General features: G+C 58.4%; 79 protein-coding genes and 1 riboswitch (1 of these 80 cut by a window edge). Of the genes, 36 read left to right on the forward strand and 43 right to left on the reverse strand.

Annotated features, from left to right (window positions below):
* Positions 1-48, forward strand: partial view of a DUF2867 domain-containing protein gene (locus AC1DCP_RS12660; protein ID WP_065688667.1) — the 3' portion only. The gene continues 441 nt to the left of window position 1, outside the view; the window shows 48 of its 489 coding nt (coding positions 442-489); its start codon lies off the left edge, out of view; the stop codon is at positions 46-48.
* On the opposite strand, the gene AC1DCP_RS12665 is transcribed toward AC1DCP_RS12660, so the two are convergent.
* Both AC1DCP_RS12665 and AC1DCP_RS12670 read right to left on the reverse strand, forming a co-directional pair.
* A complete protein-coding gene (locus tag AC1DCP_RS12665) occupies positions 32-1,126 on the reverse strand; it encodes a TraB/GumN family protein (protein WP_019566057.1) in 1,095 nt (364 codons plus the stop codon). The genes AC1DCP_RS12660 and AC1DCP_RS12665 overlap by 17 nt on opposite strands.
* Before the next feature lie 80 nt (positions 1,127-1,206).
* Positions 1,207-2,154 (reverse strand): tyrosine recombinase XerC, encoded by a 948-nt coding sequence (locus AC1DCP_RS12670; protein ID WP_035252387.1) that lies wholly within the window; start codon positions 2,152-2,154, stop codon positions 1,207-1,209.
* A 144-nt stretch (positions 2,155-2,298) separates the two neighbouring features.
* On the opposite strand from AC1DCP_RS12670, the gene AC1DCP_RS12675 reads away from it, so the two are divergent.
* From AC1DCP_RS12675 to fdhD, 8 genes are all read left to right on the forward strand, one after another.
* Positions 2,299-4,515 (forward strand): primosomal protein N', encoded by a 2,217-nt coding sequence (locus tag AC1DCP_RS12675; protein ID WP_065688747.1) that lies wholly within the window; start codon positions 2,299-2,301, stop codon positions 4,513-4,515.
* A gap of 77 nt (positions 4,516-4,592) precedes the next feature.
* The gene (locus AC1DCP_RS12680) at positions 4,593-4,979 is read left to right on the forward strand and encodes an AGROH133_08824 family phage infection protein (protein WP_019566060.1); all 387 of its coding nucleotides are present in this window, start codon (positions 4,593-4,595) and stop codon (positions 4,977-4,979) included.
* A gap of 261 nt (positions 4,980-5,240) precedes the next feature.
* Complete coding sequence (locus AC1DCP_RS12685; RefSeq protein WP_025594541.1) at positions 5,241-5,807, forward strand: F0F1 ATP synthase subunit delta; 567 nt, start codon at positions 5,241-5,243, stop codon at positions 5,805-5,807.
* Positions 5,807-7,336, forward strand: coding sequence for a F0F1 ATP synthase subunit alpha (gene atpA / locus AC1DCP_RS12690; RefSeq protein WP_003516747.1), 1,530 nt, complete (start codon positions 5,807-5,809; stop codon positions 7,334-7,336). The genes AC1DCP_RS12685 and atpA overlap by 1 nt, the downstream gene beginning before the upstream one ends.
* A gap of 30 nt (positions 7,337-7,366) precedes the next feature.
* A complete protein-coding gene (locus AC1DCP_RS12695) occupies positions 7,367-8,245 on the forward strand; it encodes a F0F1 ATP synthase subunit gamma (RefSeq protein WP_003516748.1) in 879 nt (292 codons plus the stop codon).
* A 23-nt stretch (positions 8,246-8,268) separates the two neighbouring features.
* Positions 8,269-9,723 carry a F0F1 ATP synthase subunit beta gene (gene atpD, locus AC1DCP_RS12700; RefSeq protein WP_003516750.1) on the forward strand — a complete coding sequence of 485 codons (1,455 nt, stop codon included), beginning with the start codon at positions 8,269-8,271 and terminating at the stop codon, positions 9,721-9,723.
* 129 nt (positions 9,724-9,852) lie between these two features.
* A complete protein-coding gene (locus AC1DCP_RS12705) occupies positions 9,853-10,263 on the forward strand; it encodes a F0F1 ATP synthase subunit epsilon (protein ID WP_003516751.1) in 411 nt (136 codons plus the stop codon).
* A 276-nt stretch (positions 10,264-10,539) separates the two neighbouring features.
* Positions 10,540-11,355: a formate dehydrogenase accessory sulfurtransferase FdhD gene (fdhD, locus tag AC1DCP_RS12710; protein WP_081308598.1), complete on the forward strand. Its 816-nt coding sequence runs from the start codon at positions 10,540-10,542 to the stop codon at positions 11,353-11,355.
* A 43-nt stretch (positions 11,356-11,398) separates the two neighbouring features.
* Here fdhD and AC1DCP_RS12715 read toward each other — a convergent pair whose 3' ends face one another.
* From AC1DCP_RS12715 to AC1DCP_RS12735, 5 genes are all read right to left on the reverse strand, one after another.
* Complete coding sequence (locus tag AC1DCP_RS12715) at positions 11,399-13,171, reverse strand: methyl-accepting chemotaxis protein (RefSeq protein ID WP_065688666.1); 1,773 nt, start codon at positions 13,169-13,171, stop codon at positions 11,399-11,401.
* Positions 13,172-13,543: 372 nt separating this feature from the next.
* The gene (locus AC1DCP_RS12720; protein ID WP_003504949.1) at positions 13,544-14,020 is read right to left on the reverse strand and encodes a chemotaxis protein CheW; all 477 of its coding nucleotides are present in this window, start codon (positions 14,018-14,020) and stop codon (positions 13,544-13,546) included.
* A gap of 167 nt (positions 14,021-14,187) precedes the next feature.
* A complete protein-coding gene (locus AC1DCP_RS12725) occupies positions 14,188-18,348 on the reverse strand; it encodes a translocation/assembly module TamB domain-containing protein (protein WP_065688665.1) in 4,161 nt (1,386 codons plus the stop codon).
* 45 nt (positions 18,349-18,393) lie between these two features.
* Positions 18,394-20,319 carry an autotransporter assembly complex protein TamA gene (locus AC1DCP_RS12730; RefSeq protein ID WP_019566066.1) on the reverse strand — a complete coding sequence of 642 codons (1,926 nt, stop codon included), beginning with the start codon at positions 20,317-20,319 and terminating at the stop codon, positions 18,394-18,396.
* A gap of 175 nt (positions 20,320-20,494) precedes the next feature.
* On the reverse strand, positions 20,495-20,746 hold the full coding sequence (locus AC1DCP_RS12735; RefSeq protein WP_003492347.1) for a YMGG-like glycine zipper-containing protein: 252 nt from the start codon (positions 20,744-20,746) through the stop codon (positions 20,495-20,497).
* Between the two features lie 371 nt (positions 20,747-21,117).
* Between AC1DCP_RS12735 and hemA the strand changes: the two genes are divergently transcribed.
* On the forward strand, positions 21,118-22,335 hold the full coding sequence (hemA, locus tag AC1DCP_RS12740) for a 5-aminolevulinate synthase (RefSeq protein WP_019566067.1): 1,218 nt from the start codon (positions 21,118-21,120) through the stop codon (positions 22,333-22,335).
* A gap of 35 nt (positions 22,336-22,370) precedes the next feature.
* Here hemA and dxr read toward each other — a convergent pair whose 3' ends face one another.
* A complete protein-coding gene (gene dxr / locus AC1DCP_RS12745) occupies positions 22,371-23,564 on the reverse strand; it encodes a 1-deoxy-D-xylulose-5-phosphate reductoisomerase (protein WP_112153241.1) in 1,194 nt (397 codons plus the stop codon).
* A 163-nt stretch (positions 23,565-23,727) separates the two neighbouring features.
* Between dxr and AC1DCP_RS12750 the strand changes: the two genes are divergently transcribed.
* The gene (locus tag AC1DCP_RS12750; protein WP_065662999.1) at positions 23,728-24,429 is read left to right on the forward strand and encodes a phosphatase PAP2 family protein; all 702 of its coding nucleotides are present in this window, start codon (positions 23,728-23,730) and stop codon (positions 24,427-24,429) included.
* A 27-nt stretch (positions 24,430-24,456) separates the two neighbouring features.
* A complete protein-coding gene (locus tag AC1DCP_RS12755; RefSeq protein ID WP_038492321.1) occupies positions 24,457-25,713 on the forward strand; it encodes an FAD-dependent oxidoreductase in 1,257 nt (418 codons plus the stop codon).
* Between the two features lie 6 nt (positions 25,714-25,719).
* Here AC1DCP_RS12755 and AC1DCP_RS12760 read toward each other — a convergent pair whose 3' ends face one another.
* Genes AC1DCP_RS12760 through AC1DCP_RS12775 form a run of 4 tightly spaced genes read right to left on the reverse strand, consistent with a single transcriptional unit; the run spans position 25,720 to position 29,617 of the window.
* A complete protein-coding gene (locus AC1DCP_RS12760) occupies positions 25,720-26,646 on the reverse strand; it encodes an ROK family protein (RefSeq protein ID WP_019566071.1) in 927 nt (308 codons plus the stop codon).
* A gap of 3 nt (positions 26,647-26,649) precedes the next feature.
* Positions 26,650-27,816 carry an N-acetylglucosamine-6-phosphate deacetylase gene (nagA, locus tag AC1DCP_RS12765; protein ID WP_065688662.1) on the reverse strand — a complete coding sequence of 389 codons (1,167 nt, stop codon included), beginning with the start codon at positions 27,814-27,816 and terminating at the stop codon, positions 26,650-26,652.
* Entirely contained in the window at positions 27,813-28,835 is a 1,023-nt protein-coding gene (locus tag AC1DCP_RS12770; protein WP_025594530.1) for an SIS domain-containing protein, read from the reverse strand. Before AC1DCP_RS12770 ends, nagA begins: the two co-directional genes overlap by 4 nt.
* Before the next feature lie 26 nt (positions 28,836-28,861).
* Positions 28,862-29,617, reverse strand: coding sequence for a GntR family transcriptional regulator (locus AC1DCP_RS12775; RefSeq protein ID WP_065688661.1), 756 nt, complete (start codon positions 29,615-29,617; stop codon positions 28,862-28,864).
* 439 nt (positions 29,618-30,056) lie between these two features.
* Here AC1DCP_RS12775 and AC1DCP_RS12780 point away from each other — a divergent pair, with 439 nt between their 5' ends.
* From AC1DCP_RS12780 to AC1DCP_RS12800, 5 genes are all read left to right on the forward strand, one after another.
* On the forward strand, positions 30,057-31,238 hold the full coding sequence (locus tag AC1DCP_RS12780) for a Gfo/Idh/MocA family protein (protein ID WP_476774301.1): 1,182 nt from the start codon (positions 30,057-30,059) through the stop codon (positions 31,236-31,238).
* A gap of 12 nt (positions 31,239-31,250) precedes the next feature.
* Positions 31,251-32,135, forward strand: a complete 885-nt coding sequence (locus AC1DCP_RS12785; RefSeq protein ID WP_003516771.1) for a carbohydrate ABC transporter permease — start codon at positions 31,251-31,253, stop codon at positions 32,133-32,135.
* Complete coding sequence (locus tag AC1DCP_RS12790) at positions 32,132-32,989, forward strand: carbohydrate ABC transporter permease (RefSeq protein WP_003516772.1); 858 nt, start codon at positions 32,132-32,134, stop codon at positions 32,987-32,989. The genes AC1DCP_RS12785 and AC1DCP_RS12790 overlap by 4 nt, the downstream gene beginning before the upstream one ends.
* 40 nt (positions 32,990-33,029) lie before the next feature.
* On the forward strand, positions 33,030-34,262 hold the full coding sequence (locus AC1DCP_RS12795) for an extracellular solute-binding protein (RefSeq protein WP_003516773.1): 1,233 nt from the start codon (positions 33,030-33,032) through the stop codon (positions 34,260-34,262).
* Between the two features lie 185 nt (positions 34,263-34,447).
* Positions 34,448-35,560, forward strand: a complete 1,113-nt coding sequence (locus AC1DCP_RS12800) for an ABC transporter ATP-binding protein (protein WP_003516776.1) — start codon at positions 34,448-34,450, stop codon at positions 35,558-35,560.
* A gap of 146 nt (positions 35,561-35,706) precedes the next feature.
* Here AC1DCP_RS12800 and AC1DCP_RS12805 read toward each other — a convergent pair whose 3' ends face one another.
* Positions 35,707-36,192, reverse strand: coding sequence for a hypothetical protein (locus AC1DCP_RS12805; RefSeq protein WP_013636865.1), 486 nt, complete (start codon positions 36,190-36,192; stop codon positions 35,707-35,709).
* Between the two features lie 243 nt (positions 36,193-36,435).
* Between AC1DCP_RS12805 and AC1DCP_RS12810 the strand changes: the two genes are divergently transcribed.
* The 6 genes from AC1DCP_RS12810 to AC1DCP_RS12835 all read left to right on the forward strand — a co-directional run bounded on the left by AC1DCP_RS12810 (position 36,436) and on the right by AC1DCP_RS12835 (position 43,694).
* Positions 36,436-37,299 carry a MurR/RpiR family transcriptional regulator gene (locus tag AC1DCP_RS12810; RefSeq protein ID WP_003516783.1) on the forward strand — a complete coding sequence of 288 codons (864 nt, stop codon included), beginning with the start codon at positions 36,436-36,438 and terminating at the stop codon, positions 37,297-37,299.
* A 115-nt stretch (positions 37,300-37,414) separates the two neighbouring features.
* Positions 37,415-38,197 (forward strand): SDR family oxidoreductase, encoded by a 783-nt coding sequence (locus AC1DCP_RS12815; protein WP_112153239.1) that lies wholly within the window; start codon positions 37,415-37,417, stop codon positions 38,195-38,197.
* A 42-nt stretch (positions 38,198-38,239) separates the two neighbouring features.
* On the forward strand, positions 38,240-40,159 hold the full coding sequence (locus AC1DCP_RS12820; RefSeq protein WP_065688659.1) for a beta-N-acetylhexosaminidase: 1,920 nt from the start codon (positions 38,240-38,242) through the stop codon (positions 40,157-40,159).
* 12 nt (positions 40,160-40,171) lie between these two features.
* Positions 40,172-41,605, forward strand: coding sequence for a M81 family metallopeptidase (locus tag AC1DCP_RS12825; protein ID WP_065688658.1), 1,434 nt, complete (start codon positions 40,172-40,174; stop codon positions 41,603-41,605).
* Positions 41,606-41,668: 63 nt separating this feature from the next.
* The gene (locus tag AC1DCP_RS12830) at positions 41,669-42,874 is read left to right on the forward strand and encodes an MFS transporter (RefSeq protein ID WP_065688657.1); all 1,206 of its coding nucleotides are present in this window, start codon (positions 41,669-41,671) and stop codon (positions 42,872-42,874) included.
* A 79-nt stretch (positions 42,875-42,953) separates the two neighbouring features.
* On the forward strand, positions 42,954-43,694 hold the full coding sequence (locus AC1DCP_RS12835; protein WP_065659914.1) for a copper homeostasis protein CutC: 741 nt from the start codon (positions 42,954-42,956) through the stop codon (positions 43,692-43,694).
* On the opposite strand, the gene AC1DCP_RS12840 is transcribed toward AC1DCP_RS12835, so the two are convergent.
* The 7 genes from AC1DCP_RS12840 to AC1DCP_RS12870 all read right to left on the reverse strand — a co-directional run bounded on the left by AC1DCP_RS12840 (position 43,660) and on the right by AC1DCP_RS12870 (position 53,342).
* A complete protein-coding gene (locus AC1DCP_RS12840) occupies positions 43,660-44,811 on the reverse strand; it encodes a glycosyltransferase family protein (RefSeq protein WP_112153238.1) in 1,152 nt (383 codons plus the stop codon). The two genes, AC1DCP_RS12835 and AC1DCP_RS12840, sit on opposite strands and share 35 nt — an antisense overlap.
* Positions 44,808-46,055, reverse strand: coding sequence for a glycosyltransferase family 4 protein (locus AC1DCP_RS12845; protein ID WP_013636859.1), 1,248 nt, complete (start codon positions 46,053-46,055; stop codon positions 44,808-44,810). The genes AC1DCP_RS12840 and AC1DCP_RS12845 overlap by 4 nt, the downstream gene beginning before the upstream one ends.
* 43 nt (positions 46,056-46,098) lie before the next feature.
* Positions 46,099-47,307 (reverse strand): glycosyltransferase family protein, encoded by a 1,209-nt coding sequence (locus tag AC1DCP_RS12850; protein WP_003516795.1) that lies wholly within the window; start codon positions 47,305-47,307, stop codon positions 46,099-46,101.
* Positions 47,308-47,379: 72 nt separating this feature from the next.
* A complete protein-coding gene (locus AC1DCP_RS12855; protein WP_003516796.1) occupies positions 47,380-48,555 on the reverse strand; it encodes an ABC transporter permease in 1,176 nt (391 codons plus the stop codon).
* Complete coding sequence (locus tag AC1DCP_RS12860) at positions 48,552-49,550, reverse strand: ABC transporter permease (RefSeq protein WP_003516797.1); 999 nt, start codon at positions 49,548-49,550, stop codon at positions 48,552-48,554. Before AC1DCP_RS12860 ends, AC1DCP_RS12855 begins: the two co-directional genes overlap by 4 nt.
* A gap of 1 nt (position 49,551) precedes the next feature.
* Positions 49,552-51,453 carry an ABC transporter substrate-binding protein gene (locus tag AC1DCP_RS12865; RefSeq protein ID WP_065688655.1) on the reverse strand — a complete coding sequence of 634 codons (1,902 nt, stop codon included), beginning with the start codon at positions 51,451-51,453 and terminating at the stop codon, positions 49,552-49,554.
* The gene (locus AC1DCP_RS12870; protein WP_476774302.1) at positions 51,450-53,342 is read right to left on the reverse strand and encodes an ABC transporter ATP-binding protein; all 1,893 of its coding nucleotides are present in this window, start codon (positions 53,340-53,342) and stop codon (positions 51,450-51,452) included. Before AC1DCP_RS12870 ends, AC1DCP_RS12865 begins: the two co-directional genes overlap by 4 nt.
* Positions 53,343-53,555: 213 nt before the next feature.
* Between AC1DCP_RS12870 and AC1DCP_RS12875 the strand changes: the two genes are divergently transcribed.
* On the forward strand, positions 53,556-54,518 hold the full coding sequence (locus AC1DCP_RS12875; protein ID WP_162696129.1) for a glycosyltransferase family 32 protein: 963 nt from the start codon (positions 53,556-53,558) through the stop codon (positions 54,516-54,518).
* Here the strand turns inward: AC1DCP_RS12875 and AC1DCP_RS12880 are convergent.
* On the reverse strand, positions 54,510-55,253 hold the full coding sequence (locus tag AC1DCP_RS12880; protein ID WP_065663011.1) for a polysaccharide deacetylase family protein: 744 nt from the start codon (positions 55,251-55,253) through the stop codon (positions 54,510-54,512). The genes AC1DCP_RS12875 and AC1DCP_RS12880 overlap by 9 nt on opposite strands.
* Positions 55,250-56,347, reverse strand: coding sequence for a glycosyltransferase family 4 protein (locus tag AC1DCP_RS12885; protein WP_065688653.1), 1,098 nt, complete (start codon positions 56,345-56,347; stop codon positions 55,250-55,252). The genes AC1DCP_RS12880 and AC1DCP_RS12885 overlap by 4 nt, the downstream gene beginning before the upstream one ends.
* 127 nt (positions 56,348-56,474) lie before the next feature.
* Between AC1DCP_RS12885 and AC1DCP_RS12890 the strand changes: the two genes are divergently transcribed.
* Both AC1DCP_RS12890 and AC1DCP_RS12895 read left to right on the forward strand, forming a co-directional pair.
* Complete coding sequence (locus AC1DCP_RS12890; protein ID WP_019566086.1) at positions 56,475-57,815, forward strand: nucleotide sugar dehydrogenase; 1,341 nt, start codon at positions 56,475-56,477, stop codon at positions 57,813-57,815.
* 79 nt (positions 57,816-57,894) lie between these two features.
* The gene (locus AC1DCP_RS12895; RefSeq protein ID WP_003516804.1) at positions 57,895-58,377 is read left to right on the forward strand and encodes a class I SAM-dependent methyltransferase; all 483 of its coding nucleotides are present in this window, start codon (positions 57,895-57,897) and stop codon (positions 58,375-58,377) included.
* Between the two features lie 37 nt (positions 58,378-58,414).
* Here the strand turns inward: AC1DCP_RS12895 and AC1DCP_RS12900 are convergent, their stop codons facing one another.
* The 4 genes from AC1DCP_RS12900 to AC1DCP_RS12915 form a co-directional block, all read right to left on the reverse strand.
* Entirely contained in the window at positions 58,415-60,109 is a 1,695-nt protein-coding gene (locus AC1DCP_RS12900; RefSeq protein WP_003516805.1) for an adenylate/guanylate cyclase domain-containing protein, read from the reverse strand.
* Between the two features lie 209 nt (positions 60,110-60,318).
* Complete coding sequence (locus AC1DCP_RS12905; RefSeq protein WP_065688652.1) at positions 60,319-61,179, reverse strand: MBL fold metallo-hydrolase; 861 nt, start codon at positions 61,177-61,179, stop codon at positions 60,319-60,321.
* 188 nt (positions 61,180-61,367) lie between these two features.
* Entirely contained in the window at positions 61,368-61,823 is a 456-nt protein-coding gene (locus AC1DCP_RS12910) for a cyclic nucleotide-binding domain-containing protein (RefSeq protein WP_065688651.1), read from the reverse strand.
* Positions 61,824-61,866: 43 nt separating this feature from the next.
* A complete protein-coding gene (locus AC1DCP_RS12915) occupies positions 61,867-64,584 on the reverse strand; it encodes an ABC transporter ATP-binding protein (RefSeq protein WP_003516808.1) in 2,718 nt (905 codons plus the stop codon).
* A 346-nt stretch (positions 64,585-64,930) separates the two neighbouring features.
* On the opposite strand from AC1DCP_RS12915, the gene AC1DCP_RS12920 reads away from it, so the two are divergent.
* Positions 64,931-66,748: a serine aminopeptidase domain-containing protein gene (locus AC1DCP_RS12920; protein WP_081308597.1), complete on the forward strand. Its 1,818-nt coding sequence runs from the start codon at positions 64,931-64,933 to the stop codon at positions 66,746-66,748.
* Here AC1DCP_RS12920 and AC1DCP_RS12925 read toward each other — a convergent pair.
* The 5 genes from AC1DCP_RS12925 to AC1DCP_RS12945 are packed head-to-tail and all read right to left on the reverse strand — an operon-like array spanning position 66,719 to position 72,507.
* Positions 66,719-69,175, reverse strand: a complete 2,457-nt coding sequence (locus AC1DCP_RS12925; RefSeq protein WP_065688650.1) for a glycoside hydrolase family 2 protein — start codon at positions 69,173-69,175, stop codon at positions 66,719-66,721. The two genes, AC1DCP_RS12920 and AC1DCP_RS12925, sit on opposite strands and share 30 nt — an antisense overlap.
* Complete coding sequence (locus tag AC1DCP_RS12930) at positions 69,172-70,155, reverse strand: DUF1839 family protein (protein ID WP_476774303.1); 984 nt, start codon at positions 70,153-70,155, stop codon at positions 69,172-69,174. Before AC1DCP_RS12930 ends, AC1DCP_RS12925 begins: the two co-directional genes overlap by 4 nt.
* A gap of 6 nt (positions 70,156-70,161) precedes the next feature.
* On the reverse strand, positions 70,162-71,070 hold the full coding sequence (locus AC1DCP_RS12935) for an amino acid--[acyl-carrier-protein] ligase (protein WP_013636844.1): 909 nt from the start codon (positions 71,068-71,070) through the stop codon (positions 70,162-70,164).
* A gap of 4 nt (positions 71,071-71,074) precedes the next feature.
* Positions 71,075-72,256 carry an acyl-CoA dehydrogenase family protein gene (locus tag AC1DCP_RS12940; protein WP_065688648.1) on the reverse strand — a complete coding sequence of 394 codons (1,182 nt, stop codon included), beginning with the start codon at positions 72,254-72,256 and terminating at the stop codon, positions 71,075-71,077.
* Positions 72,256-72,507, reverse strand: a complete 252-nt coding sequence (locus AC1DCP_RS12945) for an acyl carrier protein (protein WP_003492279.1) — start codon at positions 72,505-72,507, stop codon at positions 72,256-72,258. The genes AC1DCP_RS12940 and AC1DCP_RS12945 overlap by 1 nt, the downstream gene beginning before the upstream one ends.
* A gap of 180 nt (positions 72,508-72,687) precedes the next feature.
* Positions 72,688-72,799, forward strand: a riboswitch (TPP riboswitch).
* Positions 72,800-72,893: 94 nt separating this feature from the next.
* Between AC1DCP_RS12945 and thiC the strand changes: the two genes are divergently transcribed.
* The 6 genes from thiC (at position 72,894) to AC1DCP_RS12975 (ending at position 78,135) form a co-directional block, all read left to right on the forward strand.
* The gene (thiC, locus tag AC1DCP_RS12950) at positions 72,894-74,717 is read left to right on the forward strand and encodes a phosphomethylpyrimidine synthase ThiC (protein WP_065688647.1); all 1,824 of its coding nucleotides are present in this window, start codon (positions 72,894-72,896) and stop codon (positions 74,715-74,717) included.
* A gap of 1 nt (position 74,718) precedes the next feature.
* Positions 74,719-75,723 carry a glycine oxidase ThiO gene (gene thiO / locus AC1DCP_RS12955; RefSeq protein WP_065688646.1) on the forward strand — a complete coding sequence of 335 codons (1,005 nt, stop codon included), beginning with the start codon at positions 74,719-74,721 and terminating at the stop codon, positions 75,721-75,723.
* Complete coding sequence (gene thiS, locus AC1DCP_RS12960; protein ID WP_003516823.1) at positions 75,692-75,889, forward strand: sulfur carrier protein ThiS; 198 nt, start codon at positions 75,692-75,694, stop codon at positions 75,887-75,889. Before thiO ends, thiS begins: the two co-directional genes overlap by 32 nt.
* A gap of 4 nt (positions 75,890-75,893) precedes the next feature.
* The gene (locus tag AC1DCP_RS12965; protein WP_065688645.1) at positions 75,894-76,667 is read left to right on the forward strand and encodes a thiazole synthase; all 774 of its coding nucleotides are present in this window, start codon (positions 75,894-75,896) and stop codon (positions 76,665-76,667) included.
* A gap of 61 nt (positions 76,668-76,728) precedes the next feature.
* Positions 76,729-77,733 (forward strand): P1 family peptidase, encoded by a 1,005-nt coding sequence (locus AC1DCP_RS12970; RefSeq protein WP_065688644.1) that lies wholly within the window; start codon positions 76,729-76,731, stop codon positions 77,731-77,733.
* A 3-nt stretch (positions 77,734-77,736) separates the two neighbouring features.
* Positions 77,737-78,135 (forward strand): winged helix-turn-helix domain-containing protein, encoded by a 399-nt coding sequence (locus AC1DCP_RS12975; protein WP_065688643.1) that lies wholly within the window; start codon positions 77,737-77,739, stop codon positions 78,133-78,135.
* Here AC1DCP_RS12975 and modC read toward each other — a convergent pair.
* From modC to AC1DCP_RS12995, 4 genes are all read right to left on the reverse strand, one after another.
* Positions 78,104-79,180, reverse strand: a complete 1,077-nt coding sequence (gene modC / locus AC1DCP_RS12980; RefSeq protein ID WP_065688642.1) for a molybdenum ABC transporter ATP-binding protein — start codon at positions 79,178-79,180, stop codon at positions 78,104-78,106. The genes AC1DCP_RS12975 and modC overlap by 32 nt on opposite strands.
* A complete protein-coding gene (gene modB / locus AC1DCP_RS12985; protein ID WP_065688641.1) occupies positions 79,177-79,884 on the reverse strand; it encodes a molybdate ABC transporter permease subunit in 708 nt (235 codons plus the stop codon). The genes modC and modB overlap by 4 nt, the downstream gene beginning before the upstream one ends.
* A 56-nt stretch (positions 79,885-79,940) precedes the next feature.
* Positions 79,941-80,732, reverse strand: coding sequence for a molybdate ABC transporter substrate-binding protein (gene modA / locus AC1DCP_RS12990; protein WP_065688640.1), 792 nt, complete (start codon positions 80,730-80,732; stop codon positions 79,941-79,943).
* Between the two features lie 130 nt (positions 80,733-80,862).
* Positions 80,863-82,146 (reverse strand): NAD(P)/FAD-dependent oxidoreductase, encoded by a 1,284-nt coding sequence (locus AC1DCP_RS12995; protein WP_065688639.1) that lies wholly within the window; start codon positions 82,144-82,146, stop codon positions 80,863-80,865.
* Between the two features lie 130 nt (positions 82,147-82,276).
* Here AC1DCP_RS12995 and AC1DCP_RS13000 point away from each other — a divergent pair, with 130 nt between their 5' ends.
* Both AC1DCP_RS13000 and AC1DCP_RS13005 read left to right on the forward strand, forming a co-directional pair.
* The gene (locus tag AC1DCP_RS13000) at positions 82,277-83,188 is read left to right on the forward strand and encodes a LysR family transcriptional regulator (protein ID WP_013636833.1); all 912 of its coding nucleotides are present in this window, start codon (positions 82,277-82,279) and stop codon (positions 83,186-83,188) included.
* A 116-nt stretch (positions 83,189-83,304) separates the two neighbouring features.
* Positions 83,305-83,541 (forward strand): Lrp/AsnC ligand binding domain-containing protein, encoded by a 237-nt coding sequence (locus tag AC1DCP_RS13005; protein WP_003516842.1) that lies wholly within the window; start codon positions 83,305-83,307, stop codon positions 83,539-83,541.
* A gap of 309 nt (positions 83,542-83,850) precedes the next feature.
* Here the strand turns inward: AC1DCP_RS13005 and AC1DCP_RS13010 are convergent, their stop codons facing one another.
* The 3 genes from AC1DCP_RS13010 to epmA all read right to left on the reverse strand — a co-directional run bounded on the left by AC1DCP_RS13010 (position 83,851) and on the right by epmA (position 86,544).
* Positions 83,851-84,039 carry a hypothetical protein gene (locus tag AC1DCP_RS13010; protein ID WP_003516843.1) on the reverse strand — a complete coding sequence of 63 codons (189 nt, stop codon included), beginning with the start codon at positions 84,037-84,039 and terminating at the stop codon, positions 83,851-83,853.
* Positions 84,040-84,418: 379 nt separating this feature from the next.
* On the reverse strand, positions 84,419-85,483 hold the full coding sequence (locus AC1DCP_RS13015) for a lysine-2,3-aminomutase-like protein (RefSeq protein ID WP_038492232.1): 1,065 nt from the start codon (positions 85,481-85,483) through the stop codon (positions 84,419-84,421).
* The gene (gene epmA, locus AC1DCP_RS13020; protein ID WP_025594477.1) at positions 85,480-86,544 is read right to left on the reverse strand and encodes an EF-P lysine aminoacylase EpmA; all 1,065 of its coding nucleotides are present in this window, start codon (positions 86,542-86,544) and stop codon (positions 85,480-85,482) included. The genes AC1DCP_RS13015 and epmA overlap by 4 nt, the downstream gene beginning before the upstream one ends.
* Positions 86,545-86,794: 250 nt before the next feature.
* Here epmA and efp point away from each other — a divergent pair, with 250 nt between their 5' ends.
* Positions 86,795-87,364 carry an elongation factor P gene (efp, locus tag AC1DCP_RS13025; protein ID WP_003516849.1) on the forward strand — a complete coding sequence of 190 codons (570 nt, stop codon included), beginning with the start codon at positions 86,795-86,797 and terminating at the stop codon, positions 87,362-87,364.
* A gap of 111 nt (positions 87,365-87,475) precedes the next feature.
* Here the strand turns inward: efp and AC1DCP_RS13030 are convergent, their stop codons facing one another.
* From AC1DCP_RS13030 to AC1DCP_RS13050, 5 genes are all read right to left on the reverse strand, one after another.
* Positions 87,476-88,918 carry an efflux transporter outer membrane subunit gene (locus tag AC1DCP_RS13030; RefSeq protein WP_003516851.1) on the reverse strand — a complete coding sequence of 481 codons (1,443 nt, stop codon included), beginning with the start codon at positions 88,916-88,918 and terminating at the stop codon, positions 87,476-87,478.
* Between the two features lie 149 nt (positions 88,919-89,067).
* On the reverse strand, positions 89,068-92,157 hold the full coding sequence (locus AC1DCP_RS13035) for an efflux RND transporter permease subunit (protein WP_003516853.1): 3,090 nt from the start codon (positions 92,155-92,157) through the stop codon (positions 89,068-89,070).
* 53 nt (positions 92,158-92,210) lie between these two features.
* A complete protein-coding gene (locus AC1DCP_RS13040; protein ID WP_003516855.1) occupies positions 92,211-93,413 on the reverse strand; it encodes an efflux RND transporter periplasmic adaptor subunit in 1,203 nt (400 codons plus the stop codon).
* Positions 93,414-93,611: 198 nt separating this feature from the next.
* The gene (locus AC1DCP_RS13045) at positions 93,612-94,271 is read right to left on the reverse strand and encodes a TetR/AcrR family transcriptional regulator (RefSeq protein WP_019566104.1); all 660 of its coding nucleotides are present in this window, start codon (positions 94,269-94,271) and stop codon (positions 93,612-93,614) included.
* Positions 94,272-94,273: 2 nt separating this feature from the next.
* Positions 94,274-95,224, reverse strand: a complete 951-nt coding sequence (locus AC1DCP_RS13050) for a phosphoribosylaminoimidazolesuccinocarboxamide synthase (protein WP_003516858.1) — start codon at positions 95,222-95,224, stop codon at positions 94,274-94,276.
* Positions 95,225-95,603 lie beyond the last annotated feature (379 nt).

The following is a 95,603-nucleotide window of genomic DNA, read 5'->3' on the forward strand; positions in this document are numbered from 1 at the left end:
GTCCGCCCCGTCAAGGCCGGAAACGAGTGGATCAGTCGACCCGTGTGAGGGTAAAGCCCTGCGCACGCAGGAGTTCAATTACGCCTTCTTCGCCCGGCAGGTGCAAAGCGCCGACGGCCATGAAGACATTGCCTTTGGCAAGCTCAGGGGCCGATCGCTCCGCCATGACGTGGTTGCGATCGGTGATGATGCGTTGCTCGAAGGCGGCGTAGCCCTGGTCATTTTCAGACGCTTTCTTGGGATCGATGCTCTTCAGCATGGGCATGGTCATGCCGATATCACCGCTGACATAAAGATCGGTCATTGTCGTCATGATGTCGTCCATGCGGTCGCCCAATTCGAGCGTTTCGATCAGCGCCTGTAGATGAAATTCCATTGGCAGCTCAGACATGGCCGCAAGCTGCTCCACCATGGTCTCCAGCCCGACAAGATGCTTTCCGTCCGCGACTGCATCTTCAGCGAGCTTCTTATCAAGGAAAGACAGGCCAGTGGCCTTGCGGGCAAATTCGCAGGCGGGAAGGGCGACGAAACTCGACAGCATCCATGGCTTCATGCGCGAAACGGCACTCAGCGGAATGCCGCGCTCCTTAAGACCCTTTTCAAGGCGTGCGACATTTTCGGGTGACAGGATGTCGGTGATCGACTTGCCGTCCATAAACATGGTGAGGTCGGGTCTTGTCAGCAGCGATGCCGCAATTTTCTTGTCATCGACGATTTCGTCCGATTCCACGATGACCGTCGCGGCTTTTTCAAACGCGGGTGTTGCGGCGGCTGGCATGCCAAGAACACGTGGATCGGTGACATGCATGGTGCCGAGAAGAAAGGACGGCGCCGTTCCAGCTTTTTCGATGCGCCAGAAGTTGCCCTTGCCGTTCGGGATAGCTGCCGCTTCCTGTTCGATCTTCGCGAAGCCCTGCGGGTCGCTCTTGCGCATCTCCACGAGAATATCGCTGCCCGTGCAGCTTATCTCCTGTTCTGCGGCTTGCGCCTCACCCAACGATAGCAACGTCGCGAAGAGGATTGCGACAGCAGTGACGTGCAGCGCGGCGAGCAACCAGAGCAGGGTGTCGCCGGTCTTGCCCATCAGGGTGGCGGTGAGATTTTGTGGCTTTATCAGGCTTTGCATAGGTACCATCCGGTTCTAGTCCACTTATAGAACGGCGGCTTGGACGTCTGATTAATGACTATGGTTAAGCATTTCCTGCTTCATGCGCGCGGGTGGGCATTATCGTAGATTTCCAGCAATCTTGCGGTATCGACGCCGGTATAGATCTGCGTGGTGGAGAGGCTGGCATGGCCGAGCAGTTCCTGAATGGTGCGCAGGTCGCCGCCGCCGGCCAGCAGATGGGTGGCGAAGGAGTGGCGCAGCGCATGCGGTGTGGCGTTTTCCGGCAGGCCGAAAGCGCCACGCAACTTCTGCATCTCGCGCTGGATGATGGCAGGTTGCAGCTTGCCGCCGCGCGCGCCGAGGAATAGCGGCTGGTCGGCAGCCAGATGATAGGGGCAGAGCTTTTTGTAGGCCTCAACCGCTTCCGTTACCACTGCCAGCAAAGGCACCATCCGGGTCTTGTTGCCTTTGCCGGTGATGCGAAGGCTGCGGGCGTCGGGCGTGAAATCGGCCGGAGCCAGCCCGAGCGCCTCGGAGATGCGAAGACCGCAGCCATAAAGAAGCGAGAGAACCGCAGCGTTACGGGCGGCAATCCACGGCTCTTCATTCAATTGCGCCTCGGTGGTGGTTATTTTCAGCGCCTGCCGGTCCGTCAGCGGTTTCGGCAGAGATTTCGGCTGTTTCGGCGAGCGCATGGCGGTGGCCCCGGCCGCATTCACCAGACCTTTCTTTTGCAGATAGTGGAGAAAGGAACGCAGGCCCGCCAGATGCCGCCCCAGCGAGCGTGCGCCGGCGCCTTCCCTGCGACGACTGGCCAGAAAGGCGCGAAGATCGACCGGGCGCAGATCGGCGATATCGGCGATTGAAGCTGGCTTGCCGATGTAACCGGTGAGGAATGTCAAAAACTGGCGAGTGTCGCGCTCATAGGCCTCGACGGTATTGTCCGCAAGGCGTCGTTCACCGGCAATCGCGGCAAGCCAGGATTGGCGCTCGTTCAAGAGATCGGGTGTGGCAAAAGTCAGAATTTCGGTCACGGGGCGCTCCATTCCTCTCCCAACGCTATGCCCTTATGGTCAGTATTTGGTTAAGGCTCGCGCCTGGGCTTCGCATCTGGCGTGGACTTTACCGGGGTCAGCCATTACATCCGGGCGGTTTCCTTTTTCATTCCGCCGGGGCATGTTCGCCACATCATGGCAAAAGATTCGTCCGATCTGTTTGGGGCTCTGTTCGACCCGCCGTCGCTCACGCGCACGGTGCCCGTTCTCGTGCCGGTGCCGGCGCCGGGACCCTACAGTTATGCCGTGCCTGACGATATGGTGGTGGAGACCGGCTCCATCGTTCAGGTGCCGCTTGGACCACGGCAGGTCTTCGGCGTGGTGTGGGACGATGCAGGAGAGAAGAGCGTCGATCCGAAAAAGCTGCGGCCCATCACCAAGAGTTTCGAGTGCCCGCCGCTGAAAGCGGAAATGCGGCGCTTCATCGACTGGGTTGCCGCTTACACGCTTTCTCCGCCCGGCCTTGTGGCGCGCATGGCCCTACGCGCGCCCGCCGCCTTCGATCCCGAACCCATGATCGAGGGGCTGCGGCTGACCGAAGGCAGGCCGGAGCGGCTTACTCCCGCCCGCGAGAGAGTGATGGAGCTGGCGGCCGAGGGCCATGGCTGGACGAAGAGTGGCCTTGCCCATGCCGCCGGCGTTTCTACCAGCGTTGTCGATGGTCTGGTCAAGCAGGGCGTATTCGAGACGGTTTTTCTGCCCGCGCCGCCCGTTGTGGCCGAGCCTGATCCCGACTATGCCGAGCCGCGACTGGAAGGCCCGCAGAAACAGGCGGCATCGGAAATTCTCGAGGATGTGCGCAAGGGTGGTTTCCATGTTTCACTGATTGATGGTGTGACCGGCTCCGGCAAAACCGAGGTCTATTTCGAGGCGGTGGCGGAAACGCTGCGACAAGGCAAGCAGGTCCTCATCCTGTTGCCGGAAATCGCGCTGACGGCGGCCTTCCTGGATCGCTTTCACGACCGCTTCGGCGCCAAGCCGGCGGAATGGCATTCTGACCTGTCGCCGCGCATGCGCGAAAAGGTCTGGCGACAGGCGGTGACGGGTGAGGTGAAGGTGGTGGCCGGCGCGCGCTCGGCGCTGTTCCTTCCCTTCGACAATCTCGGCCTCATTATCGTCGATGAGGAGCATGACCCGGCCTACAAGCAGGAAGACCGCGTCTTTTACAATGCCCGCGACATGGCGGTCGTCAGAGCCCGGATCGGGGATTTCCCGGTGGTGCTGGTCTCCGCCACGCCGTCAGTGGAAAGCCAGGTCAACGGCAGTTCTGGCCGCTATAACACCATCCATCTGCATACGCGCTTCGGCGATGCGGCGATGCCCGATCTGCATCTGATCGATATGCGTCGCCATCCGCCGGAAAGGGGAGGGTTTCTTTCGCCGGTTCTCCTGCGCGGCATCGGCAAAACCATCGAAAAGGGCGAGCAGTCCCTGCTCTTTCTCAATCGTCGCGGTTACGCGCCGCTGACGCTCTGCCGGGTCTGCGGTCACCGTTTCCAGTGCCCGCAATGTTCGAGCTGGCTGGTGGAGCACCGGTTCCGCAATCAACTGCAATGCCACCAGTGCGGTCACAACGAGCCGACGCCGGACCATTGCCCGGAATGCGGCACCTTCGATCATCTGGTGGCCTGCGGGCCGGGGGTAGAGCGGATCGCCGAGGAGGTGGAGAAACATTTTCCCGAGGCCCGCACCATCGTGCTCTCCTCTGACCTGATGGGCGTCAAGCGGCTGCGTCTGGAGCTGGAGGCGATCGTCAAGGGAGAGGCGGACATCGTCATCGGCACGCAGCTGGTTGCCAAGGGGCACAACTTCCCCCTTATGACGCTTGTCGGTATTGTCGACGCCGATCTCGGGCTTGCCAATGGCGATCCGCGCGCAGCGGAGCGAACGTTCCAGCTGCTCTCGCAGGTGACCGGTCGCGCCGGGCGAACCGGGCTGAAAAGCCACGGCCTGTTGCAAACCTACCAGCCGCAACACCCTGTCATGCAGGCAATCGTGTCCGGCGATGCATCTGCCTTTTACGAAAGGGAGATCGTGGAGCGGGAAAAAGCCGTTCTTCCGCCTTTCGGACGGCTTGCCTCAATCATCGTTTCCGCCGATACGCGTGCGGAGGCCGAAACCCATGCGCGGGGTTTAAGGGCGGCAGCACCGCAGGTTACGGGCATCATGCTGCTCGGCCCGGCGGAAGCGCCGCTGGCGCTTATCCGTGGCCGGCACCGTTTTCGCCTGCTGGTGCATGGGCGGCGCAATTCCGACATGCAATCCTTCCTTCGAACGCTTCTGGCCAATGGCCCGAAGGAACGGGGCAGCGTGCATGTGCAGCTCGATATCGATCCGCAAAGTTTCCTTTGAACTTTATCAATGGGGACGTTTTCCCGCTGTCATGACCGTGTCATAACGCAGCAGGCAAAAATGATTTGGGGAACGAGATGGAGTTTTATTTTCCCGCCGAATTCGGCGAGCAGCTGGCCTTCGGCGCTGCGGTGGTGTCGGTCGTGATCGGCCTCTTTTTCATGTTTGCACCAGGCGTTACTCTGCGTGCCTTCGGTCTGCAGGCGATCGGCGAGCGCCGGGATGGTTACGCGCTTGTGCGCTCGTCGCTTGCCGGTTTTTATCTCGGCCTCGGTGCTTCAGCCCTGCTTCTGGCGCAGCCCATGGTCTATCTCGCCTTCGGTGCGGCTTTCGGTCTCAGCGTGTTCGGCGGCATTCTCTCCATTCTCTCGGATGGAGGCGCAACAGTGCGGAATTTCATACTTCTGGTTGTACACCTTCTGTTGTCTGCACTGTCGTTGAGCTACGTGTTCGGACTGGTCTGAGACGGGCTTTTTGGCTTTTGTGCCGCACCTGCGGCGCATCCTGGGCGGAATCGGAAAATTTAAACGCATTCCCCCTTGCCCAAACGGCGCTTTCCGCTATTACGCGTGTTGCGAGTCCCGGCGTCCTATGCTAGACGGACCGCGAAATTGGGAAAAGGCAGGGGGGAATTCCGGTCTTTTTCGGGGAAATTGAAACGATTTCAAGAATTTGATGCGGAGGATCCCCCTCGCTGATGTTCTTGGACGATTAGCAGGGAAAAAGTGCCCGTGGCAGATACCTCCCATGGAACATCCGGTGTAGCCGAAAGGTATGCATCGTCGCTTTTCGAGCTTGCTTTGGAAGCGGGTGCGGTCGAGGCAGTTGGAGCCGATCTGGACAGGTTCGGCGCACTTCTCGATGGAAGTGACGATTTGAAGCGTCTGGTTGCGAGCCCGGTGTTTTCCGCCGAGGATCAGTTCAAGGCAATCACCGCAATCTGCGAGAAGGCCGGTATTGCCGGTCTTGCTGTCAATTTCCTCAAGGTCGTTGCGAATAACCGCCGTCTGTTTGCCGTTCCCGGCATGATCCGCGCCTATCGCTCCATTGCTGCTGCCCATCGCGGCGAAATTACCGCCGAGGTCACCTCGGCACATGCGCTCGACGAAGCGCAAGAAACTGAACTGAAGGCGGCGCTGAAGAGCGTTACCGGCAAGGATGTGACGGTTTCCGTTACCGTTGATCCTTCGATCCTCGGTGGCCTGATCGTCAAGGTTGGTTCTCGCCAGATCGATACGTCTCTTCGCACCAAACTTTCCACCCTTAAGCTTGCACTGAAAGAGGTTGGCTGATGGATATCCGCGCCGCGGAAATTTCCGCAATTCTGAAAGATCAAATCAAAAATTTCGGCAACGAGGCGGAAGTCTCGGAAGTCGGTCAGGTGCTTTCCGTCGGTGACGGTATCGCCCGCGTCTATGGTCTCGACAATGTTCAGGCCGGCGAAATGGTCGAGTTTCCTGGCGGCGTTCGCGGCATGGCGCTCAACCTCGAAGCCGACAACGTCGGTGTGGTTATCTTCGGTTCCGACCGTGCCATCAAGGAAGGCGACACCGTAAAGCGGACTGGCGCTATCGTTGACGTTCCGGTTGGCCCGGAACTGCTCGGCCGCGTCGTTGACGCCCTTGGCAACCCGATCGACGGGAAAGGCCCGATCAACGCCGCCAAGCGTTCGCGCGTTGACGTCAAGGCTCCCGGCATCATTCCGCGTAAGTCGGTTCATGAGCCGATGTCGACCGGCCTCAAGGCTATCGACGCCCTCATCCCGGTTGGCCGCGGCCAGCGCGAGCTCGTCATCGGCGACCGCCAGACCGGCAAGACCGCGATCATTCTCGACGCGATCCTGAACCAGAAGGCCATTCACGACAATGGTCCGGAAGGCGACAAGCTTTATTGCGTCTACGTCGCTATCGGTCAGAAGCGTTCGACCGTTGCCCAGTTCGTAAAGGTTCTGGAAGAGCGCGGCGCCCTGCAGTATTCGATCATCATTGCTGCCACGGCTTCCGACCCGGCTCCGATGCAGTATCTGGCACCGTTTGCCGGTTGCGCCATGGGCGAATACTTCCGTGATAACGGCAAGCACGCCCTCATCGGTTATGACGACCTTTCCAAGCAGGCCGTTGCTTACCGTCAGATGTCGCTTCTGCTGCGCCGTCCTCCGGGCCGCGAAGCTTATCCGGGCGACGTGTTCTACCTTCACTCCCGTCTTCTGGAGCGCGCTGCAAAGCTCTCCGACGAAATGGGTGCTGGCTCTTTGACGGCTCTGCCTGTCATCGAAACCCAGGGCAACGACGTTTCGGCCTTCATTCCGACCAACGTGATCTCGATCACCGACGGCCAGATCTTCCTTGAAACTGACCTGTTCTACCAGGGTATCCGTCCGGCCGTTAACGTCGGCCTGTCGGTTTCGCGCGTTGGCTCTGCCGCCCAGATCAAGGCGATGAAGCAGGTCGCCGGTTCGATCAAGGGTGAACTTGCCCAGTATCGCGAAATGGCCGCCTTCGCCCAGTTCGGCTCGGACCTTGACGCTTCCACGCAGCGCCTGCTTAACCGCGGTGCCCGCCTGACCGAGCTTCTGAAGCAGCCGCAGTTCTCTCCGCTCAAGACGGAAGAGCAGGTCGCGGTGATCTTCGCCGGTGTCAACGGTTATCTCGACAAGATCCCGGTCGCGCAGGTCGGCAAGTTCGAGCAGGGTCTGCTCTCCTACCTCCGCTCGGAAGGCAAGGCGATCCTCGACACCATCCGCACGGAAAAGGCAATCAGCGACGATACCAAGAGCAAGCTCAAGGGCGCTCTTGATAGCTTCGCGAAGTCTTTCTCGTAATTAGGGCTCTTTTACTCGGACGGATAACGGATGCCTTCACTAAAGGATCTGAAAAACCGCATTGCCTCCGTAAAGGCGACGCAGAAGATTACCAAGGCGATGAAAATGGTCGCCGCGGCGAAGCTTCGGCGCGCCCAGGAAGCTGCGGAGGCCGCCCGGCCTTATTCGCAGCGCATGGGCGCCGTTCTTGCCAACATCGCCAAGGCGGTCGAGGCGGACGTCGCTCCGGCGCTGATGACCGGCACCGGCAAGGACAACGTGCATCTGCTCGTTGTCTGCACGGCTGAACGTGGTCTTTGCGGCGGTTTCAACTCGCAGATTTCCCGTTTTGCCCGCGATCAAGCCCGCAAGCTGATTTCCGAAGGCAAAACGGTCAAGATCATCACGGTCGGCAAGAAGGGTTACGACAGCCTTCGTCGCGAATTCGCAGCTAATATCATCGAGCGCATCGAACTGCGCGAAGTGAAGAAGGTCGGTTTCGAAAACGCCGACCAGATCGCCAAGAAGGTGATCTCCCTGTTCAATGCGGGTGAATTTGACGTCTGCACGCTGATCTACTCGGAATTCAAGTCCGTCATCAGCCAGATCCCGACCGGTCTGCAGCTTATTCCTGCCGCAGTCCCTGTTGTGGAAGAGGTTGAGGCAACGCAGAGCGCCGTCTACGAATATGAGCCTGATGCGGCTTCTATTCTGGAAGACCTTATTCCGCGCAACATTTCGGTTCAGGTTTTCCGGGCTCTGCTCGAAAACGTTGCCGGTGAAATGGGCGCCAAGATGAGCGCGATGGACAACGCAACGCGCAATGCCGGTGATATGATCAACAAGCTGACGCTTTCCTACAACCGTCAGCGTCAGGCTCAGATCACCAAGGAACTCATTGAAATCATTTCGGGCGCGGAAGCGCTCTGAGGTAAGGAAAGAGGGTAAGGATAATGGCTAAGGCAGCTACCCCCAAGAAAACCGCAGCGGTGAACGGCGCGGGCAAGGTTACCCAGGTTATCGGCGCTGTTGTCGACGTGGCGTTCGAAGGCGAACTGCCTCCGATTCTCAACGCGCTCGAAACCGATAACAACGGCAACCGCCTCGTTCTGGAAGTCGCTCAGCATCTCGGCGAAAACGTCGTACGCACGATCGCCATGGACTCGACCGAAGGTCTCGTCCGTGGTCAGGTCGTCGCTGATACGGGCGCTCCGATCGAGGTTCCGGTCGGTCTGGAAACGCTCGGCCGCATCATGAACGTCATCGGTGAGCCGGTTGACGAAGCAGGTCCGATCGTAACGGCCAAGAAGCGCGCCATCCACCAGGACGCACCGTCTTACGTCGAGCAGTCGACTGAAGGCCAGATCCTCGTTACCGGCATCAAGGTCGTTGACCTTCTGGCTCCTTACGCCAAGGGCGGCAAGATCGGCCTGTTCGGCGGCGCTGGCGTTGGCAAGACGGTTCTCATCATGGAACTGATAAACAACGTCGCCAAGGCGCACGGTGGTTACTCGGTATTCGCCGGCGTGGGTGAGCGTACCCGCGAAGGTAACGACCTCTATCACGAAATGATCGAGTCGAACGTCAACAAGCTTGGCGGCGGCGAAGGTTCCAAGGCTGCTCTCGTTTACGGCCAGATGAATGAACCGCCGGGCGCCCGCGCTCGCGTCGCTCTGACCGGTCTGACGATCGCTGAAAACTTCCGCGACGAAGGCCAGGACGTTCTGTTCTTCGTGGACAACATCTTCCGCTTCACGCAGGCTGGTTCGGAAGTTTCGGCTCTTCTCGGCCGTATTCCTTCGGCTGTGGGCTATCAGCCAACGCTCGCAACCGACATGGGCCAGATGCAGGAACGCATCACCACCACGAACAAGGGTTCGATCACCTCGGTTCAGGCGATTTACGTTCCCGCCGACGACTTGACCGACCCTGCGCCGGCCACTTCGTTCGCGCACCTTGACGCAACGACGGTTCTGTCGCGTTCGATCGCAGAAAAGGGTATTTACCCGGCTGTTGACCCGCTCGACTCCACCTCGCGCATGCTCGACCCGATGATCGTCGGTGAAGAACACTACGAGGTTGCCCGTAAGGTTCAGTCGACCCTGCAGCGCTACAAGTCCCTTCAGGACATCATCGCCATCCTCGGCATGGACGAACTGTCGGAAGAAGACAAGCTGACGGTTGCCCGCGCCCGCAAGATCGAGCGCTTCCTGTCGCAGCCGTTCTTCGTTGCCGAAGTCTTCACCGGTTCTCCGGGCAAGCTCGTCGCACTCGAAGACACGATCAAGGGCTTCAAGGGCCTGGTCAACGGCGAATACGACAGCCTGCCGGAAGCAGCTTTCTACATGGTCGGTTCGATGGAAGAAGCCATCGAAAAGGCAAAGAAGCTGACTGCTGAAGCTGCCTGATTATGAATTGGCGGGCGCGTGGTTCGACCACGCGCCTTGCACACGATGACGGTGAAACCGGAACGGCTTTGCCGGCGTTTTAATAAACAAGTCCGTGACGCCCGCGTAATTGAAAAGAAGTGAATAGCCATGGCTGACAGTTTCAAATTCGATCTCGTTTCCCCGGAACGTCTGCTCGTTTCCGAAACGGTTACGGAAGTCGTCATTCCGGCTACGCTGGGTGAGATGACGGTTCTGGCCAATCACGCGCCCACCATGACGACGATCAAGCCGGGCCTGGTGACGGTGAAATTCGCCTCTGGCGAAACCCATAAATACGTCGTTTTTGGTGGTTTTGCCGATATTCTTCCGACAGGTTGCACGCTTCTCGCCGAATCCGCTGTTTCGGCTGACGATATGTCCCCTGACACGCTGCAGAAGCGCATCGATTTGGCCAAGGCCGAAATTCAGGAAGGCAATCATCACCACGAGCATCTGACCAAGCTTGAAAAGCATCTCTACGAACTGACGAACCTGCATGAGGTTCTCGTCGCCGCTTGAAAGCACCGGGCGGGTTCGAAAGAATGACTGTCCACACAATATCCAAAACAAAAAAGCGGCCGTTTCGGTCGCTTTTTTGTTTTCGGCCACTGCCTGTTTTCTTAAGCAGGCAGAAAAATCTGAGTTCTCGTTCCAGTAAAAGCGCCTCGGTCCGCTCATTACGTTTGCGGAAATCGATTCCGATTTTCAGGGCGATAGGCTAGACATGATGGTGAAAAGTAACGTGCTGCTGCCGGTCGGGAGTAGGCGAGAAGGCGTGTTTCTTGTCATGGAGGGATGATCGCCGTGTCGATAGAAGCCAGTTATCGAAGGGTCGCAAGATCCGCGCTGCGACAGGGCGCCCTTAGCACGGGTGAGCGCGCCGTGCCGGAGGAGGTGCCGGTTGCCTTTTCTTACGGCGGCAGCACCCATGCCGTGATGATGGCTAGTCCCGCTGATCTTGTCGATTTCGCCGTCGGCTTCAGCCTGACAGAGGGCATCATTTCGGCACGCAGCGAAATCCGGGCGATAGAGGTCATTGAAGCCGGGCAGGGTTATGATGTCCAGGTGGATCTGATGGATGCCGAGGCTGATGCCCTGCGGGCGAGACGGCGGCATATGGCAGGTCCGGTTGGTTGTGGTCTGTGCGGGATCGAATCCATAGAACAGGCGGTTCGCGTGGTCCCCGATCTCAGCGGCGTGAGAATGTCGATCCACGGTGATGACATCGTTGCTGCGGTGAAAGCACTGAGCGACGCACAAAGCCTCAACCGCGAAACGAGGGCCGTTCACGGTGCGGGTTTTTATAGTCCTCAAGATGGTTTGCTTGCGGTGCGCGAAGATGTCGGTCGCCACAATGCGCTCGACAAGTTGGCCGGTGCTGTCGTGAATGCCGGTATTTCCGCCAAGACAGGCATTGTTGCCGTCACCAGTCGCCTGTCGGTGGAGATGGTTCAGAAGACAGCGATCCTTGGTAGTCCGGTTATGGCAGCAATTTCGGCTCCTACCGCGCTTGCCATCGAAACCGCCGAGAGTGCAGGCATCACGCTTGTTGCGCTGGTGCGGGGTGAAGACTTCGAAATCTTCACCCGTGCGGACCGCGTCATTTTATAATGCCAGTTGCCTGCCGGCATTGGCATCCGAGCTTCGAAGCATACTAAAACTCCGCCCATTCGGGCGCAGCATTTCCGTGAGACCTTGCCGTTGTGTATCGCGGCTGTGGTGTTGTCAGCCTCGTTATTGCAGCGGGTCTTTTATTGATCGGCTGAGCGGATGATATCTGTCCTTCGCGCGATATTTTGAACTGCCGGAGCAATTCGTGCAGGTTGTCCGCTTCATTGGCGAGGCCGTGGCTGGCGGCAGTGGTTTCTTCCACCATGGCGGCGTTTTTCTGGGTCGCCTGATCCATAACGTTGACGGCCTGGTTGATTTCTCTCAGACCGTTGGCCTGTTCGCGCGAGGCCTCGACGATGGCCGAGACGTTGGCATCGATTTCGCCCATTTGCGATTGAATATCCCGCAGCGCACCGCCGGTTCTGCCAACCAGATCGACGCCATTGGCGACCTGTTCGCGGGAGGTGTTGATGAGGGACTTGATTTCCTTGGCAGCAACTGCGGATCGTTGCGCGAGTTCCCGTACCTCTTGAGCGACCACCGCGAAACCCTTGCCCGCTTCACCGGCACGGGCAGCTTCCACGCCCGCATTCAGCGCCAGTAGATTGGTCTGGAATGCGATGTCGTCAATGACGCCGATGATGTTGGTGATTTCACCGGAGGAGCGCGAAATCGCGTCCATGGCGGAAATTGCCTGCTGAACGACTTCACCGGAATGTTCGGCATGTTCTCTCGTGCGCAACACCAGTTTCCCGGCCTCGCCGGCGCGCTGGCTGGCATCGGTCACGGTGGTGGTGATTTGCTCCAGCGCCGCTGCGGTTTCTTCCAGCGAGGCCGCCTGCTGTTCGGTTCGCTGCGAGAGTTGATCGGCGGCTATGCGGATTTCACCCGAGCCGGATGCGATTGTCGAGGCATTGTGAGCGATCGTCTGCATGGTGGACTGAAGTTTGCCGACCACGTCGTTGAAGTCCTGGCGCAATTTCTCCATGCTGGGCACGAAGCTGCTATCGAGACGCTGCACCAGGTCACCCTCGGCCAGTGCCTGCAAGGCATCGGCGAGAAGGGTGATGGCGCTCATACGCGGCGTCACGTCGGTTGCGAATTTCACAACCTTCACCACTTTGCCTGTCTCATCCAATACCGGGTTGTAAGCGGCCTGGATCCATATCTCCTTGCCGTTCTTTCCATAACGAACAAATTCGTCTGAGATGAATTCTCCGGATGCCAGCCGCGGCCAGAAATTGGCATAGGCTGGCGATGCTGCATAGGCCGGATCGCAGAACATACGGTGGTGCCGGCCTTCGATTTCCTTGAGGTCGTAGTTGACAGTGGCGCAGAAATTCGGATTGGCGGTAATGATCGTACCATCCGGCAAAAATTCGATGGTGGCCTGGGAGCGTGAAAGCGCTTCGAGTTTGCCAGCATCTTCTACAGCCTTGATCTTCTTGGCTGTGATGTCGGTCGCTATCTTGACAACCTTATAGGGTTTGCCTGACCTGAAGACGGGGTTGTAGGAGGCCTCGATCCATATGGTCGATCCATCCTTGCGTATGCGGCGATATTCCTTGCCCTGAAATTCGCCGTGCGCAAGAGATTCCCAGAATTCCTGGTATGCGTGCGATGCGACAAATTCCCGGTCGCAGAAAATACGATGATGCTTGCCGACGATCTCCGCGAGATCATAGCCCAGCGTCACACAGAAATTGCTGTTTGCTGTAAGAATATTGCCTTTAAGATCGAATTCTATGACTGCCTGCGATCTGGATATCGCATCGAGCATATTTCGATTGTCTGCGCTTTTCCCTAACCCCAGCATTAACGTCCCCCAAATAGCGGCCTCGGCGCGCGCTGCCGCACAGGAGGTGTGGTCGGCGCCGTATCATGTTGAACAACGAACAGGTTCTGCCGTCAAAGGCAGCAATGCAGGCACTTGCGACTTGTCAGCCTCGGTCAGGTATCGGACCCCGCGTGATGTGATGTAGGCGCGGTACTGTTCGTCGGCTTTTAATATTAGATATCTATAATATTAAAATGTTCTTATTTAATAAAAGAGACGGTCATGAAAACAAAAACCGCCGGGCAGGTGCTCCGGCGGTTTGGTTCAATGGTCAATAGTCTCGTATTTGAGCCTTTGTTCTTAGGTTGCCTAAGAACGCGAACCGGCCGTCATGCAAAGGAATTGCAACGATCAGGCGGCGAGATCTTCCGCTTCGGTTCCCTTGAACATCTTTGCAAGGTTCAGGAAGCAGATCATGCCATGTTCGTTGGCAATGATGCCTTCGGAGTAGGACTTGTCGAAAGAGGCCGAGATTTCCGGAACCGGCTGGACCTGATTTGCCGGGATCGTCAGAATGTCCGAAACGCGATCGACGAGCATGCCGATGACCATGTTGTGCACTTCGGCCACCACGATGGCGCTTCTTTCATTTGCGACGGTGCTTTTCATTCCGAGTTTGTGTGCGAGATCGATGATCGGAATAACCGAACCGCGCAGGTTCATGACGCCGATGACGTCTTTCGGCGCGTGGGGAATGGGCGTTGAAGGCGCCCAGCCGCGAATTTCGCGGATAGTCGTCGTCTTCACGCAGAATTCCTGATCATGCAGGCGGAATGCGATGATTTCGAGCGTCTCGCCGCCAAAGTTGGTAGAGTTTATCATTGCCATCAGAATTCTTCCCAATGCTCGCTGTGGAGGCCAGCGCAAGTGCACCGACACTTGCATATGCGAATTTGGCGTTCTGCCTGGTGCCTGAACAGCCGGAAACAATATTTTCCGCCTTCAATGGAAGATTCGTAGCATGAGATGGTTTCGCAAACCTAAATGCGAAGACTTCAATATTCTTTCTCGTAAAATATACCGGCTGCACCTTCGCCATTACCGCCCGCTTCACCGCGCAGCTTCACGCCGCGCCCGACATCGAGGTTGATGATGGCCTTTGCGCCGGAATCGCCGCTTTGCTGCAGTTCGAGATAGGTTCGCTCGTTGAGATATTTGCCGGCGGAAACGCGGGCCTGGCCTTCCGAATCCGTCGAGATGTCGAGATCGTCGACACCGAGATTGCTTCGCAGCTTGTCGAACAACGATGTGGAGCGCCCGCCGGCAAGCTGGGCTGCCGCATCCGCCAGCCGCGCGATCTGCAAGGCCGAGAGCTTGGACATGGATTGGCCGAAGATCAGCTGTGCCATAACCTCATCCTGCGGCAGAGCCGGGGTTGAGGAGAAGGCGAATGTCGGGTCGTTGGCATTGCCGGAAACCGCAACGGTGATGGTGGCGGAACCAGCGGTGGACTGCGCCTCCATATCCAGAACCGGCACGAGGCCGCCGCCGAAGGTTATCTTGCCCGTATTGAAATCGAGACGGCGGGTGAGAATTTCGAGCCGTCCACGGCGCATTTCAAAACCGCCGGAGATGACGGGAACAGCTGCCGTACCGCGAATGGTCAGATTGCCGGTCAATTCTGCGTCGATGCCGCGTCCGCGCACGAAGATGCCGCTTGGTGCGTTTACCTGCAGATCAAGATTGATAGTGGATGAACTGCCACTACCACCCTGATCGTTGCCGAGTGCCTTTACCTGCGCCCGCACCTGCGGCGGGGCGTTCTTGTGCTTGACGTCGATTTCCGTCAGCGAGGCCGGAAGTTTCTCCGGGATGGTGATGGCGCTTCTGTCCAGCGTCAGCTTGCCGCCAAGCACGGGCGAATTCAGAAGCGGACCCTTCAGCGTCAGCGTGCCGCTTACGATGGTCGTCACCAGCGTGCCATCATTGTAACCGGCGCGGTCCAACGTGATCGTGATGTCGGCTGGAAAGCCCGAACCGCCCGTTATACCGACGCTACCCGTTCCCGAGATCGTTCCGCCGCCAGCAAGCTTTCCCGTCAGCCGGGAGATGATGGCGCGATCACGATCGAAGGTGACCGTTGCAGCCAGCCCGTTGACCGTGAGGTTACGGCGCACATCGGTCAGGCGCGTACCATCGGTGGTGATGCTGCCGGTAACGACAGGCGCGGAAGCGCTGCCGGAAATCTTCACATCGATGGCGGCGGTGCCGTCCACATCGAGGCCCTGTGCTGCGGTTTGTGCGGCAACGGCGGAGAAGGGCAACCTCCCGGAAAAGGCCATGGAAAGCGGACGGTTACCGGCAATGCCGAGGGAGCCGCCGCCCGAAAGCGACATGCCGCCCTGACCGGTTACATTCGTATCGATCTGCAGGGTGCCGCCGGCGAAACGGCCGTTTGCCTTGATGCCGAGCGCTGCAAGCCCTGCCGCACGCGTCTGGGCAACCTCGGCATTCGTCCAGTTCAGATTATAATCGACCGCTGGGTCTGAAGCCGTGCCCTTGGCGCTGACTGTCCCGGATATACTCCCCGCCGCATCCAGCCCGGTGGCGAAGGCATTTGCGAGGTTCGCGGGAAGCGAGCGGATATTGGCGTTGATGTCGAGTGTCGAACCCGCCTTGCCGTTTACCTCGACGCGCCCGTCGCCGGTGATGATAGTCAGACCGGAGATGCGGGCCGTGCCGTTTTCGATCGCAATTGTACTCGGCTTTTCAAGCCGTACGGCAATGCCCTTGGGGGCGGCCGAGAAGGCATCGAGCCGCACGGTCATCGGCGATCCTGCGGTATTGGCACTGCCCTTTACCACGAGCGGCGCATTGTCGTAGCGTCCGTTGACATCGAAGTTGGTGGTCGTGCCGGAATGGCCAATGGTTGCATTCAGCGCCGAAATCGCCGCAGTGCCAGCATTGACGCTGTCGGCGCTGACCTTGCCGTTGATGGCGAGCGCCTGAAGGTCGTCAATGGAGATATCGGCAGCGAGCTTCGAAATAACCGTTGTGCCCTGGCGGATGCTGCCGCCATTCGCCTTTATCGTCGCGGCAATCCGGCCGTTATCGTTACTGAGTACGATGTCGCCGGCAATATCGCCATCTGCCTGTTGCGCGGCAAGTGCCGCCAGCAGGGCCAAGTCCGGGAAATTGAACGAAAGATTGCCAGATGGCAGGAATTGTTGCGAGAATTGCAGCTTCCCGTTCAAGATGTTGCGACCCACTGCCACATGAAGCTCGGGTATTGCCGTGCCGTTTTCTGTCTGCACCACATTGGCGTTGGCGTCGATCTTCTGCCGGTCGAGGCTGCCGCTGGCGGTCAGTTTTGCCTGCGGTGCGGCCGGATCGGCCTTGCCTGCGGCATTGACCTTCAGGGCTTCAAGCTTCCGTCCGGCAAGAGTGGCACTTTCGGAGCTTAAGGTGACATTGAAGTCGGGCGCGGCAAGCGCGCCGCTGGCTTCAATTGCAAAATCGGCAACGCCCTTTGCCTGTGGCGTCAGTTTTTCGAGAGCGGGAAACTTGCCCGTCAGATTGGCGCTCAACGCGTCGTCTTCGAGACTGACATCACCTGTCGCTTCAATTGTTCCGGATTTGACCACGAGGTTCTGAACGCTTGTGCGCCCGCCAATGATCAGGTCGATATCGCCCTGCAAAGCTATGGTGGTATCGAATTTTTCCGCCAGCGCTGGCGGCAGGGTGGCGGGCAACGCGAAGAGCTGCACGCTGGATGTCAGGCGATTGTTCGCGAGGTCGAAACTGCCGTTCAGCGTTCCGCCGACGCTGGCGCTCTCCAGCGTCGCGCCGTCAAAGCCGAGCGTCGAGGAGGTGAGGCTGACCGGCGCCTTGATGGTGACCGGCGCACGCACCAGCCGGTCGATATCCGGGCTGACGAAGGACGATTGTGCCACGGAGAGAATGGTGTCGATGGTGCCGCTGCGATCGGCAATGTTGAGATTGCCGCTCCTGGCCGCCAGCTTGACATCATCAAGCCTACCCTGTGGGAGGGAAAGGCTGCGCAACGATGCCGTGGTGTTGAGATGAGCGGCATCAGCGTTGCCTTTCAGGGAAAGATCAATGCCATTGATGAGGGCCTGGATCTCGCCATTGTTCAGCGGCCAGCGGAAATCCACTGGCCCGGCGGTGCCGATGAGGTTGGCACTAAGATCGTTCTGGCCGTTCGGATCCACGGTGCCCGAGGCAGTCAGCAGCAATGTGCCGGTTTCCAGCGTGCTGCTGCCGATTTCGATGCGGCCCTGTGGTGAGAGCGTGGCGTTTGCATCAAGTTTCGTCTCGCCGGCAAAAAGCTGCCGGAAAGCGGGGGGCAGAAGCAGATCGGGCTGGCCGCCGCCTGCGACCTCGATACGCCGCGTGCCGTCGTCTCCAAGTAGATGGTGGCCGGTGACGTTGAGCACGGGGTTGCCGGCGACGTTGCCGCGCAGAGTGCCGGTCCAGTCAGAAAGCGGACCTTCACCGTTCACATCGATCGCCACGGCGGGTGTGCCCGGAAGCGAGAGCAGCGTGGCCAGAAGCCCGCCCTCGGGCTCCTTCATCTCCGCTTTCAACTTCAAGACATTTTCATTCGGCAGAAACGCGATGTCCGCATTGATGGCAGCGTCCGGCGTGCTCTGCCGGTGGGCGGTGAGCGATAGCCTGATATCGTCCTGCGCGGCCTTGAGATTGCCCTCGGCGGTCAGCTCGAAGTCGCGGCCAAGAAGGGATTGTCCGAGGCTAATATCGGGGAAATCGAAACTGTCGATGTCGATTTCAATCGGCAGGGACGAACTGCCGGAGCTTTTGGTCGATGTTTGCTCAGCGGGAAGCGGTTTGCGATCGACATCAATCGATCCGGCCGACACCCGGTCGGCGTGGAAGGTTCCGGCAAGAAGCGAGAGCGGCGACCAGTCAACGGCGATCTGGTTCACGCGGGCGTAAGGTCCCTGCCGATCCGAAAGGGTGACATTGTCGAGCCGCAGGCGACCGGTCAAAAGACCGCTGGGTGGAGAGATTTCGATTGTCTGGTCGGGCGTGGAAACGAGCGATGAAATCTGCTTTGCGGCAATTCTTGCACCCATCGGGGTAAGACCGACGAACAGAACCGCAAGCAACACCAGCACCACGCCGCAAAGAGCAGCGTAGCCCAGCCATTTCAGCAATCGAATCAACGTTGTCATCAAGCGTAATCTACACTTTGTTGCTAGGGTGTTCGATGGCAGCGTTTAAAAAGACTGGCCGATGCCAGCATAAATGCCGAAATTGTTGCCACCATCATATTTTTCAAGCGGCATGGCGACATCAAGACGCAAAGGCCCAAAGGGCGTTGCGTAACGCAAACCAATACCGGCGCCAGCCCGGATATCGGAGAAATCAGGGGTCACGCTGTCGGATACCACACCCGCATCGATGAAGGGCACGATTCCGATCGTATCGGTGACCTTGATACGGGCTTCGATGGAGCCAACCACGTAAGAGCGGCCGCCAGTTGCATCACCGGCTGCATTATAGGGCGATATTTCCTGGTAGCTATAGCCGCGGACGGATCCACCGCCGCCGGCATAAAAGCGCCTTGTGGTCGGTATGTCCTGCAGATTGCTGCCGCCGACGAGCACGCCGCCGGAAAGCTTTCCGGCCATGATCAAGCGATCTTCGGCGCCGAGTCCCTTATAACCCGAAATAGAGCCTTCAAAGGAGGAAAAGAAAGTGCCGTTCAGCGCTTCGTAGCTGGGCTTGGCGGCCACCGATGCACGAAAGCCTTCAGTGGGGTTGAGCTTGTCGTCGCGCGTATCGCGAACGAATTCCAGCGGTATGGAGGTGGTCAGATATTTGTTCTTGCCGAATGCGTCTTCGGTATCTGCCCACTGCACCTCGAGACCGGCGGCTGCGGTATCGGTGTCGTTCAGCTCATAACTGAAACCGGCGGCTCCAGTTATGGTCTTGGCCTCATAGGTATCGGGATGTTCGGTCTTGGCGATCAGGCTGGTCTTGAATGTGGTGCGCGGGTTGAACATGCCGGGCTTTGTGAAGGTGATGCCCGCCGAATAGTCCATGCCTTCAACGCTCGATGCTTCGGCGATGCGTGAAACCGAACCCTCGATCCGCAGCGATTCCGCCTGCCCGAACAGGTTCCTGTGGCCCCAATACCCCTGGAGGCCAATGCCTTCCGTGGTGGAATATTGTGCGCCGACGCCGAAATAACGGTGCTTGCCCTCTGACACCTCGATGGTGAGCGGAATGGAGCCATCGCGCGACAGCGTTCCTGCTTCCTTGATTGTCAGGCTGGAAAAGACGCCGAGCTGGCGTAGCCGGTCTGCGGCCTTGCGCAGTTTTTCCGGCGAGTAGGGTTCGCCGCCATTGAGGCGCGAATAACGGCGGATGAAGTCGCCGTCGACGGTTTTTTCGCCGGTGACGGTAACCGCGCCGAGGGGTGCCACGGGGCCACCTTCGGCAGCCATGGTAATATCGACCGTGTTCGTCGCGTGGTTTGCAACGGCCTCGCGTTTCGTCAGCTTCGCAAGCGGGCGGCCTTCGGCTTTCAGATCATCGATCAGCTTGTTGCCGGCGCGGATGATTGCCAGAGATCCGGCATCGCCGCCGGTGACGAGACCGTATTCTTCAAGGTTGCGGCCCGTCACATCGCCCTCGAGCCTGATATTGCCGAGCGTGAAGACCGGGCCGGGGGTGACGGTTATGACAACGGGCACCGGAGCGGAGTGATCGAACACCGGATTGGGTGGCAGATCGTCCACATCCTTGCCGGCGACCGTGACCTTGACGATGCCGCCATATCGGGCGTTTTCGTAAAGCGCTGCGATCAGCCTGTCCCTGTCATCACGCGCCTTGATCAGAAGGCCGAGATCGCCGGAGGCCGGTTTGTCCTTGTCGGCCAGAAGAAGCGAGCTGTTTTCCAGGCTGCCTTTGAGAGATTTGTCTGCATCGGCAGCATTCAGCGTCACGGCATATTTGACCGGATTTATAACTTCGATCTCCGGTTCTTCCGAACCCCAGAGACGCACGCCGAACAGCTTGAAAGCAAAAGCATCGCGAGTAAACGCCGGGTACAGGGCGAACGTAACGGCAACCGCAAGAGCGGTGCCAGCTTTCCGATACGCAATACCTGTCTTCGGGTTAGTCCGTGTTCTTCGCATAAGCTGCTTTATGGTTGAGCATTTATTATGGCTCTGACCCGTTTCCTGTCCGTTAACAGTGCAGTTTAATCATAAATAAACGGCGTTGAGGACCCTTCGGACTGTGTTTTGCCCGCCTTAACGCAAAAAGCCCCGGATGACCGGGGCTTCTGTGCAACGGTATCTCGTGCAGCTATTAACGGCAACGCGCCGTGTAACGCTGACCGTACTGGTCGCGATAATAGCAATAGCCCGGTTCGGATGCATTGCCGATCAACGCGCCGCCAACGCCACCGATCGCCGCGCCCACTGCCGCGCCACGAACGTTGCCCGTGATAGCGCCGCCCAGGACCGCACCGGAAACGGCACCGATCGAAGCACCCTTTTCAGTCTGCGTGCAGCTTGCAAGCGACAGGCCGACCAGCGCAAATATGATTGCCTTTTTCATGAAACTCTCTCCAACGTTACAATGAGCTCTTCGGCTCGGTAGGCGTCCCATATTTATCTGCGGCGACTGCTACCTCCGACCGCCACAGATAACTAACAATTCGATACCGTTTAGGGAAGCCTCCTCTTTCAGGCGTTCTTCCGCGCGTAAATCGATTGCGTCCCAAACAACGGCGCCGTTTGAAAAAGGTTCCAAATTTCCGGGTTTTTTGATGTGAATCAATTTTGTACTTTTCATCGGCGTCTATAAACGGTTTATTGGAATGGTTCAAAACAACGGCGAATTGACGCAGACGTGGTTAAAGCAGCTCGCAAGGGTTGACGGTCCCGGTGTCGAGGCAGAAAACGATCTGGTCAATTCTGGAGCATGGCATGGACTTCGAGGCATTTTTTACGACGGAACTGCAGAGCCTGCATTCTGAGGGACGCTATCGCGTTTTTGCGGATATCGAACGCCAGCAGGGGAATTTTCCCCGCGCGACACGGTACAACGCCAATGGCGAGCGCAAGGACGTAACCGTCTGGTGTTCCAACGATTATCTGGGCATGGGCCAGAACCCCAAAGTCATCGAAGCCATGAAAGCCGCCATCGATCACTGTGGCGCGGGTGCGGGAGGCACCCGCAACATTTCTGGGACCAACCATCATCACGTCCTGCTGGAACAGGAACTTGCCGATCTGCACGGCAAGGAATCGGCGCTGATCTTCACGTCGGGTTACGTTTCCAACTGGGCGACACTCGGCACACTTGGCCAGAAAATTCCGGGCCTCGTCATTTTCTCCGATGCGCTCAACCATGCCTCGATGATCGAAGGCATCCGTTACGGCCGTTGCGAGCGGGTGATCTGGAAACACAATGATCTCGAAGATCTCGAGGCGAAGCTCAAGGCAGCCGATCCAAGCGCGCCGAAGCTCATCGCCTTTGAATCCGTCTATTCGATGGATGGCGATATCGCCCCGATCAAGGAAATCTGCGATCTTGCCGATCGTTATGGCGCCATGACCTATCTCGACGAAGTCCATGCCGTTGGCATGTACGGACCGCGCGGCGGCGGCATTGCCGAGCGCGAAGGCCTGATGGATCGCCTGACGATCATCGAGGGAACGCTCGGCAAGGCTTTCGGCGTGATGGGCGGTTATATTGCCGGGTCCACGGCGGTCTGTGATTTTATCCGTTCTTTCGCCTCCGGTTTCATCTTCACGACGGCCCTGCCGCCGTCGCTCGCTGCCGGCGCAATCGCCTCGATCCAGCATTTGAAGGCAAGCCCCTTTGAGCGCGCCCGCCATCAGGACAGGGTGCGCAAGCTGCGGGGGCTTCTGGATGCACGCGGCATTCCGCATATGGACAATCCCAGCCATATCGTACCGGTCATGGTGGGCGATGCCGCCAAGTGCAAATGGATTTCGGATATCCTGCTCGACAATCACGGCGTCTATGTCCAGCCGATCAATTATCCAACCGTGCCGCGCAAGACCGAGCGTCTGCGCATCACGCCGACACCGCTGCACACCGATGCCGACATCGAACAGTTGGTCGGCGCGTTGCACCAGCTCTGGTCGCATTGTGCGCTGGCGCGGGCGGTGGCTTAAGGCCGCAGTTCAAACAAGAGAAAATCTGGCCGCGTTTACGCGGCCTTTTCTTTGCTGGCGATCAGTTCCCGCGCGTGATTGCGGGCTTCCCCGTCCGCCGAAAATACGTCTTCAATGCTGTTGGCTGATCGGCCGTCATGCATGCGGTCCATGACCGTTTCGACGATTTCGGCCATATCGAGAAAACCGATGCCGCCTTCGACGAAGGCGTGAAAGGCGGTTTCTTCGGCGGCATTCAGGGCCGCGCCCTGCAAGCCTCCGCGCTCCAGCGCCGTGCGCGCCAGTCGGAGTGCTGGAAACCGGGTTTCATCAGGCGCTTCGAAATCGAGCCGCGCCAGTTTGGCGAAATCCAGGCGTTCGACATTGAGATTGCCGCGCTCAGGATAGGTGAGGGCATAGGAGATGGCGGTGCGCATATCGGGCGAGCCGAGCTGGGCGATGTAGGAGCCATCAGTATAACCCACCATCGAATGTATGATCGACTGCGGATGGACGATCACTTCGACCTGATCGGGCCTGAGATCGAAGAGATATTTCGCCTCGATCATTTCCAGGCCCTTATTGAACATGGAGGCGCTGCCGATCGATACCTTCAACCCCATAGACCAGTTGGGATGGGCACGGGCGATATCTGCCGTGACATTGGACATCTGCTCACGCGACCATGTGCGGAACGGTCCGCCGGATGCGGTGAGTACGATGCGCTCCACGGCCTGTTTGTGATCGCCCGTCAGGCACTGGAAGATCGCGCTATGTTCGCTATCGACCGGGATCAACCTGCCGCCGCCCTGTTTGACCGTGCGGAGGAAAACATCGCCTGCGGAAACGAGGCATTCCTTGTTTGCAAGCGCTATGTCTGCGCCGCGCCGTGCGGCTGTCAATGTCGGGGCAAGACCAGGTGTTCCGGCAATCGCTGCCATTACCCAGCCGGCCTCCATCGAGGCCGCTTCTTCGAGGCCGGATTTGCCTGCCGCAACTTCAATGCCGGTGCCGGCAAGGGCCGCTTTCAGCGCTTCGTATTTGCCATCCTCGGCGGTTACCGCAAGCTGCGCGCCGAATTCACGCGCCTGTTGCGCCAGAAGATCGATGTTTCCGGCGCCGGTGAGCGCCAAAACCTCGAATTGTCTGCGACCACCCAGCTGACGGACGACATCCAGTGTGTTCGTACCGATCGAACCCGTCGAACCCAATATCGTCAGCCTGCGTGGCATTTCACTGGTATCTGTCATCTTCCGTCCGTCGGTCGTTTCCGGTTGCCCGAAACCGATGCATAGTTTCTGGCGACATGCACTAGCCTCTACTCGTGAAAACCGATCATAACAAGGACACAGCCGGGCTATTGTTTTTGCGGATGGCAAAGCCATATGCAAGAAAAACGATGTGAGAATATTGATGCGACGTTTTCTGGTTTCCAGCGGTTGGATTTTTGCGGCAAGCCTTGTGCTGGTTCTGGTCTTTATTCCTTTCGACCCACGCCTTTCGGAACATGCTCAAGCCCTGCCGGGAAGGATAGTTTCCTTCAATCGCTCCATTACCGATTTCGGTACTTTCAGCTGGATGCTTTATTCCACCGGCGCTCTTGCCATCCTCGCCTATGTCGGCGCGCGGGTCCTGCAGGCGCGGACCTACGCCGGGCGGCTGAGAACGGCATGGCGGCTTCTCGCTTACTTCTTCCTGACGATCGGAACGGCGAGCATATTGGTCCACACGCTGAAATTCCTGATCGGGCGGGCGCGGCCGGAGCTTTTTCTGGAAATGGGTGCCTATAGCCTCACGCCTTTTACCGGTGACAATCTTTATGAGAGCTTCCCGTCAGGCCATTCGACGGCTGCCGGAGCGTTTTTCGGTGTTTTCGCCATGCTGATGCCGCGCTTCCGCTGGGCGTTCCTGCTGCTTGCGCTTGTCATTGGTGTTTCACGCGTCATCGTCGGCGCGCATTATCCAAGCGATGTGGCCGCCGGGCTGTTGCTTGGCATGTGGACGGCCATGGCCTTCGCCTTTATCTTTGCCCGGTCCGAAATGCTTTTCCGTTTCGATGCACATGGTTGGCCACAGCCGAAAAATGCAAACCTGCCGCCGGCGGATGCACGATAGAGACGTTTAACGGACAGGGGGGCGGTGATGGAAGAAGCGAAAGTCGTGCCGAAGAATGACGGCAGGGCCGTTCAGCACATCCGCACGTCCGTTGTCGTGGCCGGTGGCGGGCCGGCCGGCCTGATGCTTGGCCTTTTGCTTGCCCGCAGCGGTATAGACGTAACGGTTGTCGAGAAACATGGAGATTTTCTGCGCGATTTTCGCGGCGACACCATTCACCCCTCCACGCTTGAACTGATGGAGCAGCTGGGTTTCGCCGAGGAGTTCCTGAGCCTCCCGCATACGCGTGCGCCACGGCTGAACGCAGTCATCGGCGGCGAGCGTATCACGATCGCAGATTTTTCGCGGCTGCCGGTCCATCATCGTTTCATTGCCTTCATGCCGCAATGGGATTTTCTCAATTTTATCGTCGGCAAGGCCGGGCAATATGAGAATTTCCGGCTGCTGATGAATGCGCCGGTAACCGGCCTGATCGAGAGCGACGGGCGTGTTGGTGGCCTCATGGTCAATACGCCGGAAGGCCCAATCGAGATCGCCGCTGATCTGGTGGTGGGCGCGGATGGCCGCAACTCCATCGTCCGCGAGGCGGCGGGACTTGAAGTACAGCACTTCGGCATCCCGACCGAGGTGCTTTGGATGCGCCTTTCGAGACAGCCGGGTGATCCGGCCGACACCATGGGCCATGCGGGTTCGCGGCAGGGTTTCGTGATGATCAACCGCGGTGACTACTGGCAATGCGGGTACGTGGTGCGCAAGGGCTTTTTCGCTGACATGAAGATTGAGGGACTTGAAGCCTTCAGGAACCGGGTTGCGGAAATCTGCCCTTTCCCGCGCGAGAGGCTCGACGAAATTACGAGCTGGGATGACGTGCATCTGCTCACCGTCCGTATCGATCGGTTGAAGCGCTGGTGGAAGCCCGGCCTGATCTGCATCGGCGATGCGGCCCATGCCATGTCGCCCGTCGGCGGTGTCGGCATCAATCTTGCCATTCAGGATGCGGTTGCTGCGGCCAATGTTCTGGTGCCGGTATTCACATCCGGCCGGACCATTGCCGATGATGACCTCGCCGCCATAGAGAAACGGCGATCCTTTCCAACCAAGGCCACGCAATTCTTGCAGCGGATGATGCGTGTCGGTCGCAAGAAAGAGCAGACGGAAACGGCGGAAAAGCCGAAAGGCCCACCCGCCATCGTGCGGGCGATCATGCGGTTTCCACTTTTTGCCCATCTGACCGGCAGGCTGGTGGGGTTGGGCTTTCGTCGGGAAAAGATCGAGACGGTGTGACGCGGCTTAAACCGCGTTCACGATTTCCTTCGCATATTTCAGCCCGATAACGGCGGAACCAATCAGCCCCGGCTCGATCCGGCAAATGGCAGGCACGACGAGCGGCCTGTCGAAGCGCCTGAGAATGCGGCCCCTGACGGCTTCGTCCAGAGCTGTCACGAGTTCCCTTGAATTCGAAAGCCCGCCGCCGACGGGCACGATGGTTGCGCCGGTGACATTGATCACCATCGCCAGCGGCGAGGCGAGAATATCAATGAGTACATCGATGGTTCTTGCGGCTTGCGCATCGCCTGCCTGCCAGGCGGCAATAATATCCTCACTGGTCATATCCTGCCCGTGAAGATGCAGATGCAGCTTTTCCATGCCGCGCGCGCTGCCGATCGCGTCGACACAGCCGGTAAGGCCGCAACCGCATTCGAATCGCGGCAGCGATACCGGTGGATTGCCGGCCAATGTCGCGGCCACTGGCCCATGTCCCCACTCGCCAGCGAAGCCGCCGTCGCTGTTGATGAGCTTGCCGTCAATCACCAGCCCGCCGCCGACACCTGTTCCAAGGATAACGCCGAAGACGACGCGATGTCCTTGTCCGGAGCCGATTTCCGATTCGGCGATCACGAAACAATCCGCATCGTTCGAAACGATAACGGGAAGGTTCAGGGCTTTTTCCAGATCGTCTTTTAACGTTCTGCGGTGAATGCTGGGAATATTGGCGACTGTCGCCTTTCCCGTATCAAGATCGATGACGCCTGCGATCGACAGTGATACGCAGTCGGGTGTGCCGCCGCTGTTGTCGATGACGGATTTCAAGCCGGCAGCGAAGTCTTCGAAGCTGGTTTTGGGCGTTGGTATACGCGGTACGGGGCGAATATCGTCCGGGGCATGGGCAATCGCGCCCTTGATGGTCGTTCCGCCGATATCGAAACAAACGATCATGGTTCAGACTCCGGAACGTGTGGCATCGTAGATTTTTTCTCCGCCAATCCATGTTGAATGCATCTGGAGGTCTGGTGTCAGCATCACGAAATCAGCATCGAAACCGGACAGGAGTTTTCCCTTGCCGGAGGCGCCGATTGCCTGCGCCGGATAGGCGGATGCCATTCGCAAAGCTTCTTCCAGCGGCATTTCCATCTTCTCACGCATGAAGCGGATGCAGGAGAGCATGTCTATATCCGCTCCCGCCAGCGTGCCGTCGGCCAATGTTAGCCGTCCACCGTTGCGATAGACGCGCCGGCCGTTCAGTTCGAAACCGTCATCATCCGTGCCGATGGTGGACATGGCGTCGGTGACAAGGAAGATGCGGGCCGGGCCATTCTTGGCGCGCAACGCAATGCCGATTGCGGCCGGATCGACATGGAATCCGTCGGCTATAAGCCCGCAATGCAACTTGCCGTTCGAAAGTGCGGCCCCGACCAGCCCCGGCTCGCGGTGGCCAAGCGGGCTCATGGCATTGAAGAGATGCGTTACCATGGATGCGCCTGCATCAGCATAGGCCGTCGCAACATCGAGACCGGTGTCGGTATGGCCGAGGCTGACGACGATGCCGGCGTCGCTGAGTGCTGCAACCTGCTCGACAGTAACATTTTCCGGGGCAATGGTTGTCAGCACGAAGGGGAGTTCCGCCCTGCAGCCGGTCAGGACCGCGAGGTCGTCTGTCTCCATCTTACGGATCAACGCCGGATCATGCGTGCCCTTGCGCGCGACGGAAAGATGCGGCCCCTCGAAATGCAGGCCGAGGAAACCGGGCACATGCTCCTTGCCCGCGGCAATCCCCGCCTGCGCCGCCCTGAAAGTCACGTCCGACCGGTCGGTGATGAGCGTCACCATCAAAGCCGTCGTGCCGAACTGGGCGTGGGCGGAGCAGATGCGGGCAATGCCAGCCACATCCGGCTGGTTGTTGAACATGACGCCGCCACCGCCATTGACCTGAAGGTCGATGAAGCCCGGAGCGATCAACAGCCCATCTGTATCGATCACTTCGGCGTCGGCAGGCACGCTGTCCAGGACAGCGGCAACGCGCCCTTCGCGGATCAGGAGCACCTTGTCATGATGCCATTCGGCGCCATCGAAAATGCGGGCGCCGACAAATGCCTTTATGCCGCTCATTGGGTTTCAGTCACCTTCTTCAATGCCACGGGAGCATCCGGGTTGAAGCCTCTTGCGCGCGACAATTGCTCGATGAAGCCGTAAAACGGTGCGATAAGCAGCAATGCATCGGTCAGGGGATGGTTGGTTTCCACGAAGGGCAAGGGCTTGGCCGGGCTACCCTTGGCGGATGTGACGAAAACATTGGCGCCTTTGTGGGCAAGGCTTGCGGCAATATCCGTAACGGAGGTCTCGGCGCGGTCGCGCGCGGCAAAGGCGATTACCGGAAATTTCGGTGCGACCAGCGAAACCGGGCCGTGCATGACTTCTGCCGACGAATAGGCTTCCGCGTGCAGCTCGCAGGTTTCCTTGCATTTCAGCGCGGCTTCCGCGGCAATCGCAAGAGCGGGGCCGCGGCCCAGCATATAAAGTGAATCCTCACCCTTCACAGCCTCGCCAATATGGCTCCAGTCAAGCGCGATCGCCTTGGCGAAATTCTGCGGCAGGGTGCTGACGGCCTTCGCGAGCAGGCTGTCTTCCGTCCATTCGGCAAGGATGGCCAGACCGGCGACAATGGAGTTGACGAAGGACTTGGTTGCGGCAACTGCCTTTTCCGGTCCCGCCTGGATGTCGACGGCGTGATTGGCTGCGTCTCCAAGGGGGGAGGGCAGGGTGTTCACGAGGGAGAAGGTAAGCGCTCCGCCCTTGCGGGCACTTTCCGCCAACGCGACGATGTCAGGGCTTTTGCCCGATTGCGATACGGCGAAGGCTGCCGCCCGTTCCAGTCGCAGTTTCGTCTGGTAGATCGAGGCGAGCGAAGGGCCGAGCGAGGCGACTGGAAGCCCCGTCTGTAACTCGATCGCATATTTCAGGAAATGCGCGGCGTGATCGGACGATCCGCGGGCAATGGTGACGATAACGGCCGGGTCACGGGCTTTCAGCTTGTCTCCGGCCTGCCGGAAGTCGGCACTGGTATTGTCCAGCAGACGGGCGACGGCATCGGGAATCTCGTTGATTTCCTGGCGCATCAGGGTTGTCATCGTTTTCTGTCCTTGGTCGATGTGTTTCAGTCGGAGGTCATCGTCAGTTCGGCGACGAGGTCGTAGGCGTCGCTGCGATAAAGGGCGCGCGATATTTCCATGAGGCGGCCGCTTTCGAGATAGGCCATGCGCTGGACGGAAAGTGCGGCAGACCCGGGGGGAACTCCAAGCAGCATCGTTTCCTCATCCGTAAGGTTGCGCGCGGAGATGCGCTGGATGGCGCGGACGGGGCGAATATCGCTTTTCGCAAGCTCCTGATAAAGCGAGTTTTCCACCAGCTGTGGGTCCGGCAGAATATCGCCCGGCAGGCTCGTGACTTCGAGCGCGATCGGCTGGTCGTTGGCAAGGCGCAGTCGCGTCAACCGGGCAACCATGGCGGATTGGGAAAGGCCGAGAGCCATCATCTCGTCACCGGTCGGGTAAAACAGGCCTCTTTCAAGCCAGCGCGTGCTCGCCACCATTCCCCGGCGGCGCATATCCTCTGTAAACGAGGTAAGCTTGGTCAACGGCTGCTGCATACGGGTGATGGGTTTGACGACAAAGGTGCCCGACCCATGCCTGCGGACGAGAAGTCCGTCGCGAACGAGATCGTCCACAGCCTTGCGCACCGTGACGCGGCTGACGCAGGCGCTTTCGGCAATATCGCGCTCGGGCGGCAGGGCATCGCCATGTTTGAGGCGGCCGCCATTGATGGCGTCTTCAATCGTCTGACGCAGTTTCAGGTAAAGCGGGCCGCCGCCTCCCGATTGCAGGTCGTCCAGATTAAGCGTTGCCCCGTTCATCCATAACCTCTGTCACAATCGATGTGGCGAATTCCGGCTATACCATATGCGTCACAATCGGCAATACCAAAATAGAACCATTAGTGGATTTTTACGACTAATCGGTGGTTTTTTCGATCATTTGCCGAATAATAAGGCCTCATGCTTGAAATTTCCGCATTAACCAAAAAAAATTTCCGGCAATTGGAATTGCTATAGACGATTGGCATTTTTTTGGTATTGTTTTTGTATCAGTGGCTGACGGCGCTCTATCTCGCGCCTGTCTCCGCTGGGGAAATCGGTCTCCGGTCCTCACTAGGATTTGCGAGATCGAATTTAACTTGACCGTTATGAAAATTAATTTCATCGTGGCGGAAAATTATCGCAGATATCAGGATAACCAGCAAAGAAATGGTTGCTTCTGCGAAAATGAATTACGAATGAACAGGGAACAAAGTTCATGAAGGTGGGAATTATCGGACTCGGATTCCGTCTCGGTTATCTGGGCTACGTTTTTCACGAGATCGACAAGGATTTCGAGATCGTCGGTTATGTCGATCCTGCCCCGGCCGGTCTGCCGGGTCTTGAGGAAAAGGGCATTTCGGCTGGCAAGGCCTATGACAGCCCCGAGGCGCTGATTGCCGGCGAGACATTCGACCTTTTGATGATCGGCTCACCGAACCATATGCATCTGGAGCATATCCGCATCGGGCTTGAAGCCGGTTGCACCATTTTCTCGGAAAAACCCATCGTCGTCAGCATCGAGGAAAGCCTCGAACTCGCCCGGTTGCTCAACAAGCATGGACATGAGCGGCTGCTGGTCGGTCTGGTCCTGCGTTACTCGCCGCTTTACCGCGATCTGCGCGCCGCGCAGGCCGAAGGCAAGCTGGGTGACGTCGTCTCCATCGAGGCTTCGGAACATATCCCGCCCTATCATGGCGCGTTCTTCATGCGCGACTGGCGGCGTTACGAGAACTATTCCGGCTCCTTCATGCTGGAAAAATGCTGCCACGACCTCGATCTCTATAACGGCGTGGTGGGTGCCCGGCCGCGTTTCGTGTCGAGCTTTGGCGGGCGCAAGAGCTTCACGCCTGCAAATGCTCCGCAAAATGACGGCATCAACGACATGGAAGTCTACCATCGCAAGCCGAGCGGCTGGATGGGTTCCGACAAGGTTTTCGACAGCGACGGTGATATCATCGACTACCAGACCGCGATCGTCGAATATGAAAACGGCGCATCGCTCGCCTTCCATACCAATCTGAACGTTCCCGACGATTTCCGCCGTTTCTGCGTCATCGGCGCCAAGGGCATGGCCGAGGGCGATTTCGTGCGCGGCTTCCTGAACGTGCACAATGCCCGCACCAACGAAAAGACCGTTGCCAAGACCTATTCGGCGGCAACCGTGCTCTCCCAGCATTATGGCGCGGATGAGCAGATGGCCGAGGACGTGATCAACCATGTCGTCAAGGGGACGCCCCTGCCGGTTTCCGCGCTCGATGCGATCGAGGCCGGTATTCTGGCGCTCGCCATGGACGAGGCGCGCCATGGCCGCAAGGTGGTCGATCTCAAGCCGGTGTGGGAGGAATATGATATGGCACTCCACGGGCAGTTGAAGTCGCCCGCCGTGAAATCGGCTTAAGGGGGCGCTGCGATGGATGCGAAACGCAGCGCGGTCATCTTTGCCTGGCTTCTTCTTTTGCCGGCGCTTTTATACATCACTGTTATTGTTGCTTATCCGCTCGTCGATACCTTCATCCTGTCCTTCACGGACGCGTCGTTGAAAAAGACGACGAACTGGGTGGGTTTCATCAATTACGAGAAGATCTTCAACGAGACTTTCGCCGGGGTCATCACGCGGACCTTTATCTGGACCTTCTTTTCCGTCTCGATAAAGATGATCATCGGCACCTTCGGTGCGGTGTTGCTGAATTCGGCCGTTCCCGGTCGGGCCCTGTTTCGCATCCTGACGATGCCGCCATGGATCGTGCCGATGGCTATCGGCATCTTCATGTGGGGCTGGATGTATAACGGCCAGTTCGGCATGATTTCCGGTGTTCTCCAGAATCTTGGCCTGGTGGACGGTCCAGTCGCCTTCCTCGCCTATGGCAGCACGGCTTTCTGGGCGACTATCATCACCGACGTATGGATCGGCGTGCCGATGGTGACGCTTTATCTGCTGGCGGCAATTCAGGCCATTCCGCAGGATCTTTACGAGGCAGCCTGGACCGACGGCGCCAGCCGCACCTACCGCTTCCGCCGCATCACGTTGCCGCTGATGCTGCCGGCCATGATTACCATGTCGATGATCTCGCTGATTTCGACCTTCAATTCCTTCGACATCATCTGGATCCTGACACAGGGCGGACCGACGGGCCAGACGACGACCATGATCATCGACACCTACAAGACGGCGATCGGTTCCTACAAATACGGTGAGGGCGCGGCGCGTGCAGTGCTGATCTGCATCTTCCTGTCCATATTCACCTACTTCTACTTCCGCATCACCAGCCGTATCTCGCAGGAGACCAGCCGATGACCGACAAAAATGCGATGATCAACCGTTACAGATGGTATGAGATCGTCGGGATTTATTGCGGCATCGCCGTATTCCTGACCTTCGTGCTGGCGCCGTTTGTCGAAGGGTTTCTGGTTTCGCTGAAACCGCTCAGCCTGCTTTTTTCGTCACCGTATAAGTTTTGGCCAGAAAACGGCTCCTTCGAAGCTTACCGGACCATGTGGGTCAGCGTTCCCGGCTTTGCCCGCTACGTCTTCAACTCTTTCTTCATCTCGACAATATCGACCATCATCGTTCTGCTTCTGGTGGTGCCGGCGTCCTATGCTTTCGCGCGGTTCCAGTTTCGCGGTCGCGGGCAATTGCTCGGCGCGTTTCTGGCGATCAACATGTTCTCCGGTGCGGTGCTTCTGATCCCGCTTTACCGGCTGATGCGCAATATGGGCGTGCTGAACACCTATCTGGCGATGATCATTCCCGGCGCCGCCTTTTTGATCCCCACTGCCATCTGGCTTTTGCGGACCTACATGCTGCGTATTCCGCGCGAACTGGAGGAGGCGGCCTATGTGGACGGTGCGAGCTATTTCTATACCTTCCGCCGGGTGATCCTGCCGCTTGCGATGCCTGGCATCGCCGTCGTGTCCATCACCACCTTCATCGGTGCTTATGCGCAGCAGTTCATCTTCGCGCTCACCTTCAATTCCAAGACCGAATATATGCCGCTGCCCATCGGCCTGTTTGCCTATTTCGGTCGTCAGGAAGTCGTCTGGAATGAGTTGATGGCGGCCAGCTTCGTCGGCATTGCGCCGGCCATGGTCGTCATCTTCTTCATGCAACGCTATCTCGTCAGCGGGCTTACCGCAGGCGCGGTGAAATAATCAACAATAGGAACGACCACCAGAAAACGGGAGACTATCTATGGCACTGAAACATTACGGATTGGCGCTTTGCGCCTTCGCATTTGCCGGTTCCACTGCCCTTGGCACGGTGGCGGCACACGCCGCCGACAAGGAGATCAGCTGGATCTATTGCGGCGACAAGATGGACCCCATCCATGAAAAATACATCAAGGAATGGGAAGGCAAGAATGCCGGCTGGAAGGTCGTTCCTGAAGTCGTCGGCTGGGCGCAGTGCCAGGACAAGGCAACCACGCTCGCTGCCGCCGGCACTCCGGTCGCCATGGCCTATGTCGGTTCGCGCACGCTGAAGCAGTTCGCACAGAACGACCTCATCGTTCCGGTGCCGATGACCGAAGACGAAAAGAAGACCTATTACCCTAACATCGTCGACACGGTTACCTTCGAGGATACGCAGTGGGGCGTGCCCGTCGCCTTCTCGACCAAGGCGCTCTATTGGAACAAGGACCTCTTCAAGCAGGCCGGTCTCGATCCGGAAGTGCCGCCGAAGACCTGGGCTGAAGAGATCGCCTTTGCCAAGCAGATCAAGGAAAAGACCGGCGTCGCCGGTTATGGCCTGCCCGCCAAGACCTTCGACAACACCATGCACCAGTTCATGCACTGGGTTTACACCAATAACGGCAAGGTCATCGACGGCGACAAGATCACCGTCGACAGCCCGCAGGTTCTTGCAGCTCTGAAGGCCTACAAGGACATCACGCCTTACTCCGTCGAAGGTCCGACGGCCTACGAGCAGAACGAAATCCGCGCCATCTTCCTCGATGGCAAGGTTGGCATGATCCAGGCGGGATCGGGTGCCGCAACTCGCCTGCAGGAAACCAAGATCAACTGGGGTATCGCAACCCTGCCGCTCGGCCCTGAAGCCAAGGGTCCCGGCACGCTGCTCATCACCGACAGCCTCGCGATCTTCAAGGGAACCGGTGTCGAAGAAAAGGCGACCGAATTCGCCAAGTTCATCACTTCTCCCGGCCCGCAGGGCGAATACGAACTGCAGGGCGGCGCTGGCCTGACCCCGCTTCGTCCGTCGCCGAAGGTTGATGAGTTCATCGCCAAGGACCCCTTCTGGAAGCCGCTGATCGACGGTATCGCCTATGGCGGTCCCGAGCCGCTCTTCACTGACTACAAGGGCTTCCAGGACACGATGATTGAGATGGTGCAGTCTGTCGTTACCGGCAAGGCGACACCGGAAGATGCCGCAAAGAAGGCCTCTGCCGCTCTCGAGCAGTACAAGTAATCCACTTTTATACGGTTGCGGGCGCAGGTCGCCCGCAACCTCATAATTCGTTGCGAGAATACCCGCCGCTATGACGGCAGGAGCTTCTCGTGTGTTTTAACGGTTCCGATAAGACGCGATTTTTCCGTGTCGCGGAACGTCTCTGAACGCAGCCTGATGTCGGCTGGTGACGGGAGAGGCAAGTTTTGGGTCAGCTTTATCTCAACAACGTCCGCAAGAACTATGGACATTTCGAAGTCATCAAGGGCGTTCAGCTCGACATCAGGGATGGCGAGTTCGTCGTTTTTGTCGGCCCCTCGGGATGCGGTAAATCCACATTGCTGCGCATGATCGCCGGCCTTGAGGATATTTCCGCCGGCGACATCGTCATCAACGGTGTGAAGGTCAATGACTTGCCGCCGGTTAGACGCGGCATCGCCATGGTGTTCCAGTCCTATGCGCTCTATCCGCATATGACAGTTTTTGAAAACATCGCTTTTCCCCTCCGCGTCGAAAAGATGGAAGAGGGCAAGATCAAGGAAAAGGTCGAGGCCGTCGCCAAGATCCTGCAACTCGACCAGCGCCTGCAGCAGCGTCCCGGCATGTTGTCCGGCGGCCAGCGCCAGCGTGTAGCGATCGGCCGCGCCATCGTTCGCGAGCCGAAGATATTCCTGTTCGATGAGCCGCTTTCCAACCTTGACGCCGCACTTCGCGCCGACATGCGTATCGAGCTCACCAATCTGCATCGGACGCTGAAGGCGACGATGATCTACGTGACGCATGACCAGGTGGAAGCCATGACCATGGCCGACCGCATCGTGGTGCTGAATGCGGGCGAAATCTCCCAAGTCGGGGCGCCGCTGGAACTTTACCACAAGCCCGCAAACCTGTTCGTCGCCGGTTTCATCGGCAATCCGAAAATGAATTTCCTGAAGGTCACCTGCAAATCCGTCAGCGCCGATGGTGTGACCGTGGAGTATGAGGGCCAGACAATCACCGTGCCGGTGGAGCCGCGCGCCGGTCTTGAAGGAACGCAACTGACGCTCGGCATTCGCCCGGAACACACCGGTCTCGAAACGGCCGACCTGAATATCAAGGTCGCGCCCAGCGTTATCGAGCGGCTGGGTGTGAATACGATCGCTTATGGCGTCGCGCCCACGGGTGAAAATTATTGCGCGCTTCTTTCCGGTTCTGCGCCTGTTGTCGTCGATGAAACCATCGTCACCGGTATTAAGGCGTCGGATTGCCATCTGTTTGATGAAAGCGGCACATCGCTCGAACGGCGTGTCGATCTTTCTGTCCTCAAACTGATACAATAAAGGGCGGGAACCGGGCCATGAAATCTGTCTCGCCATGCCCGGTTTTCTGCGACGCTATCGTTTTTCAGCGGCCTTCGTCCTCCAGACGAAAAAGCAACGCCGGGCTTTCGGCCCGGCGTTCAAATCGGTCTGGCAGGTCCGCTGGATCACGGCATGGGATTGGGCATGTATCCGGTGAAACCGCTGATTTTCCAGCGGCCCTCATGCAGTCGGCAATAATAGAGCGTCTGCCATTTCATGACGTCGAAGCTGCCGTCGGCCTTGCGAAGCCCGCCGTCGAACTTCTTGCGAACCAGCGCGGTCTCACCTTCCACTTCGATTTCTTCCAGCGTGGTGGTGGTGAAGATCGCATTGCGCGGGTCTTCAGCGAATTGCTGGGTCTGGAAATCCTGCGCCTGTCGCAGCCATTCGTCGCGATAGGCGTCAAGCGAGGGGAAGGACAGGCGCCAGTTGTCCGGGTTTGCATCCCGGTTGGCGTTGATGCCGAGAAAGCCGTCCTTTACGAAATCATCCGCGACTTTCGACCAGTCGGCAGTGAGGAAGGCGTCGATATCCCGCGTTACCAGCATGTCCCAGATGGAGTGGCGGGCGACGTCTGTCTCGGGAAAAGGGTTTTTGAATGGGTCGCGCATGATTCAGGTCCGTTGTTGAAATTATTTTCAAGATTTGGATATTTCTCTGGCGAATATTGTTGGCATATGCTCATCTCGCAATCAACAGAGAAAATAATTTTCAAATCAAAGGTGTCCGGCGTGTCGTCAACGGGGCGAAACATGGTCGATTCATGGGTGTGTACGGTTGACGGGCGTCTCGGATTAGGGTGCATCGGAAACGGGGCCAAGCCTTAAGTTTTGGCGGAACGGAGACCGGTGAGCATGGATATTTTCGCAAAGATTCAAGACGACAGGGGACAGTTCTCGCAATCGGAGCGGCGGATCGCCGATATCCTGGTTTCGGACTTCGAGTTTGCGGTCAATGCATCGATCATCGAGCTTGCCGCCCGCGCCGAGGTTTCCCCGCCAACTGTGACGCGGTTCTGCCGCCGTCTGGGTTGCCAGAGCTTTTCGGATTTCAAGGTCAGCCTTGCCAAGACCGCTTATGTCGGCATCCGCTACCTCACCTCGGAACCGACCAGCACGGGCCCGTCGGACGTCGCCGAGGAAGTGCTTGCCAAGGCGCAGGAGGCGCTTTTCCTGCTGCACAAGACGCTCGATCCCGCCCTAGCCGACGAAGCGGCCGTCCGGATTGCCAATAGCGGCATGATCTACGCGTTTGGAGCCGGTGGTAATTCCTCGATGATCGCCTCGGAAATTCAGAACCGGCTGTTTCGCCTTGGCCTGCGCGTTTCGACCAGCGCCGATCACAGCATGCAATTGATGATGACTGCCGCTGCGCGGAAGGAAGACGTCATCATCGGATCCTCCTTTTCCGGCCGCAACATGGAATTGGTGAAGTGCTTCAGGCTGGCGCGGGAAATGGGGGTTACCACCATCGCGCTGACCCAGAGCGATACGCCCGTCGCCTTGGCCGCCGATATGGTGGTGGCCGTCAACGTGCCTGAGGGAAACAATATCTTCCGCCCAACATCATCGCGTTATGCCTATCTGGCGGCGGTTGATGTTCTGGCGACGCTAGCTGCCTATCACCACCGGCAGCGGTCGATGGTGACCCTGCGGCACATCAAGCAGCAGCTTGTGGAGCATCGTGATCCGGACGACCGGCAATTGCTGGGTGACTAGAGCATTTCCAGTGAGCCGCGTAGCGGTTTCACGCCCGGAAAATGCATAAAAACAAAGATGTAGAGCGGCTTGACCTCAAAACCCGCTCTGGAAAGCTTCGAAGGAGTAGCATGACATGCAGGACAGGAAAGACCAGGTCGCCGTCGTAACGGGCGCGGCGGGCGACATCGGCCGGGCAATTGCCGCGGCGCTTTCTGAAAGCCACGCGAAGGTGGTGTTGGTGGATATCGATCCCGACGCCCTTTCCAATGCGCTTTCCCTGCTTTCCGGTTCCGCCTTCGTTTCGAAAACCTGCGACGTCACCGATCCGAAGGATCTTGCAAGGCTGGCCTTGGAGGTTGCGGAGCTGGGTGATGTCGCGACCCTCGTCAACAATGCTGGTGCTGCAAGGGCCGTCAGCCTGCACGACACGACCGCAGAGATATGGCGCAAGGACAATGCCCTTAACTTGGAAGCACCGTTTCTCTGCTTCAGGGCTTTCGAGGACGCGCTTAAGCGCACGCAAGGGTCTGTCATCAATATCACCTCCGTCAACGGCATGGCTGTGTTCGGCCATCCCGCCTATAGCGCAGCAAAGGCAGGCTTGATCCATCTGACGAAGCTGATCGCTGTCGAATATGGAAAATTCGGCATTCGTTCCAATGCTGTTGCTCCAGGAACCGTGCGCACGCAGGCTTGGGAAGCGCGGGCGGCAGTCAACCCTCAGGTCTTCGAGGAAGCGAAGCACTGGTATCCGTTGCAGCGCATCGTGAGGCCTGAGGATGTCGCCAACGCCGTCGCTTTTCTAGTCGGGCCACAGGCAGCGGCCATCAGCGGCGTATGCCTGCCGGTGGATTGCGGCCTGACGGCAGGGCAGGCGCCGCTCGCCCGCACTTTCTCACAATCCGAACACTACTGACCGAAGTCCTCTCGGGCTTGAAGCACAATAAAGGGGAGCATCATGGCGCTCGCACAATTTCGTCTCGAAAACTCATGGCATCCGCTCGAAGATTCCGCATCGGGTGGCTTCACCTTCACCCTGTTCAATCTTTCCAGCGAGCCGGTGAAGGATTTCCGGATCGTCTATACGTCGCTGACGCGGACTATCGACAAGCCCGTCTGCGGCAATGCCGTCTATCTGCGCCGCAATGCCAATTTCCATGAATTTGCGCCGCCAACGGGTTTCGTGCTCGAAGCCGGGAAATCGTGGCGTTTTACCGTTGACGGCCTGCTCAGGCCTGCCCGCCATCGCACAGACGGTGCGAAATCCGCCTATATCAGCCTTGCCGACGGCACACATCGCGCGGTTGATGTCGCTGACCTGATGCTTGACGGGCGCCATAGCGAGCCGGCGCCAGCCCTGCTTCCCGAAGGAAAGCTCGATCTGCCCTTCGCCATCCAGCCCTGGCCTGCGGAAATCGATGCCGCGCCGGGCGAAGACTTCCCCGTCGCACTCTTCCCGACGGAAGAGGCAGGCAAGGAAGAAGTGCTTGCGGTGGAAACTGTTTCGTCGCTGTTCCGCAGGCTTTTTGCCGTTGGTCACGTGCCTTTCAGCCTCGCGCCTGTTCATGAGGGCAAACCGCTTCGTTTCAAGCAACATAGCGGTCTGGAAGCGGAAGGTTATCGCCTGTCTTTCTCTGATGACGCCGTCGTCGTGGAATATTCGGCCGCTGCAGGTCTGCAATACGGCCTGACTGTGCTCGCGCAATTGCTGCACGGCGCGCGCACCGATACCAAATTCCGTTTCCCGGTTTCAGGCACCATCGCTGATGCGCCGCGTTACAGCTGGCGCGGTTGCCATCTGGATGTCTCGCGACAATTCTATCCGACCGGTGATGTCGTGCGGCTGATCGACATTCTTGCATGGCTGCGCATGAACCGGTTCCATTGGCACCTGACGGATGACGAGGCTTGGCGTCTCGAAATCAAGGCTTACCCGCTGCTGACGACAGTCGGCGCGACGCGCGGCCCGGATGCGCCGCTTCTGCCGCAGCTCGGCAATGGGGCTGAGCCGGTTTCCGGTTATTACACGCAGGATGATGTTCGCATGGTCGTCGCGCATGCGGCGGCACTGAACATCGAAATCGTGCCGGAGGTCGATATTCCCGGCCACAGCACGGCGACTCTCGTTGCCTATCCGGAGCTGACGGATGGGCAGGAAGCGCCGGACAGCTATCGCTCCGTACAGGGCTATCCCAACAATGCGCTCAATCCCGCCATCGAGCCGACCTATGAATTCCTTGGCAAGATATTCGACGAGATGGTGGAGCTTTTCCCCTCGCGGCTGATCCATATCGGCGGCGACGAGGTAGCAGATGGCTCCTGGCTTGCCTCGCCGCTTGCCAAGTCGTTGATGGAAAAGGAAGGCCTCGACGGCACCTTCGGTATCCAGTCCTATTTCATGAAACGTATTCAGGGGATGCTGCATGAGCGCGGCCGCCAGCTTGCCGGCTGGGACGAAGTTTCGCACGGCGGCGGTGTCGATCCCTCGGGAACATTGCTGATGGCCTGGCAGAAGCCGGAAGTTGGCCTGGAGCTTGCAAAGCAGGGCTATGACGTCGTGATGACGCCGGGACAGGCCTATTATCTCGACATGGTGCAGGATGAAGCCTGGCAGGAGCCGGGCGCAAGCTGGGCCGGCACCGTTCCGCCGTCGCATACATATGCTTACGAGGCAGTGGGTGAGTTCCCCGAGGAATTGAAGGAGCGAATGAAAGGCGTTCAGGCCTGCATCTGGTCCGAGCATTTCCTCAATCGCGCCTATTTCAACCATCTGGTTTTCCCGAGACTGCCCGCCATTGCCGAGGCGGCGTGGACGCCGAAAGCGCAGAAGGACTGGCTGCGTTTCTCCGCCATCGTCCGCTTGAGCCCGGTCTATTGAGAGGAAGGCGAGATGCGTATTGCCGTTGGTGGAATTCATACCGAATGCAGCACCTATTCGCCGGTGCTGATGCGTCAGGAAGATTTTCGCGTCTTTCGCGGGACGGAGTTGCTGGAAGCCGAATATTTCAATTTCCTCGGCGAAGGCGGGGCGGAGGTGTTGCCGCTTCTGCATGCGCGGGCAGTGCCGGGTGGTCCCGTGTCGCGCGCGGCCTATGATGCGTTCAAGCAGGAATTCTTGGAGCGTCTCAAGGCTTGCCTGCCGCTCGACGGGCTTTATCTCGCCATGCATGGCGCGATGAATGTCGATGGAATGGACGATGCGGAAGGGGACTGGATTTCCAGCGCCCGCGCCGTAGTCGGACCGGATGTGATCATTTCCGCCAGCTACGACCTGCACGGCAATGTCAGCCAGTCGATCATCGACCAATTGGATATTTTCGCCGGCTACCGAACTGCGCCGCATATCGATGTGCGCGAGACGATGGTGCGGGCGTGGACGATGCTCATCAAGGCTCTAAAAACGGGCGAGAAGCCCGGTGTGGCATGGGCGAAAATCCCCGTTCTCCTGCCGGGTGAAAAAACCTCCACGGAAGATGAACCGGCCAAAAGCCTCTATGCCGTCTTGCCGGACTACGACGCGCGGCCCGGCATTTGGGATGCGAATTTCATGATCGGCTACGTCTGGGCCGATGAACCAAGGGCGACGGCCTGCGCTGTCGTGACCGGGACGGACAGGGAGGCCGCGCAGGCGGTCGCCTCGGAGATTGCGCAATCCTACTGGAATGCCCGACAGGATTTCCGTTTCGGTCCCGTGACCGAACCGCTCGAGGTCATCATGGATATTGCGGAAAAAACAACAACCGGGCCGATCATTCTGGCGGATTCCGGCGACAATCCGACCGGCGGCGGGGTGGGCGATCGCGCCGATGTTCTGGCGGCGTTGATTGCGCGCAATTGGCAGGGCGCGTTGATCGGCGGCATCACCGACAGGCCGGCGGTCGAGGCCTGTTTTGCGGCGGGCGAGGGCGCGGCGCTTTCCCTGAAGATCGGCGGCAGTCTCGATCCCGAAAGCCCTTCCATCACTGTCGAAGCCAAGGTCCTGAAACTGGACGATCCAGGTGCTTCCGATCAGCGGCAGGCGGTAGTCGTGATGGATGGCATTACCGTCATTCTGGCTGCAAGGCGCAGGCCCTATCACATGATCGCGGATTTCACCCGTCTGGGCTTCGATCCGAAGGCGGTAAGGCTGCTGGTCGTCAAGTCAGGTTATCTTTCGCCGGAGCTTGCGCCCATCGCCAATCCCAATCTCATGGCGTTGACGGAGGGGGTTATCAATCAGGATATCGAAAACCTCCCCAATCGCCGCCGGGATGGCGATTTTTACCCATGGAAACCGCATTTCAACTATATCCCGAAACCCATCCTTTCGGCCCGCTGGCGATGACAGCGGTTCGATAGCATTTCATTCAGCGATCCGGCCGTGCCGGATCATCTCAGGCGAACCTTCATGCCGTCGGCTCTTTCCATCGTTTTCAACAATCCGTCGATCCGCATCGGGGCGCTCGCCATCCTGTTCTTCGGATTTTCGAATGCCGCCACCGCCCCCTATCAGGCGGTGATCGGCATTCGCGAAATCGGGCTCAGCAACACCGTCTATTCCCTGCTGATGCTGTTTGCCGCCATCATCAATGTCAGCGCCAGCGTGCTGATGGGCATCGTTGCAGACCGGCTCGGCGAATATCGCAAACCCATGTTGCTGATCGCGCTTTTCGGCGTCAGCGGCTATCTGCTGGTTTATCTCGTTGGTAATGCCACCGCCTTCGTGACTGCAAAGCTGCTGCTCCTGCCGATTTTCGGGGCGATGAACTCTCTGATTTTCGCGCATGTGCGCGCCGATGCCCGCAATCTTTCGACGGGCGACATGATTGCCGTGAATTCGATCATGCGGGCCACCATCTCGCTGTCCTGGGTGCTGGTGCCTGGTATCGTCGGTATTTTTCTGGTGAATTCCGGCAATATGCTGCTGGCTTTCCTGTTCTCAGGCATCTGCGCGCTTATCTGCTTTCTGCTTGTGGCCTTTTGCCTGCCGCGCACGGCCACTCCGGCATCGGTGAACACGCAGGCACGCTTCGGTGTCCGCGCTTCACTTGCGGAAATCGGGGAGCGACGGGTGCTGCTGCGGATCATCGCCATCGCGCTCATCTGCTCGATGCTGCATCTCAATGATTCCATCCGCTCGCTCATCATAACGGGTCAGGCAAAGGGAACGGTCGCGGATATCGGTATCGTCGCTGGCATCGTTGCCGCGCTGGAAATCGTCTTCATTCTGCTGTGGGGCTGGATCGAAAAGAAGGTGCCGCAAACGCTGACCCTTGCGGCGGGAGCGGGGCTTTATGCCATCTACCTCATCCTGCAGGGGCTCGCGACGGCACCTTGGCATATCTATGCGCAGACCATGATCAGCGCGCTCGGCGCAGCCGCCATTATCAGTATCCCGATCACCTATCTGCAGGAACTGATTGCGGATCGGCCGGGGCTTGGAAGCTCGCTGATTGCCGTCAACATCTTCCTCGGCGCGGGTTTGGGTGCGCTGATTTTTGCCGTCGGCACGCTTGTCACGAGCTATTCAGGCACTTCAATCCTGGGAGCGGTTGTGGGTCTCGGCGGCGTTTACATGCTCTACGCGCTTGATGGGAAGGGCCGCCGCAGGTAGAGCGTCGGACCGAAAAGTGTGGGCGGTTTTCGGATAAGCCGGCGCGAAAACACGGCACATTCAAAAGAAAGAGGTTACGATGATTCTCGAGATTTGCGTGGACGACGTGGCCGGTCTGGAAGCGGCGGTCAGGGGTGGGGCGGACCGAATAGAACTTTGCGCGGCATTGTCCGGTGGCGGTGTGACGCCGTCTGCGGGTTTCATGCACCGGGCGGCGGCCTACGCCCTGCCTGTGAGCGTGATGATCAGGCCGCGCGCCGGGGATTTCGTGTTCACGCGCGACGAAGCCGATGTGATGAAACGCGATATCGATGCGGCGCGCGCGGCGGGGCTTTCCGGCGTGGTGCTCGGTGCCTCGCTTGGCGATGGCTCGCTCGATATTCCCCTGCTCGAAGAGCTGTGCCGCCACGCAGACGGGCTCGATATGACGCTGCACCGGGCGATCGACGTTGTTCCCAACATGGATGAAGCCTTGGAGGCCGCTATCGCGCTGGGTTTCCCGAGAATTCTGACATCCGGGGGGGCGCGTTCGGCGCTTGAGGGCATCGAGACCTTGGCGCGATTATCCGAGCTTGCCGCCGGGCGGATTGTCATCATGCCGGGGGCCGGGGTGCGTCCACCAGTCGTGCAGACATTGCTGGACCGCTTTCCCGTTATGGAGATCCACGCATCCTGTTCCGCCATTCCGTTTTACGATCCGGAAAGCCGGGTGGCGAAACTCGGTTTCACCGGCGCGGGGCGCAAGGGCACGGATGAAGAGGCCGTTCGAGAATTAAAGGCGATCCTCACCGCTCATCAAAAAGGCGGCGTAAAGCTCTAGCCGTTCCTGCGGCGCCATCGAGATCGAGGTGGATCACGTCCGGTCCCGGCAGGGCCAATGCCGCCCTGATGGCATCGGCCATGGATCGCGCAGAGATATCCTTCTCTTCCAGAACCTGTGCCAGTCCCAGCCGCGCCAGCCGTTCGGCGCGGGCGCTCTGTTCCGTTTCGCCATCGGCCGCAAACGGGATCAGAAGCGAGCGGCATTTTGCCTGTAGAATATCGCAGACGGTGTTGTAACCGGCCTGCGAAACTGAAAGCCGCGCGCCGGCAAGCAGGCTTGCGAAATCCTTGCGGAAGCGGAAGATGGACACATTTTCGGGCGCCTGCGCCGAGATCGCATCGAAATCTGCCTGCGGCATGTTGGGGCCGGTTATGAGGCACCAGCTTTTGATCTCTTCCAGCAGAGGCGATGCCTCAAGTGCGGCCCGGATAAGGGCTGCACCAACGGCACCTCCGCCAGCGGAAACGACGATATCGAATTCTTCCGCCGGTTCCGGCGATGGCAGCGGCGCGACGAGGCCGGTATAGACAACGCGCTGGCTGATTTCGCCGGCAAGGGGAAAGGTCTCCTCCAGCCGGACGAAATCCGGATCTCCGTGCACCAACACCGCGTCGAAATGTTTCTTCACCAGCGACACGGTTTCTTCGTCCCGGCCGGGTTTGGTTTTTTCCTGCAGAATATCGCGCAGCGACGTCATGACGAGCGGGCGTGGTTCACTGTCCTCGATCTCGTGCAGAAGCGGCAGCAATTCGAAACGCACCTGCCTGCGGCCGAAGGGGAAGGCCTCTATGATGACGATATCCGGCTTTGCGCCGTGATAAGCGCCGATCAGCATATCCGTTCGCAGCTTCTTGAAGTCGTCATCGACCGGTTTGCAGGAACTATCGACAAGGCCGGAAAAGCTGCCGTCGCTGACGGCGATCGGCGGCAATTCGACATGGCGTATGCCTTCGCCCGGAAAGCCGGGAACCGGGGTGCCACCTGTCACCAGAACGACATCGAAACCATCTGCCTGAAGGGCATTGGCCACGCGGCTGGCGCGAGCGATGTGGCCGATGCCCAGAAGGTGCTGGACGTAGAAGAAAACGGAAGGGCGCTTTTCCGTATCGGTCATGGCGTTTTTTCCCACTCGGTTTCGAACAGCGTCTTCAACTCGGCAATGCTGGTGCGGTTGTCGAAGGCGGTTCGCACACGGTTTTCCGCCGCACTACCCAGACGCTCACGCAATTGTGGATCGGTAATCGCCGTGCGCAGAGCCTCGGCGAAGGCAACCGGATTTTCGGGCTCCGTCAGCAGGCCGTTTTCACCGTCCACGAAGAATTCCGGAATGCCTGATATATTGGTGGAAATGCAGGTCAGCGCCTGGCTGGCGGCCTCGACCAGCACATTGGGAAGACCGTCTCGGTCACCATCGCTGGTGATGCGGCAGGCAAGGGCGAAGAGGTCGGCCTCGCGGTAATTCTCCAGCACCTGTTTCTGGTCCATGGCGCCGGTCCAGACGATCCTGTCGGCGATGCCAAGCTCGTCGGCGAGTTTTTTCAACCCGGCAAGTTCGTCGCCGCCACCGATATGGGTGAAACGCCAATGGATGTCCTGTGGAAGCGAGGCCAAAGCCTGCAACAGAATATCGATGCCCTTTTTCTTGACGGCCCGTCCAACACTCAAAATCCTGACCGGATCATGAGCGTCCGATCCATCTCTTTGCGGACGCGGCGTGTCGAAATGCGGGAAGCGGGTGAGATCAAGACCGTGATAGCTCAAATGCACATTCTGTTTGACGCCGGAAAGGGTGCGAAGATGCTGAAAGCCGCTTGCGGTGCAGGTTACGGCCCAGCGGGCGCTTTCCAGCTTTGCGGCAAGGTCCCGGTCGCTGGAGGTCCAGATATCCTTGGCGTGAGCCGAAATCGTCCAGGGCGTGCCGGTGATAAGATGTGTATAGGCGGCGACCGAGGCGGGTGTGTGGATGAAGTGGACATGCAGCCACCCGGCATCTACAGGCCATTCGTGCGCCAGCACGGCCGCCTGCCCGAAACGGCGGAAGCGGTTGCGGCTGAGATCATGCGGCAGATCGCTGAAAAACCGACGCAGCGCCTTGGTGAAGCCTGGCTTTTTGCGGCAGGCCCATAGGGCCTTCAGCACGCGGATGGGCTCGTCATGCAGATATTCCGGCAGGTAGGTCACGGGTGCGCGGATTTCATCGTGAACGGGGTGGCGTTTTTTATCCGTCGGGCGGCGCATGGACATGAGTTCCAGCTTAAGGCCAGCCTTTTCAAGCCCCAGAAGTTCCTGGGCGATGAAAGTCTCGGACAGGCGCGGATAGCCCTTGAGGAGCACCACGATTTTTTTTGTGTCGGTCACGTTGCGCGTGTCTCTTTTGAAGCGGTGGTTGTCGGGGAGCCGGTCACGCTGTCAGCGTTATTGGCACCTTGTCGCCCTCGGGCGGCAGCCATTCGGCTATCCGTTTCGAAATGTTTTCCAGACCATCGAGCTTCAGGTCCTGCGAATTGACGGAAGGCGGCGCGCGATTCGGCAGCGCTTTAAGAGCTGCCGCCATTTTTGCCGGATTCTCGGCATCCTCAGGTAAAAGCATGTCGAAAAGGCCGAGCTCCGACGCGCGGCTTGCGCGGATAAGCTGCTCCTCCCTCGGCACCGTGCGCGGCACGACGAGGGCAGGCTTGTCGAACGACAATATCTCGCAGACGGTGTTGTAGCCGCCCATCGACACGACGGCCTGAGCGCCGGCAACGAGGTCTTCCATGCGATTGTCGAATTCGATGATCTCGATGTATGGAATATCGGCAACACTGCTCATGAATCGCTGGCGCTGGTCTGCCGGCATGTAAGGGCCGAGCACCACCAGCGCCTTGTGCGTCAGTTCGCTATCATGACGGTAGGCGTTGATGACGTCATCGATCAATTCGCTGCCGTCACCGCCGCCGCCAGTGGTGATGAGTAGATAGTCGCCCTCCGGCCGGTGCGCCACGGTTTCCGCCTGCGTTTTGGAGCGTTGCAGGAAGCCGACGAAATCCATCTTGTCCCGAACGGTCTGGGGAACGTCGAGCCCCGTCAAGGGGTCGTGGAAGTCCGGCGGGCCATAAATCCAGACGTGGTCATAGAACTTGCCGATCTTGGTCATCACGTCATTGCGCTTCCACTCCGCTTCAAGCAGCTGCGGTGCATCCATGACGTCACGCAGGCCGATGACAAGCTTGGTTCCCTGTCCCTTGAGATACGCAAGCGTTTCCTCCACCTCGCCACGAAGACCCATGGGCTCCTTGTCGACGATGAAGATATCCGGCTGGAAGCTTTCGGCAGTGTGATAGATGATGGAGCGGCGCATCTTCAGTGTTTCCTGAAGATCGATATGCCGGTCCATGGAGGTGTATTCGCCGTTGCGCAGCTTGATGACGCTCGGGATTTTCACGAAATCGACACGAGCGCGATAATCGAAGGCACCGGCGATAGTCGCACCCGAAATGATAAGCACGTTGAGGCCGCGATAATCCTCCACCAGCGCGTGAGCGATCGTGCGACAGCGCCGCAGATGTCCGAGGCCGAAGGAATCGTGGCTGTACATGAGGATGCGTGCGTCGTTCAGACGGGAGGTCATCGGCCACACCTCTTTTTGCCTTTCCCAAAAAAGGCGATGGCGGAAGAGCAGTTTATCAAGGCGTGTTCCATTTTATCTGAAGGGATCCGCAGCATCACGTAGTCCGTCACCGAAGAAATTAAAGGCCAGAATGACGAGAACAACCGGAATCGTCGGGATGAGAAGCCACGGATATAGCGCAATGACGCTGACGCTGCGCGCCTCCGTGAGCAGAATTCCCCAACTTGTGATCGGCGGCCTGAGGCCGAGACCAAGGAAGCTCAGCGCGGTTTCGCCGAGAATCATGCCCGGTATCGTCAGCGTCGCCGAGGCGATCAGATGTGACATGAAGCCGGGGATAAGGTGCCTGCCGATGATGCGCGGCGTGCCGGCGCCCATCAGTTGTGCAGCCAAAACATAGTCTTCCTCGCGCAATGCCAGCAATTTGGAGCGCACGGCGCGCGCCAGTCCCGTCCAGTCCAGCATGCCGAGAATGATGGTGATGCCGAGATAGACGAGGATCGGACTCCAGGTCACCGGCATGATCGCTGCGAGTGCGAGCCACAGCGGAATGCTCGGAATGGATTGCAGGACTTCGATGATACGCTGGACGATGAGATCGAAAGTGCCGCCGCGATAACCTGCAAGACCGCCGATCACAATGCCGAGAACGAAGCTCATGGCGACACCGAGAAGGCCGATCGTCAGCGAGATGCGCGCGCCGTAGATGATTCGCGACAGCACGTCTCGTCCAAGTCGGTCGGTGCCGAGCAGGAACATTTCACCGCCTTCGGCCGGACATACGAGGTGGGTTCTAGCCTCGATCATGCCCCAGAAATGATAGGTATCGCCCTTGCAGAAGAAACGCAGCGGCTGGATATCCGTCGGCACATCCCGGTAGACACGCCGCAGATTGTCCATGTCGAGCGTCATTTCCCGACCATAGACGAAAGGCCCGACAAATTTTCCGTCATTGAAAAGGTGAATGGCCTGGGGTGGGGCGTAGATATGCTCGATATTGCGGGTGTGAAGATTGTAAGGCGCGAGGAACTCGCTGATCAGGATCGAAAGATAAAGCACCACAAGAAAGGCGCCGGACCAGACAGCGATCTTGTGCTGGCGGAACTGCCACCACATGAGCCGCAGTTGCGACGCCTTGCTGAAGGCCGCCATTCCGGACGTATTGGGTTCGATGAGCGACGGGTCGAACGGCGCCGTCGAAACGTAGTGGGGCAGTGCTTCGCCGGATGTCGGGATGGATGAAGTCATTTGACGTTACCACCTCCGAAGCGGATTCTCGGGTCAAGTATGGCAAGGGCGATATCCGACACAAGAACGCCGATCACCGTGAGGAAAGCAAGGAACATCAGGAAGGAGCCGGCCAGGTACATGTCCTGGCTTTGCAGCGCCCGGATGAGCATCGGACCGGTTGTTTCGAGCGACAGCACGACGGCGGTGATTTCCGCGCCTGATATGATAGCCGGCAGGATCGAGCCGATGTCCGAGATGAAGAAATTCAGCGCCATGCGCAGCGGGTATTTGATCAGCACCTTGAAAGGGTGAAGCCCCTTGGCGCGGGCGGTTACGACATATTGTTTCTGCAACTCGTCCAACAGGTTGGCGCGCAGGCGGCGGATCATGCCGGCCGTGCCCGCCGTTCCGATGATGAGGACGGGTATCCAGATATGTTCGAGAATCGATTTGAACTTTGGCCAGCTCATCGCCTGGTTCAGATATTCCCGATCCATCAGATGGCCGATGGAGATGCCGAACCAGATATTGGCGAAATACATCAGGATCAGCGCCAGCATGAAGTTGGGGATGGCGATGCCAAGCAGACCGAGGAAGGTCAGGCCGTAGTCGCCCCAGCTATATTTGTGCGTGGCGGAGTAGATGCCGATCGGGAAGGCAAGAATCCAGGTGACGATGATGGTGACGAAGGACACCAGAACCGTCAACCACAGACGGTCTCCCACAACCTCGTTTACCGGGAGCTGATATTCGAAAGAATAACCGAAATCGCCGACCAGCATGCCGGTTGCCCAGCGGAAGTAACGGATCGGCGCCGGCTGGTCGAAGCCGTAGCGGACGCGCAACTCCTCGATTTCGGCAAGGTTTGCGGTCTCGCCCATGGCGCGCAGTTCGGCGACGTAGCTTTCGAAATAATCGCCCGGTGGCAATTCGATGATGGTGAAGACCAGCATCGAGATCAGGATCAGCGTGGGGATCATGACGAGGATGCGCTTGAGAATATACCGCAGCATATCAGGCGTCTCCGTCATACCAGAAGGCATCCGGCATGTAGATGCCGAGATACGATGTGGGTTCAAAGCCGAAAAGCGCCTTTTCCGGCACGTTTCGCATGCGTTTGACATGGACGACGGGTTGCAGCGCGCCGTTGACGATGCCGATGGAAAATACCTGCTGCGTGTAGATACCAAGCATTTCCAGCCAGATTGCCTCGCGCTCTTCCTCGGTGACGCTTCGGCGCCATTTTTTCAGGAGATCGAGCAGATGCGCTGCTTCCGGCAGGTCAGGCTCCTTGCCCTCGCGCCCGCCGGACAAATAGTGGATGCCCCAGACCGGCCATTGCAACTGGTCGTCGCCGGTGGGCGCAAGGCCCGAAGGCAACATGTCGGGGGTCGGCACGCCATTGTCCATGCCCATCCACACCGACATCAGCACCTCGCCGCCCATGGCGCGCTTGCGGAAGACATCGCGCTGGGTCGGGCGGACCGAAACCGCAATGCCGATATGCCGCCAGTGGTCCGTGACCAGTTCCATCACGTCCGTTTCGAGCGTGCTTTCGCCTGTGGTCTCGACGATGATATAGGCTGGACGGCCGTCCGGCAGAAGCCGGTTGCCGGCGCTGTCGCGCTTATCGAGACCTGCTTCGTCAAGCAACCTGTTGGCCATCGCCCGGTCGAAGGCACTCCAGGCCTCGGCAAATTCCGGTCGGTAAAGCGGGCTTTCCGGCAAGACGGTGTCGGCGCTTTCCTTGGCCAGCCCGTAAAAGCAGACCATGTTGATTTCGTGCCGGTTTATAGCGAGCGACATTGCGCGGCGCACGCGCACGTCCTGGAAACAGCTCCGCCATACAGGATCGGCGCAGTTCAGATTGGGCAGAAGCGCAATGCGCGAACCTTGAGAGCGTTTGTAGAGGTTCACCTTCAGAGGAAAGCGCTTTTCGGCATCCTTCAGGAAGGTGTAGTCGGCGAAATCGAGGCCGAAATATTGCAGATCGCTGTCACCGGACGCCGTCTTGGCCGAGATGATGTCGGAGGAGGTGACGTTCAGCAGGAACCGGTCGAGATAGGGCAGTTGCAGGCCGTTTTCGTCGACACGGTGATAATAGGGATTGCGCTCGAAAACGAACTGTTCGGCCGGTGGCGAAGTCGTATTGCGCCAGGCGTCCAGCGTCGGCAGAGCGGGATTTTCTGGACGGACCTGCCGCGACATCTTGATATGCAGCCCGCTCCAGTCATCCGCCTTGTTCTTCTTGATGAGCTTGGCGAGGTTTTCCGCGGTCTGATATTTGATGTGGAACTGCTTCATATAGGCGGCGGGCAGGAAAAGCCGCGCGGGCGATGCTGCTGCGAGCTTTGCCAGAAAATCGGGGTTCGGACCTTCCCAGGTATAGCGCACCGTCAGCCGGTCGATGACTTCGATCTGGGGAGGATTGTTGTTGACCAGCAGTTCGATTGGCGGGCCGCCCTTGTGAATTTCCTTGTTGAGAGCAACATCCTCCCAGAAATACCGGAAATCCTCGGAGGTTAAATCGCTGCCGTCGGACCATTTGTGGCCTTCGCGTAGCTTGAAGGTGAAGATGCGTTCGTCCTGAACGTCGTAGCTTTCCAGAATGTCGGGATGAAGCTCGAATTTTTCGTCGTAACCAACCAGGCGGGCATAGTTGCTGATGGGCATAAGCCGGATATCGCGCTGGCCGCCGATCAGCATGCGCACGGAACCGCCGTGTTTTCCGGGCTCCCGGCCAAGCGCCTTCATATCGATGACGCGCGGGTTTTTCGGCAAGCGCTCGGTAATATGAGGCAGCTCACCTTTTTCCCGCTTTTCCTTGAAGTAGGCGGGGTCGGTATAGGCAGCGCGCGCATAGGTCGGCAAAAAGACGGAGGCCATCAAGGCAAGGGTGGTGCGGCGCGTAATCACGAGCGAAGCTCCCTGATGTCGGCATTGCCATTTGCGAGAACGAAATGGCCATCGCCAAGATCGGCAGAGATCATTTCGCCGTCACCCTCGTCGCGAAATTGCTTGCCCCAGTCGAACTTGCCCGTCGCGCTGATCTTGCCGATGGTGCGGAAATCGAGCGGACGGTCGAGATCGGGAAAAGGCACAGCCGCCAGCAACGATTTTGTATAGGGGTGAACCGGAGAGCGCATCATGATTTCCCGCGGCGCCAGCTCGACGATGCGGCCCTCGCACATCACCGCCACGCGGTCCGCCATGTAATCCACCACTGCCAGATTGTGCGAGATGAAGAGGTAGGTAAGTCCGAGGTCCTTCTGCAAATCCTTGAGCAGGTTGAGGATTTGCGCCTGCACCGAGACATCTAGGGCAGAAACGGGTTCGTCGCAGATCAGCAGTTCTGGACCCAACGCCAGGGCTCTGGCAATGCCGATACGCTGCCTCTGGCCGCCTGAGAAACTGTGCGGATAACGGTTCAGCGCGCTTTCTCCAAGGCCGATTGCCTTGACGAGATTACGGACTTTTTCCGCGCGGTATTTCGCATCGCCCCGTCCATGGATTTCAAGCGGCTCGCTCAAAATATTGCGCACGGTCATGCGCGGTGAAAGCGATGAGATCGGGTCCTGGAAGACCATCTGTATCTTCGACCGCAATTCCTTTAGATCGCCGTCCCTAGCATTGAGGACGTCGATATCGCCCTGCGGCCGGTGAAAGGTCACGGAGCCTTCATCCGGGCGAACGGCGCGCATGAGGATTTTGCTGACGGTTGTCTTGCCGCTGCCGCTTTCGCCGACGAGGCCAAGGCATTCTCCCCGGCGGATTTCAAAACTGACGCTGTTGACCGCCTTGGTGGCATTGGCATCGCGGCGGCTGAACCAGCTGGACTTCCGGGTCGTGAAGGTCTTGCTGATATTCTCCACGGTCAAGAGCGGGCCGGGGGTCTTGTTCACTGCGGCGGTCTTCTTGCCGACAAGGCTTTCGTGGTCGACGGTGATCTCACGAAGCGCCTTCAGCCTCTCACCTGGCTTCATGTCGAAATGCGGCACGGCGGCCATCAGGCCCTTGAGATAGGGGTGGCTCGGTGCCTTGAAAATATCGTCGACCGTTCCGGCTTCCATGATCTCGCCCTGATAGATCACGGCAACCTCGTCGGCGATGTTTGCCACCACGCCGAGATCGTGGGTGATGAGCAGCATGCTCATGTTCAGCCGGCTCTGGAGATCGCGCAGGAGTTTGAGGATTTGCGCCTGTATGGTTACATCCAGAGCCGTCGTCGGTTCGTCGGCGATCAGAAGCGCGGGGCGACAGATCAGTGCCATGGCGATCATGGCGCGCTGGCGCATGCCGCCCGACAATTCGAAGGGATACATGTTCACGACCTTCTTCGGGTTGGAAAACCCTACAAKGTCGAGCGTCTCATACATTTTTTCCGCGCGCTCGGCCGGCGACAGGATGCTGTGGATTCTCAGCGCTTCGTCAATCTGGTTGCCGATCGTGTGCAGCGGCGAAAAAGACGTCATGGGTTCCTGAAAAATCAACCCGATGCGATTTCCGCGTATAGCGCGGATTTCCCTGCCGTCCTTCGGCAGTTGCAGCAGATCGACGGGGCCGGCTGCGGCATTTGCGGGATCGGTAAACAGCACGCGTCCGTTCACGCGCGCCGTCTTGGGGTGGATGCCCATGATCGTCTGGCCGATGACGGATTTTCCGGAGCCGGATTCTCCGACAAGCGCGGTCACTTTTCCCGGAAGAATGCGAAGGCTGGCACCCCTCACGGCGTCAATCGTGCCACCCATAAGAGAAAACGAGACCCGCAGATTTTCAATACGGAGCAAATCTGCGCCTGCGCTCATGCTAAAGGGTTCCTTGCCGTCTCTCTTTATCGTTGTCTTGTGACAATTTGCTCAGGAGGGCTTAAAGGCACGTTATCGTAGGGTTTGTTGTCTGTCTATGCCTCTGAAACATCGAATTGTTTAGCGAATTCAAAGCCGGCTTCCAAATTGCAATGGCTTGCCTGATGGCTTGTGTTTGGCGATATGTTAACGAACGTTTCCGGGTGAGGATCCATGTCCGACAAGAAATATTACGATGCCCAGCTGGATAGAGCCCGGCAGTTGCAAAACCAAGGACAATATGCGGAAGCGCACGCGCTTCTCTTATCGCTGGTTGCAGTAAAGGACGGGCACCTGATGGGTGAACGGACAGTGCTCGGTCTGCCGCGCCGACTGCATGCGGCACGGCTGCGTCTTGCCAAGGCTGAAGGCGATGTGGTCGCGAGGATCGGCTATCAATATACGCTGGTTCCGCCGCCGCAGGTGCTTGCAAAATATGCGCATTTTTCCCTGGAGGAACACCGCGCTATCAATCTGAAAAGCAGGGAGGACGTGCCGAGGCGCATCCACCAGATTTGGATCGGAGACAAGGCCCCGCCCGTATCGGTCAAGGCCTGGGCTGCCCATGCCGCCTCGCATGGTTACGAATATCACCTCTGGCGGGAGGCCGATCTTGAGCGGGAAGGCGTGTTTTCGAATAACGTCTTCAGGACGATGCTGGAAGACGGCGATTATCCCGGCGCTGTCGATGTGGCCCGCTATGTCGTGCTGGAGCGTTTTGGTGGCATCTATCTTGATTGCGACTGGTATCCGGCGCGGGATGATGCGAGTTTCGATGCTTTCCTGCCACTGGTAGGGCTGACGGCGTTCGATGAAGAAACGCCGCGCGATACCGGGCAGGGCAGCATGCTTCTTGCCAACTCTTTCATTGCGACACCTGCTGGCCATCCGGTCTTCCGCAGGATGCTGGAGGCGTTTCCGAGGATTCTTGAGGAAATGCCGCGTGCGCCAGCCTGGTGGTCGACGGGTCCGCTGATCTTTACCGTCATCGCTCGGGCTGGGAGCATCAGCCTTGCGCCGGCGGGGTTTGTTGCCGCTTCTCTTGCCGATCGCGCCGCGTTGCAGGAGGTTGAAGCTGTCAGGCGCGAACTTGCCACCAAGACGGGTGGTTTGCTGATTGCCTGGAAGTCATGGTGATATCTGGTTGATGAGTTCCGCCGAGGAACGCCAGCGCGCGGCAGGATGTTTGCCGGTAATTTCGAACAGCCGTTTCAGAAAACGCCAGACGTTGTCATCATGCACGAGATGATGGGTGAGGATGCCGGTCGTGCCGCCGTGCTCCGCAGTCTGCAGGATGCGGGCGGCGGTCTCGGCGAAAAGGATGTCGTCTTCGCGCCCACCGCGGCTGCCGTGCCAGTCAATCACGTCGACATGGGTGTTCAGGCAAGGTGGCACGGCGTCTTTCTCCGGGCCGAAAACCGAAAGCGCTCGATATCCGAGGTCTGCCAGTCCCTGCACCACATTGGCATCTATGCGGTTCCACGGCGGAACGAGCATAGGCACGAAACGCCTGCCATGCAGATCGTGCAGTTTTTCCAGCCCGGATTGCAACTCGTCGAGAATGATGGACAGGTCACGGTGTGATCCGAGTTCCTGTTTCTTTTCTTTCTCGGTGGCATAGTTCGTATGGGACCAGCCATGCACGGCGACATGGGCAATGTCAGTCGTATCCAGGTGCCGCGCGAGCTTGTCCGTCGTCATCTCGGGGATAACCGCAAGCGTGACCGGCGCGGAAAAGCTGCTGCAAAGATCGAGCAGCGTGTCGAGCGCCGGTGTCGGTTCCACCGCATCGTCGTCCCTGAGCCAGAGATCGGCCGTTATGCCGCGTCGTCCACATTCATCCAGTGCCGCTACGAGTGTTTCCAGACTCATGATGTTCGTGCCTTTGCTCGCAACAGGATATCGTTCAGTTCTCTTGCGGCGTTTTCCAGAGATCGTTCATTTTTTACGAACTGGCGGGCTGCCCTTGCCAATTCCTCCCGCCGCTTGTCATCGCCGAGCAGAGTTTCGATTGCTCCAGCATAGGCGGCTGTATCATTTTCCGGTGTCAGTAATCCGGTGGTTCCGGATTTTACCACTTCGGGGACGCCGGCCACCGCTTCGGCGATAACGGGCAGGCCCGCAGCCTGTGCCTCGAGATAGGCGAGACCGTAGGCTTCGCCATGCCCCGGCCAGACGTAAACCGATGCTTTTGAAAGAAGTTCTGCGATTTCGTTTGCGTTTTTTTCTCCGTGCCAGACAAGACGGCGATCGGGGAAAGAGCTGAACATGGCTTGCACGGCAGCGCGTTCCGGCCCGTCGCCGATGATATCCAATGTCCAGTTCAAGTCCTGCGGCAACAGCGCAAGCGCTTCGCGAAGCGCGCGATAGCTGTCAAACTTGTCGCCCGCCCGCATCATGGCGACGGTGATGAGTTTTCCCGGTGTGGGGCGCGGAGCAATTTCAAGAAAATTACTGGCATCGATAAAGGGCGCCAACATCGCCGAGCGGAGTGCGGGAGAGGCGCGGACAAGCCCGTCGCGATCACGCGCGGTGAAGCAGATATTGATGGCGGCAGCGTTCAATGCGGCCAGTAACTCGTCCTGAACCGCCTGCCAGCCCATGCCATTGCGCTTTGGGGAATAGGAGGCCTCGGCGGTGACGTAGGGAATATCGAAACGTGTGCCCAGTTCCGGCCCGAGCAAGTCCGGGGCCTTGTAATAGGGGTGATAACAAAACCACAGATCCGGCGCGCCTTCCCGCTGCCAGCGCTCCGTGATGGTCTCGATTTCGCGCGTCGCCGCATCGGCAAGTAAGGACCGCGCCGGATCGTCAGCCTGTTTGAGAAAGCTGCGCAGCTCGGAAGCGACGGAAACATCGTGGCCGCCCATCGCCATCGCCTTCATCAGCAGGCGGGCCATCAGCCGGTCTCCGGAGGGAACGGGATGGTTGGGCGATTTGAGCGGTGAATAAAAAGCGATCCTCATCCGGATGGTTGTGCGTCGCCCATGGCTCTGGCGTCAACTGGAATTTGAGAGGACCGAGCCTTGACAGCCTGACCATTCTTGCCCAACTGAAAGGCATCTTTTGCACATGCGCGGAGCGTGACACGCTTTGACTTCCCCAGTCGTTTCCCAGAACCTGCTTTCCAGCATCGAAAACAAAAGCGCCAAAGCGGCGGTGATCGGCCTTGGCTATGTCGGTCTGCCGCTAGCCATCACGATCGCCAAGGCCGGTTTCAAGGTCGTCGGTTTCGATATCGATCCCGGTAAAATGGTCGCGATCGATGCCGGTCGCAGCTATATCGAGGCGGTTTCGGACGAGGTGCTGGCAAGCGTCAGGCGCGATGATGGCTTCATCGCAACGTCTGATTTTTCCAGACTGGCTGAATGCGATGTGATTGCCATTTGCGTGCCGACGCCCCTGACGAAATATCGCGAGCCGGACCTCTCCTATGTCGAAAAGACCTGCCGGGACATTGCCGCGCATCTGCGCAAGGGGCAGCTTGTGGTGCTGGAATCGACCACCTATCCCGGCACGACTGACGGGGTTGTGAAGACCATTCTGGAAGGTACCGGACTTGTCTCCGGCGTCGACTTCTTCATCGGTTTTTCGCCCGAGCGGGAAGATCCCGGCAATCGCGATTTCGAGACCTCGACCATTCCAAAGGTCGTTGCAGGCGATGGTGAGGCTGCCGGGAAACTGATGGCGGCATTCTACGGCTCAGTGGTCAAGAAGATCGTTCCGGTCTCGACAAACGCCACGGCCGAGGCGGTGAAAATCACCGAAAACGTCTTCCGTGCTGTCAATATCGCGCTCGTCAATGAACTCAAGGTCGTCTACGAGGCCATGGGCATCGACATCTGGGAAGTGATCGACGCGGCGAAAACCAAGCCGTTCGGTTTCATGCCGTTTTATCCCGGCCCGGGTCTTGGTGGCCACTGCATACCGATCGATCCTTTCTATCTCACCTGGAAATCGCGGGAGTACGAGTTGCCGACGAGGTTCATCGAGCTCGCCGGCGAAATCAACACCGGCATGCCGCGTCATGTCATCGGACGGGTTGCGGAAGCCCTCGACATCCGTTCCGGCAAGGCGCTCAGCCGCTCCAAGGTGCTGGTGGTCGGTCTCGCCTACAAGAAAAATGTGCCCGATATTCGTGAAAGTCCTTCGCTGAAACTCATAGAACTTATTCAGGAGCGCGGCGGCGAAGCGGCCTATTATGATCCGCACGTGGCAGAAATCCCGAAAACCCGGGAATATAGCCACCTGATGGGCATGAAATCCGTGGCTTGGGACAAGCAGACCGTCAGCGCCTTTGACGCTGTTCTGGTCGCGACCGATCACGACAATGTGGACTATGCCGCTCTTTGCGAATGGTCGCCGCTGATCATCGATACGCGAAACGTCTTCGCACGTCGGGATATCGCCGCAAAACACATCATCAAGGCCTGATCGGCTTCTCCCGGACATTTCCAGCAAAATCGCCATACGCTTTTACTGAAAATGCCCGGAATTCATGAACGGACGGACTATGAGCAGATTGGACAGTTTCATTCGCCGGTTGACCGCGCAGCGCGATATCCTCAACCACGTCAAGGCCGATCTCGATCTGCCTGACGAAGGCGCGATCATGGAAATAGGCCTTGGAAACGGGCGCACGTTCAATCATTTGCGCGAACTGTTTCCGCAACGCCGTATCGTTGCCTTCGACAGGGCCATGGGCGCACACGCCTCTTCCGTTCCGGCGCAGGAAGATCTCGTCATCGGTGAAATATCGGAAACCGCTCCGGCCTTCATCGGTGTGGAGGCGGCCATGGTGCATGCCGATATCGGCACGGGCTACCCGGAAAAGGATGCCATTACCCTGACATGGTTGCCGGACCTTGCCGCGGGCATGCTGGCAAAAGGTGGTGTGGCGGTCAGCGGTCTACCTCTGGATCATCCCATGCTGAAGCCTCTGCCGGTGCCGGAAAGCGTGCCGACCGACCGTTATTTTCTCTATCGTAAGATTTGAGGCCGGATGGGCCGTCAGAGAGAGCGCCGGGGTTGCCTTATAGGTAGCGCTCGCTCTCTTCTTTCGAGAGCAGGAAAACTTTCATTTGCGAGTTTCTCCCGCGAATGGCGATTTTTTCGCTTCGCAAATCGGCAATCTCCTGTCCCGCCTGAATGATGGCGGGTTCGGAAACGACAATGGCGGCGCCGAATTCCTTGGCCTTGGATTCCAGCCTGCTCGCCACATTCACGGTGTCGCCGATGGCGGTCAGGGTTTTCGCTGCGCCATAGCCCATGACGCCGACGATCGTCGGGCCGGCGTGGATGCCTACTACCACTTCCAGCCGGACAGCAAATTGTTTTTCCAGTCCCTCATTCAGGATTGAAAGCTCCCGCAATATGATAGCGGCGGCCTTCATAGCGTTGCGGCAGGCATTTTCTGCATCGTCGCCAAGTCCGAAAAGAGCCATGGCGCCATCACCGATGAATTTGTCGAGATGTCCTCCGGCCTGTTCTACGGCCTGCCCGACGATGGTGAAGTAGCGGTTTAGAAGAAACACGACGTCATATGGCAGTTTCGCCTCGGAAAGCGCGGTGAAATTGCGGATATCACAAAAGAGGATGGCGATCTCCTCTTCCTTGCCCGGCCGTGCCGGTTGCGCATCCGCTGGCAGGTCGCTCTGTTGGGGCGGCGATACCAGAAGCGCTATTCCAATATCCTGGGTGGGCCGCAACTGGCAGCCGAGCCGCACATCTGAATCGGCATGGATGCGCCTCAAAGTGGTTTGTTCGATATCTCCGGGAGGCGGAAGCGGGCCTTTGCTTTCGACAATCCTGACCCGGCAAGTCGAACAGCGTCCTTTGCCGCCGCATACGGAATAATGCGGTACGCCTGCGAGTCTGCTGGCCTCCAGAATGCTGAGCCCGGCAGGGACGCGCGCCTGCGCGCCATGCTCATATCGGATTTCGATAGCCGTCGATCTCTGTCGCCAGCTGCGCACGCCGCGCAAGACGAACACCAGCATGACCGCGCCGACAAAAATCGCTTCCGTTGCGTCGGTAACGAAACGGATACGTGTCTCCATCTCCCGTTGCAACGGTATGTCGTCTCTTTGAACGGTGGTATCTGCAAGCCCGGGAGGAAGCGAGTATTTTCTGTCCACCTCCTCCAGCCAGCGGCCGGCATCGCTGAAGCCCAGAAGCGCCAACAAAGGCAGCATCACCGCCACAGTCATGAATATCCCGGCAATTTTGGGATACCAGTCCCGGTACCGCAACCAGAAAAACAGGCCGATACACCCGTGGGTCCAGATCACGATCAATGCGAGGCTTTGCCACGCGCCTGCCATCGGGTTGTTGATCCAGAGCCGGCGAACGACCGAGTAATATCCCACGTCGATGTTGTAGATCATGTGCGACACGCGAATATTGACGGCGTGGCTGATGATCAAAAACGGGATCGACAGGCCAAGTATGGCTTGCAGCGCTTCGCGAAGGGGCATGCGCAATGTTCGGCGCTGATAAAGCGAGCGCAGGACAAGACAGACGTGCACCACAACCGATCCATAAAACAGCAGGCTGCTGACGGGATTGAGCCAGATCAGGCTGAACCATTTTCGCGCCCGCTCGGCGGTATCGATGGAGATGAGAGCGAGCGAATGGTTGAAAAGATGGGAAAATACAAAGGCAAAAATGATGAGGCCGGACAAGATCCGGGCGCGTCTCAAATTGGTCTCCGAAAAGAAACGGATCATGCAAATCCCATCATGCGGTCATTTGGCGCAGAATCATCATTAAGTGTGCTCTGGTGTCTTTAATGCAGGGTATCTCGTGGCAATATCGTGGAGCAATGGGCCGGCGATGGTCAATTGTGCGTGTTCGAACGTCGGTTCGTCGCATGATACAAATCAGGCTTCAAAAAAGCGTCAAACGCACGCCAGCAACACGAGATTGGTGACCGCGATCAGAGGTCGATGATCTGGCCGTCCATTGTCGCGAATGCACCGCTGAACTGGGCTTTTGCCTGTTTTTCGATGTCATCCAGCTCATCGTCGCTGCGGCTTGGGGCGTGGTGGATGAAGCCGACATTTTTTGCACCTGCCAGTTTGGCAAGGCGGATCGCCTCCTGCCAGGACGAATGGCCGTAACCGCGATAAAGGCCCATCTCCTCATCGGTAAACATGGCGTCGTAGAGGAAGAGATCGACGTCCTTGATCAGATCAAGCACGTTCTTGTCGATATTGCCCGGTTCATGTTCGGTATCGGTGATGATGGCGAATGACTTTCCCGCCCAGTCCAGGCGATACCCGATGGCGTTGCCCGGATGGTTGAGCATTCCAGTTCGGATCGAGAGGCCCGGATGAACATTCAGGACGTCGCCCGGCATAAAGTCACGGGTTGCCATTTTTGCGCAGCAGACTTCCAGCGGTACGGGGAACCATGGCGGGCTCATGAAGTCCTTGAGCATTTCCCGCGTTGTCATGGTGCCGGCAAGATGACCCGACCAGATGGCGACATCGTTGGAGCTATTGTAGAACGGCTTGAAATAGGGAAAGCCGACGATGTGGTCGTAATGGCAGTGAGAGAAGAACAGGTTGACGTCGGTAATACCTTCCGCCCGCAACGCCAGACCAGCAGGGTGTAACCCCGAGCCCGCGTCGAACAAAAGAACATGATCTCCGCATCGTACCTCGATGCAGATGGTATTCCCGCCATATTTTCGGAAGTTTTCACCTGAAACAGGAAGCGTTCCCCGCGCACCCCAGATCTTTACCCGAAAATCTTTATTACCTTCCCGACTTACTATGTCGGAATCGAACGCCATGACACACCCCGATTACAACGGAATCTTGCACGCTTCCTCCCATGAAGCCCGTTGTCTCTACAGATTATTATATCCGCTCTCTTTTGGCGGACGCCCTTACCCTTATTCAGTCAGCATTTCATTTATATTGCAATGGTGCGACATTTATTTTTCCAACATCGCCATCCACGGTAGCAAGAAATTGCGGCTCATGTTCTCGCGTTTGCACGCGCTTTGCTAAGCTCCGTCGTCGTCTGGGTGAGACGTTCGGCAAGAACGCGCATGACCTTGATGGTAATGTCAGGGAAATCGGACATGAGCTTGAAGAACTGTTCCTTGCCGATACGCAGGGCTTCCACGTTGGTGGAGGCGCGCACGGTTGCGGTTCTGACGCTGTCGCAGAGAATGGCGATTTCACCGACGATCGCATTGCCGGTCATTTCGGCCACTTTTAACGTGCCCGACGGAGAATCGACCAGAACATCCACTTTGCCGGTCAAAAGGACGTAGGCCGCATCGCCGACATCTCCCTGCCGGAACAGCACGTCGCCGGTGTGATAGGACACGCGGTCGGATGCGAATGCGAGAAGTTTGAGCTTCGACGGTTCCATTTCCGAAAAAAACGGGACGCGTTTCAGCATTTGAATTTCGTCTTTGAAAAGCATTGCCTTACCCTGTTCTTGTTCCACCTCGGTCACTTTCTTGGATTTATGTTGCGACCATATCCTTGAATGTACCGTTTTCCTGCGCAAGAGTCTCGTAACTTCCATCAGCGCTGATAAGGCCCTGATGGACGACGATGACCCGGTCGAACATGCGCGAGAGCGTCGCATTCGACAGAACCCACACGATCGCCGGGTTATTATTGTTCTGTTTCAGGAATGTGATGACCCGTTCGACAATTTCCTCCTGTTGCCGCGGATCGAGGCCAGGAAGGGGGCGATTGAAGACGTAATAGTCGGACTTGCGGATCAGCGCCCTTGCGAGATTGAGCTTCTGCCGCTGGAGTGGCCCGAGCCGCTTGCCGCCGGCGCCGAGGTTGAAATCCAGACCCACCGCAAGCACACGCTCATAGACGCCCTGCTTGCGCATGACCTCGGCCACGATGTGGGTGATGCGCCGTGATGCGTCGGTATAACGATGGCTGACCTTGCCGAAGAGAATATTGTCCAGAAGGCTGGTGGCACTCATGTATTTCGTCGGATCGTAGATTTCGATCACGTTCTTCAGGCTGTCCGGCAGGTTTTCATGGAACATGTGCCGGACTTCAACGATCCGGTTCATGATTTCCGGTGACAGCAGGCCGAAACGCTGCCGGGGCTCAATGTAGAAGAAGCTCAGCCGCAGCATCGCGCGTCTTTCGCTTTCATTGGCCTCGTCGAAACTCCGGCTCTGAAGACGCTGCAGCATTTGCTGATAGACCGGAACATCGTCGGGCGTCATGAATGTCAGCTGCTGGAAGAAGGGGTGGTCACCCGGCAGGTCGGCGAAGATTTCCACGATGTTTTCGGCAATCGTATAGCCCATTTCGAACAGGGTTTTGACGAGGCCGGTTTCGCGCATCAGCGAACGGAAATATTCGCTTTCTATGACGGTCCTGATCGACTGTGATGAGTCGCGCATGGTGCCGAACAACAGGTTCTCGCCCACGGTGGCCTCACTGTTGTAGCTCTCCAGCTCAAACGGAGCGATGAGGCCGCTCAGGTTCTCCTTTTCCAGTTCGGCGCGCAGGACATGTCGCAGTTCCACAATGCGGGCCGCAAGATGCAGGTCGGTCAAAGGGTCGATCGTCGAGCGCAACGCGAATTCCAGAATATCCTGTGAAAGTTCCACGCTGTCGAGCACAGCCAGAACGGCCTGGATGAGGTTTTCCGGCTTGCCGTCACCGGCCGGGCTTGAAGCGTAGTCGATCCATTCGCTGTTGATGTCGATCGTCGGATTGCCCGCAAGCTTGGCTTCGCGGATCTCCCATTTGCGGTGTTCCAGCGCTGCACCTTCGTATTGCTTTTCGACAAGCGGTGCGTGCTTGAGACCGTAAAGCAGATTGTCCTTCAGGCTGGCGTGGAAAAAATAGCTGTCCGAGGACACATAGGAGATGCGACGGCCCGTCAGCGATTCAGGCAATTCCAATATGTCGACGTCGTTGATGCTCACCTTGCCGGAGGTCGGCCAGAGCGTGCGGCCGATAGCATCCGCGAGCGCCTCTGCTCCCGATCCACCGACGATGGCGATCACCTCGCCTGCCTCGATCTTCAACGATGCCTGTTCCAGAAGCCGGCTGCCGCTATCGTCTTCCAGCGTCAGATTGCTGACGACGATCGGTGCGGCAATTGCCGCGACTGCTCCCGGTGACAGTTTTTGCACCTTGTCATCGATCATGTTCGACGCATCGAACTGCTCGAAGACCTGCTCGTATTTTACCTGAACATCCTGACGCGCCTGATCCCAGTCGATCAGCTCCTTCAGCGGTCCTGGCAGTTCCTTATAAGCGTTGATGACGGCAACCAGCTGCCCGACATCGAGGCTGCCCTTGAGCGTGAGATAACCGCCGAGTGCATAAAAGAAGAACGGGGTGAGCTGCGCGAGGAAGTTATTGATGAATTTGACCAGAAACTTCCACTGGTAGAGATCGTAGCGGATCCTGAAGATATCGCCGAGCCGGTGCGAGGCATCGGCACGCTCGAAATTGGAGGTGTCATAGGCGTGGATGGTGCCGATGCCGTCGACCATTTCGCCGATGCGCCCGGCAAGCTGGCGTGCGCTTAGCTGCCGCTGGCGACCGAGTTCGATGAGGCGACGGCGCATTTTGGGGATGATGCCGACCTGGATGGCGGCCATGAAAGCCGCAATCAGACCCAGCCAGAAATTCTGCACGAGAATGAAGAAGAGTGCCGAGAGCGCCTGACCGCCGAGAAGCGCCGGCTGCACAAAGGCGTCGCCGGTAAATCCGCCCAGCGGTTCGACCTCGTCCTTCACCATGCTGGAGATTTCAGCACCCTTGACCCGCTTGAAATGCGTGGGCGGGAACCGCAGGATCCGATCAATAAGTTCGAAACGGATACGCCTGAGAAGTCGCTCGCCGAGGCGGCCCTTGAAGGTGTTGATATAATATTTGAAAAGCCCGTTGATGACGACAAGCGCAAGGAAGGTGAGGCTGAGCGCCATCAGCATCGACATGCGGTTGAGTTCGAGCCCGGGGAAGAGCGTCACGGTGCCCCAATAGGGAATATCGACCGTGAGATGCATGAAAAGCTGTGTCGCGTTTGCCCCTTCGAAGCCGTCTCCCTGAATGGGCCCGTTGACGATCTGTTTGGGCAGATCGAAGGCGAGGAAATAGGGGATCATGGACAGGGCGACGATCAGCAGAATGAAAAGCTGCTGCCGCTTCGTATGCGACCAGATATAACGCGTAAGGCTTTGTTCCATATAAAACTTCTATGACCTGTCGGGCAGGGCCCGGCGTGTTGGTTTGCGCGGTGTCAAGACGGTCAGGCTGCCGGGTGGCGGGATCCCCTCCTGCAAATAGGTATGTGACTCGCTATTTATCAGTATATTCAAGCGGTTTCGAGCAAAATAGCGCCCGTGCCGAGGCTGGCCCACGATACCCGATATTTGTTTTTGTAACGTGCATTCCACATTCGATATTGAGACGACTACATTTTTAGACTTCCCTAATGTTATTGGTTTTACTGTAGAACAGGACGTTAGGACGCTCCGGTATAGTTATCCCGCAAATGGTTGAGCCGACACAGGCGTAGTGATTGCAAGGTCGATGGCGATAGATATTTCAGAGCGTGCAAGCGGTGAACCGTCCCCTGACATGTTGTCGCTTTCGGGCATTGCATCCGATGGGTCGATCGCACATCCGGTTTCTTTTCAAGGATGCACGGGTGTTTTTCACCCGGCGCGCAAAGAGGTCAAACAGGATCATGCGGTTCTTTTCGTCAGCCCCTGGGGCATGGAGGAACTGTGCACTCGCAAGTTTCAGCGGGTTGTCGCTGAACGGTTGGCGGCGGCCGGCGTCGCCAGCCTGCGGTTCGACTATCATGGCGCCGGGGATGCGCTCGATCCGGAGGATGTCGACCGTGCGGCGGATTGGCTTTCCGACACGCGAGCGGCGCTCGATTATCTAAAACGTCTTTCCGGCTGTTCCAGTGTGGTCGTCATCGCTCAGGGTCTCGGCTGTCTGATCGCCATACAGGCGCTCGCCGATGCGGCGGCCGTCGGTTCCATGGCGCTTCTGGCGCCCGTCGTCTCCGGACGGAGCTATCTTCGCGAACTGGCGATGTGGTCGTCCATGATTGACGATGGCCTTGGTCTTCGTCCCGGGCAGCGCATGGCGGAGGCGGGGGCAATTGCAGGCATGGCCATGCCGGTGGGTGTTGCTGATGCTGTCAAGAAGGTCAATCTTGCAAAGCTTGATACTGCTCCTGCGCGGAGCATTCTGGTGCTGTCGAGACCGGGCCGGGCGAGCGACAGCGATTTTGCCAAACAACTCGCCGCGATTGGTGCCGAGGTGGGGGAGGCGGAATTTGAGGGATATGACGATCTCGTATCCAGTCCCACACTCTCGAAAATACCCGGCGATGTGGTGAAGCGGCTTCGGGATTGGGTCCTGTCCCAAACTCATGCCGCGGATGCGGCGGGTCCGCAGGAGAATTTCATCGTCAACGCTCCGCAGCGCGGTCGCGGTTTTCTGGAACAGCCGGTGCAATTTGGCGAAGCCGGCCGGCTTTTCGGTGTTTTTTGCGAGCCTGACGATCGGCCGGCGGTCTCCTCGGTCCTTCTGCTGGGCGCGGCCTATGACCGGCATGCGGGTTGGGGCAGGCTTTCCGTGCAAACGGCCCGTTTGCTCGCACGGGAGGGTATCGCTTCGCTGCGGTTCGACGCGGCCAATATTGCCGACAGCCCCCCGGTCAAAAACGCGCCCGATCAGGTTCTTTACGATGCGGCGCAGAATGACGACGTGGCCGCTGCGCTCGATTTTCTCAGTCGGCGTGGCAAAGGACCCGTCGTTGCTGCTGGGCGCTGCAGTGGCGCCTACCTCGCCTTCAATGGCGCGCTTGCCGATGACCGGATCAGCGGGGTGGTTGCGGTTAATCCGGTTGTGTTCCACTGGCGGAAAGGCCGCTCGGTCGATGAAGCGCTGCACAAACCGCCACGGTCCTTTGGGGAATACAGCCAGCGTTTTCGCCAGGGCGCTACGTTCAAGCGTCTCGTCAGCGGCGATGTCGATGTGGTGAGCGCTGGTCGCAATATCGCCAAGGCGACGCTCAAGAAGCTTTCGATAAAAACGGCAAGGCTTTCCCGCCGGGGGAGCGAGGAAGGGCGTGCCGTCTACGGTGCTTTCGACAAGCTCAAGACAAGGGATGTGTCCATTAGCCTGCTTTACAGCGACAATGACGACGGGCTTGAGCATTTCCGGTATTATTTCAACGCCGATGGCCGGGGCCTGTCGGCCTACCGGAATGTGTCGCTGACGATTATTCCTGACGCCGACCATAATCTCTCAACGCCTGAGGCCAGAAAAGCCTACATCGATGCGGTGAAGCTGATGGCTCTAAAAGGAAAATCGCCGGCTGGAGCCTAGCGAGACGACATCGCCGGAAGGGGGCGTTTCGGATGTTGCTGTCTCCGGCAGAAGGTCGATTTTTCTGATTTCACCGGGTGCGAGATGGAACCAGCTTTCCGAGGCGCGGTAATCTTGCGCCGTAATATGGACGGATTGCGCCAGCCGGTCCGTGCCGATCTCGAGCGACCAGATGCCGTTCGCCTCGCTCACCTCCACCTGAAGGTTGGCGGCGTGCAGTGCTTTTTTCCGACCGAGAGGAAAATGGAATGCGTCGGCGATGACAGATCCGGTCGCGACATCGCGGAGCCGGGCTACCGTCACATCATGGGAGGGCGGGCCGAAACGATAGGCATAGGTCGTATCGAAAAAGGCGCCGAACAAATCGGTTGCGGCGATGGTCTGGCTCTGTCGCGGCGAGAGCGTGAGCGGCCGTTTGGCATGGACGACGGGTTGCGTGCCATCGCGCAGGCAGGTCAGTTCCAGCATGGCGTCAAGGTTGTCGCCGGTTTCGTTGATGACATGAATGTCCAGCCCGTTGGTGCCTTCGTCGGAAAGGCTGACCTGGATGGGACGAAACGCTCTTTTCAGCGCATGCCAGACGGATTTGGGTCTGCCGGTGGCATCGATGATACCCCAGCCAGCGCCGGGAACGAGATCCTGCAAGGTCCAGACCAGGGCGCCCCGGCAAGGGGACGCGTCGCGACGCCATTCGGCGAAGGTTGCTTCCATGACCTCGGCAGTGACGGCACGAGACATGTCGAGATAGAGGCCGCCATCCTCCCGACGCAGCACGTCCGGCTCAACGTCGTAAAGCAGTTTCAGATAATGGTCACGAATATCCTCGAAATCCCAGGAAGCGCCGCGATCGCGTGGCGTGCGCGCCTTCCAGCGCGGATCATGCACCGCCAGAGCGGGAAGATGTCTGTCCAGCGTTTCCTGTTCGGGAATATTGGCGAAGGCCAGGCACTCTGCGGCAAAGCGGAGATCGGCCCGGCGGGCATCTTCCAGCGGACGGCAATAGGCGCCCACACCGTAATAATGACCAACTCCGGCATTGGGAAAGAAGGGCAAGGCGCCGCCTGAAGGGGAATTCGCCACATAGGCCGCGTCCGGCCGTTTTTCGGTCAGGACTTCGGGCAAAATTGTCTCGGTGAGCGTTCCCTTCCATATCTGTTCCGGCAGACCGAGCATCGCGCCCTGCTGGTACATTTCGCTACCACCGCAAAAAACGATCAGCGAAGGGGAAAGGGCGGTCGCCTCGAGGAACTGCGAGACTTCCGTAACGATGTGCTGGCTGAGCGCCTCATCCTTTGCTGGATAATCAAAATTGGCAAGCATGGCGTCCTGCCAAACCATGATGCCGAGTTCATCGCACAGCGTGAAGAACTCCGGCGTTTCATAGGCCATCGTGCCGCCGATGCGGATCATGTTCATACCGGCTTCGGCAGCTTTTCGAAGCCAAGGCTCATAGTCCGGTCTTGTTCCCGGCAGGCGCACGATGTCGGCGGTCGTCCAGACTGCGCCCCGGCAGAAAACGGGGTGCCCGTTTATCCGGATGCCGAAACCGTTTCCGTCTTCGCCGTAATCCACCTCCACGCGCCTGAAGCCGGTGCGCCCGAGCCTGTGTTGCTTACCATCCAGTTCCAGAACGACTTCATGAAGCGCCGGTCTGCCGTGGGTATGCGGCCACCAAGTCTCGACATCGGGTATCCGGAGTTCGCCCAAGAATTCGCCGTTTTCACCTCTGGAAAGATCGGTGCTGTAACCGGCGCAGGTGAGCCGTGCGGATGGAATGTCGTTGTTCGCCTCCAGGGCGATGTTGACCGTTCCCGTCCCGGTTTCGTCGAGCGAGGACCGGACTGTGCAAAGCACGCCTGACTGTCTTATAAGGCTGATCGGTCGCCATGGGCCGGCGGCATGGATTTCCGGGCACCAGCCCGGCATATATCCGAGCGCCGTGGTGCGGATAAGCCGCAGACCTTGGGTGTTCATCATCTGCGGCCGCCAGCGGGCGCGCGGACCGGTTTTTTCGAGCCTCGGCGAAAGTGCCCGGAAGCAGATCGATAGTTCGTCCGCGCCTGTCAGTTCAACCGGCACTTCCAGCCTTTCGAACATGCTCTGGCTGGCGGCGATCAGTTCGCCGTTGAGGAAGATTTCTGCAATCGTCGACAGGCCATCGAAGCGCAGGATCGCCCGCTCCCGAACGTCGGAAATCATCGTCAGACGGTACCAGGCATCCCTGTCGTTCAATGGTGTCGGATTGAAACGGTCAAATTTTCCGGCCAGTTCCAGAGCTTGCGCCACTGTTCCGGGAACGGACACGTGAAGGCTTTCAAGGGTTGCGGGAATTTCAGAGGGCGTTTCGCAGGCGTTGGCGGACGTCATTGTCAGCGTCCAGCCTTCACTCAGCAATTTTTCGCTTTCGCGCGAAAGATAAGTCCTCACGCGGCCTCGCTGGTGTTCGACAATTTCGCCGCAAGGGCTTCCATCACACCATCCCATGCTTCCGCAGCCGGATCGAGCACCGAGGCGAGCGCGTCGAATTTACGGCGTGTGACGGCGCGAGCGAGCTGGAACTGCACGGTCTTGGCGACCTCGGATATGCGCAGCGCGTGGTCTCTCGCTTCAGCAAATTCGCTCTTGTCCAGCCATTCGAGGTGGCTCGCAGCCAGTTCGAAATTGGCGCCGAGCTGGCGCAGCGTATTGAAGGCATATTTGTGGAAGAAGCCGAACGGCCGGTCTGCCACCTTCTCGACCTGAGCCGGAAACACGGCTGCAAAAGCCCTGACCGGATTGTCGGATGGTCGCCGTGAAAAATGAAACTTCAGCAGCCGTTCGGCCGTTTTGCGGATATGCGCCGGCGAAGGGTTGCTGTCTGCGAATTTCGCAAATTCCGTATAGGGCAGGAAGGGCGGCTCGCTCTCTGACAGGTGATGGTGGAACAGGCCGTCGAAATCTTCGCCCGACAGGTGGAAAAAGCCTGCATTATGAAAATAATCGAGTTCCCGGTTTGCAAGGTCCAGCCGGTTGATGGCGATGGTGGTCTTGCCATGTTCCTTCCGGTAGCCCACCCCGTGGGTATCGGGCATATAGAAGCTGTCCATCTCGACCAGGCAGATGCGGCCGCGCTCCAGCTGCGCTTCGATATGGTTTTCAACCCGGTCGAAGATCGCAAGTTCGGTGGCGCGAACGCCATAAAGTGCTTCCAGATCTTCCAGCGGCACCTTGAAGAAGGTGAACTGGTCGCCTTCGAAATACTGCGTCAGTGTGAAGCCGAACATGGCCTCAGGCGGCAACCCTTTCGAGGCCAGCACCTCGATCCACAAATCGATGTAGCAATTGGTCTCCGGCCACATTCTTTCCGAAGAATGAAGCGGGTGCTGCACATAGTTTTTGGGATCGAGACCGGGGAAAATCTGCCGCATGAATGGTTAGCCCCAGAGTGTTTTCAAGGCCTTTTCGGGCCATGTTTTTACATCCAGACCGTGATGCGCAAAAAGTGCCAGCGCAATGCGCTCAAGGCCGAAACCGACGCAGGCGGTGTGAGCCACATCACCATTGTCGAGGTTCAATCCCCATTTCTGGCCAAAGGCGTCCTGATGGTAATTGAAGCTCATGCAGGCCGTCGGGTTGGTGGCGGATGTGACGGGGATCAACAGTTCGAATTTCAGGTTCTGGTCGCGCTGGTTGTTGGCGAGCATTTTGCCGGCGCGGCCGAAGAAGGGATCGTTGGCCACGTCGATGGTCACTTCAAGGCCCACGGCTTCCATCATCGCCACGCCGCGATCCATCCATGTCTGGCGGAATTCGGTCACATCACTCTCCGTGCCCATGCGCACATATTCCCGCATGCGGAAAAGCTGCTGACGTGCCGGGTCCTTCGAGGGTTCATGGCGGAAACAATAGGACTGGATGTCGTAGAGACCGCCGCCGGAAGGCAATGCGCCGCGCTTGGCGATGGTCGGATAAAGAGGGTAGCAAGCGGCCGGCGTCAGCACGATATCGGTTGCTTTCTGGTCCTTTGTCCAGTCGCCGCCCTCATCCATGGATTTGAGAAGGCTGACATGGTCAAGTTCGCAACCGCAGAAGGAATGCACCGTGCCCGCAAGCTGCGGGAAGCTTTTCATGTAACCGCTCTTTTCGAAATAGGCGCGGTTGATGCCGGGCGGGAAGCGGATCGCCTCTGCACTGTCCGGGCCGCCGGTGCGGTCGATCAGGCGTTCGAATGCGGCAATGACATCCTCGAACTGGCCGCTGCGTCCGTAAAGACCATCGACACCCGTTTCAATCAGCAGGCCTTCTTCGAACAGTCGATCGAGAAACGATGTTTGCATATCCATGGTCTTATCCCAAGAGGCTGGTGTCCTGCTTGTGAACCAGCAGGAGATTGGCGGAATTGCCGAGAATACGGTCGTTGGAAATCATCAGGCGCGCGGAATGCGCGTCGCGCAGGTGTCGGCCAAGGCTGTAGGGCGTACCGTTCTTGTAGCCCATGATGCCGCAGACCAGCATCGCTTGGTCGATGATCTCCAGAATGGTTTCCGAAGAACAGATCTTCACATTGTTCATGGCAACCGCGAACGCCATGGACATCAGCTTGTCCGGGTCGCTCTTGGTGTCTTCGTAAGCCTTTACGCCCGCAATGACGTTGGATTTGACCACCTGCAATTTCGTGGAAATTTCGGCAATGTGGATAGCGCCTGGCGGTGTGACACCGGGCGACTTGCGTGCAGCCGTCCTGACGAAGGATTGCGCGCGCAGCATCGCATCCGACGCGATGCCATACCAAACGGCGCTCCACAGAAGATGCGAGCTTGCAAGCATGGATTGCGCGGCGATTTCCGCAAAGGGTTTTGGGAATATCTGCACCGCCGGCGCCTCGCCGCGGAACAGGAAACCGTCCGAACAGGTGCCGCGCATGCCGAGTGTGTCCCAGACATGGGTCTTCTCGAGCCTGTACTGATCTTTCAGGAAGACGGTCATCACCTGATCGGCCGGGGCGGCATCCTTGTGGGCGCGCGAGGTGATGAGGATGGCATCCGCATTGCTGCCGTAGGAAATGACGGTGGCGTCCTTCTCCAGCCGGCAGATGTCTCCTTCGACCTCAATCGCGCAGATGGAATTGCGCAGATTGCCGCCGATTCCGCCTTCGGTCGTGGCCGAGGCGAGCAGAAGCTGTTCGCTTGCAATGCGGCTCATGAAGCCCGCATGCCATGGGCTTGTCTCGCCGTGTTCCACAAGGCTCGATGCCTTGATGTGGTGCATGGCGAAAATCATCGCGGTTGCCGAACAGGCCTGGCCAAGCCGGGCGCAGATATCGGCGATTTGCTGTATGGATGCGCCTTCGCCACCAAGAGAGGACGGGACCTGAATGCCGAGAAGGCGCTCTTGTCTCAGCGCCTTGACGGCTTCCTCCGGGAAGCGACCGGTGACGTCCACCTCGTCCGCGTGTTTGGCGGCAATTGCTGCGACGCGGCTTGCGCGCGCGGACAGCGTTTCATCCTGCGGCGCAACGGTCACATTCATCAGGCTGCCTCTTTACCATCCAGAATGAGCTTAACGGTGTCTTCAATGGCCTTGATGCTGGCAAAGGACTTGCGGTTCAAGAGGTTGTCGGGGAATTCGATATCGAAAGCTTCCTCGATACCCAGCATCAATTGCACCGATGCAAAGGAAGAAAGACCTGCCGCATAAAGATCTGCTTCGTTTTCAATCGTATCGACGGGGGTAGGAAGCTGGCCGAATTTTGCCAGTATTTCACGAATAGTCGCATTCATTCCGACTTATCTCCCATGAATTTAACATCAGGATGGTTTGTGCTTATCGTTAATTTGAAAACGATAATATTCGCCTAAACCGTTAGGTTAATTACCACTAACGGCGCTTTTGTTGTTCGTCCACCTTTGCCAGCCATCAGCAGCACCCTTGACAAATGTCGGGCGGTGTTTTCTCTTGTGTCCATTCACCAGGGGTGTCCCGTCAAGGGGCTGAGATTCTGCTTTTATGCGCAGTGACCCGTTGAACCTGATCCAGTTCATACTGGCGTAGGGACGGTGCAAAGACCGAAGGTCGGATTGCGTGTAACTTGCGCTGCCGATGCGTCGGTATTTTCCATCATTCCGGCTCGAACTGGGTCTCCACTGTCAAACTTTGGAGCCTCATGATGAATATCGTTGCCAAGAATATCCCGCTTGTCGTCACAACCGGGCCGCATCCCGCCTCCACGAAAATCCACAAAACCGGAATTTTGCATCCGCATATTCGCGTGCCGATGCGCGAAATCGCCGTCCACCCGACGGCGGGAGAACCGCCGGTCACGGTCTATGATTCCTCAGGCCCCTATACCGATCCATTGCATAACGTTCTGATCGAAAAGGGTCTGCCGCGCCTGCGTCACGACTGGGTTGTAGCGCGCGGCGATGTCGCGGCTTACGACGGTCGGCACGTCAAACCGGAGGATAACGGCTTTGCCACTGGCGAGCGCCTGACGCCTGAATTTGCCGTGCGCCACCAGCCGCTGAGGGCCACGGAAGGAAAAGCCGTAACGCAGCTTGCCTATGCGCGGGCAGGCATCATCACGCCAGAAATGGAGTTCATCGCCATCCGCGAAAATCTGGGGCGCGAAGCGTCGAAGGAGAATCTGGCTCGTGATGGGGAGAGTTTCGGTGCGCAGATACCTGATTATGTGACGCCGGAGTTCGTCCGTCAGGAAGTCGCATCGGGTCGCGCCATCATCCCGGCCAACATCAATCACCCCGAGCTTGAGCCGATGATCATCGGCCGTAATTTTCTGGTCAAGATCAACGCCAATATCGGCAATTCCGCCGTCACCTCCTCCATGGCCGAAGAGGTGGAGAAGATGGTCTGGGCGATCCGCTGGGGTGCCGATACCGTCATGGACCTTTCGACCGGGCGCAACATCCACAACATCCGCGAATGGATCATCCGCAATTCGCCGGTACCGATCGGCACGGTGCCGCTTTACCAGGCGCTGGAGAAGGTCAACGGCATTGCCGAGGACCTGAACTGGGAAGTGTTCCGCGATACGTTGATCGAACAGGCGGAGCAAGGCGTGGATTATTTCACCATCCATGCCGGTGTTCGGCTGCATTACATTCCGCTTACCGTCAACCGTGTCACCGGTATCGTCTCACGCGGCGGGTCGATTATGGCCAAGTGGTGTTTGCATCATCACAAGGAAAGCTTCCTCTACGAGCATTTCGACGAGATCTGCGACATCTGCCGTGCCTATGATGTTTCCTTCTCGCTGGGTGACGGGTTGCGGCCCGGTTCGATTGCCGACGCCAACGACGCCGCGCAATTTGCCGAGCTGGAGACGCTCGGTGAGTTGACACAGATCGCATGGGCGAAGGATTGCCAGGTCATGATCGAGGGCCCCGGCCATGTGCCGATGCACAAGATCAAGGAGAACATGGACAAGCAGTTGAAGACCTGCGGTGAGGCGCCGTTTTATACGCTTGGGCCGCTAACGACCGATATCGCCCCCGGTTACGACCACATCACTTCCGGCATCGGGGCAGCGATGATCGGCTGGTTTGGCACGGCGATGCTCTGCTATGTCACGCCGAAGGAACATCTCGGTCTGCCTGATCGTAACGACGTGAAGGTCGGTGTCATCACCTACAAGATCGCGGCTCACGCGGCCGATCTCGCCAAGGGCCATCCGGCAGCACAGGTGCGGGACGATGCGCTGTCGCGTGCAAGGTTCGAGTTCCGTTGGGAAGACCAGTTCAACCTGTCGCTGGATCCGGACACGGCGCGCTCCTTCCATGACGAGACCCTGCCGAAGGAGGCGCACAAGGTCGCGCATTTCTGCTCCATGTGCGGGCCGAAATTCTGCTCGATGCGGATTTCCCACGACATCCGCGCCGAGGCGCAGAAGGAAGGGCTGGAGGCCATGGCCGCGCGCTTCAAGGAAGGTGGCGAGCTTTACATGCCGCTCGCGACCCCGGCAGACGGCCAGTAGCATGCGTGTTCTTGTTAAGGGAACGGGGGTCGCCGGTCTGACGGCGGCCTTCGAACTGGCGCGGCGCGGCGCAACCGTGGAGGTTTCAGAGCGCAATGCTGAAGCCTCGCGCGGCGCATCCTTTTATGCGGGCGGAATGCTGGCGCCCTGGTGCGAGCGTGAAAGTGCGGACGAGGCGATACTAACGCTCGGCCAGGCGGCTCTCGACTGGTGGGATGAGGCGACCCCCGGCCTTGTCATCAGACACGGCACGCTGGTCGTCGCGCCCGCCCGCGACAAAGCCGAGCTTTCGCGTTTCGCATGCAGAACAACTGGATACCAGTGGGTGGATGAGGGTGAAATCGCCGCTCTGGAGCCTGACCTTGCCGGGCGGTTTCGCTCCGGGCTTTATTTCACGGGCGAGGGGCATCTCGATCCGCGCCTTGCGCTCAAATCGCTGCATACGCGGCTTTGCGGCTTGGGCGTGCGGTTTCATATGGGTATTCCGGTGGATGAGCAGCCGTTCGATCGGGTGGTGGATTGCACCGGCGCTGCGGCGGTGGGCGAGATTGCCAATCTTCGCGGCGTGCGGGGAGAAATGCTCTATCTCGCCACGTCAGAGGTTTCCCTGTCGCGCGCCGTCCGGCTCTTACATCCGCGCATTCCGCTTTATATTGTGCCGCGTGAGCCGGGTCGCTTCATGGTGGGGGCGACGATGATCGAGACAGAGGATGCCGGAGCCATTTCAGCGCGCTCGATGATGGAGTTTCTGAACGCCGCCTATGCCGTACATCCGGCCTTCGGCGAAGCGGAAATCATCGAGACCGGAACGGGCGTGCGCCCCGCCTATCCCAACAATCTGCCGAAAGTTAAGCAGGACGGCCGGACCGTCTTCATCAACGGCGCCCACCGGCATGGCTTCCTGCTGTCGCCGGCGATGGCGCGGCAGGCGGCTGAAATCGTCTGCCAAGATATCTCTGGAAAGGAACAGGATCATGAAACTTCTGGTGAATGGCGACGAGCTTGATCTCGCCACCGAGACGCTGGCCGGGTTACTCACCAGCCTCGATTATGAAGGCGAGTGGCTGGCGACGGCGGTCAATGGCGATCTGGTGCATTCGGAAGAGCGCGCCGATTATCGATTGAAGGCGTTCGACCGTGTCGAAATCCTCTCGCCGATGCAGGGAGGTTGAGGCCATGCTGACGCTTTATGGCCGTGAGGTCTCGTCGCGCCTCCTGCTCGGCACGGCGCGTTATCCGTCTCCCGCCGTGCTTGCCGATGCAGTGCGGGCCAGCAACACGGATATTCTGACGATTTCGCTGCGTCGGGAAACGGCAGGCGGCAAGAAGGGTGGCCAGTTTTTCGAGCTGATCCGCGAGCTGGATCGTTACATTCTGCCCAATACGGCTGGCTGCCATACCGTGAAGGAAGCGGTGCTGACGGCGAAGATGGCGCGTGAGGTTTTTCACACCAACTGGATCAAGCTGGAGGTCATCGGCCATCACGACACCTTGCAGCCTGATGTCTTTGCGCTCGTCGAAGCGGCGAAAATTCTCTGCGACGATGGTTTCGAAGTCTTTCCGTATACGACTGATGATCTTGTCGTGGCGGAAAAGCTCCTGGATGCGGGTTGCAAGGTGCTGATGCCCTGGTGCGCGCCGATCGGCAGCGCCATGGGGCCGCTTAATCTGATGGCGCTGAAATCCATGCGGGCGCGTTTTCCGGATGTGCCGCTGATCGTCGATGCCGGTATCGGCCGGCCGTCACATGCGGTGACGGTGATGGAGCTTGGTTACGATGCCGTTCTGCTCAACACGGCGGTCGCGGGGGCGGGTGACCCGGTCGGCATGGCGCAAGCTTTCGCCCGCGCCATTGAGGCAGGGCATCAGGCTTTTGTGGCGGGGCCGCTGGAGCCGAGAGATATGGCCATTCCCTCGACACCGGTGATTGGCACGGCGGTATTTTCCTGATTCACCTTTTGCGTTGACAGTGCCCCGTGGCGGCGGGATACCGGGAGAAAAGGGGAACGGCATGGCGGCACGCAATAATCTTCTGACGGATATCAATGGGATTTTGGTCGGCAATGTCACCGATCTTGCACTCGGCTCCGGCGTCACCGCAATCGTTTTCGAAAAACCCGTAATCGCCTCCGGTTCGGTTCTTGGCGGGGCGCCCGGTGGTCGTGATACCGGCCTGCTGGACCCGGCGATGACGGTGGAAACCGTGGATGCCTTCGTACTTTCAGGCGGTTCGGCCTTCGGGCTGGATGCGGCGGGTGGTGTTCAGGCCGGTCTGCGCGAGATCGGCCGTGGCCTGCAAGTCGGTTCCACCCGTGTTCCCATTGTGCCGCAGGCGATCCTCATGGATCTGCTGAATGGTGGCAACAAGGAGTGGGGGCTGCATTCGCCCTATCGCGAGATGGGCTATGCGGCTTTCAGGGCGGCGCGTGCGGAGCCCTTCGGGCTTGGAACAGTCGGCGCGGGAACGGGGGCGACCACCGCCACCCTCAAGGGCGGTCTTGGTTCGGCAAGCGCTGTCAGTTCCGGCGGTTACAAGGTGGCGGCCATCGTCGCCGTCAATGCGCTTGGCTCGGCAACCGTTGGCACCAGCCGCCATTTCTGGTCTGCGCCTTTTGAAGAGCAGGGCGAGTTCGGCGACTGCGGTTTTCCTGATCGTTTCGAACCGGATCATACCGCGCTTCGTCTCAAGGGCGTCAACCTCACCGCGACGACCATCGGCGCCGTGGTCACCGATGCCGTCCTTACCAAAGCGCAGACGCACCGCCTTTCCATCATGGCGCATGACGGGCTGGCGCGCGCCGTGCTGCCCGCCCATCTGCCGAGCGACGGCGACACCATGTTTTCGGCTGCGACCGGTGAGAAGCCGCTTGAGGGCGGCGCTCATTTCGCGGAACTCTGCCATCTCGCTACCATCGTTATGGCGCGCGCGGTGGCGCGCGGTGTTTACGAGGCGACGGCTCTGCCGCAGCACGGTGCGCAGAAAGCCTATCGCGATCTTCATGGCCGGGGTTTCTAGCCGATGAGCAATATACATCAGCCACTGAAGCCCGTTCTCCGCATCGATTTTCCGCCCGGAGATCGTCTCGGCCACGGTAAGATCGAGTTGATGGCGCTGATTGTCGAGACCGGCTCAATATCGGCCGCCGGGCGAGCGATGGACATGTCCTACCGTCGTGCATGGCTGCTTGTGGATGCGCTGAACCATATGTTCAGGCAGCCGGTGATCGAATCCCAGCGGGGCGGCAAGCAGGGTGGTGGAGCGGCGCTGACGGCATTCGGTGCCGAATTGCTTGAACGGTATCGCAGCATGGAAAAGCGGATGAACGAGGCCCTGCGCAAGGATATCGACTGGCTTGAGGCCAACCGCAATCCGGATGCCGCCATCACTAATACGGATCGAGAGCCGCCGACTTTATGATCGCATGTACCGGTTTCCCGGGTTCCAGCTGGAGACGTTCGCGCGACAGATCGGTGATGCGCGACTGGATAATATCGCCGCCGCAATCCACCTGAACGGTTACCATGCCATCTTCGCTGGCGGAGATACCGGCAATATGGCCTTCGAGGATGTTAAGTGCGCTCAGGCCTTCGGGTTTTGCCGTGGCAAGCATGACGTCACGCGCTGGTATCAGCACGCGTGCCGGGGTGCGGGGTGTTCCTCCTTTTGCTGGAACCTGCAGGAGCGACGAGCAGAGCCTTACGGCAGCAAGCCCGTGCGTTTCATCGAAGCTTTCGATGTGTCCCGAAAGGATGCTGCCTGCTTCTCGTCGCTCAAGATGTGCGCTGAAATCCGACCGTGACAGCACGTCGGCCGCTTTTCCCTGTGCCTCCACCTTGCCGTCCTTCATAACAACTATGCGGTCGGCAAGGCGGGCGACTTCCTGGATGGAGTGGCTGACATAGACGATCGGGATTTTCGTTTCGTCGCGCAGCCGTTCCAGATAAGGGATGATCTCGGCCTTTCGTTCCTCGTCCAGTGAGGCGAGAGGTTCGTCCATCAACAGTAGTCTGGGCGATGACAGGAGTGCGCGGCCGATGGCGACCCGTTGTTTTTCACCGCCGGAAAGCTTGTTCGGACGACGCTGGAGAAGATGGCCGATGCCAAGCATGTCGATAATGCGGTTTTCATTCGCCCGCTCAGATTTTTCCGTAGCGAACCATTTGCCGTAGTTCAGGTTCTGGGCAACGCTGAGATGAGGAAACAGCCGCGCGTCCTGAAAAACATAACCAAAATGGCGCCTGTGCGCCGGCAGGAACAGGCGCTTTCCGCTATCGGCCAGCACTTCGCCATCGAGCGATACCTGACCACTATCTGGCCGCAGCAGACCTGCGATGATGCGGATCATCGACGTTTTACCGGAGCCGGAGCGTCCGAAAAGCGCCGTGACGCCGCCATCAGAGGTGAATGACGCGTTGAGTTCGAAGGAGCCGAGGCGGTGGCGGGTGGAGACAGAAAGCGTCATTCCATGCTCACCCGTTTGCCGATGATGCGGGCCAGAAACTCGGAGACGAGCAAGGCCGACAGGGAAATCACGACGGAAACGATGGTCAGCCGCAATGCGCCTGCATCGCCGCCCGGAACCTGCGTGAAAGTGTAGATGGCAGCGGACAGCGTCTGGGTTTCGCCGGGAATATTGGAAACGAAGGTGATGGTCGCCCCGAATTCGCCCATTGCCTTGGCGAAAGCGAGTATCATGCCCGCGATGATGCCGGGCAGGATCAGGGGAAGCGTGACGGTGAGGAACACCCACAGGGGGCTTGCACCCAGGGTTCCGGCCGCCTCTTCCAGCTTGCTGTCCACCGCTTCGATAGAGAGGCGGATGGAGCGCACCATCAGCGGAAACGCCATGACGGCGCATGCGAGCGCCGCCCCCGTCCAGCGAAAGGAAAAGACGATGCCGAACCAGCTGTCTAGAAACTGGCCGATAGCGCCCCTGCGGCCGAAGAGGACGAGCAGCAGAAAGCCGGTGACGACGGGCGGTAGAATGAGCGGCAGGTGGACGATGCCGTTGAGCAGCGACTTGCCCCAGAAGCGCCCGCGCGCCAGCGCGACGGCAACCGCAATGCCGAAGGGCAGGCTGGCGAACATGGCGATGGAGGACACCCACAGGCTGAGCCTGATCGCCGTCCATTCTTCAGGGCTGAGTGTCCACCAATGCAAAGCCATATCCTACAATCGTCATCTCTCGCGGTCCCATACGGGATCGGGCCGCGAGACGCAGTTTATTTCAAAACGGTAAAGCCTTGCTTTTCGAAGAAGGGCGTAGCTTTGGCGGACTTCAGGAAATCCAGATAGGATTTTGCCGCCGGAGATTTTGCTTCCGAGAGAATGGTGACGGGGTAGATGATCGGCGGATGGCTGTCTTCCGGGAAGGTGCCGACGATCTTCACGCCCGGATCGGCGGCCGCATCGGTCTGGTAGACGATGCCATAGGGCGCTTCGCCGCGCGACACGAGCAGCAGCGCTGCGCGCACGCTTTCCGCGCCGGCGACTTTCTTTTCCACGGATGACCAGACGCCGAGTTTTTCCAGCGCAGCCTTGCCGTATTTACCCGCCGGAACGGAATCGACCGCGCCCATGGCCAGTCGGCCATCGCCCACCAGTCCGGCGAGATCGAAGTCCTTTTTGATATCGACCGGCTTGGCCTTGTCGGCCGGGGCGACGAGAACGATGCGGTTGCCAACAAGATTGGAGCGGCTTTCGACGTCGATCAGCTTCTTTTCGGCAACATAATCCATCCAGGCGAGGTCGGCGGAAATGAAGATATCCGCCGGTGCACCCTGCTCGATCTGTTTGGCGAGTGCGGAGCTTGCGGCGTAGGACACGGTCGCTTCATTGCCGCTTTCCTTCGCCCATTCGGCATTGATCGCATCAAGTGCGTTTTTCATGCTCGCGGCAGCAAACACCGTGACTTTTTCGGCGGCATGGGCGGGAACCACCGCAAAGGATGCCGCCACCCAGAAGGATGTTGCTGCGGCGATGGTTTTGAAGAAGGTGCGTCGTAAGAGTCTCATGGTGTGTTCCCCCGGCTCGAGATATCCTGATGAATATATCGATAGGCCTATAGGGCAATCATTATATTTTCAAGAATATATCGATGCCGTTTAAAAAAGCCGCCACGACCGGCGGCTTTCGGCCTGTTGATCAGAAGCGTTCACCGGCGAAATGAGCGATCTGTGCGCCCGCCTCGTAATAGGCTTCCTTCACTGCCCGGAAGGACTGCGCTTTTGGTTCGTTCACGGGAAGAGGCAGGTCGTTTTCGGCGATATCACCGAGAATATGTTGCGCAATCACCTTGCCGAAGGCAGTACCGGGCGCGATGCCGCGGCCATTATAACCGGAAAAACCGACGACATTTTCCGCGAATTTATGGAAACGCGGCACGGCATTGTCCGTCATGCCGATCTGGCCGTACCATTCGCATTCGAATTCCGTCTCTCCCAGTTGCGGGAAAAGCCGCTTCAGCGATCGTTTGGCCCATGCCCGGTGAATGGCGGCACCCGTGCTGCGCAAGGCGCCGACGCTGCCGAAGACCAGCCGACCCGCTTTGTCCATGCGGAACGAGGAGAGGATTTCCTTTGTATCCCAGCAACCTTCTCGGTTCGGCAGGATACTCTTTTGCAGATTGTCGCTAAGCGGTCTGGTCGCGAAGTTGAAGTAGGGCAGGTAGGTCTGTTCGTCGCGGACGATCTGCCACGGCCCGGTGCTGTAGGCTTCGGTGGCGACCACGATCCAGTTGGCGGTCACCGATCCCTGCGGTGTTTTTACCACCCATTTTCCGCCGCTGTGTTCGGTCGACACGACGGGGCTGGCGGTGTGCAGCCGTGCTCCTGCCTTTTGCGCGGTGGCAGCCAGACCACGAACATAGGCAAGCGGCTGAAGCGTGCCGGCGCGCGTATCGAAAAGTGCGCCGGAATAGGCGGTGCTGCCGGTGTGTCTTGCCGTTTCATCGGCATCGAGAAGGCGGACGGGAGCGCCCCTGGCTGCCCATTGTTCGCAGCGCTCGCGAATTTCGGCGAGCCCTTTTTCACCGACGGCGCAATGCAATGTGCCATTCTTTTCGATCTCGCAGGGAATCGCGTGTTTTTCCACCAATTCGCGCACCAGCAACGGCGCGTCACCCAGAAGGCTGAGAAGCCGTTCCCCGTAGGTTTCGCCCAGCACGCCGGGCAACTCCCTCGGCATGACCCACATGCCGCCGTTGATGAGACCGACATTGCGGCCGGCGCCGCCGAAGCCGATTTCCCTGGCTTCGAGAAGAACGACATCCATGCCCTTTTCAGCAAGATGAAGGGCGGCGGATTGTCCGGTGAAGCCGCCACCGACAATCACCACATCGGCAACCGCCTCGCCTTGCAGAGCAGGCGTTGCGGGCGGCTGCGGCGCGGTCTTTTCCCAGAGGCCGTGCGAGCGGGGATCATTATACATCGTTCCACCATTTTCCGGGCGAGTTCATTTGTTTTCCGTATGAGTGACAAGCCCTTGTTTATGAGACTTTACAAGCGGCCTCACCTGTTGAATATCGACATATCGTCAAGAGTTCATTCCGTGAGGGAATATGGTTCTGCCGCCTCGGCGCTTCTTACCGTCGCTTTCACTTCTTGCGGCCTTTGAAGCCGCCTCGCGCACCGGCAGCGTGACCGCGGCTGCGAGAGAACTCGGGCTTACTCAAGGCGCGGTCAGCCGGCAGATCCTCGCGCTTGAGGAGCAACTTGGCGTGGCGCTGTTTCTGCGCGAGCGGCAGACAATCCGGCTCACCCGGGCGGGGGAGGGTTATGCGCGGGAAATCCGGGAGGCCCTGCGGCGAATATCGACCGCGTCGCTCAATCTGCGCGCCAATCCAGATGGCGGCACGCTCAATCTCGGTGTTCTGCCAAGCTTTGGTACGCGCTGGCTGGTGCCGCGTCTTCCCGATTTCATTGCCCGACATCCGGGCGTTTCGGTCAATCTTCTTACGCGTTCGTCGCTGTTCGATTTCCGTACCGATACAGTCGATGCGGCGATTCATTTTGGTTTGCCGCATTGGCCGGGTACCGAACTCGTTTTTCTGATGCATGAAACAGTCATTCCGGTGTGCAGTCCCGCTTTCAGGGAGCGCTACGGGCTTTCACAGCCGGGCGATCTGCTGCATGTGCCGCTGCTGCACATGACGACCCGGCCGGATGCCTGGGAACAATGGTTTCGCAGCCATGATGTGGTTTTCGACAATGTGCATGGCATGCTTTTCGATCAGTTCACGACGATTGCCGAGGCGGCGAGCGCCGGGGTGGGGGCATCGCTCATTCCGTCCTTCATGATCGAGGAAGAGTTGCGAAGTGGCCGGCTTGTCGCGGCGGTTACCGGCGAGGTGGAGAGCGAAGAGGCCTATTATCTCGCCTGCATGCCGGATCGCGCCGGTTACGCTCCGCTTGAAAGTTTTCGAAGCTGGATCGTTTCTCAGGCCGCGATCGGGGCTGGTAGCAGCGGATGAGACTTTTCTGCCTAAACCGGCAGGCGGTCTTGCAAGACCGGCGTGGCTAAGCCAATAGTGCGCCATGACGCATGGCGAAGAGCCACGCACCACAAGTTCCAATACGGGAGATGTCCGTGAAGCCCATTTTTGTCCAGCTTCAATGCGAGCCCGGCAAGACCTATGATGTCGCCGATGCCATCTATAAAACGGAGCTGGTTTCCGAGCTTTATTCCACCAGCGGCGAATATGATCTGATGCTGAAGATCTATCTTCCGCAGGAAGAGGATATCGGCAAGTTCATCAACCAGAACATCGTCAATATTCCAGGCATCGTCCGCTCGTTGACGACGCTGACCTTTACCGCGTTCTGACGCGCGTCTGGGCGGCGAGAGAGTCTTTTCAGCCCCAGGATCTGGGCTGGCTGGATTCCTGCGACAAGCACAGAAACGAGGAGCGGTGGGAGCTCAAGGAGCGCGTGGCTTTTGCACTCCAATCCGGATTTGAAAAAGCTATTTCACCTTAGTGCAGGGCGTATTGATACACCCCGTCGTGGTTTATGACAGACCAGTGGACGAATTGTCAGGCAATAGAAAAGCGCGCCATCGACCCGGTATTCTGGATCCGATATTGGGCGCGCTTTGGTTTTGAAAGGTCCGTGAGCGGGTGATGGGTTTCCCGCATCAGGCCGCGGCCAGGTTCCGGCTGCGCACGAGATTGCGAATTGCAATCCGCACATCGTCGGCGCTGTCGAACTTCTGTTCGTCCAGGTCATGGACGTGGAACTTCACCGCGATGAACTTCAGCCGGTCGTTGTCCGGTATGACGATGCCGACGGGTTCGCCAGCGAATTCAATAACTTGCTTTTGCATAGGTATACTCCCGCTGTGGCTCATTAACACAGCATGTTGTCGAACTGATTTTCAGAAAATTGAGACCGTCAGGTCACATTCGACAGCAGCGGGAACACGTGGATTTAAATCCAGCATTCCAGGACTCAAGACCAAGGATTGCGTTGATGCGAATATATTTTGACATGACACACTCCCTGTATTGGTGTTGATCCGGAATCAGGAGACTCGCTCTCCAGTTCCACACTGATAATCCAGACCACCATTAAAATCAATGCTGATTGTTATAGGTAGAATATTTTTCTTTATGATGACAGGAGGGGGGCGGAAATGTGAAATTTTTGTTTTCGTTCGACGCCGCTTTGAAAAGCCCGACACGGCGGGCTTTTTATGCTTTTTTTTAATCGTCGCCGGATGCAGGCGGCGGGTAAATATGATCGTTTCCGTTGAAGTCCGAGACGGAGTAGCAGCCATCGCGGGTTTTTTCGGCCGCATTCGGGCCGATCGTGGCCTTGCCGTGACCGCCCGGAATGTCGAGAACGTAGGTCGGCTGGCAAAGACCGGAGACATGCCCGCGCAACGCGGAAACGATTCGCTGACCTTCTTCTATCGTCAGCCGGAAATGGCTGGTGCCGGGCGCAAGGTCGGGGTGGTGCAGGTAATAGGGCTTGATACGGTTCTCGACAAAGGCGCGCATCAGTTCGGCGAGAATTGCCGAATCATCGTTGATGCCCTTCAAAAGTACGGTCTGGCTGACCATGGCGATGCCGGCATCGATCAGCCGCGCGCAAGCACTTCTGGCTGCTTGCCCAAGTTCGCGTGCGTGGTTGGCGTGCAGGGCCACATAGGTGGTTTTGCCGCTGGCCTTCAATGCCTCGATCAGCGGCCCGTCGATTCGTTCGGGATCGACGACCGGTACACGGGTGTGGAAGCGAACGATCTTGACGTGCGGTACGTCTTTCAGCCGCGTCATCAGGTCGGATAATCGCCGCGCCGAGAGTACCAGCGGATCGCCGCCGGTGAGGATGACCTCCCAGATGGCCGGGTTGGCTTTTATATAGTCGAATGCGGCGTCCAGCTCTTCCGGGCTCATCATGCCGTTGCCCTGCGGCCCGACCATTTCGCGGCGGAAACAGAAACGGCAATAGACGGGGCAGACATGCACCGCCTTCAAAAGCACCCGGTCCGGATAACGGTGGACGATGCCATGGACGGGACTATGTGCACCGTCGCCGATCGGATCGTCCCGTTCTTCGGGAAGGTGGACGAGTTCGGCTAGGTCCGGCACGAATTGCCGCGCGATGGGGTCCTGCGGATCGCGGCTGTCCATCAGATCGGCCATTGTCGATGTGATGGCTAACGCGTAACGCTGCGTCACCGCGCGCACGTCCTCGAGCGCCTCGGTCTTGATCAACCCCGCCTCAACAAGTGCTTCGGGTGTCTTGATGGTTTCAAGCCTTGTCATCGTCCGTATTCCGCGACGGGTGCCCACATGACCAGATCGATTCGGGGCGCGCCGGTTGCCAGCATCACCAGTCGGTCGAAACCGAGTGCTATGCCGCTTGCCGGCGGCATGATCGCCAGCGCCGCCAGAAAATCCTCGTCCAAAGGATAGGTCTCGCCGTAAACCCGCTGCTTCTCAACCATCTCCATTTCGAAACGCCGTCTCTGCTCAGCAGCGTCTGTCAATTCGCCAAAGGCATTGGCAAGTTCCACGCCACACGCATAAAGCTCGAACCGTTCCGCCACCCGCGCATCCCCGGGCGATTTGCGGGCAAGCGCAGCCTCGCTTGTGGGGTATTCATCGAGAATGGTGGCGCGGCCGAAGCCCAGTTCGGGTTCCACCCGCTCCACGATAACGCGGCTGAACATATCCGCCCAGGTGTCGTCCTTAGCCACACGAATTCCGGCATTGGTGAGGCTTGCGGCAAGGTGCTGGCTATCCGTCTCGCCGTTTCGGTCAATCGTCGCCAGAAGATCAATTCCCGCATAGCGATCGAAGGCTTCCGCGACGCTCAGACGTTCCGGTTCGAGGAACGGATCGACGCTGCGGCCACGATAGGTGAAATTGTTTGTTTTGGCGGTTTCTGCCGCCAGCGCCAGAAGATTGGCGCTGTCCTTCATCAGGATCTCGTAGGTTTCTCCGACCCTATACCATTCCAGCATCGTGAATTCTGGGTGGTGCAGGGGGCCTCTTTCCCGGTTTCGATAAACATGGGCGAAACAGAAAATGCGTTCTTCACCGGCCGCGAGCAATTTCTTGCAGGCGAATTCGGGCGAGGTGTGGAGATAAAGCGGGGCGGCGTCGCCGGCCGGCGTCAGTCCCTGGGTGGCGAAGGCATGCAGATGTGCCTCGTTGCCAGGAGAAATCTGCAATGTGGCGGTGTCGACCTCTAGAAAGTCCGCGCGCGCGAAATAGCTGCGAAATTCCGACTGGATCGCGTTGCGTCCAAGCAGAAAGGCGCGGCGGTCAGCATGGACGTCGGGCGTCCACCAGGGCGACATTGTTTCGTTGCTTGAGCCCATCTCTTTTTTCTTTTCCGTCTTACCTGCTGGCCTCGTTACGGATAAACGGCCCGCAAAACGCCTGATCGCATCATTTAAAGCAATTCCGGGCGGAAAACCGCTAGGCACTCTTCCGCGAATTGCTGTAGAAGGCTGGCAATTCGCGCGGATTTAAGGTAGTTGCGCCCCAGAAAAAAGACAAAACGTCTGCCGGGCCGGTGCTATCGCGCAGTCCTTTACGACGCATTTCATCGAGTTACAAGGAAGTCATATGGTCAAGGTTATCGCCTCATCCGTCCGCAAGGGCAATGTTCTCGACGTGGACGGCAAGCTCTACGTTGTTCTCACCGCGCAGAACTTTCACCCGGGGAAGGGCACGCCGGTCACGCAGGTTGACATGCGCCGCATCGTTGACGGCGTGAAGGTTTCCGAGCGCTGGCGCACGACCGAACAGGTCGAGCGCGCTTTCGTCGAAGACCTGAACTTCCAGTTCCTTTATGAAGACGGCGAAGGCTTTCACTTCATGAACCCGGCAAATTACGATCAGGTCGTTGTCGATGTCGAGACAATGGGCGACCAGAAGGCCTATCTGCAGGAAGGCATGACCTGCGTTCTTTCCATTCACGAAGGCAATCCGCTGGCTGTCGAACTGCCGCGCCACGTCACGCTGGAAATCGTCGAAACGGAACCGGTTGTGAAGGGCCAGACGGCTTCTTCTTCCTACAAGCCGGCAATTCTTTCCAACGGCATCCGCACCATGGTGCCGCCGCACATCGACGCCGGTATCCGCGTGGTCATCGCGACGGAAGACAATTCCTACGTCGAGCGCGCCAAGAACTGAGCCTGACGGCAGGTTAAACAAAAAGCACCGGGCGACCGGTGCTTTTTTATGTCTGGAATACAAAAAAGCCCGCGTCTCGACGCGGGCTTTTCATTTGCCTTGAGGCGTTTCTTACATGCCCTTTGCAGCGGCCACGGTTGGGCCGGCGGACTTCTTCGGGACAGGCTGGCCAACGGCATAACCGCCGCCGAGAGCCACGTTGAGCGAGACATAATCCTGCGCGGTCGTCTGGATCGCCGTTGCAAGGTTTGCCTGCGCATCGGAGACCGACCGCTGGGCATCCAGAACGTCGAGCAGAGACGACGCACCATCACGATAGCTGGCTGTCGAGAGCTGCAGCGCTTCCTGGTAGGATGAGACAGTCTTTCTCAGCGCGTCGACGGTACGCTGGTCGCGATTGATGGCGGCCAGGGCGTTTTCGACTTCTTCAACCGCGTTGAGAACGGTTGCCTTCCAGACGAGATATTGCTCGCGTGCTTGCGAGTTCGCGATGTCGACATTGGCGCGCAGTCTGCCACCATCGAGGATCGGGAGAGTGAGGCTCGGACCGAAGGACCAGCTATTGGCCGTTCCCCTGCCGCCGCCACTCAGGAAATTGTAGCTCGGGGTGATCGCGCCACCAAGCTCGATGCTTGGATAAAGCTGTGCCTCGGTTACACCGATCGTGGCGACCGCAGCGGCGAGATTGCGTTCAGCGACGCGGATGTCCGGACGGTTGCGGATCAGGTCGGCCGGGATGCCGGTGCGGGGAACTGCGCGCGCAACAGGCTGGCGTGCGCCCTTCTGCAGCTCGGCGATGAGCGACGAGGCCGGCATGCCGAGCAGGGTCGCGATGCGGTGGGCTGACTTGCGGAAGCTGGTTTCGAGGCCGGGTATCTGCGACAGCGTTGAATTGACCAGACCTTCGGACTGGACGACATCGAGACGCGAGGCCGCACCCGCTTCGAGCTGCAGCTTCGTCAGATCGAGCGTTTCGCGGCGTGAACTCAGGTTCTGGCGGGCAATCGCCAGGCGCTCCTGATAATAGCGCACGTCGATATAGGCCGCGGCGACTGAGGAAATCAGCGTCAGGCGCTGAACGTCGACGGTGGAGTACGCGGCGTCAAGCGAAGCATCGGCGCTTTCCGTTGCCCGGCGATAGCGACCGAAAAGGTCGAGGAACCAGGAAACGCTAAGGCTGCCGTTGGACACGTTGGTGACGGGAACGTCACGGTAGCTGCCCTTGGTCTCGCTGGTCGTGTGGCTGCCACTGCCAGTCAGGCTCGGCAGGCCGCCGGCGCCGTCCACGATCACCTGGGCCTGCGCCTGATTGATGCGCTCGATTGCCTGCATCACGGTGAGGTTCTGCGCAAGGCCAGTGGAGACGTAACCGTTCAGGCGGTTGTCGTTAAAGGCTGTCCACCATGCAACGCTGCTGATGTCGCCATTACTGGTTTTTCCGGCTTCCGCGAACTTTCCCGGCAATTGAATTTCCGGCGTCTTGTGGTCGGGTCCGACAACGCAGCCCGAAAGCAGTAGCATTGTCAGGGGAATAGTAGCGCGAATAGACAGCATATAATTTTCCCAATTCTCTGGTTGGCTTACCAAGCGCGGCTTGCTGACAAATGGGCTGCGCGGTCGATATGCCCTAGAAACGTGCGTTTGCCAAATCGGCCATATTTCTAGCAGCGTATTAACGGTTGGCACAGCCCATTTTTGTTTTGTTAACGCCTTGAAAGGCGACGAATGATGACGAAAAAGGACGGAACGAAGAAAATTCCGAGCAGTGTTGCAGAAAGCATACCACCCAGCACCCCGATACCGATTGCATTTTGCGCAGCGGAACCCGCTCCGGTTGCGATCGCGAGAGGCACGACGCCGAGGATGAAGGCGAGCGACGTCATGATGATCGGGCGCAGGCGCAGCTTCGCCGCCTCCAGTGCCGCCTCCACCAGACTTAACCCGTGCTCCTGCCTCTCCTTGGCGAATTCAACGATCAGGATCGCGTTTTTCGCGGCAAGGCCGATGGTCGTCAGCAGGCCCACCTTGAAGTAGACGTCGTTCGTCTGGCCGAAGAAATGGGCCGCAGTCAAAGCGCCAAGGACACCCACCGGGACAGCCAGAATGACCGAGAACGGGATCGACCAGCTTTCATAAAGGGCAGCCAGGCAAAGGAACACGATGAGAACCGACAGCGCGTACAGCATTGGCGCCTGCGAGCCGGAAAGGCGTTCCTGATAGGAGATGCCCTGCCATGCCACGGTGTAACCGCCTGGCATGCTTGCCGTCAGACGTTCCATCTCGTCCATGGCTTCGCCGGAAGCAACGCCCGCGCCGGCGGTGCCTTCGAGCGAGATCGCGCCCGTACCGTTGTAGCGTGCCAGTGACGGCGGCGCGTTGATCCACTTCACCTCGCTGAAGGAGGAGAAAGGTACCATTTCGCCGCTGGTGTTGCGGGCATACCAGAACTTCAGGTCATCCGGCTGCATGCGATAGGGTGCATCACCCTGAACATAGACCGGCTTGAGCTCACCGTTCAGGGTGAAGTCGTTGACATCCCGGCCGGCAAAGATCGTCGACAGCATCAGGTTCACGGAGGAAAGATCGACGCCCATGGCCCCCATCTTTTCCTGATCGAGAATGATCTTCATCTGCGTTTCGTTGTCCTGGCTGTCGCTTCGCAGAGAGCTGATCTTTGGATTGCTTGTTGCAAGCGCAATCAGGTCCTTGGAGGTTGCGGTCAGAGCGTCGGTGCCGTTGCGGCCGCTATCCACGAGATACATGGAGAAACCGCTCGACGTGCCCATGCCCTGAATTGCCGGCGGCAAAAGCGGGAATACCTGTGCATCGCGGAAGCCGAAGAACGTACCCATTGCCCGCTGCACAATGGCGGCGGCGTGTTGATCGGGTGCGGTTCGCTCGGAAAAGTCCTTGAGCTTGGTGAAGACGATCGCGTTGTTCTGACCCGAACCGCTGAAGCTGAATCCAAGCACGCCGAAAACCGATTCGACATTGGCTGCTTCTTTTTCACGGAAGTAGCTCTCTACCTGTTTTACCACCTCGTTGGTGCGTTCGATGTTGGAACCGGTCGGTGTCTGGATGATCGTCAGCAGCACGCCCTGATCTTCCTGTGGGAGGAAGGAGCTTGGCAGTTTGGTGAAGAACCAGGCGCAGCCGCCGACGACGATCAGGAAAAGAATCGTCACGCGCAGGGGTCGCTTCAGCAGATAACCGATCGACGAAACATAGCCGTCCGTCGTCTTGCCGAAGCCGCGGTTGAACCAGGCACCCGGTCCACGCTGCTTTTTGGTATGGTCGATGGGCTTCAGCATTGTGGCGCACAGCGCCGGCGTCAGAACGATGGCGACAACCGCCGAAAGCAGCATGGCCGAAACGATCGTGATCGAGAACTGGCGATAGATGATACCAGTCGATCCGCCAAAGAAGGCCATGGGAATAAACACGGCGGTCAGGACGAGCGCGATGCCGATGATGGCGCCGGTTATCTCGCCCATCGATTTTTCCGTCGCCTCGACCGGCGACAGGCCCTCTTCCGACATGATGCGCTCGACGTTTTCAACAACGACGATGGCGTCATCCACGAGAAGGCCGATCGCCAGAACCATGGCGAACATGGTCAGCGTGTTGATAGAATATCCGGTGACTGCGAGGATGCCGAACGTGCCGAGGAGCACGACGGGCACGGCGATCATCGGAATGAAGGTGGCGCGCAGGTTTTGCAGGAAGACCAGCAGCACGACGAAGACGAGAATGATCGCCTCGATCAGCGTATGCACCACTTTCTCGATCGACAGCTTCACGAAGGGTGTCGTGTCGTAGGGATATTCGATCGAGACGCCTGCAGGCAGCGAGCCCTCAACGGCGGTAAGTGCGGACTTGACACGTGCTGCAGTATCGAGCGCGTTGGCGCCCGTGGCGAGGTTGACCGCGAAACCGGCGGAAGGACGGCCGTTCGAGCGGGAATCACCGCCATAGGTTTCCTGGCCGATTTCGATGCGGGCCACGTCGCTCAGGCGAACGGTTGCGCCGTCCTTCTCAACCTTCAAGATGACCGATTCGAAATCGGCGACGGTGGTGAGCTGGCTCTGCGCCGTCACCGTCACATTGAGCTGCTGGCCCTGGACGGCGGGAACGGCACCGAGGGAGCCGACCGAAACCTGGGTGTTCTGGCTTTCGATGGCGCCGGTGACGTCAGCCGTGGTCAGCTGGTATTTGTTGAGCTTGAACGGATCGAGCCAGATGCGCATCGCATATTCGGAACCGAAGACGTTGATGCTGCCCACCCCTTCAAGGCGCTTGATCTGGTCTTCAACGCGCGAAGAGAACACGTCGCCGAGATCGGCCGAATTGCGCTTGCCGTCCGTCGAGATCAGCGCACCCACCATCAGAATGCTCGATGTGGAGCGGCTGACCTGAATACCGCGCTGCTGCACGGTGTCGGGCAATTGCGACTGCACGAGCTGCAGCTTGTTCTGCACCTGAACCTGCGCAATGTCAGGCAGGATGCTGTTACCGAAGGTCAGTGTCACTTCGGCGCTGCCGGTCGAGGAAGACGAGGTCATATAGGTGAGGTCGTCGAGGCCGGTCATGCCGTCCTCAATGATGGTCGTCACCGATTTTTCGACCGTCTCCGCACTAGCGCCATTATAGGTTGCGCTGACGCGGACCGTCGTCGGGGCAATATCGGGATATTGCGAGATGGAGAGCGTCACAATTGCCAGAGCGCCGCCCAGCATGATGACGATGGCGATAACCCATGCAAAAACGGGGCGCCTGATAAAGAAATGGGCCATGGCAGTCCTGCCTTACCTTTTACGAGCTTCGACCGAGGGTTTCGTGCTCATGTTTATTTCGAGGGGGCGGCGGCAGGCGGAGCTTGCTGCGGCAGAACGACGATACCGCGATCGTCGATGGTCACTTCCACGGGCGCGACCGTCGCGCCGTCGGCAATCCACTGGAAACCGTCAACGATGAGCTTGTCGCCATCCTTGACGTTTTCCGTCACCAGCCAGGCATTGCCCGACTGCTGGCTGGACGGGAAGGTGCGCGTTTCCACCTTGTTTTCCGCGGTGACAAATTTTGCGGTCAGTTCGCCATTGGCGTTCCGGCTTGCTGCGCGCTGCGGGATGCGGAAACCCGTTTCCTTACCGATAGTCAGCGTTGCGCGAACATAGGTGCCGGGAAGCAGAAGATCGTCCGGGTTATCGAAGAGAGCACGGATGGAGAAGGTGCCCGTGGTTTCGCTCACCGCCATGTCCGACATGTCGATCTTGCCGTCATGCTTGTATTCGGTGCCGTCTTCCAGCGTCAGGTGAATGCCGGTTTCCTTGGTATCGCCGCCGAGCTGGCCCGACGAGATCGCCTTTTTCAGACGCAGAAGATTGATGCTGGATTCCATCAGATCGATGTAGATAGGATCGATGCGGCGCAGCGTCGTCAAAGCCGTCGTCTGGTTTGCCGTCACCACGTTGCCGATGCTGAAAGCGGTAGCGCTGGTGATGCCATCGAAAGGCGCGCGGACCTTGGTGAGATCGAGATTGATCTCAGCCGTTTCCAGCGCAGCCTTGGTCTGGGCCACGTCGGCTTCGGCCTGAAGCAGCGTCACCTTGGCGTTTTCATATTCGATCTGCGTTGCGCCGCTGTTGACCAGCCGCTCGTAGCGGGCAAGGTTCGCCTGGGCGCTCGGAACGCTTGCTTCGGCTTTCGCCACGCTTGCCTTGGCCTGTGCCACTTCTGCCAGATAGGTGTTGTCTTCAATCTGGTAGAGAATGTCACCCTGCTTGACCTCGCTGCCTTCCTTGAAGGGAATGTCGCGGATGATGCCAGTGACGCGCGGGCGGATTTCCGCCGTCTGGAACGCGCTTGCGCGGCCGGGAAGAACGGTGGTCAGGGGATATTCGCTCGTCTTCATCACAATGATGCTGACCGGAGACGGGGGACGCGCGGCGCCCTGGCCGGCGGTCTGGCTGCTTTCGCCGCCATCGCTGCATCCCGCGAGAACTGCGGTCATGCACAGAGAAGCAAATAGGGGTAAAATACGTCGGCTCATTGTTCTTCCCTGCGTATCGGTCGCATTCAACTATAAGCGCAGTGTCGCTCGGCGGATGCTGGTCCGGGTGCAGGGACGATGGGTAAAGGCCCTATGGGGACCTTCTTCGTTCAATCTGCTCGGACCGCCATTCGCATAGAAGCGCAGGCTTTCACGCTTCGCAAGCAATTGCGAGAAGGTGACGTAAGTTGAGAATCGTCACTTAGCAAGCGGATTGCGCAATCCTGCCTCGATTAAATCAACCAGTTGATCGCAACGTGTTGCTAAATTGCCGATATCTTCCCGTGCGATGAGGACGGGATGGATGACGCTCGCGAGTGCGTGGAGAACGGTTTCCGCCAGAGGTGGGATGTCGGCGGGGGCGTAAATTCCCTTATCTACGCCATCGCGAATAATGTCGGCCACCAGGTTTGCTATGACGGATTTGTAATAGTCACCGCACTTCATGTCCTGCTTGGCCGTCATCAGGATCATTTCGAATATATAGGGATTGTCGTTGAGGTTCTGATGGTGTTGTTCCATCAGGGTGCGGGCGAGATGGCGCAGCCTTGAAACTGGTGCATGACTTTTATCGAGCGGGTGGATTTCCCGCTCGAATGCACCGATCTGCTCAAACCCGATGGCATCGACGAGCGCATTCTTCGAATTGAAGTTCTTGAAGACGTTCGCGGGCGACATGCCGAGTGCTGCGGCGATATCGGCAATCGCCACTGCATTGAACCCGCGCTCGCGAAAAAGTTCTTCGGCTTTGGCAAGAATGTCCCGCCGCGTCTCTTCGGCGGAACGGCGAGGCCGGCGCTTGACAGGAACGTCGTTCCTCCTGTCACCCTTTCTCGCCTGTTCGATCGTTTTGCTCAAGGTCAGACTCCGGGGAAAAATTGCTCCAGGTTCCGGCGTACTCTTGCCAGCGGCGTCTCACCGCTATCGTCGGGAACGAAGCTTTGTCCGGTGATGCGTTCGTATGCATCAATATATACCCTTGACGTCTGCAATACGAGTTCCTGCGGAATTTCCGGAACGTCGTCCTTATAGGGATCGCAGCGTTCGGCAACCCAGGCTCTCACGAAATCCTTGTCGAAGCTTGCCGGCCGTGCGCCGTTGCGGAAGCTCTCTTCATAGGTTTCAGCCATCCAGTAGCGGCTGCTGTCAGGCGTGTGGATTTCGTCGGCCAGAATGATCGTGCCGTTTTCATCGGTGCCGAATTCGTATTTCGTATCGACGAGGATGAGGCCCTGCTTTGCGGCAATCTCCTGTCCGCGTTTGAACAGTGCGAGCGCGTAACGGGAAAGCGTGTCCCATTGCTCCTGCGTCAGAAGTTTCTTCTCCACTATCTCGGCCGGCGTCAACGGCTCGTCGTGACCACCATCGAAGGCCTTGCTCGTCGGCGTGATCACCGGCTCGGGCAAGATCTGGTTGTCCTTCATCCCGTCCGGCAGGCTCATGCCGTACATCTGTCTCTGGCCTTTCTTATAAAGGGTCAGGATCGATGTGCCGGTGGTGCCGGCCAGATAACCGCGAACCACCACTTCGACCGGCAATATTTCAAGCCTCTTGCCGATGACGACATTAGGATCGGGATAGCTGACCACGTGGTTGGGGCAGATATCCTTCGTCTGCTCGAACCAGTAGCGTGCCGTCTGGGTCAATACCTGCCCCTTATAAGGAACACAGGTGAGGATGCGGTCGAATGCGCTGAGGCGATCGGTTGATATGATAATGCGGTTGCCGTCGGGCAGATCGTAATTTTCACGCACCTTGCCACGGTAGTAATTCGGCAGCTCGGGAATGACGGCTTCATCGAGAATGCGCACGGGCTCTCCAATTCTTAAGGCTATAAGGGGCGTTGGACGCCCCAGTCTGGCTGAAACTCTTATCCGTTCCTATTGCATGTTTCCCGAAACAGAACCAGTCGGCACATACAGGAGGCTCCTCTTGCCCTCCCTGGCGCTCCACCTTGAAACTATCTTTTATTTTCATACGGTTAGCAAAAATGTCAGTTTTTTGACGATAGGTGTGTTGACTTGTTTGAGGGTGATCTCTTATAAGTCCGCTCACCGAACGAGGGCGGCGGCGCTGCTGGCGACGAAGTCTTTCGTTCTAAAGAAATCATGTTGATGAGCTGACTGCTTGTTGTTTTCCAAGGGCTTTTGCTTTTGGGGTTTGATTTTGTGACTGCAATGAGCGGTCTGT

It is taken from the genome of Agrobacterium sp. 10T429 (assembly GCF_056393925.1).

Excerpts from the sequence above, each read along its gene's own strand:
- AC1DCP_RS12665 (WP_019566057.1), bottom strand. The coding sequence starts at position 1,126 with ATGCAAAGCCTGATAAAGCCACAAAATCTCACCGCCACCCTGATGGGC.
- AC1DCP_RS12670 (WP_035252387.1), bottom strand. The coding sequence starts at position 2,154 with ATGGAGCGCCCCGTGACCGAAATTCTGACTTTTGCCACACCCGATCTC.
- AC1DCP_RS12675 (WP_065688747.1), top strand. The coding sequence starts at position 2,299 with ATGGCAAAAGATTCGTCCGATCTGTTTGGGGCTCTGTTCGACCCGCCG.
- AC1DCP_RS12680 (WP_019566060.1), top strand. The coding sequence starts at position 4,593 with ATGGAGTTTTATTTTCCCGCCGAATTCGGCGAGCAGCTGGCCTTCGGC.
- atpA (WP_003516747.1), top strand. The coding sequence starts at position 5,807 with ATGGATATCCGCGCCGCGGAAATTTCCGCAATTCTGAAAGATCAAATC.
- AC1DCP_RS12695 (WP_003516748.1), top strand. The coding sequence starts at position 7,367 with ATGCCTTCACTAAAGGATCTGAAAAACCGCATTGCCTCCGTAAAGGCG.
- atpD (WP_003516750.1), top strand. The coding sequence starts at position 8,269 with ATGGCTAAGGCAGCTACCCCCAAGAAAACCGCAGCGGTGAACGGCGCG.
- AC1DCP_RS12705 (WP_003516751.1), top strand. The coding sequence starts at position 9,853 with ATGGCTGACAGTTTCAAATTCGATCTCGTTTCCCCGGAACGTCTGCTC.
- fdhD (WP_081308598.1), top strand. The coding sequence starts at position 10,540 with ATGATCGCCGTGTCGATAGAAGCCAGTTATCGAAGGGTCGCAAGATCC.
- AC1DCP_RS12715 (WP_065688666.1), bottom strand. The coding sequence starts at position 13,171 with ATGCTGGGGTTAGGGAAAAGCGCAGACAATCGAAATATGCTCGATGCG.
- AC1DCP_RS12720 (WP_003504949.1), bottom strand. The coding sequence starts at position 14,020 with ATGGCAATGATAAACTCTACCAACTTTGGCGGCGAGACGCTCGAAATC.
- AC1DCP_RS12725 (WP_065688665.1), bottom strand. The coding sequence starts at position 18,348 with ATGACAACGTTGATTCGATTGCTGAAATGGCTGGGCTACGCTGCTCTT.
- AC1DCP_RS12730 (WP_019566066.1), bottom strand. The coding sequence starts at position 20,319 with ATGCGAAGAACACGGACTAACCCGAAGACAGGTATTGCGTATCGGAAA.
- AC1DCP_RS12735 (WP_003492347.1), bottom strand. The coding sequence starts at position 20,746 with ATGAAAAAGGCAATCATATTTGCGCTGGTCGGCCTGTCGCTTGCAAGC.
- hemA (WP_019566067.1), top strand. The coding sequence starts at position 21,118 with ATGGACTTCGAGGCATTTTTTACGACGGAACTGCAGAGCCTGCATTCT.
- dxr (WP_112153241.1), bottom strand. The coding sequence starts at position 23,564 with ATGACAGATACCAGTGAAATGCCACGCAGGCTGACGATATTGGGTTCG.
- AC1DCP_RS12750 (WP_065662999.1), top strand. The coding sequence starts at position 23,728 with ATGCGACGTTTTCTGGTTTCCAGCGGTTGGATTTTTGCGGCAAGCCTT.
- AC1DCP_RS12755 (WP_038492321.1), top strand. The coding sequence starts at position 24,457 with ATGGAAGAAGCGAAAGTCGTGCCGAAGAATGACGGCAGGGCCGTTCAG.
- AC1DCP_RS12760 (WP_019566071.1), bottom strand. The coding sequence starts at position 26,646 with ATGATCGTTTGTTTCGATATCGGCGGAACGACCATCAAGGGCGCGATT.
- nagA (WP_065688662.1), bottom strand. The coding sequence starts at position 27,816 with ATGAGCGGCATAAAGGCATTTGTCGGCGCCCGCATTTTCGATGGCGCC.
- AC1DCP_RS12770 (WP_025594530.1), bottom strand. The coding sequence starts at position 28,835 with ATGACAACCCTGATGCGCCAGGAAATCAACGAGATTCCCGATGCCGTC.
- AC1DCP_RS12775 (WP_065688661.1), bottom strand. The coding sequence starts at position 29,617 with ATGAACGGGGCAACGCTTAATCTGGACGACCTGCAATCGGGAGGCGGC.
- AC1DCP_RS12780 (WP_476774301.1), top strand. The coding sequence starts at position 30,057 with ATGAAGGTGGGAATTATCGGACTCGGATTCCGTCTCGGTTATCTGGGC.
- AC1DCP_RS12785 (WP_003516771.1), top strand. The coding sequence starts at position 31,251 with ATGGATGCGAAACGCAGCGCGGTCATCTTTGCCTGGCTTCTTCTTTTG.
- AC1DCP_RS12790 (WP_003516772.1), top strand. The coding sequence starts at position 32,132 with ATGACCGACAAAAATGCGATGATCAACCGTTACAGATGGTATGAGATC.
- AC1DCP_RS12795 (WP_003516773.1), top strand. The coding sequence starts at position 33,030 with ATGGCACTGAAACATTACGGATTGGCGCTTTGCGCCTTCGCATTTGCC.
- AC1DCP_RS12805 (WP_013636865.1), bottom strand. The coding sequence starts at position 36,192 with ATGCGCGACCCATTCAAAAACCCTTTTCCCGAGACAGACGTCGCCCGC.
- AC1DCP_RS12810 (WP_003516783.1), top strand. The coding sequence starts at position 36,436 with ATGGATATTTTCGCAAAGATTCAAGACGACAGGGGACAGTTCTCGCAA.
- AC1DCP_RS12815 (WP_112153239.1), top strand. The coding sequence starts at position 37,415 with ATGCAGGACAGGAAAGACCAGGTCGCCGTCGTAACGGGCGCGGCGGGC.
- AC1DCP_RS12820 (WP_065688659.1), top strand. The coding sequence starts at position 38,240 with ATGGCGCTCGCACAATTTCGTCTCGAAAACTCATGGCATCCGCTCGAA.
- AC1DCP_RS12825 (WP_065688658.1), top strand. The coding sequence starts at position 40,172 with ATGCGTATTGCCGTTGGTGGAATTCATACCGAATGCAGCACCTATTCG.
- AC1DCP_RS12830 (WP_065688657.1), top strand. The coding sequence starts at position 41,669 with ATGCCGTCGGCTCTTTCCATCGTTTTCAACAATCCGTCGATCCGCATC.
- AC1DCP_RS12835 (WP_065659914.1), top strand. The coding sequence starts at position 42,954 with ATGATTCTCGAGATTTGCGTGGACGACGTGGCCGGTCTGGAAGCGGCG.
- AC1DCP_RS12840 (WP_112153238.1), bottom strand. The coding sequence starts at position 44,811 with ATGACCGATACGGAAAAGCGCCCTTCCGTTTTCTTCTACGTCCAGCAC.
- AC1DCP_RS12850 (WP_003516795.1), bottom strand. The coding sequence starts at position 47,307 with ATGACCTCCCGTCTGAACGACGCACGCATCCTCATGTACAGCCACGAT.
- AC1DCP_RS12855 (WP_003516796.1), bottom strand. The coding sequence starts at position 48,555 with ATGACTTCATCCATCCCGACATCCGGCGAAGCACTGCCCCACTACGTT.
- AC1DCP_RS12860 (WP_003516797.1), bottom strand. The coding sequence starts at position 49,550 with ATGCTGCGGTATATTCTCAAGCGCATCCTCGTCATGATCCCCACGCTG.
- AC1DCP_RS12875 (WP_162696129.1), top strand. The coding sequence starts at position 53,556 with ATGTCCGACAAGAAATATTACGATGCCCAGCTGGATAGAGCCCGGCAG.
- AC1DCP_RS12880 (WP_065663011.1), bottom strand. The coding sequence starts at position 55,253 with ATGAGTCTGGAAACACTCGTAGCGGCACTGGATGAATGTGGACGACGC.
- AC1DCP_RS12885 (WP_065688653.1), bottom strand. The coding sequence starts at position 56,347 with ATGAGGATCGCTTTTTATTCACCGCTCAAATCGCCCAACCATCCCGTT.
- AC1DCP_RS12895 (WP_003516804.1), top strand. The coding sequence starts at position 57,895 with ATGAGCAGATTGGACAGTTTCATTCGCCGGTTGACCGCGCAGCGCGAT.
- AC1DCP_RS12900 (WP_003516805.1), bottom strand. The coding sequence starts at position 60,109 with ATGATCCGTTTCTTTTCGGAGACCAATTTGAGACGCGCCCGGATCTTG.
- AC1DCP_RS12905 (WP_065688652.1), bottom strand. The coding sequence starts at position 61,179 with ATGGCGTTCGATTCCGACATAGTAAGTCGGGAAGGTAATAAAGATTTT.
- AC1DCP_RS12910 (WP_065688651.1), bottom strand. The coding sequence starts at position 61,823 with ATGCTTTTCAAAGACGAAATTCAAATGCTGAAACGCGTCCCGTTTTTT.
- AC1DCP_RS12915 (WP_003516808.1), bottom strand. The coding sequence starts at position 64,584 with ATGGAACAAAGCCTTACGCGTTATATCTGGTCGCATACGAAGCGGCAG.
- AC1DCP_RS12920 (WP_081308597.1), top strand. The coding sequence starts at position 64,931 with ATGGCGATAGATATTTCAGAGCGTGCAAGCGGTGAACCGTCCCCTGAC.
- AC1DCP_RS12930 (WP_476774303.1), bottom strand. The coding sequence starts at position 70,155 with ATGCGGCAGATTTTCCCCGGTCTCGATCCCAAAAACTATGTGCAGCAC.
- AC1DCP_RS12935 (WP_013636844.1), bottom strand. The coding sequence starts at position 71,070 with ATGGATATGCAAACATCGTTTCTCGATCGACTGTTCGAAGAAGGCCTG.
- AC1DCP_RS12940 (WP_065688648.1), bottom strand. The coding sequence starts at position 72,256 with ATGAATGTGACCGTTGCGCCGCAGGATGAAACGCTGTCCGCGCGCGCA.
- AC1DCP_RS12945 (WP_003492279.1), bottom strand. The coding sequence starts at position 72,507 with ATGAATGCGACTATTCGTGAAATACTGGCAAAATTCGGCCAGCTTCCT.
- thiC (WP_065688647.1), top strand. The coding sequence starts at position 72,894 with ATGAATATCGTTGCCAAGAATATCCCGCTTGTCGTCACAACCGGGCCG.
- thiO (WP_065688646.1), top strand. The coding sequence starts at position 74,719 with ATGCGTGTTCTTGTTAAGGGAACGGGGGTCGCCGGTCTGACGGCGGCC.
- thiS (WP_003516823.1), top strand. The coding sequence starts at position 75,692 with ATGAAACTTCTGGTGAATGGCGACGAGCTTGATCTCGCCACCGAGACG.
- AC1DCP_RS12965 (WP_065688645.1), top strand. The coding sequence starts at position 75,894 with ATGCTGACGCTTTATGGCCGTGAGGTCTCGTCGCGCCTCCTGCTCGGC.
- AC1DCP_RS12970 (WP_065688644.1), top strand. The coding sequence starts at position 76,729 with ATGGCGGCACGCAATAATCTTCTGACGGATATCAATGGGATTTTGGTC.
- AC1DCP_RS12975 (WP_065688643.1), top strand. The coding sequence starts at position 77,737 with ATGAGCAATATACATCAGCCACTGAAGCCCGTTCTCCGCATCGATTTT.
- modC (WP_065688642.1), bottom strand. The coding sequence starts at position 79,180 with ATGACGCTTTCTGTCTCCACCCGCCACCGCCTCGGCTCCTTCGAACTC.
- modB (WP_065688641.1), bottom strand. The coding sequence starts at position 79,884 with ATGGCTTTGCATTGGTGGACACTCAGCCCTGAAGAATGGACGGCGATC.
- modA (WP_065688640.1), bottom strand. The coding sequence starts at position 80,732 with ATGAGACTCTTACGACGCACCTTCTTCAAAACCATCGCCGCAGCAACA.
- AC1DCP_RS12995 (WP_065688639.1), bottom strand. The coding sequence starts at position 82,146 with ATGTATAATGATCCCCGCTCGCACGGCCTCTGGGAAAAGACCGCGCCG.
- AC1DCP_RS13000 (WP_013636833.1), top strand. The coding sequence starts at position 82,277 with ATGGTTCTGCCGCCTCGGCGCTTCTTACCGTCGCTTTCACTTCTTGCG.
- AC1DCP_RS13010 (WP_003516843.1), bottom strand. The coding sequence starts at position 84,039 with ATGCAAAAGCAAGTTATTGAATTCGCTGGCGAACCCGTCGGCATCGTC.
- AC1DCP_RS13015 (WP_038492232.1), bottom strand. The coding sequence starts at position 85,483 with ATGACAAGGCTTGAAACCATCAAGACACCCGAAGCACTTGTTGAGGCG.
- epmA (WP_025594477.1), bottom strand. The coding sequence starts at position 86,544 with ATGGGCTCAAGCAACGAAACAATGTCGCCCTGGTGGACGCCCGACGTC.
- efp (WP_003516849.1), top strand. The coding sequence starts at position 86,795 with ATGGTCAAGGTTATCGCCTCATCCGTCCGCAAGGGCAATGTTCTCGAC.
- AC1DCP_RS13030 (WP_003516851.1), bottom strand. The coding sequence starts at position 88,918 with ATGCTGTCTATTCGCGCTACTATTCCCCTGACAATGCTACTGCTTTCG.
- AC1DCP_RS13035 (WP_003516853.1), bottom strand. The coding sequence starts at position 92,157 with ATGGCCCATTTCTTTATCAGGCGCCCCGTTTTTGCATGGGTTATCGCC.
- AC1DCP_RS13040 (WP_003516855.1), bottom strand. The coding sequence starts at position 93,413 with ATGAGCCGACGTATTTTACCCCTATTTGCTTCTCTGTGCATGACCGCA.